At 72.0% G+C, this 112606-nt stretch carries 105 protein-coding genes and 1 pseudogene (2 of these 106 only partly in view); 45 read left to right on the forward strand and 61 right to left on the reverse strand.

Annotated elements, in window-relative coordinates; all coding sequences use genetic code 11:
* Positions 1-441: the 5' portion of a hypothetical protein gene (locus AB0F13_RS14535; RefSeq protein ID WP_362080585.1), read on the reverse strand. It extends 123 nt beyond the left edge of the window; the window shows 441 of its 564 coding nt (coding positions 1-441); it begins with the start codon at positions 439-441; its stop codon lies off the left edge, out of view.
* A 161-nt stretch (positions 442-602) separates the two neighbouring features.
* Here AB0F13_RS14535 and AB0F13_RS14540 point away from each other — a divergent pair, with 161 nt between their 5' ends.
* From AB0F13_RS14540 to AB0F13_RS14555, 4 genes are all read left to right on the forward strand, one after another.
* Positions 603-770 (forward strand): helix-turn-helix domain-containing protein, encoded by a 168-nt coding sequence (locus tag AB0F13_RS14540; protein ID WP_362080588.1) that lies wholly within the window; start codon positions 603-605, stop codon positions 768-770.
* A gap of 87 nt (positions 771-857) precedes the next feature.
* Complete coding sequence (locus AB0F13_RS14545; protein WP_362080591.1) at positions 858-1475, forward strand: hypothetical protein; 618 nt, start codon at positions 858-860, stop codon at positions 1473-1475.
* A gap of 347 nt (positions 1476-1822) precedes the next feature.
* Positions 1823-2173: a hypothetical protein gene (locus AB0F13_RS14550; RefSeq protein WP_362080594.1), complete on the forward strand. Its 351-nt coding sequence runs from the start codon at positions 1823-1825 to the stop codon at positions 2171-2173.
* A gap of 14 nt (positions 2174-2187) precedes the next feature.
* Entirely contained in the window at positions 2188-3108 is a 921-nt protein-coding gene (locus tag AB0F13_RS14555; RefSeq protein ID WP_362080597.1) for a hypothetical protein, read from the forward strand.
* Positions 3109-3167: 59 nt separating this feature from the next.
* On the opposite strand, the gene AB0F13_RS14560 is transcribed toward AB0F13_RS14555, so the two are convergent.
* Positions 3168-3842 carry a hypothetical protein gene (locus AB0F13_RS14560; protein WP_362080600.1) on the reverse strand — a complete coding sequence of 225 codons (675 nt, stop codon included), beginning with the start codon at positions 3840-3842 and terminating at the stop codon, positions 3168-3170.
* A 706-nt stretch (positions 3843-4548) separates the two neighbouring features.
* Here AB0F13_RS14560 and AB0F13_RS14565 point away from each other — a divergent pair.
* Both AB0F13_RS14565 and AB0F13_RS14570 read left to right on the forward strand, forming a co-directional pair.
* On the forward strand, positions 4549-5319 hold the full coding sequence (locus AB0F13_RS14565; RefSeq protein ID WP_362080603.1) for a hypothetical protein: 771 nt from the start codon (positions 4549-4551) through the stop codon (positions 5317-5319).
* A gap of 79 nt (positions 5320-5398) precedes the next feature.
* The gene (locus AB0F13_RS14570) at positions 5399-6802 is read left to right on the forward strand and encodes a DUF3987 domain-containing protein (RefSeq protein WP_362080606.1); all 1404 of its coding nucleotides are present in this window, start codon (positions 5399-5401) and stop codon (positions 6800-6802) included.
* Between the two features lie 60 nt (positions 6803-6862).
* Here the strand turns inward: AB0F13_RS14570 and AB0F13_RS14575 are convergent, their stop codons facing one another.
* The 3 genes from AB0F13_RS14575 to AB0F13_RS14585 all read right to left on the reverse strand — a co-directional run bounded on the left by AB0F13_RS14575 (position 6863) and on the right by AB0F13_RS14585 (position 8992).
* Positions 6863-7678: an STM4013/SEN3800 family hydrolase gene (locus AB0F13_RS14575; RefSeq protein ID WP_362080608.1), complete on the reverse strand. Its 816-nt coding sequence runs from the start codon at positions 7676-7678 to the stop codon at positions 6863-6865.
* 39 nt (positions 7679-7717) lie between these two features.
* Positions 7718-8467, reverse strand: coding sequence for a nucleotidyltransferase family protein (locus AB0F13_RS14580; RefSeq protein WP_362080611.1), 750 nt, complete (start codon positions 8465-8467; stop codon positions 7718-7720).
* 291 nt (positions 8468-8758) lie between these two features.
* Positions 8759-8992 (reverse strand): hypothetical protein, encoded by a 234-nt coding sequence (locus AB0F13_RS14585; RefSeq protein WP_362080614.1) that lies wholly within the window; start codon positions 8990-8992, stop codon positions 8759-8761.
* Positions 8993-9208: 216 nt separating this feature from the next.
* Between AB0F13_RS14585 and AB0F13_RS14590 the strand changes: the two genes are divergently transcribed.
* Together AB0F13_RS14590 and AB0F13_RS14595 are read left to right on the forward strand one after the other, a co-directional pair.
* On the forward strand, positions 9209-9925 hold the full coding sequence (locus AB0F13_RS14590) for an XRE family transcriptional regulator (protein ID WP_362080941.1): 717 nt from the start codon (positions 9209-9211) through the stop codon (positions 9923-9925).
* A gap of 337 nt (positions 9926-10262) precedes the next feature.
* Positions 10263-10667: a (2Fe-2S) ferredoxin domain-containing protein gene (locus AB0F13_RS14595; RefSeq protein WP_362080616.1), complete on the forward strand. Its 405-nt coding sequence runs from the start codon at positions 10263-10265 to the stop codon at positions 10665-10667.
* A 19-nt stretch (positions 10668-10686) separates the two neighbouring features.
* Here AB0F13_RS14595 and AB0F13_RS14600 read toward each other — a convergent pair whose 3' ends face one another.
* From AB0F13_RS14600 to AB0F13_RS14610, 3 genes are all read right to left on the reverse strand, one after another.
* Positions 10687-12624 (reverse strand): primary-amine oxidase, encoded by a 1938-nt coding sequence (locus AB0F13_RS14600; protein WP_362080619.1) that lies wholly within the window; start codon positions 12622-12624, stop codon positions 10687-10689.
* Positions 12621-14204 carry an APC family permease gene (locus AB0F13_RS14605; RefSeq protein WP_362080622.1) on the reverse strand — a complete coding sequence of 528 codons (1584 nt, stop codon included), beginning with the start codon at positions 14202-14204 and terminating at the stop codon, positions 12621-12623. Before AB0F13_RS14605 ends, AB0F13_RS14600 begins: the two co-directional genes overlap by 4 nt.
* Positions 14205-14287: 83 nt before the next feature.
* Positions 14288-15244: a hypothetical protein gene (locus AB0F13_RS14610; RefSeq protein ID WP_362080625.1), complete on the reverse strand. Its 957-nt coding sequence runs from the start codon at positions 15242-15244 to the stop codon at positions 14288-14290.
* A 374-nt stretch (positions 15245-15618) separates the two neighbouring features.
* Here AB0F13_RS14610 and AB0F13_RS14615 point away from each other — a divergent pair, with 374 nt between their 5' ends.
* The gene (locus AB0F13_RS14615) at positions 15619-16503 is read left to right on the forward strand and encodes a DMT family transporter (protein ID WP_362080944.1); all 885 of its coding nucleotides are present in this window, start codon (positions 15619-15621) and stop codon (positions 16501-16503) included.
* Positions 16504-16557: 54 nt separating this feature from the next.
* Positions 16558-17112: an NUDIX domain-containing protein gene (locus AB0F13_RS14620; RefSeq protein ID WP_362080628.1), complete on the forward strand. Its 555-nt coding sequence runs from the start codon at positions 16558-16560 to the stop codon at positions 17110-17112.
* Positions 17113-17130: 18 nt separating this feature from the next.
* Here AB0F13_RS14620 and AB0F13_RS14625 read toward each other — a convergent pair whose 3' ends face one another.
* Together AB0F13_RS14625 and AB0F13_RS14630 are read right to left on the reverse strand one after the other, a co-directional pair.
* Complete coding sequence (locus AB0F13_RS14625; RefSeq protein ID WP_362080631.1) at positions 17131-18054, reverse strand: NADP-dependent oxidoreductase; 924 nt, start codon at positions 18052-18054, stop codon at positions 17131-17133.
* Between the two features lie 32 nt (positions 18055-18086).
* A complete protein-coding gene (locus AB0F13_RS14630; RefSeq protein WP_362080633.1) occupies positions 18087-19583 on the reverse strand; it encodes an MFS transporter in 1497 nt (498 codons plus the stop codon).
* A 148-nt stretch (positions 19584-19731) separates the two neighbouring features.
* On the opposite strand from AB0F13_RS14630, the gene AB0F13_RS14635 reads away from it, so the two are divergent.
* The 4 genes from AB0F13_RS14635 (at position 19732) to AB0F13_RS14650 (ending at position 23590) form a co-directional block, all read left to right on the forward strand.
* Positions 19732-20172 carry a MarR family transcriptional regulator gene (locus AB0F13_RS14635; protein WP_362080636.1) on the forward strand — a complete coding sequence of 147 codons (441 nt, stop codon included), beginning with the start codon at positions 19732-19734 and terminating at the stop codon, positions 20170-20172.
* 89 nt (positions 20173-20261) lie between these two features.
* Positions 20262-21209, forward strand: coding sequence for an MBL fold metallo-hydrolase (locus AB0F13_RS14640; protein WP_362080638.1), 948 nt, complete (start codon positions 20262-20264; stop codon positions 21207-21209).
* Between the two features lie 119 nt (positions 21210-21328).
* Positions 21329-22351 carry a phosphotransferase family protein gene (locus tag AB0F13_RS14645; protein WP_362080641.1) on the forward strand — a complete coding sequence of 341 codons (1023 nt, stop codon included), beginning with the start codon at positions 21329-21331 and terminating at the stop codon, positions 22349-22351.
* Between the two features lie 6 nt (positions 22352-22357).
* A complete protein-coding gene (locus AB0F13_RS14650) occupies positions 22358-23590 on the forward strand; it encodes an acyl-CoA dehydrogenase family protein (protein ID WP_362080644.1) in 1233 nt (410 codons plus the stop codon).
* A 49-nt stretch (positions 23591-23639) separates the two neighbouring features.
* Here the strand turns inward: AB0F13_RS14650 and AB0F13_RS14655 are convergent, their stop codons facing one another.
* Positions 23640-24251, reverse strand: coding sequence for a TetR/AcrR family transcriptional regulator (locus AB0F13_RS14655; RefSeq protein WP_362080647.1), 612 nt, complete (start codon positions 24249-24251; stop codon positions 23640-23642).
* A gap of 238 nt (positions 24252-24489) precedes the next feature.
* Between AB0F13_RS14655 and AB0F13_RS14660 the strand changes: the two genes are divergently transcribed.
* Together AB0F13_RS14660 and AB0F13_RS14665 are read left to right on the forward strand one after the other, a co-directional pair.
* On the forward strand, positions 24490-25797 hold the full coding sequence (locus tag AB0F13_RS14660) for a serine-threonine protein kinase (protein ID WP_362080650.1): 1308 nt from the start codon (positions 24490-24492) through the stop codon (positions 25795-25797).
* A gap of 180 nt (positions 25798-25977) precedes the next feature.
* Positions 25978-26589, forward strand: a complete 612-nt coding sequence (locus tag AB0F13_RS14665; RefSeq protein WP_362080652.1) for a hypothetical protein — start codon at positions 25978-25980, stop codon at positions 26587-26589.
* Positions 26590-26662: 73 nt separating this feature from the next.
* On the opposite strand, the gene soxR is transcribed toward AB0F13_RS14665, so the two are convergent.
* Both soxR and AB0F13_RS14675 read right to left on the reverse strand, forming a co-directional pair.
* Positions 26663-27124 carry a redox-sensitive transcriptional activator SoxR gene (gene soxR / locus AB0F13_RS14670; protein ID WP_362080655.1) on the reverse strand — a complete coding sequence of 154 codons (462 nt, stop codon included), beginning with the start codon at positions 27122-27124 and terminating at the stop codon, positions 26663-26665.
* Positions 27125-27139: 15 nt separating this feature from the next.
* Positions 27140-27772 carry a TetR/AcrR family transcriptional regulator gene (locus AB0F13_RS14675; protein WP_362080658.1) on the reverse strand — a complete coding sequence of 211 codons (633 nt, stop codon included), beginning with the start codon at positions 27770-27772 and terminating at the stop codon, positions 27140-27142.
* Between the two features lie 124 nt (positions 27773-27896).
* On the opposite strand from AB0F13_RS14675, the gene AB0F13_RS14680 reads away from it, so the two are divergent.
* The gene (locus tag AB0F13_RS14680; RefSeq protein WP_362080661.1) at positions 27897-28409 is read left to right on the forward strand and encodes a DUF2165 domain-containing protein; all 513 of its coding nucleotides are present in this window, start codon (positions 27897-27899) and stop codon (positions 28407-28409) included.
* Here AB0F13_RS14680 and AB0F13_RS14685 read toward each other — a convergent pair.
* The gene (locus AB0F13_RS14685; RefSeq protein WP_362080664.1) at positions 28406-29494 is read right to left on the reverse strand and encodes a Zn-dependent alcohol dehydrogenase; all 1089 of its coding nucleotides are present in this window, start codon (positions 29492-29494) and stop codon (positions 28406-28408) included. The two genes, AB0F13_RS14680 and AB0F13_RS14685, sit on opposite strands and share 4 nt — an antisense overlap.
* Positions 29495-29535: 41 nt before the next feature.
* Positions 29536-30954: an aldehyde dehydrogenase family protein gene (locus AB0F13_RS14690; RefSeq protein ID WP_362080667.1), complete on the reverse strand. Its 1419-nt coding sequence runs from the start codon at positions 30952-30954 to the stop codon at positions 29536-29538.
* Between the two features lie 205 nt (positions 30955-31159).
* Between AB0F13_RS14690 and hmgA the strand changes: the two genes are divergently transcribed.
* Positions 31160-32494, forward strand: coding sequence for a homogentisate 1,2-dioxygenase (gene hmgA / locus AB0F13_RS14695; protein ID WP_362080670.1), 1335 nt, complete (start codon positions 31160-31162; stop codon positions 32492-32494).
* 57 nt (positions 32495-32551) lie between these two features.
* Positions 32552-33301, forward strand: coding sequence for a GntR family transcriptional regulator (locus tag AB0F13_RS14700; RefSeq protein WP_362080672.1), 750 nt, complete (start codon positions 32552-32554; stop codon positions 33299-33301).
* A 125-nt stretch (positions 33302-33426) separates the two neighbouring features.
* On the opposite strand, the gene AB0F13_RS14705 is transcribed toward AB0F13_RS14700, so the two are convergent.
* Complete coding sequence (locus AB0F13_RS14705; protein WP_362080675.1) at positions 33427-33714, reverse strand: hypothetical protein; 288 nt, start codon at positions 33712-33714, stop codon at positions 33427-33429.
* 235 nt (positions 33715-33949) lie between these two features.
* Between AB0F13_RS14705 and AB0F13_RS14710 the strand changes: the two genes are divergently transcribed.
* Positions 33950-35662, forward strand: coding sequence for a serine/threonine-protein kinase (locus tag AB0F13_RS14710; protein ID WP_362080678.1), 1713 nt, complete (start codon positions 33950-33952; stop codon positions 35660-35662).
* Here AB0F13_RS14710 and AB0F13_RS14715 read toward each other — a convergent pair.
* Positions 35651-36454: an SGNH/GDSL hydrolase family protein gene (locus AB0F13_RS14715; protein WP_362080681.1), complete on the reverse strand. Its 804-nt coding sequence runs from the start codon at positions 36452-36454 to the stop codon at positions 35651-35653. The genes AB0F13_RS14710 and AB0F13_RS14715 overlap by 12 nt on opposite strands.
* A gap of 295 nt (positions 36455-36749) precedes the next feature.
* Between AB0F13_RS14715 and AB0F13_RS14720 the strand changes: the two genes are divergently transcribed.
* From AB0F13_RS14720 to AB0F13_RS14745, 6 genes are all read left to right on the forward strand, one after another.
* Positions 36750-37220 (forward strand): hypothetical protein, encoded by a 471-nt coding sequence (locus AB0F13_RS14720; RefSeq protein ID WP_362080684.1) that lies wholly within the window; start codon positions 36750-36752, stop codon positions 37218-37220.
* A 1-nt stretch (position 37221) separates the two neighbouring features.
* Complete coding sequence (locus AB0F13_RS14725; protein ID WP_362080686.1) at positions 37222-38316, forward strand: GNAT family N-acetyltransferase; 1095 nt, start codon at positions 37222-37224, stop codon at positions 38314-38316.
* A 403-nt stretch (positions 38317-38719) separates the two neighbouring features.
* Positions 38720-39544, forward strand: a complete 825-nt coding sequence (locus AB0F13_RS14730; protein ID WP_362080689.1) for a glycosyltransferase family 2 protein — start codon at positions 38720-38722, stop codon at positions 39542-39544.
* Entirely contained in the window at positions 39541-40629 is a 1089-nt protein-coding gene (locus tag AB0F13_RS14735) for a glycosyltransferase family 2 protein (protein WP_362080692.1), read from the forward strand. Before AB0F13_RS14730 ends, AB0F13_RS14735 begins: the two co-directional genes overlap by 4 nt.
* Positions 40626-41426 carry a polysaccharide deacetylase family protein gene (locus AB0F13_RS14740; protein ID WP_362080695.1) on the forward strand — a complete coding sequence of 267 codons (801 nt, stop codon included), beginning with the start codon at positions 40626-40628 and terminating at the stop codon, positions 41424-41426. Before AB0F13_RS14735 ends, AB0F13_RS14740 begins: the two co-directional genes overlap by 4 nt.
* A gap of 40 nt (positions 41427-41466) precedes the next feature.
* On the forward strand, positions 41467-45021 hold the full coding sequence (locus AB0F13_RS14745; RefSeq protein ID WP_362080698.1) for a lipopolysaccharide biosynthesis protein: 3555 nt from the start codon (positions 41467-41469) through the stop codon (positions 45019-45021).
* Positions 45022-45028: 7 nt separating this feature from the next.
* Here AB0F13_RS14745 and AB0F13_RS14750 read toward each other — a convergent pair whose 3' ends face one another.
* The 3 genes from AB0F13_RS14750 to AB0F13_RS14760 all read right to left on the reverse strand — a co-directional run bounded on the left by AB0F13_RS14750 (position 45029) and on the right by AB0F13_RS14760 (position 47417).
* The gene (locus AB0F13_RS14750) at positions 45029-45652 is read right to left on the reverse strand and encodes a hypothetical protein (protein ID WP_362080701.1); all 624 of its coding nucleotides are present in this window, start codon (positions 45650-45652) and stop codon (positions 45029-45031) included.
* A gap of 2 nt (positions 45653-45654) precedes the next feature.
* Entirely contained in the window at positions 45655-45909 is a 255-nt protein-coding gene (locus AB0F13_RS14755) for a hypothetical protein (RefSeq protein ID WP_362080704.1), read from the reverse strand.
* 116 nt (positions 45910-46025) lie between these two features.
* Positions 46026-47417, reverse strand: a complete 1392-nt coding sequence (locus tag AB0F13_RS14760) for a xylan 1,4-beta-xylosidase (protein WP_362080706.1) — start codon at positions 47415-47417, stop codon at positions 46026-46028.
* Between the two features lie 113 nt (positions 47418-47530).
* On the opposite strand from AB0F13_RS14760, the gene AB0F13_RS14765 reads away from it, so the two are divergent.
* Positions 47531-48637: a DUF5925 domain-containing protein gene (locus AB0F13_RS14765; RefSeq protein ID WP_362080708.1), complete on the forward strand. Its 1107-nt coding sequence runs from the start codon at positions 47531-47533 to the stop codon at positions 48635-48637.
* A 133-nt stretch (positions 48638-48770) separates the two neighbouring features.
* Here the strand turns inward: AB0F13_RS14765 and AB0F13_RS14770 are convergent, their stop codons facing one another.
* The 16 genes and pseudogenes from AB0F13_RS14770 to AB0F13_RS14845 form a co-directional block, all read right to left on the reverse strand.
* Positions 48771-49145 carry a GntR family transcriptional regulator gene (locus AB0F13_RS14770; protein WP_362080711.1) on the reverse strand — a complete coding sequence of 125 codons (375 nt, stop codon included), beginning with the start codon at positions 49143-49145 and terminating at the stop codon, positions 48771-48773.
* Positions 49146-49275: 130 nt separating this feature from the next.
* Positions 49276-49392 (reverse strand): annotated as a pseudogene (locus AB0F13_RS14775) (asparagine synthase-related protein); the annotation flags it as partial.
* 110 nt (positions 49393-49502) lie between these two features.
* Entirely contained in the window at positions 49503-50687 is a 1185-nt protein-coding gene (locus AB0F13_RS14780) for a type III PLP-dependent enzyme (RefSeq protein ID WP_362080947.1), read from the reverse strand.
* Positions 50687-52465 carry an IucA/IucC family protein gene (locus AB0F13_RS14785; protein WP_362080714.1) on the reverse strand — a complete coding sequence of 593 codons (1779 nt, stop codon included), beginning with the start codon at positions 52463-52465 and terminating at the stop codon, positions 50687-50689. The genes AB0F13_RS14780 and AB0F13_RS14785 overlap by 1 nt, the downstream gene beginning before the upstream one ends.
* Position 52466: 1 nt before the next feature.
* Positions 52467-53666, reverse strand: coding sequence for an MFS transporter (locus tag AB0F13_RS14790; RefSeq protein ID WP_362080717.1), 1200 nt, complete (start codon positions 53664-53666; stop codon positions 52467-52469).
* Entirely contained in the window at positions 53663-55426 is a 1764-nt protein-coding gene (locus AB0F13_RS14795) for an IucA/IucC family protein (protein ID WP_362080720.1), read from the reverse strand. Before AB0F13_RS14795 ends, AB0F13_RS14790 begins: the two co-directional genes overlap by 4 nt.
* Positions 55423-56655, reverse strand: a complete 1233-nt coding sequence (locus tag AB0F13_RS14800) for a siderophore biosynthesis protein (RefSeq protein ID WP_362080723.1) — start codon at positions 56653-56655, stop codon at positions 55423-55425. The genes AB0F13_RS14795 and AB0F13_RS14800 overlap by 4 nt, the downstream gene beginning before the upstream one ends.
* A gap of 305 nt (positions 56656-56960) precedes the next feature.
* A complete protein-coding gene (locus AB0F13_RS14805; protein WP_362080726.1) occupies positions 56961-57929 on the reverse strand; it encodes an iron-siderophore ABC transporter substrate-binding protein in 969 nt (322 codons plus the stop codon).
* A gap of 88 nt (positions 57930-58017) precedes the next feature.
* Entirely contained in the window at positions 58018-58845 is an 828-nt protein-coding gene (locus AB0F13_RS14810) for an ABC transporter ATP-binding protein (RefSeq protein ID WP_362080729.1), read from the reverse strand.
* Positions 58842-59903: an iron ABC transporter permease gene (locus AB0F13_RS14815; RefSeq protein WP_362080732.1), complete on the reverse strand. Its 1062-nt coding sequence runs from the start codon at positions 59901-59903 to the stop codon at positions 58842-58844. The genes AB0F13_RS14810 and AB0F13_RS14815 overlap by 4 nt, the downstream gene beginning before the upstream one ends.
* Entirely contained in the window at positions 59900-60883 is a 984-nt protein-coding gene (locus AB0F13_RS14820) for an iron ABC transporter permease (RefSeq protein ID WP_362080950.1), read from the reverse strand. Before AB0F13_RS14820 ends, AB0F13_RS14815 begins: the two co-directional genes overlap by 4 nt.
* 132 nt (positions 60884-61015) lie before the next feature.
* Positions 61016-62545 (reverse strand): carboxyl transferase domain-containing protein, encoded by a 1530-nt coding sequence (locus AB0F13_RS14825; protein ID WP_362080735.1) that lies wholly within the window; start codon positions 62543-62545, stop codon positions 61016-61018.
* A gap of 12 nt (positions 62546-62557) precedes the next feature.
* Positions 62558-63073, reverse strand: coding sequence for a DUF402 domain-containing protein (locus AB0F13_RS14830; protein ID WP_362080737.1), 516 nt, complete (start codon positions 63071-63073; stop codon positions 62558-62560).
* Positions 63074-63255: 182 nt separating this feature from the next.
* Positions 63256-63714 carry an NUDIX hydrolase gene (locus tag AB0F13_RS14835; protein ID WP_362080739.1) on the reverse strand — a complete coding sequence of 153 codons (459 nt, stop codon included), beginning with the start codon at positions 63712-63714 and terminating at the stop codon, positions 63256-63258.
* Complete coding sequence (locus AB0F13_RS14840; protein ID WP_362080742.1) at positions 63714-64967, reverse strand: aminotransferase class I/II-fold pyridoxal phosphate-dependent enzyme; 1254 nt, start codon at positions 64965-64967, stop codon at positions 63714-63716. The genes AB0F13_RS14835 and AB0F13_RS14840 overlap by 1 nt, the downstream gene beginning before the upstream one ends.
* Positions 64964-65965: a Gfo/Idh/MocA family oxidoreductase gene (locus tag AB0F13_RS14845; RefSeq protein WP_362080745.1), complete on the reverse strand. Its 1002-nt coding sequence runs from the start codon at positions 65963-65965 to the stop codon at positions 64964-64966. The genes AB0F13_RS14840 and AB0F13_RS14845 overlap by 4 nt, the downstream gene beginning before the upstream one ends.
* A gap of 239 nt (positions 65966-66204) precedes the next feature.
* On the opposite strand from AB0F13_RS14845, the gene AB0F13_RS14850 reads away from it, so the two are divergent.
* Positions 66205-67593, forward strand: coding sequence for a helix-turn-helix transcriptional regulator (locus tag AB0F13_RS14850; RefSeq protein WP_362080748.1), 1389 nt, complete (start codon positions 66205-66207; stop codon positions 67591-67593).
* Positions 67594-67668: 75 nt separating this feature from the next.
* Positions 67669-68397 carry a tyrosine-protein phosphatase gene (locus AB0F13_RS14855; RefSeq protein WP_362080751.1) on the forward strand — a complete coding sequence of 243 codons (729 nt, stop codon included), beginning with the start codon at positions 67669-67671 and terminating at the stop codon, positions 68395-68397.
* Between the two features lie 6 nt (positions 68398-68403).
* On the opposite strand, the gene AB0F13_RS14860 is transcribed toward AB0F13_RS14855, so the two are convergent.
* Positions 68404-68604, reverse strand: coding sequence for a DUF397 domain-containing protein (locus AB0F13_RS14860; protein ID WP_362080753.1), 201 nt, complete (start codon positions 68602-68604; stop codon positions 68404-68406).
* The gene (locus AB0F13_RS14865) at positions 68601-69431 is read right to left on the reverse strand and encodes a helix-turn-helix transcriptional regulator (RefSeq protein WP_362080756.1); all 831 of its coding nucleotides are present in this window, start codon (positions 69429-69431) and stop codon (positions 68601-68603) included. Before AB0F13_RS14865 ends, AB0F13_RS14860 begins: the two co-directional genes overlap by 4 nt.
* A gap of 130 nt (positions 69432-69561) precedes the next feature.
* Here AB0F13_RS14865 and AB0F13_RS14870 point away from each other — a divergent pair, with 130 nt between their 5' ends.
* The 7 genes from AB0F13_RS14870 (at position 69562) to AB0F13_RS14900 (ending at position 74765) form a co-directional block, all read left to right on the forward strand.
* Positions 69562-69882, forward strand: a complete 321-nt coding sequence (locus tag AB0F13_RS14870) for a hypothetical protein (protein WP_362080759.1) — start codon at positions 69562-69564, stop codon at positions 69880-69882.
* On the forward strand, positions 69879-70076 hold the full coding sequence (locus AB0F13_RS14875) for a DUF6255 family natural product biosynthesis protein (RefSeq protein ID WP_362080762.1): 198 nt from the start codon (positions 69879-69881) through the stop codon (positions 70074-70076). Before AB0F13_RS14870 ends, AB0F13_RS14875 begins: the two co-directional genes overlap by 4 nt.
* Positions 70077-70237: 161 nt before the next feature.
* Positions 70238-70759 (forward strand): hypothetical protein, encoded by a 522-nt coding sequence (locus AB0F13_RS14880; protein ID WP_362080764.1) that lies wholly within the window; start codon positions 70238-70240, stop codon positions 70757-70759.
* An 82-nt stretch (positions 70760-70841) separates the two neighbouring features.
* On the forward strand, positions 70842-71678 hold the full coding sequence (locus tag AB0F13_RS14885; protein WP_362080767.1) for a DUF4097 family beta strand repeat-containing protein: 837 nt from the start codon (positions 70842-70844) through the stop codon (positions 71676-71678).
* Between the two features lie 48 nt (positions 71679-71726).
* Positions 71727-72704: an ATP-binding cassette domain-containing protein gene (locus tag AB0F13_RS14890; RefSeq protein WP_362080770.1), complete on the forward strand. Its 978-nt coding sequence runs from the start codon at positions 71727-71729 to the stop codon at positions 72702-72704.
* Complete coding sequence (locus AB0F13_RS14895) at positions 72701-73489, forward strand: ABC transporter permease (RefSeq protein WP_362080773.1); 789 nt, start codon at positions 72701-72703, stop codon at positions 73487-73489. The genes AB0F13_RS14890 and AB0F13_RS14895 overlap by 4 nt, the downstream gene beginning before the upstream one ends.
* A 37-nt stretch (positions 73490-73526) precedes the next feature.
* A complete protein-coding gene (locus AB0F13_RS14900; protein ID WP_362080776.1) occupies positions 73527-74765 on the forward strand; it encodes a cytochrome P450 in 1239 nt (412 codons plus the stop codon).
* A 10-nt stretch (positions 74766-74775) separates the two neighbouring features.
* Here AB0F13_RS14900 and AB0F13_RS14905 read toward each other — a convergent pair whose 3' ends face one another.
* The 3 genes from AB0F13_RS14905 to AB0F13_RS14915 form a co-directional block, all read right to left on the reverse strand.
* On the reverse strand, positions 74776-75627 hold the full coding sequence (locus AB0F13_RS14905; RefSeq protein ID WP_362080779.1) for an alpha/beta fold hydrolase: 852 nt from the start codon (positions 75625-75627) through the stop codon (positions 74776-74778).
* 182 nt (positions 75628-75809) lie between these two features.
* Complete coding sequence (locus AB0F13_RS14910; RefSeq protein ID WP_362080782.1) at positions 75810-76859, reverse strand: hypothetical protein; 1050 nt, start codon at positions 76857-76859, stop codon at positions 75810-75812.
* A complete protein-coding gene (locus AB0F13_RS14915) occupies positions 76856-80353 on the reverse strand; it encodes a DNA polymerase III subunit alpha (RefSeq protein WP_362080785.1) in 3498 nt (1165 codons plus the stop codon). Before AB0F13_RS14915 ends, AB0F13_RS14910 begins: the two co-directional genes overlap by 4 nt.
* 156 nt (positions 80354-80509) lie before the next feature.
* Between AB0F13_RS14915 and AB0F13_RS14920 the strand changes: the two genes are divergently transcribed.
* On the forward strand, positions 80510-81574 hold the full coding sequence (locus AB0F13_RS14920) for a DUF3533 domain-containing protein (RefSeq protein ID WP_362080789.1): 1065 nt from the start codon (positions 80510-80512) through the stop codon (positions 81572-81574).
* Positions 81575-82011: 437 nt separating this feature from the next.
* Positions 82012-82461, forward strand: coding sequence for a subtilase-type protease inhibitor (locus AB0F13_RS14925; protein ID WP_362080792.1), 450 nt, complete (start codon positions 82012-82014; stop codon positions 82459-82461).
* Positions 82462-82561: 100 nt separating this feature from the next.
* On the opposite strand, the gene AB0F13_RS14930 is transcribed toward AB0F13_RS14925, so the two are convergent.
* The 4 genes from AB0F13_RS14930 to AB0F13_RS14945 form a co-directional block, all read right to left on the reverse strand.
* Positions 82562-83587 carry a S1 family peptidase gene (locus tag AB0F13_RS14930; RefSeq protein ID WP_362080795.1) on the reverse strand — a complete coding sequence of 342 codons (1026 nt, stop codon included), beginning with the start codon at positions 83585-83587 and terminating at the stop codon, positions 82562-82564.
* A 338-nt stretch (positions 83588-83925) separates the two neighbouring features.
* A complete protein-coding gene (locus AB0F13_RS14935; RefSeq protein ID WP_362080797.1) occupies positions 83926-84783 on the reverse strand; it encodes a slipin family protein in 858 nt (285 codons plus the stop codon).
* A gap of 179 nt (positions 84784-84962) precedes the next feature.
* Entirely contained in the window at positions 84963-85883 is a 921-nt protein-coding gene (locus AB0F13_RS14940) for a S1 family peptidase (RefSeq protein WP_362080800.1), read from the reverse strand.
* A gap of 251 nt (positions 85884-86134) precedes the next feature.
* Positions 86135-87406: a DUF5685 family protein gene (locus AB0F13_RS14945; protein ID WP_362080803.1), complete on the reverse strand. Its 1272-nt coding sequence runs from the start codon at positions 87404-87406 to the stop codon at positions 86135-86137.
* A 274-nt stretch (positions 87407-87680) separates the two neighbouring features.
* Here AB0F13_RS14945 and sepF point away from each other — a divergent pair, with 274 nt between their 5' ends.
* The gene (gene sepF, locus AB0F13_RS14950; protein ID WP_362080806.1) at positions 87681-88130 is read left to right on the forward strand and encodes a cell division protein SepF; all 450 of its coding nucleotides are present in this window, start codon (positions 87681-87683) and stop codon (positions 88128-88130) included.
* A gap of 50 nt (positions 88131-88180) precedes the next feature.
* Here the strand turns inward: sepF and AB0F13_RS14955 are convergent, their stop codons facing one another.
* On the reverse strand, positions 88181-89347 hold the full coding sequence (locus AB0F13_RS14955) for an acyl-CoA dehydrogenase family protein (RefSeq protein ID WP_362080809.1): 1167 nt from the start codon (positions 89345-89347) through the stop codon (positions 88181-88183).
* 223 nt (positions 89348-89570) lie between these two features.
* Positions 89571-91214, reverse strand: a complete 1644-nt coding sequence (locus tag AB0F13_RS14960) for an MFS transporter (RefSeq protein WP_362080812.1) — start codon at positions 91212-91214, stop codon at positions 89571-89573.
* Between the two features lie 182 nt (positions 91215-91396).
* Here AB0F13_RS14960 and AB0F13_RS14965 point away from each other — a divergent pair, with 182 nt between their 5' ends.
* Both AB0F13_RS14965 and AB0F13_RS14970 read left to right on the forward strand, forming a co-directional pair.
* On the forward strand, positions 91397-92566 hold the full coding sequence (locus AB0F13_RS14965) for a hypothetical protein (protein ID WP_362080953.1): 1170 nt from the start codon (positions 91397-91399) through the stop codon (positions 92564-92566).
* Positions 92567-92827: 261 nt separating this feature from the next.
* Positions 92828-93856 carry a phosphatase PAP2 family protein gene (locus tag AB0F13_RS14970; protein WP_362080815.1) on the forward strand — a complete coding sequence of 343 codons (1029 nt, stop codon included), beginning with the start codon at positions 92828-92830 and terminating at the stop codon, positions 93854-93856.
* A gap of 84 nt (positions 93857-93940) precedes the next feature.
* Here AB0F13_RS14970 and AB0F13_RS14975 read toward each other — a convergent pair whose 3' ends face one another.
* Positions 93941-94156, reverse strand: coding sequence for an I78 family peptidase inhibitor (locus AB0F13_RS14975; RefSeq protein WP_362080818.1), 216 nt, complete (start codon positions 94154-94156; stop codon positions 93941-93943).
* Between the two features lie 510 nt (positions 94157-94666).
* Between AB0F13_RS14975 and ctaD the strand changes: the two genes are divergently transcribed.
* Positions 94667-96349 carry a cytochrome c oxidase subunit I gene (gene ctaD / locus AB0F13_RS14980; RefSeq protein ID WP_362080821.1) on the forward strand — a complete coding sequence of 561 codons (1683 nt, stop codon included), beginning with the start codon at positions 94667-94669 and terminating at the stop codon, positions 96347-96349.
* A 10-nt stretch (positions 96350-96359) separates the two neighbouring features.
* Here the strand turns inward: ctaD and AB0F13_RS14985 are convergent, their stop codons facing one another.
* Positions 96360-97346 carry a hypothetical protein gene (locus AB0F13_RS14985; RefSeq protein WP_362080824.1) on the reverse strand — a complete coding sequence of 329 codons (987 nt, stop codon included), beginning with the start codon at positions 97344-97346 and terminating at the stop codon, positions 96360-96362.
* Entirely contained in the window at positions 97343-98593 is a 1251-nt protein-coding gene (locus AB0F13_RS14990) for a glycosyltransferase family 4 protein (RefSeq protein ID WP_362080827.1), read from the reverse strand. The genes AB0F13_RS14985 and AB0F13_RS14990 overlap by 4 nt, the downstream gene beginning before the upstream one ends.
* Positions 98594-98858: 265 nt before the next feature.
* On the opposite strand from AB0F13_RS14990, the gene AB0F13_RS14995 reads away from it, so the two are divergent.
* Positions 98859-99629: a hypothetical protein gene (locus AB0F13_RS14995; RefSeq protein WP_362080830.1), complete on the forward strand. Its 771-nt coding sequence runs from the start codon at positions 98859-98861 to the stop codon at positions 99627-99629.
* Between the two features lie 155 nt (positions 99630-99784).
* Positions 99785-100072, forward strand: a complete 288-nt coding sequence (locus AB0F13_RS15000; protein ID WP_362080833.1) for a hypothetical protein — start codon at positions 99785-99787, stop codon at positions 100070-100072.
* Between the two features lie 112 nt (positions 100073-100184).
* On the opposite strand, the gene der is transcribed toward AB0F13_RS15000, so the two are convergent.
* From der to AB0F13_RS15020, 4 genes are all read right to left on the reverse strand, one after another.
* Positions 100185-101645 (reverse strand): ribosome biogenesis GTPase Der, encoded by a 1461-nt coding sequence (gene der, locus AB0F13_RS15005; protein ID WP_362080836.1) that lies wholly within the window; start codon positions 101643-101645, stop codon positions 100185-100187.
* Positions 101646-101708: 63 nt separating this feature from the next.
* Positions 101709-102311: a lysophospholipid acyltransferase family protein gene (locus tag AB0F13_RS15010; RefSeq protein ID WP_362080956.1), complete on the reverse strand. Its 603-nt coding sequence runs from the start codon at positions 102309-102311 to the stop codon at positions 101709-101711.
* Between the two features lie 101 nt (positions 102312-102412).
* Entirely contained in the window at positions 102413-103183 is a 771-nt protein-coding gene (gene cmk, locus AB0F13_RS15015) for a (d)CMP kinase (RefSeq protein ID WP_362080839.1), read from the reverse strand.
* Positions 103184-103304: 121 nt separating this feature from the next.
* Positions 103305-104390: a prephenate dehydrogenase gene (locus AB0F13_RS15020; protein WP_362080842.1), complete on the reverse strand. Its 1086-nt coding sequence runs from the start codon at positions 104388-104390 to the stop codon at positions 103305-103307.
* A gap of 64 nt (positions 104391-104454) precedes the next feature.
* Between AB0F13_RS15020 and AB0F13_RS15025 the strand changes: the two genes are divergently transcribed.
* Positions 104455-104817, forward strand: coding sequence for a DUF952 domain-containing protein (locus AB0F13_RS15025; protein ID WP_362080845.1), 363 nt, complete (start codon positions 104455-104457; stop codon positions 104815-104817).
* A gap of 90 nt (positions 104818-104907) precedes the next feature.
* On the opposite strand, the gene AB0F13_RS15030 is transcribed toward AB0F13_RS15025, so the two are convergent.
* The 7 genes from AB0F13_RS15030 to AB0F13_RS15060 all read right to left on the reverse strand — a co-directional run.
* Entirely contained in the window at positions 104908-106239 is a 1332-nt protein-coding gene (locus AB0F13_RS15030; protein ID WP_362080847.1) for a pseudouridine synthase, read from the reverse strand.
* A complete protein-coding gene (gene scpB, locus AB0F13_RS15035) occupies positions 106239-106910 on the reverse strand; it encodes an SMC-Scp complex subunit ScpB (protein ID WP_362080850.1) in 672 nt (223 codons plus the stop codon). The genes AB0F13_RS15030 and scpB overlap by 1 nt, the downstream gene beginning before the upstream one ends.
* Complete coding sequence (locus AB0F13_RS15040; protein ID WP_362080853.1) at positions 106907-107860, reverse strand: segregation/condensation protein A; 954 nt, start codon at positions 107858-107860, stop codon at positions 106907-106909. The genes scpB and AB0F13_RS15040 overlap by 4 nt, the downstream gene beginning before the upstream one ends.
* A 165-nt stretch (positions 107861-108025) precedes the next feature.
* On the reverse strand, positions 108026-108556 hold the full coding sequence (locus tag AB0F13_RS15045; protein ID WP_362080856.1) for a hypothetical protein: 531 nt from the start codon (positions 108554-108556) through the stop codon (positions 108026-108028).
* Positions 108553-109680, reverse strand: a complete 1128-nt coding sequence (locus AB0F13_RS15050; protein ID WP_362080859.1) for a ParA family protein — start codon at positions 109678-109680, stop codon at positions 108553-108555. Before AB0F13_RS15050 ends, AB0F13_RS15045 begins: the two co-directional genes overlap by 4 nt.
* A 322-nt stretch (positions 109681-110002) precedes the next feature.
* Positions 110003-111118, reverse strand: coding sequence for an alanine dehydrogenase (ald, locus tag AB0F13_RS15055; RefSeq protein ID WP_362080959.1), 1116 nt, complete (start codon positions 111116-111118; stop codon positions 110003-110005).
* 193 nt (positions 111119-111311) lie between these two features.
* Positions 111312-112606, reverse strand: the 3' portion of a protein-coding gene (locus AB0F13_RS15060) for a tetratricopeptide repeat protein (protein WP_362080961.1). It continues 781 nt past the right edge of the window; 1295 of the gene's 2076 nt are visible here — the last part of the coding sequence; the start codon falls outside the window, past its right edge; the stop codon is at positions 111312-111314.

The raw sequence follows: 112606 nt of genomic DNA on the forward strand, positions 1-112606 counted from the left end.
GCCGATGCCCAGACGGCTGGCCAGCTCACCTTGGGGAGCGGTGGTACCAGTGGCGCGCATCCGGGCCAGTTCGGCGACGAGGAGCGCGTAGTCCTCTTCCGTCCGGCAGCGCGCTGGCACCGGATACGGGTGGTTCATCGCCCGGTCCCCCTGTTTGGCAAGCGCGGCACGGGCCCCGGCTTTGATCTCGGCCATGGGGATCTGGCGTAGCAGGCTGGCGGGGATGCCATCGGTCTCCAGGGCTGCGTTCATGCCTGCGTCGACCTCTTCATCACTGCCCCCCACCGCAAGGCGGATGGACAGCCCGGACGGTCCGGTGAAGGGGGCGTCAACAGGGCAGCGAGCTTCGACGAGCCAAGGTCCGTAGATCTCACGCCAGACGATCTCCGAACCTTCGCGCTGCCACTCCTGGACTGGGTCATGTGGTGTTGGTGTGTTCACGAGATCGACACTAGCAGGGCCCGAACGTGCTGCAACTAGTTCGGAGTAGTGGCGAGCGTCACTCATTCCGAACTTGCTGCCACGTGTTCGGCTGTGCCCAAATGGGAGTCGGGCGGATACCAGCGGAAGTGGCGCCCATCAGCCGACACCAGAGGAGAGCAATGCGACCCAAACTGATGACCGTCGACGAAGTGGCGGATTACCTGGACGTTCCGGAGTCCTGGGTGTACGGGAACTGGAAGACCCGCGAGATCCCCTTCAGGAAGGTGGGCCAGTCCCTCCGGTGCCGCCCGGCGGATCTGGAGAGGTGGCTCGACCGGCAGAACTGAACAGCATCGAAGGCGACGCCCCCGAGGCAACCGGGGGCTTTCTTATTTCATGAGGGGGACGATGTGGGCGCTTCCCGGGGCGACTACGTGAACGAGATCATCCCGCCGTCCGACGAGTGGGAACGGGGCAGGCTGGAGCGGAAGGCGGACGCACTCCTTAAGGCAGCCAGGGCTGAACCATGGGAGAACTGGCCGGGCTTCTGGCCGAATCGAGAGGAATCAGAGTTCGAGCGGATAGCGGCTGCACATACCGGAATGGTTCCTTTGGTAGTCGCTTCGCTCGTGGCGGCACTATCCGACCTTGACCCGGAGTCAGGTTTTCACGCGATGCGCGGTCTGATGCAGGAGCGTCCTGGGATGGAGCCGTCGGACCCACTTTCACAAGTCCTTGACAACACCACGGAGAGTTCCACCTACGGCTCGGGCTTCACGATGGAGCGTCGCAACTCCCCTCCGGATGGATGCCAATGGGAGGGCTGCGCTAAGCCGCTGTACGCCCCTGGAGCCGCCCGTAAGCCTGGCAGGCCCAGTAAGTACTGCGAGCCTCACAAGAGGGCCGCCAAGGCCCATACGCGGCGTCGCAGGTACGCCGGTGTCCGCGTAGGAAGGAATAGGAATCTGGTCTACGCGTTCGACGGCCTGAAGGAGCAGGACTTGACGGGCTACCGACAGATCTGGGCAAGGGTCAACACGGCTCGGGTTTGACCGAAAGGGGTCGCCTTCGGGCGACCTCTTCGCCTGTGTCGCATTAACTCTGAACTAGTGGAGGAGCGATCCTCTGGGGCCATGCACACTCGGCGGTGTGCCTCTGGCACGGCCTACCAGGCCGGGCAGTTCCCAAGTCGTTACGGGGCTCTGCGGACACCTCCCTGTGAGGGGCAACGTAGAGAAAGACTCCTCCCCTTGCCTCCTGCTGTCTCGTTCACAGTGGGGGGTAAGGGGGGCAGTGTTTCTCTTACGTTGTCCTCTTGTGAGGTGATGGGCCGCCTTTAGAGCGGCCCTTACTTCCTCCAATACTTCCTAGCTTGATTAGATCTTTAGGAGGTGTCGCCATGAGCGACCCCCAGACCGACATCCATTCCCCGGACCCAGTGCCGGCTGACCTCTCCGAGGCCATCCGGGCCGAGGCGATGCGGGAGTATGCCGACCAGCTGGCGCAGGCCGAGTTCAGGGCCCAGGCGGCCGAGACCGGAGCCGAGGTGCCCAACGGCTTCGTGGACTACCTGGACACGTCCAAGCTGCTGGGCGAGGACGGCCGCCCTTCCGCCGAGGCCATTGCCAAGGCCCTGGAGCCATTCAAATCCAAGAAGCCGGAATTCCCTCAACTGATGGGAGTGGGCTACTACCGCGGCTCCCCTGCCCCTTCTTCTCCTCGTGTATCCCTCGACGTACGTAAGCGCTAACCAGGAGCATCCATATGGCCTTTGCCTACCAGAACCCCGCCACTCATACCTTCGTCCCCGAGATATGGGATGCAGAACTTCTCACAGCCTTTGATCCACTGCTGGTTTGGGCTTCGCCGATCGTCTCGAACAATAAGTACGAGGGCAACATTCGCCAGCAGGGCGATGTTGTCCACATCAACTCGCTTCTCCGGCCCACAGTGGGGGACTACAAGCTCCCGGACGGTATGACGGCCCAGCGGCCGGAGACGGTTGACCAGAAGCTGCCCATCACCGAGGCGAAGTACCTCCAGGTCCTTGTGGAGGACGCGGAACGGGTCCAGCTCACTGGAGGCCGCCGAGGACTTGATTCTCCGATCAATCAGCAGATGATCCGGTCCTTGGCCCGAGAGGCCGACACCTTCATGGGCAATATCATCGCGAAGAGCGCCACGGCCCTTCCGGGGGTCAAGGCGACCGCGCAGAACGCCCCTCAGGCGCTCTACAGCGCGATCCTCGACATGATGCTGGCCCTGGACGACAACGACATCCCGGCGGGCCGTTACGTGGTCGTATCGCCCCGCGTGAAGCGCTACCTCATTGAGCACCCCGCCGTGGCCAACGCTGCTGCATACGGCGAGGGCGGTGTGACCGCCAACGGCGTTGTGGCCAAGCTGGCTGGCTTTACGATCCTGTCTACCACGGCCATGCCGGCTGGGGTGGACATCGTGGCAGGCCACTCTGAGTTCGCCACGTACGCATCCCAGTTCTCGGGCTTCCGCCAGGGGCAGTCGGAGAAGTACCGGGCTGACTACATCGACACCCTTCACCTGTACGGGGGCAAGATTGTGCGATATCCGGAGTTGGACACCAAGAAGGCAGACAACACTTTTGATGAGTCCAAGCCGTCCAAGGGCATCGTTAAGATCGCCGTGGAGTGGCCCAATGGTGCATGATTGCCGAAGGCTTCCTGACATTACGTTGGGGAGCTTCTCGCGTACACGCCGAATTGGCCCTATGGAGAGGTGTGAACGACGTACCGCTCTATAGAGAGGCGAATCACTCGCTTGTTGTCGACGCAATAGAGAATGTAAGTGCGATCACTGCTGCCAAGATGCATCAAATGCTTGCAACATGGTACGGAGCCGGGAGTTGGGGCCGGGGTAATCATGCGGACATGATGGGAATGGATATCCAGGAAGATAATCCGCAGGCCATGGTTCCCTAGCTTAACCTGAAGAGGCTTGATTGCGTTTCCGTTGATTGTTGCTGCTGCTCGATCGTCAACAGCAGAAGATGAAGCCGATAGGGCAATAAAAAGAGCGAACGCTGCAACAATCGCTGCTACCACTCCAAGATTTCGACGAATCCACTCCATAATTGACTGCGCAAAATGCATGTAAGCGTTAACCCAGCGGGCCGATTTGGATCTATTGCGATAATTGTGCGCTCGCTTTCGTGAGATGGGGAGTCCCATCCCTGATAGGGTGAAAACATAGAGAGCGACAGCTAGCGTAATCAGCAGAATAAATCCCCATGAGCGACTCAGGGTGTCTAGGTATCCGATACCCATATCGGTAGCCGTCAAGCCGAACGCTCCATAAAACTGGTCGTAGAGCGCCGACAATGCGCAATAGGAAACAAGGCCACCAATAAGACCATAAGCGGCGTGACGGTCGAGCAGATTCACCAGCCGGGAGGCTTGCTTCAGTCGCTCCGCCTCGCCGGGCCGCTGAGTCTCAGCCCGTGACGCTGTAGCCCTGATTGACCGTCTTCGCGAATGCTTACGTTGCTTCCTTGGCATACCGATTAGCTACCCCTGCGAGCGAAATCCCAGGCCGGGAATCCCGGCAAGTCACTCGTATAGCGGGGCCTCTGGCTTGAGAGTGTTCGGTACGCAGGACTACCCGAAGGCGCATAGTCGATATTTGCGCGATTTGTAACGGTGGGCCGATGAATCGTTACATTCCCTCGACGTCAAGGGCTTTACTTCGACATAATCGAGGCGGATTGTTGCATTTTTGATAGTTGTGCAGACTCTCCAAGGCCCCTGAGGTACAGGAAGGCGCGATTCTGGAAACCTCCAAACCCGTACAAGGTTCGAGGAAGGCACCCCCGGTGGGTCCTTTTCTTTTCTAATTAGGCATTACCCCCGGGTGCTGCACATGTCCTGACCTGCGGAAACATGGATTTTTGGGGGGACCTTGAGAGAGTGCGGGATGGGCTCCAATTCAAGAATTGTGATGCGGGTCACCTGTAGTCGGAGTTGAATTGATTCGCTCATGGGGCAAGATGTTGACCAGTTCCGCTAATGATGAATGCGGGAGCCGTCAGAGCAACGCTCCGGCTCGCACTGCTGAGACTTCCCCAAGTGTCGAATCAAAGGAATCTGCGCGATGCGTAAGACGATTCTTGTTCCCGTCGAGAAGCTTCTGTGTGACGCTCACATAGCCCGTGACGGGTCAGAGGTGGAGGCAACCAAGACTCTGACTCTCGGGGACTCCGCATGGCACCTCTGCCTTGAGCACAACGTCACGTTCGGCCGCTACCTCGTGGACGCTCTTGGGACACCGGAGGGAGCTTCCGCCGAACCTGCCCCGGTGACTCCTGAGTCTGTGCCGGACGATGACGGGCCGTTGCCCGTGGTGGCCGTGGGCGATGAGCACGACGACCAGGTGCAGGAGGAGCAGCCCGGCGACGGCACTACCGAGGCTGTACCCGTGCCGTCCGTCATGGTGACGGGGACCATCCCTGGCTATGACTGGGACACGGCCCGTGAGGCCGTGCGGAACATGGGGTACGAGGTGGTGGGGCGGGCCGACGACAGCACCGTCCTGCTCATCCTGGGTGAGGGCGGAGACCGGAACGGGACCAAGCTGCGTGACGCTGCGGAACGCGGTCTGCCCGTGATGGATGTACGGGCTCCGGGACGGTTCCGGGACGCGGTCCGGGCCGGTGAACTGATCGGTGGCGACCCTCTCCCGGAGCCTGCCAAGGTCGGCCCCAAGGTCATGTCCGAGCGTGAGCGGAACGCCGAGATCAGGACGTGGGCCCGAAGGAACGGGTGGCCGAATCTCTCTGCTCAGGGGCGAGTGCCGATGCATGTCCGGCACTCCTACGAGCTCGCTCACCAGGACGCCTCCGAGGGGAAAGCGGCAGCGGCCTGAGCGCCGCCCGCTCCATGCTGGGCGCTCAGCGCGCCCGGCCCTTAGCCGCCCAACCCGTTCTGTTCGAGATAGAGGCATCATGAGCACCCCCGTCTTCTACGGCCCGATCGGCCGGGCTGTCCGCAAGATTGCCCCGTTCCTGGAAGCGGACGCCTTGGGGGCGTACGTGGCGGTCCTGTCGATGTGGTCAGCCGCGATCGGCGGCACGGTCCAGGTGTCGTCCCGTGGCCACGCCCGGCCCGTACTCGTGTGGTCGGCGCTGGTGGCCGGTACGGGCAGGGGGAAGGGGAGCGCGCTGCGGGCAGCGCTTCACGTCCTGGACAAGTCCCTGGGCCGCTTCCTGGCGACCCACACCACATCCGGCATCACCTCCGGCGCGAGCCTGGTGCACCACCTGTGGGAGCAGCAGGAGGCCACGGCTGAGACCGAGCACGGCCGGGACGTGCGGGCCCTGGTGGTGGAAGAGGAGTGGACGGAGGTGCTGAAGCGAGTCAAACGTGACCCGTCGTTCACCACCAAACTCCGTACCGCGTGGGACGGGGCAACGCTGCGCAACACCACCAAGGAAGGACCGCAAGAGGTACACGACCCCGCGATGGTGATGCACGCCCACATCACGCCGTCCGACTGGGTCAAGTACGTGGGCGAGTCCGAAGCGGCCGGAGGTTCGTACAACCGCACCCTGCCCTTCCTCCTGGGGTCGGTCCCGATGCTTGACGACGATCGCACCAGCCTGCCGACCGTGGACGGCGCCGAACTGTCCGACGCCTACGCCTGGGCTACCGCCCGCCCCCGTGTGATCTCCCTGTCCGAGGACGCCCGGCCCCTGTGGCGCATCGTCCGCCGGTACGCGCGCATCCTGGGCGAGACGCTGCCCGAGGGGCAGGCGGTGTTCATCGAGCGCACTGCCGAACAAACCCTTCGGGTCGCGGCCTGCCTCGCCGCCTCCGAGTGCTCCGAGACCATCACGGACGACATGCTGTTCGCCGCTTTCACCCTCGTACGCCGCTCCGTCCAGGACGCCGTCCGCATCACCCGGGGCGCCACCACTCCGAAGACGAAGCGGCAACCACTCAGCCTCGCCGACAAGGTCCGGGCCCGGATTGCGATGCACGGCGGCCGGGCCATGTCCTCTCAGGTGCTCCCGTACGTGGGTGCGACCGCAGCGGAGGTCAAGGCACTGCCCGGAATCGTCGTCACCGTGGACCGGTCAGGGAAGACCGGCCGCCCGGCCACCGTTTTCACGCTCTCTGGCGACACTTCCCGTCACCCGGACCAACAGCTGGCGAACGCGGACAGTGACCAGAACCGGGACGCTTTCCATCACGCAGACCCTCAGCCGGCGACTCCGGAACGTCACGTGAAGCGCGCCACGGTCGTCCGGCTCGACGCCTACCGCCCGGCCCCTACTCCGGCCCCTGTGAAGCGGTCGCCCGGTCCTGCTCAGGTTCTGGTCGACAACCCATTCCGAGCGCTGCTCTGAGTGACAGGCGCCAACGAACAAGGCCCCCGCCGATTCTGGCGGGGCCTTCGCGTTCTCGGGTCATTCTTCGCTGACCCGTGCAGGGATGATGCTCTCTGCGTAGGGAACCGTCCACACGGACGGATGCGCGATTCCGTGGCCGGTGTAGCCGTCTTCTCCGAATGCCTCGCCGTGGTCGGCGCAGAACAGACCGAGCCACGGGCCGTGATCAGGCAACACGTTGAAGAGGCGGCCGAGGTGCCTGTCCGCGTAGCTCAGCGCGGCGCACTGGCTCTCCCACGAGTCCTCGTCTTCCCCCTGTAGATAGACGTGAGTCGGGGTGTGTGTGGCGGAGACGTTCAAGAAGAGGAACAGGCGCTGGTCGACCGGGTGCTTCTCCAGCACTTCGAGGGCGATGTTCACTTGGTTCCGGGTCGATTCGGGGTCGTCAGTGCCCGTTTCGGGGCTCCAGTAGCTCTCCTGGAACAAGCTAGGCAGCACACGACCCAGCTTGGTTTGGTTGGAGAAGAACCCCACGCCACCGATGCACACAGTGCGGTATCCGAGCCCGGACAGTCCGGTGACGATGTCCGGGGCGTCGAACACGTACGTGCGCTTGCGGATGGTGGTTCCCCTCAGGGAGTGGCAGGCGAAGAGCCTGCCGGGGCGGCCGGGGCCGGAGGGGACGGGTAGGAAGCCGGAGAAGAACGACATGTGCGCGGGGAGCGTGAAGCTGCCCTGAGTCCGTCGTTCCTCCCACAGCCCGTCAGGTAGTACCCGTTCCAGGTTGGGGCTGCCTCCGCCGTGCAGGACGGCCCGTGCTGCGTCGTAGCGCAGTGAATCGAACGTGACGAGCAGGACATGGTGACCGGGGATCACCTCGTTGCCATTGATCACGTTTCCCCCTTCCGCTTGCGGCCCCGGCGAGCCGGGCGCCTAGGTGTCGATGTCGGTGGTGCGGAACTCGGGTGCGAGAGTGGTTCCGGCGCTACGGACTTCCTTGGACGCCTCCATGACGTCCTTGACGGTGTCGATGCCCCGCCAGTAGCCCGAGTGTCGATAGCCCATCAGCCGACCGTTCTGGGCAAGCTCCGGGAAGGTGCTGTCCTCGTGGTCTCCCTTATCGGGGAGGAGACCGATCACGTCGGGGTTGAAGACGTAGATTCCCGCGTTGATCCAGTACGGAAGCTCAGGGGACTGCACGAAGCCCTTGATGTGGTCCTGGTCGTCCAGGTCGGCCACGCCCCAGTTGGAGCGATACGGCGACAGAGCCACGGTCACGGCGGCGTCGTGCCGCTCGTGGTACTCGGCCAGGTGGGCCAGGGAGAAGGTGCTGATGACGTCGCCGTTCAGGACGAAAAACGGCGCGTCCAGGTCCGGGAGCTGCTGAGCGGCGTACTTGAGGCCGCCGCCTCGGCCGAGGGGTTCGTCTTCGATCGCGTAGATGGCTGCGATGCCGAACCTGGAGCCGTTGCCGACGTAGTCGCTGATCATCTCGGCCTTGTAGCCGCCGGAGATCACGACGGTCTTTACGCCGTGCTCAGCGAGCCACAGCATCTGGTAGCCGATGATCGGCGCGCCAGCGACGGGCACCATGGCTTTGGGGGCGTCGTCGGTGTAGGGCCGCATGCGGGTGGCCTGCCCGCCCGCCAGGATCAGCGCTTGCGTGACGCTGGAGGTGTCCATCTGCGCTCCTTCGATGTTGCGGAACCGCTCTGGTCCGTGGCGGCATCCTGACAGCGCGTGATGCGGTGGCGCGGAACCTTCACCCGGATGGGGGTTGCGGAAGACCCGCCCCCTGCTGGCCCCGCGCAGTTGCGGACTGCGTCGCGGGGAGGCGATGCCAACAGAGAGCGGGGGCTCAGTGGTGGTACGGGTCACTCATGATCGCCAGTGGAACCACGAGCACGACAGCGGCGGTGATCGTCACTGCGTAGATCGGCCCCGCCCATCGGAGGATCGCGCGTCGGATCATGGCTACCTCATCCACGCGCGGAAGCCGCGCTTGACGATCTGCGTGTAGGAGTTGTGCGACGGGTTGGTCTTGACGTGCTCCAAGATCCAGAGTGTCCCGGCCTCCTGGTCGGTGCTCCGGGTGGAGCCCTCGCCGCACAGGTCGCACTCCTGGGCGTAGGTGTGCGGCTTGGCGTCCGGCTCGTCGTCGGGCTGCACGGTCCAGTCCGCCCGTCGGACTACGGCACGTGTGCTCATACAGGCTCATCCCTTCGGCCGCTGCCCTCGTCAGTGCCATAGGTGTACCGACGCACCTCAAGTCCGCGCGGCGACCGTCAAGGCGTCATACCGGCGTCATTCATCGGTCAAAACCAGTGACCAACTGTCGCCCGGCGTCCTACTGTCGAAGGCGTGGCCGAACCCAACACGATTCTTCGCGCCGTCAGAATCAGCCTGCGTCTGTCCCAGGACGAGATGGCCCAGGCCATACGCCAGGCCGGGACGGAAGTCGGCGAACCGAACGAGTGCGCCAAGCGCAATGTGCAGAGGTGGGAGTCTGGGAAGGTCGGCAGGCCCCGAGGTATCTACGTCAGATCCTTAGAACGCGTTACCGGGCTACCGATTGAGGCCCTAGGGTTCGCCCTACCGGTGCCGAACACCCGAGCGAAGGGCCGGGCCGTGACGAACGGTCACGGAACGGTGCAAGGAAAGGTGGTAGAGGTGGGAGCCACAACAGCCCCGGGAGGTGCTATCCCCATGACCAAGCACAACGATCACAGCACCCTGTCGGGCATCTGGCTGTCCCGGTACGAGTACCACTCGTCAGGGCGCGGGTCCGACTTCACTGGCGAACACTTCGTAGTGATCATCCAGCACGGCAACAAACTAACCGCGCGCTCCCTTCCGGACGGGTCGTCCAACCCTGACTCCCCGCTCACCCTCGATCTGACAGTGGAGGGGAACGTCGTCACGGGCACATGGCGGGAGGAAACCGCCGCGAACGGCTACTACGCCGGGGCGGTCTACCACGGAGCAATTCAGCTTCTGGTCGAACCCACCGGGCGGAAGATGAGCGGAAAGTGGGTCGGCTTCGGCAAGGACTTCGACGTGAACACCGGCCCATGGGAACTGACCTTCAAGGACGCCTCCACTTCGAAGACCGCCATGGCCGAGTACAACCGTCGCCCCTGACCTAGTCAAATGCCGGTTGGTCACATGACCAACGCGTGACCAACAGCGCTCAGGAACGCGCCGAAACACCCAGAAAAAGCCAGGTACCATGGGCGGGAAGCTAACCCCAATACTGGTGTTTTCGCAGGTCAGACGTCTGATGTGCTGGTGCCCGAGGTGAGAGTTCAAGTCCCCCCTCGGACACCAGTAGAAAACCCCAGCTGAGCTGGGGTTTTTCTGTTTTCCCGGGCGCTTTCCCTCCGGCCGCGTTCCGGCGGCCTTCCGGTCGTCTCCCGGTCGCCTTCCGGTCGCTTCGGGGCCCTCCCGGCTGCATGCGGTCTTGCGTATGATCATGCGGATGACCTCCAGGAGCCCACGCCGCGCCGCCCCCTCCCCCGCCCCTTGCCGGGTCACCGTGTGCCGGGGCTGTTGCTGCGGTGACCCGGCCAAGGTGCCGGGCGTGGATCACGCCGGGCAGATAGCCCGGCTGCGGGAGGCCGCGGCGGGTGACGTCGTGGTGCGGGCGTCGGAGTGCCTGGATGTGTGCGACCAGGCCAATGTGATGGTGGTGCAGCCGTCGGCGGCGGGCCGGGCGGCCGGGGGCAGGCCCGTGTGGCTGGGACTGGTCAACGACGACGAGGCGCTGGCGGACATCGCCGCGTGGGTGCGGGCCGGCGGACCGGGGCTGGCGGAGCCGCCGGGGGTGCTGGACCTGTACGCGTTCACCGTCTCGCGGCGGGTGGGGAAGGCGCTGGAGGGCTGAGGCGCCTTCCCCATGCGCCTCATACCGCGCAGTGGCCGCCGCCCGTCTCCCTGGGCAGGTCGAGGGCGGGGTTGCGGTCGAAGAACCCGGTGGGCTTGAGGGCGAAGCCGCTGGCGTCGACGGGCATCACCGGCCACTCCTCCAGGCGCGGCAGGTGCGTGGGCCCGAAGGTGTGCCAGAGCGTCAGCTCGGTGTTCTCCAGGGGCTCGCCGCCCGTGGTCCACTGCGGCAGCCCGGCGCCGCCGGGGTGCTGGTTGGGGTAGTCGCCCGCCGGGTACCGGCGGTCGGCGCGGTGGCGGGTGACCCACAGGTGCTTGCTGCCGTAGGCCACGCGGCCGGCCACCGGCGAACCGGGCTGGGCGAGGACGAGCGGGCCGGGCTGCGGGACGAGGGTGTACGCGACGGGCTGGCCCATGCGGTTGCGCGAGCCGGGGTTGGTGATGCGCCAGCGCCGCCCGGCGGCGGTGTCGGCCACCCGTCCGCCGTCCGCGCTGTCGGCGAGGACGGTCGTACGGGTGGTGATGGCGTTGCCGGCCGGGTTGCCGGGGCCGGCCGGGACGGGGACGACGTCGACCTCCTCGACGGTGTTGGCGAGCCCGTCGACGGCCACGTCGAGCCGGACGCAGAACAGGTGCTGGTGGTAGGGGGCGAGCAGGCCCGGGGCGACCTCGGTGCCGTGCGGCGAGCCGGCGCCGGGCTCGACGGCGGAGGTCTGCACCATGCCGGTGGACTTGGCCTCGAAGGCGAGGGTGCCGTCCTGGTGGAAGTACCAGTAGAAGCCGTAGTCGTAGTTGCCGACGGTGGCGATGTAGGAGATGACCAGGCGGCGGGAGCGGCGGCTCTCGGCGGCGTTGCCGTTGAAGATGTCGGTGTGCTTCCACAGGAGGCCGTGGTCCTCCTCGTGGATGCAGATGACGTTGGGCAGCGTCTCGGGGATTCCGTGGTCGTCGGCGACGACGGCGTCCAGGTAGCGGATCTCGCCGAGGCAGTCACAGCCGAGCCGCAGGGCGTTGGCGTTGCGGCCGAGGGAGTACTCCCCCGCGTCGAGGAACGTCACCCAGTTGCGGGACTCGTCCGGTTCGCCGTAGGCGACGGCCATCTCGGCGAGGGAGGCGCGGTGCAGCACCGGCCGCTCACGGTCCCCGTCGCGGTGGGTGATCCGGTGCAGGACGAGGCCCTCGCGGGCGTTGAAGTCGACACGGAAGCTCCAGTTCTGCCAGGTCAGCAGGGGCCCGTCGAGACGGAAGGAGGGGCCCTGGGGCTGGGTGATCTCCAGGGGGCGCAGGTCGGTACGGGCCGGGCCGTTGAACTCGGCCTCGTAGCGCCCGCATTCGGCCGGGACCGGCACCGCTCCGGTGTCGATGATCCGCACGACGCGCCGCTCGGTGACGTCGACGTCGGCCACCAGCCCGCCCACCGGATGGGCCCACGCGTTGTCGGTCGCGTCGCAGCGCAGCCAGGTCAGGCAGCGCAGCAGCCGGCGGCCCGGCCGGTCGATCACCAGGCTGCCGGCGGCGAGCGGTGCGCAGACGGCCAGGTCGGTGTCGTCCACTCCGCGCTCGGCCATGGCCTTGCGCCAGCCGGGGTCGGCCTTCACGATCGCCTCGACGAGGGGGTACTCCTCGAAGAGGACCTGTGGCTGCCCCTCCGTGGCCGGGTCCAGCTCGCGGTAGGAGAGCAGCAGTCCCGCGGTGACGTCGACGACCGCCTCGGCGGCGGTGCCGGTCGGCAGGTCGAGGAGGGTGACCCGCAGCCGCCGTAGGAACGGGTCGCCGGGCCGGTGGGCGGCGGCCGCGTGCCGGTCGGGCTCGTCGAGCAGGACCAGCGGGAAGCGGGTGTCCTCGCCGGCCTTGCCGGCCTCCTCGAGCACGCGCCGGGCGGCCGTGATCTCGTCGGCGCTCAGCGGGTCGAGCGGGTGGGGCTGCGCGGCCGGGGGGCCTGGGTGACAGCACGTCATGAGGAAACCTTTCTGGAGTCCGTGGGGCCGTTGGGGTCCGAGGGGTCGGCGGGCGCGGGGCAGGCCGCCGCCTTCGCGGCCTTCTCCAGCTGGAACGCCTCGTTGCCCAGCCCGATGCGCGCGTGCACCTGCGGCCGTACGGCCTTGAGCACCATCCCGTAGCCGATGCCCAGGACGACGGCCGCGCCGATGATGCCGGGCAGGATCCACCTCAGGGCCGGCCCGGGGTCGGCGCCGAGCAGTACGTCGAAGTCCTTGACCGCGTAGCCGACGATGACGAGCAGGGCCAGCCCGGCCGCACCGGAGGCGGCCAGCGTGGGCGCCTGGGCGCGGGCGGCGCCGCGCCGGACGAAGAAGACGATGACGGCGGCGCTGGCGGCGGCCATGAGGACGATGACGCCGAGCGCGCCGACGTTGCCCATCCAGGTGAACAGCCGCTGTACGGGTGCGGTCGGGTCGCCGTGCGCGCCGTTGTCGGTCACCGCGAACAGCGCGACGGCCAGGAGCGAGACGACGCTCTGCAGCAGCGAGCCGTGGGCGGGCGCGCCGCTGGTTCTGGAGGTGCGGCCGACGGCGGCCGGGAGCAGGCCCTCGCGGCCCATGGCGAAGGCGTAGCGGGCGACGACGTTGTGGAAGCTGAGCATCGCCGCGAACATGCCGGTCACGTAGAACAGGTGCATGGCGTCGGTGAAGGTGGCGCCGAAGCGGTTCTCGGAGAGGGCGAAGAGGAGGTTCGGGCCCTGTTCGCGGGAGAGTCCGATGATCTGCGACGGTCCGGCGGCCACGCTCAGCGCCCAGGAGGCGAACGCGAAGAACAGGGCGACGAAGCCGACGGCGAGGAAGGTCACGCGGGCGACGACGACCTGGGGGCGGCTGGTCTCCTCGGCGTAGACGGCGGCCTGTTCGAAGCCGACGAAGGAGGCGATGGTGAAGCAGAGCGCGGTGCCGAGTCCGGCGCCGGCCAGGGTGTCGGGGTCGAACGCCCGCAGCGAGAGCCCGTCCGGGCCGGGGCTGCCGAGGGCGCCGGCGTCGAAGACGACGACCATGGCGCACTCGATGAGCAGGAGCACGCCGAGGACCTTGGCGTTGAGGTCTATCTTGAGCCAGCCGAGCGCGCCGACGACTGCGACCGCGGCGAGGGCGGGGACCCACCAGGCGACGCTGACGCCGAGGTGCTCGTCGATCAGCCCGGAGAGCTCGAAGCCGAAGATGCCGTAGATCGCGAACTGCATGGCGCTGTAGGCGACCAGGGCGACGACGGAGGCGGCGGCTCCCGCGGTGCCGCCCAGGCCGCGGGCGATGTAGGCGTAGAAGGCGCCGGCGTTGTGGACGTGGCGGCTCATCTCGGCGTAGCCGAAGCTGAACAGGGTCAGGACGACGCCGAGGATGACGAAGAGGAGGGGCTGCCCGACGATGCCCATCGTCCCGTAGGTGGTGGGCATGACGCCCGCCGTGACCATCAGCGGGGCGCTGGCCGCGACGACCGACAGCAGGAGTCCCGCCGCTCCGATGCGGCCGGAGCGCAGGCGTCTTTCCTGGCCCTTGAATGTACTGATCTCGCTCGTGCTGCCCGTCGACATGGCGGGGCCGTCCTTCCCGTGGGGGTGAGCGGAGCCGGTGGCTGGTGCGGGTGGTGCGGGTGGTGCCGGGGCCGTGCGGTGGTTCAGGCGGCGCCGAGTGCGGCGCGGCGGGCGGCCCGGAAGGTCTTCCCGGGGTCCTGGTCCGGATAGGACCAGGGGGCGTGCGTGGCGTGCGGTCCGATGCGGGTGAGGAGGGCGGCGGCCTCGGCGGGCCGGCCCTCGTGCAGCTTGGCGTGGGCCAGGTAGTTGAGGTCGACCTTGCGCCGGGGGTGAGCGGTGCCGTCGTCGACGTCCCATTCGAGCCACCAGTCGAAGGCGGCCTTCATCACCTGGCGGGCCCGGCGGGTGGACCAGTGTCCCGAGCGGGCGGGGTCGGCAGGTTCGAGGCCGGCGCGGGCGAGGACGCGGTAGCGCTCGGCGTGGGCGACGACGGGCAGCACGGCCAGCGGTGAGTCGGCGGGTGCCTGCTCGGCGGCCCAGGAGGCGAAGTCGTAGACCTCGTGCAGCGGGTCGTCGCGGTCGCCCTCCTGGTGTTCTGCCAGGCAGGCGGCCATCAGGTGGTGGGCGTGGTGGTGGTCCCGGTGCCGGGCGCGGACCTGGTCGAAGGCGCGGACGCGCTCGTCGTCGGTGCCGGCGCGGCGGGCGAGGATGAGGATGGCGAGCCAGGGGGTGGGGTCACGGGGGGCCATGCGGGCGGCGGTCAGGCACAGGGCACGGGCCGCCTCGGGGCTGTCCTTGCCGTACAGGGCGCGGGAGACGGTGGCGCAGGCCAGCAGCGCGGCGGCGTCGGGGCTGTCGGGTTCGGCGAGCTGCCACTCGCGGGCCCAGGCGACGCTGGTGGGGCTCTCGGCGAGGACGACGAGGCGGTGGCCGCGGCGGTCCCAGTCGTCGCCCGTGTGGGCGAGGAGTTGCCGGGTGTCGGCCCAGCGGCCCCGGACCAGCGCGTCGCGGACGGTCGCGAGCTCCGAGTCGTCCAGGGCGGGGTCGAAGGTCAGCCCGTCCTTGTTCCGGGGGCGGCCCAAGGGGGGTGGGGGCGTCATCTGCGGGGTTCCTCCACGGCGTACGTCCCCTCCGGGCGCCGGGTCAGGGGCGTCCGTGCACATGCTTGCTCGATCACGCACAGCAAACCGGTAGTCACGGCTCCGCGTCAAGGCCGATCGTGATGCTGACATAACGTCAAGTAACGCACTACCGGATCGAGTTGCCGGGCCCCTCACGGGGCAGCGAGGACGGTGGTACGTATAAGCACAAAAGCACCTCGAACTGGCGTTCGCCATTCTCGCGGGATCGTCACCGGTCCGGCGGGATGAACAGGCTGAAAAGGGGTACTCGACCGCCACGCCGTCCCCTGCGGCGGCTATCGTCCTTGCTGTCAAGTGTCCAACGGCCACTCGGTCTTGAGGTGCCCGACGTGATGGTCTTCGCCTTCGCCATGAGCGCGGCGTGCTGCCTGGGTGTGGGGTTCGTCCTCCAGCAGAACGCCGCGCAGCGGGCCCCCATGAGCGACTTCCTCTCGCTCCGGCTGCTGCTGGACCTCGTTCGCATGCCGCGCTGGCTGGCGGGCATCGCGTTCATGGTCTGCGGCATGGTACTCGGCGCGATCGCGCTCAACTGGGGCGAGGTGTCGCTGGTCGAGCCGCTGCTGGCGACGAACCTGCTGTTCGCGATGGCACTCTCCCGCAGACAGACCGGACAGCCGCTGGGTCCGTCCGGCTGGGGCGGCCTGTGGCTGCTGGCGGGCGGGGTCGCCGCCTTCATCGTCGCGGGCCGGCCGCACGGCGGGCACACCGTCACCGATCCGCTGCGGCACTGGCTGGTCGTCGGCGTGATGGTGGGCGCCGCCCTGCTGCTGACGGCCGTCTCCAAGCGGGTGCGGATGAGCACGGAGGCCGCGCTGCTGGCGGTGGCCGCCGGACTGCTCTACGGCGTACAGGACGCCCTCACCCGGGTCAGCGGGAGCCGGCTCGCCCAGGGTGGCTGGGCCACCCTGGGCACCAGCTGGCAGCCGTACGCCGTGGTGGTGCTCGGCGTGACGGCGCTGGTGCTGGTGCAGAGCGCCTTCGAGACGGCGCCCCTGCGCATGTCGCTGCCCGCGCTGACCGCCGCGCAGCCGCTGGCGGGCATCGCCTGCGGGGTCGGCTTCATGGGCGACCAGTTGCGGACGACGCCGGGGGCGCTGGCCGCGGAGACGGCCGGCGTGCTCGCGATCGTGCTCGGGATCGTGCTGATCGGCCGCCACCCGGCCATGCCCTCGGGAATGGCGGAGTCGGGGCAGGTGCGCGACCTCCAGCCGCACTGACGGGGGGCGGACCGGTCCCGCCCCGGTGCGGGGCCGGGCTGATTGGATGGCCCCATGACCGATCAGCAGCCGCTCGGGGCCGATGAGGTACTGGACATCGTCGACGAGCACGACCGGGTCGTCGGGCAGGCGCCCCGGGGCGAGGTGTACGCCAGGGGACTGCTGCACCGTTGCGTGTTCGTCCAGGCGCGGGACGCGCAGGGGCGGATCTTCGTGCACCGGCGCACCGCCCGCAAGCTCGTCTTCCCCTCGCACTACGACATGTTCGTGGGCGGAGTGCTCGGCACGGGCGAGTCCTACGACGAGGCCGCACTGCGGGAGGCGGAGGAGGAGCTGGGCGTCAGCGGGCTCCCCGCGCCCACGCCGCTGTTCCGGTTCCGCTACGACAGCCCCGAGCACGGTGGCTGGTGGTCGGCGGTCTACGAGGTGCGCTGCGAGCTTGCGGTGCGGCCCCAGGAGGAGGAGGTCGCCTGGTACGGCTTCCTCTCCGCCGAGGAGCTCCGGGCGCGGCTGGACGAGTGGCTGTGGGTGCCGGACGGGCTGGAGGCGTACCGCCGGCTCGACGCGCACCGCCGGGCCCGGGGGTCCTCCCCGGGCCCGGCGGCGTGACGCTGCGGCGGACCGGCCTTATCCGACCGTGACGACGATCTTGCCCCGTGTGTGCCCCTCGGCGCTCAGGCGCTGGGCGTCGGCCGTCTTCTCCAGCGGGAAGACCTCGGCGACCTCGACCGACAGCACGCCCTGCTCCGCCAGGCGGCTCAGCGCGGTGAGGTCGGCCGCGTCGGGGCGCACCCACAGGAGGCGGCCGCCGAGGGCGGCCACGGCCGGGTCGGTGACGGAGACCAGGCGGGCTCCGTCAGCCGTGACCTCGCGCGAGGCCTCGATCGCGCCGCCGCCGACCAGGTCGAGGACGACGTCCACGCCCCGGGGCGCCAGGGCCCGCACCCGGCCGGCGAGGCCTTCCCCGTAGGTGACGGGTTCGGCGCCCAGGGAGCGCAGGTAGTCGTGGTTGCGCTCGCTGGCCGTACCGATGACCCGGGCGCCGAGGTGCCGGGCGAGCTGGACCGCCATGGTGCCGACGCCGCCCGCCGCCGCGTGGACCAGCACCGTGTCGCCCTCGGCCGCCTTGACGGCCTTCAGGGCCTGGTAGGCGGTCAGGCCGGCCAGCGGGATGCCGGCGGCCTCCTCGAAGGTGAGGTTGGCGGGCTTGGGCGCCAGGGTGCGCACCGGGGCGGCCACGTACTCGGCGAAGGTGCCGCGGGAGAGGAAGTCCTCCCGGACGTAGCCGATGACCTCGTCGCCGACCCGGTACTCGGGGGTGTCGGCGCCCAGGGCGACGACCACGCCGGAGACGTCCCAGCCGGGGACGACCGGGAAGACGGGCTCGATCATGGCGTCGAGGTAGCCCGCCTGCGCCTTCCAGTCGACCGGGTTGACGGCCGCCGCCTCGACCTTGATCAGGACGGCGTCCGGGCCCGCCTTGGGCTGGGGGAGGTCGCCGTACTCGAGGACCTCGGGGCCGCCGTAGGTCCGGTAGCTGACAGCCTTCATCGTGCTGGCTCCTTCGTCGTCGTTGCCGGTGTTCAGCGTGTGGCCGGTGCGGTTTCAGCCTGGGACGCGGCGTCCGTGCCCGCCACCGCTGCCGTCCGCGGTCCCCCGGCCTTGCGCAGGCCCAGCCCGGCCACGACGCAGACCAGCAGGAACGCCGTCCCGGCGATGACGAACGTCAGGGTGAACTGGCTCTCGGCGGGCAGCCTGGGCGCGCCCGGCGGCAGGTGTTCGATGCTCTTGGAGGCGAGGACCGTGGTGATCATCGCGCTGCCGATGGCGCTGCCGGTCGAGCGGGAGATGGAGTTGATGCCGTTGGCTATGCCGGTCTGGTGGTGCGGCACGCTGGAGACGATCACGGCGGGCATGGCCGCGTAGCCGAAGCTGATGGCCGCACCGACGAACATGCCGGCGGCGATCACGGAGTAGGCGTGCTCGTGGTCGAGCGCGATCCAGACGAAGCCGGCGGTGCCGATCAGGGAGGCGAGCAGCAGCACCAGGCGGGGGCCGTGGTGGCGGACGAGCTGGCCGCCGACGGGGGCCGCGAGCAGCGAGACGATCGTGCTGGGCAGCAGGTACTCGACGGAGGCGCGCAGGACGCTGGCGTCGAAGCCGTAGCCGGTGATCTTCGACGGCATCTGGACGAGGTAGGAGACGCCGATGAACAGGGCGAAGGAGCCGAAGCCGACGAGCAGGCCGGCGAGGTTGGCGAAGAGCACCGGGCGGTGGACGAACATCTTCATGTCGACCAGCGGCTCGCGCACCTTGCGCTCGACCAGCGTCCACACCACCGCCATCACGACGGCGCCGGCGAAGCAGCCGATCGTACGGCCGGAGGACCAGCCCCACTCGTGGCCCTGGGTGATGGGCAGCAGGAGCAGCACCAGGGTGGCGGCCAGGGACAGCGCGCCGAGGACGTCCGTACGGCCGCCGGTGGTCTCGCGGGTGGCGGGCACGAGGGTGACGACGGCGATCAGGGCGAGCGCGGCGAGGCCGGTGGCCAGCCAGAAGGCGCTGCGGTAGTCGGGGTTGTCACCGGAGGTGAGCAGGCCGGTGGCGACGAGCGCCAGGCCGCTGCCGAAGGCGAGGGTGCCGCTGACCATGGCCATCGCGCCGGGCAGCTTGGCCGGGCGGACCTCCTCGCGCAGCACGGACAGCGCCAGCGGGAAGATCGCGGTGGCGGCGCCCTGCAGGACGCGGCCGACGATCAGCCACAGCAGGGAGTGCGTCACGGCCGCGAGGACGGATCCCGCGACCATCACGATCAGCACGCCGACCAGCGTCTTCTTCTTGCCGTGCTGGTCGCCGAAGCGGCCGAGCAGCGGGGTGAAGACGGCGGCGGAGAGCAGGGTGGCGGTGGTGACCCAGCTGACGTTGGCGGAGGAGGTCTCGAGGTCGTTCTGGATGAGGCCGAGGATCGGCACGACAAGGGTCTGCATCATCGAGACGACCATGGCGGCGAGGCTCAGGGCGAAGACGATGACGGTCTCGTTCCGCGTGCCGGGCGGTGCTGCGGGCGCTTGCGGGGTCATGGGGTGGCGGGATCCTTCTGATTACTTCGCGTTACTTCACGACATGGATGCTTGAGATCGTCAAGCAACTCGCACCACGGTAGGACGCGATACTTCAGGTAGTCAAGTTAATGATTTAAGCCATCAAGCTCTTGAGTACACTTCATCCATGACCGGCACGACCACACAGCCCCCGACCAAGGCCCAGCTCCTCGAGCTGGTGGCGGCGCTCGGCACCGCCCAGTGGCAGGACTTCGCGGCAGCCGCCGCCCGCCACGGCCTCACCTCCGTCCAGGCCAAGCTGCTGGCGCAGCTCAAGGGCCCGGTCCCGATGCGGGGCCTCGCCACGCTGCTGACCTGCGACGCCTCCAATGTCACCGGCATCGTCGACCGGCTGGAGGCGCGCGGCCTGGTCCGCCGCGAGCCCGACCCCGCCGACCGCCGGGTGAAGAACGTGGTCGCCACCGAGGAGGGCCACGAGACCATCCGCCGCGTACGGGCCGAGATGCAGGCCACCCACAGCGCGCTCGACGCCCTGGACGAGGAGGAGCGCACCGCGCTCTTCGGGCTGCTGGAGCGGCTGCGCCCCGGCCTGGAGCACCGCGCCTGACCACCCCGCGCGAGCCCGCGGAGCCGCCCGTATTCTGACGCCCAGTCGGATCCGCCCAGCCGTGCGGCGGACGGCATGGGAGGCCCTCGATGACCACTACACGCAGCAACGTGCCCGCCGACGAGGCAGCGGGCACCGAGCCGTACACCGTCCGCCTCGCACCCGGCGTGAGCGCCTTCGTCCAGCCCGACGGCGGCTGGTGCCTGAACAACGCGGGGTTCGTCAGCGACGGCGACCGCACCCTGCTGATCGACACGGCCGCCACCGAGCGGCGGGCGCGCCTGCTGCGCGACGCCGTGACCGCGAGCGGCGCACCGCTGCCGACGGCCCTGGTCAACACCCACCACCACGGCGACCACACCTACGGCAACTGCGTCTTCACGCCCGGGGCCATGGTCATCGGCCACGCCGAGTGCCGCCGTGAGACCCTCGCCAGCGGACTGCAGCTCCACCAGGCCTGGCCCACGGTCGAATACGGCGACATCGAGATCACCGCCCCTGACCTCACCTACACCGACTCGCTCACCGTCCACATCGGTGACATCGAGGTGCGGCTGATCCACCCCGGCCCCGCCCACACCGTCGGCGACACCATCGCCTGGCTCCCGGAGCAGGGCATCGTCTTCACCGGCGACCTCGTCTTCAACGGCGGCACGCCCTTCGTGATGATGGGCTCGCTCAGCGGCTCGCTGCGCGCCATTGAGACGCTGCGCGGCCTCGGCGCGCAGACCGTGGTGCCCGGCCACGGCCGGGTGAGCGACCCGGGCGTCTACGACACCGTCGAGAACTACCTCCGCTACGTCCAGGACCTGGCCCGCACCGCCCACGCCGCCGGCCGCACCCCCCTGGAGGCCGCCCGCGAGGCCGACCTGGGCGAGTTCGCCGCCCTGCGCGAGAGCGAGCGCCTGGTCGCCAACCTGCACCGCGCCTACGCCGAACTGGACGGCCACCCGGCGGGAACGACCCTGGACCTGCTGCCCGTCCTCGGCGACATGACGCAGATGAACGGCGGCCGGCCGCTGCTCTGCCACGCGTGACCGGGACCCGGTGACCCCTGGACGGCATACCGACTGGTCGGCATGATGAGGCCGGTCACTGTGCTGTGCGTCCCCGTGACGTACGGCCGCATGTTCAACTCCGCGTGGAGGGGCATTCGATGAGCAAGGACGACCTGCCGGGGCTCGATCCGGAGCGGCTGCGCGCTCACCTGGAGCGGGAGCTGCCCGGGCTGGTGCGGGGGCCGCTGACGGCCGGGCTGATCGAAGGGGGGCGGTCCAACCTCACGTACGCCGTCACGGACGGCGTGAGCCGCTGGGTGGTGCGCCGGCCGCCGCTGGGGCATGTGCTCGCCACCGCGCACGACATGCGCCGCGAGCACCGGGTGATCAGCGCGCTGCGCGACACCCCGGTGCCGGTGCCCGGCGTGCTGCTGCTCTGCGAGGACGAGGACGTCATCGGGGCGCCCTTCTACGTCATGGAGTTCGTCGAGGGCACGCCGTACCGCACTGCGGAGCAGCTCACCGCCCTCGGCCCGGCCCGTATCCGCCAGGTCGTCCTCGGCCTCGCCGACACGCTCGTCGCGCTGCACGCCGTCGATCCGGACGCGGCCGGACTGGGGGACTTCGGGCGGCCGGAGGGGTTCCTGGAGCGGCAGTTGCGGCGGTGGGGCAAACAGCTGCAGGCCTCGCGCGAGCGCGAACTGCCCGGCATCGACGAGCTGCACCGCTCGCTCGCCACGGCACTGCCCCACTCCCCCGCGCCCACGGTCGTGCACGGCGACTACCGGCTCGACAACGTCCTGATCGGCGCCGACGACACCGTCGCGGCCGTCCTGGACTGGGAGATGTCCACCCTCGGCGACCCGCTCACCGACCTCGGCCTGCTGGTCATGTACGGCGAGCTGGAGGACGTTCCCGGCTCGCCGCTGACCACCACGCGCGGCGCCCCCGGCCACCCCGCGCCCGCCGAGATCGTCGAGCGCTACGCGGCCCGCTCCGGCCGCGACGTCTCGGCGCTCCCCTGGTACACCGCCTTCGCGTACTTCAAACTCGCGGTGATCCTGGAGGGCATCCACCGCCGCTACACCCTCGGGCAGACCGTCGGCGCCGGCTTCGACCGCATCGGCCCGCTCGTGCCGCTGTTCATCGGCAACGGACTCACCACCCTGCAGGAGGCTTGAGCACACATGGACTTCGCATTCGACGCCCGCACCGAGGAACTGCGCGGCCGGCTGCTGGCCTTCATGGACGAGCACGTGTATCCGGCGGAGGCCGTGGCCGAGCAGCAGCGGGCCGAGGCGCCGTCCCCCTGGCACGTGCCGCCGGTGGTGGAGGAGCTCAAGGCCGAGGCGCGCCGGCGCGGGTTGTGGAACCTCTTCTTCACCAACCAGCACGGGCTGCCCGACGAGAAGTACGGCGCCGGGCTCACCAACGTCCAGTACGCCCCCCTCGCCGAGATCACCGGCCGTAGCCCGCAGCTGGCCCCCACCGCCCTGAACTGCGCCGCCCCCGACACCGGGAACATGGAGCTGCTCGCCCAGTTCGGCACGGAGGAGCAGCGCGAGCAGTGGCTGGAGCCGCTGCTCGCCGGCGAGATCCGGTCGGCCTTCGCGATGACCGAGCCGGAGGTGGCCTCCTCCGACGCCACGAACATCACCACGCGCATCGAGCGCGACGGCGACGACTACGTCATCACGGGCCGCAAGTGGTACATCTCCGGTGCCCTGCACCCGGACTGCCGGATCCTCATCGTCATGGGCAAGACCGACCCGGACGGCCCCGACCCGCGCCGCCAGCAGTCGATGGTGCTGGTCCCGCGCGAGACCCCCGGCGTGGAGGTGCGGCGCGCCATGCGCGTCTACGGTTACGAGGACCATTACCACGGCGGCCACGCCGAGGTGGTCCTCGACGGCGTCCGCGTCCCGGCCACGCACCTCATCGGCGAGGAGGGCGGCGGCTTCGCCATCGCCCAGGCCCGGCTCGGCCCCGGCCGCATCCACCACTGCATGCGCCTGATCGGCATGGCCGAGCGTGCCATCGAGCTGATGTGCCGGCGCGCGGCGGCCCGTACGGCCTTCGGCAAGCCGCTCGCCCAGCAGGGCGTGGTGCAGGAGTGGATCGCCGATTCACGGGTGGCGGTCGAGCAGCTGCGGCTGCTGGTGCTCAAGACGGCCTGGCTGATGGACACGGTCGGCAACCGGGGCGCGCACACGGAGATCCAGGCCATCAAGATCGCCACTCCCCGGACGGTCGCCGGCATCATCGACCGGGCGGTGCAGCTGCACGGGGCGGGCGGGGTGAGCCAGGACTTTCCGCTGGCGGAGCTGTGGGCGGCGGCGCGGACGCTGCGGCTGGCCGACGGTCCGGACGAGGTGCATCAGCGGTCGCTGGCGCGGCGGGAGCTGAAGCGGTACCTGTGAACCGGGGCTCCGCCGCGAACCCCGGTCCTCCCCCGCCGGACGGGCCCGGTCAGGGCCGCAGCGCCCTCATCAGCAGGTCCGCCAGGTGGTCGGCGACCTGCCGGGGGCTCAGCGGGCCGTCGGGGCGGTACCAGCCGGCCAGGTGGTGGACGGAGCCGAAGTGGTAGTCCACCACCAGGTCGGCGGGGGTCGCCGAGCCGAAGACGCCCGAGCGCCGGCCCTCCTCCACCAGCGCGCGGAACCGTTCGTGGTAGCGGCGCCGTTCGGCCCGTACCTGCCTGAGCTTCTCCGGGCCCAGGTGGTGCATCGACCGGAAGAAGATCTTCGTGTCGTCGAGGTTCTCGATGGTCGTCACCACGACGTCGGCCGCCGCGTCGCGCAGCCGCCGCTCGACGGGCGCGTCCGCGTCCGCGAAGGCGTCGAGCCGCTCCTGCTGCAGGCGCAGGACCCGCCCGTACACCTCGTGCAACAGGTCGTCCTTCGAGCCGAAGTAGTGGTACAGCGCACCCTTGGTGACCCCGGCCGCCCGCACGATCTCCTGTACGGAGGTGCGGTCGTAGCCCTGCTCGGCGAAGAGCCGGGTGGCGGCCGCCAGCAGTCGCTGCGGTACGGGCCTGCCGTCGTTCTCCGTCGTTCCGGCCGTCGCCGTCGTGGTAGTCATCGTCGCCACCCGCCTTTCGTGCCCGGCACACTAACCAGTCGGTATGCCGTGGCGGAAGGGCACCTCGCCGGGCACCGGCCGGCGCCGGTTCTCGTTCTTCCGCACGTAGCACAGGAGGCCGGAATGCCGCGCACGAATGAATGAACCAGCTGCAGGAAGGCTGGACATGCCCCCTTGACGGCAGGACGATGCGCGCACATTCGGACCGGCGCAGGGGGACACGGTGGCGGGCATAGGTGTGGAACCGTACTGGGAGCTGACGTTCGACGCCGAGGGGGACATGGACCCGGCCGGGCGCGAGGCCCTGATACGGGGTGTGGTGGAGGCCGGCCTCACCGATCTGGTGATCTTTGCGCACGGCTGGAACAACAGCCGCTCGCTCGCCACCGGCCTCTACCGCACCTTCTTCGCGCCCTTCCCCGCCGTGCTCGCGGGCTCCGGGGCCACCGCGTGCCTCGGGTACGGCGGCGTGATCTGGCCGTCCATGCGTTTCACCGACGAGCCCATCCCCGACTTCCCGCAGTACCGCCCCGCGCTGACGGGGCCCGGACCGGTGCTGGAGCCCGGCACCCTGGAAGCGCTGGCGGCGGTGTTCCCCGGCAGTGAGTCGCTGCTGGACCGGCTGGCCGAACTGATCGAGCGACAGCCGCAGGACCCCGCGCGCCTGGAGGAGTTCGCCGGCCTCGTCCGCGGGCTCGTCTCCCGCTCGCACCGGGGCGCGGCGGACGGCGCCACGGACCCCTTCCTCCACGACACGGACCCGGAACCGGGCCGGCCCGGTGAGCCGGCCATGTTCAGCGATGACGCGGCAACGGTGTGCGGGTGCTTCGCCGACACCCTCGCGTCCACGGGCATGGCGCCGGCCGGCCTGTTCGGGGGGCTCGGCCGGCTGTGGAGCGGCGCCCTCGAACTGCTGCGGCAGGGCTCGTACTGGGAGATGAAGCGACGCGCGGGAACGGTGGGGCAGTCGGGGCTCGGCCCGGCCCTCGGGGCGCTGGCCGAGGCCTCCCCGGATCTGCGCGTGCACCTGATCGGGCACAGCTTCGGGGGGCGGCTCGTCGCCTTCGCGCTGCGCGGGCTGCCGGAGCCCGCACAGTGCGTGCACTCCCTCACCTTGCTCCAAGGCGCCTTCTCGCACTACGCGTTCGCGCCCCGCCTGCCGTTCGCCCGGGAGCGTTCGGGGGTGCTGCACGGCGCGCACCGCCGGGTCAGGGGGCCGGTGCTGTGCTGCCATTCGCGCCACGACCTGGCGCTGAGCATGCTCTACCCGCTCGCTTCCCGGCTGTCCGGGGACGCGGAGTCCGCGCTGGGGCTGGACAACCCCCGCTGGGGCGCGATGGGCCACGACGGCGTCCAGGCCGTGGACGGCACAGGAAAGCTCACGCTGGAACAGGCGCTGGCAGGACCGCTGCCGGACTCGGGTTGCGTCAACGTCGACGTCGGGGCGGTCGTGCGGCGCGGGGGCCCGCCGTCCGGCGCGCACAGCGACATCTGCCACGGGGAACTGGCCCGTCTCATCCTGCTGGCAGGGCGGCTCGTACGCTGATCGGTGGGTGAGGATCCGCCACCTTCGCGGATGCTCACATCTGCGCGCCCGATGGGGGTAGCAGAGCGGAGTCGGCCGCGTATCGCGTCCGCAGGATCCGAATATCCGATGGATCCGATTCGCGACGGGATACGTCCCTTCCATGTCGATCCGAGTCCGCTCCGCCGGAGGTGGGATGCAGTGGCAGGTTTCAGAGCACTAGCCCGGGAAGTCCGCAATCCACGGAACACCATCGCACTGCGACGGACCTCTTTGCGCAAATGCCTCGAACGCTTCGCCCCCTACGGGCACCGGGCGACATGGCGCCACCTGTGCGCCCGCGCCGGCCTCGCCCCTGACGACCGCGCCCCCGACCCCGCCCTGCTGATCGCCGCACTGGCCGAGCTGGAGGAGGCCCGCGAGGTCTGGCTGGCGTACGAGGCCGGGTTCGCCGGCCGGCGCCGGCGCGAGAAGCACGACGGCATCCGCCAGCCCAGCGCGGTCGACGACTGGCACCGCAACACCTGGGGCGGCTGCGACATCGTGCCGTGCGCGTCGCCCGGGCTCACGCCGGACGCCCGGCTCGCGGACGTCCTGCACCGGGTGATCAAGGCCATGGAGTCCGTGCCCGGGGACGCCTGCCCGGTGTGCGCGCAGGAGCGCATCGAGTGGCGCACGGACCTGGAGCGCTACCCGCTGGAGGGACCCGTCTGCACGGACTGCGGCATCGTGGTCCCGGTGCCCGTGCTCACCCCCGCCGCGCTGTCCGCGGCACGGCGGTACACCTTCGCCGAGCGCTACGCGGCGGTGTGAGGGCGCTCCCCGGGGCGCCCCGGGGAGCGCCGGCCGGGAGCGCCGGCCGCGGAGGGCGGGCGGCGCGCGGGCGTCAGCCGGTGCGCTGGCCGTAGAGCACCGAGCCGGTGCCCAGGCCGCCGAAGCGGTCGTCCGGGTTGGACAGCGCGCACTTGTCGAGCGAGAGACAGCCGCAGCCGATGCAGTCGTCGAGGCGGTCGCGCAACGCGGCCAGCTGCTGTATCCGCTGGTCCAGCTCCACCCGCCAGACCTCGGAGAGCCGGGCCCAGTCGGCGCGGTTGGGGGTGCGCTCATCGGGCAGTTCGGCGAGCGCGTCACGGATCGTGGCGAGCGGGATGCCCACGCGCTGTGCGGCACGGATGAAGGCGACCCGGCGCAGCGCGTCCCGGTCGTAGCGGCGCTGGTTGCCCGTCGTGCGACGGCTGCCGATCAGGCCCTTCGTCTCGTAGAAGTGCAGTGCGGAGACGGCTGCGCCGCTACGCGCGGAGAGTTGCCCGACGGTGAGCTCGTGAACCTTCTTCGAAATCTGCGGCACGGCTCAGACTGTACGTCAGCTCCCGCCGGGGACGGCTCCGCCGTATCCGACCATGCGCAGTACCAGCCCCGCGTGCAGCTCGCCGACCTCGTCGGGGGTGCGCTTGCCCTCGGCGTTGAACCAGCGGGCGACGTCGATGCACAGGGAGAGCACGGCGAGGGTGGTGCCGCGCACGTCGGGGACGTCGAAGTCGCCCGTGGCGACGCCGTCCTCGATGATGGCGCGGACCGCGGCGTCGGTCTCCCGGCGCATGGCGACGATCTCCGCGTAGTGCTCCTCGCCGAGCGCGGTGAGCTCGTACTGCACGACGCGTGCGGTGGTGTGGTGCTCGGCGTGCCAGCGGACGAAGCGGCGCACGGCGGCGGCGAGCCGCTCGGCCGGGGTGCCGGCGCCGTCGCGGGCCCGGCGCAGGATGTCGAGGGCGAGCCGGTGGCCGACGCCGCTGATGCGGAACAGCACCTCTTCCTTGGTGCGGTAGTGGATGTAGAGCGCGGCGGGGCTCATGCCGGCGCGGCCGGCGATGTCACGGGTGGTGGTGGCGTGGTAGCCGCGCTCGGCGAAGGCCTGGACGGCGGCGGTCAGCAGCCGCCTCGCGGCGTCGGGCGTGACGTCGGCCCACTCGTCGGTCCGCTGCGCCTGCGAGCCCATCGCGTGCCCCGCTCTCCGGGCCCGCTCCGGGCCCCTCGCCGACAGAAAGAACGAACACCATACCCTGGGCTGAGCAAGCGCTTAGAGCGCGTACGGGTCCGGTGAGGGGGGAAGGAATGGCCTCATGACCGCTGAGCGCACCCTGCCGGTGGCGGCCACGGCACTGACCGCCACGGTGGCGGTCTGCATCACGTTCGTCGCCTTCGGCAACATCACCGACTTCGGCACCAACCAGGAATTCGTCCGGCACGTCCTGGCCATGGACACCACCTTCCAGGACGACGATCTGATGTGGCGGGCCGTCACGGACCGGACGGTCCAGGACGCCGCCTATGTGCTCATCATCGTCTGGGAGACCCTGGCCGCTCTCGTACTCCTGGCGGCCACGGCGCTGTGGGTCCGCGGCATGGGCCGGACCGGCCCCGGCTACGGCCCGGCCCGGCGGGCCACCACGTGGGGGCTGCTGATGCTCATGCTGCTCTTCGGCCTGGGCTTCATGGCCATAGGCGGCGAGTGGTTCGCGATGTGGCAGTCGGCCAAGTGGAACGGGCTGCAGGCCGCCGTCCGCAACTTCACGTTCGCCGGATTCGTGCTCGTACTGATCCATCTGCCGTCCCCGCAATGGAGCCGGGACTAGCCCGGGAAGACCACCAGTGCCCGGCCGCCGCGCCCCGCCAGCATCGCCTCGAAGGCCTGGGCTATGCCGTCGAGCCCGGTGCGGGCCGTCACCATGCCCGACAGGTCGAACCGCCCGGCGCGCACATGGGCGGCGATGACGGGGAGGTCCCGGGCCGGGTCGCTGTTGCCGTAGACGCAGCCGGAGAGCGTACGGCCGAAGTGGAAGAGCTCCAGCGCCGAGAAGGCCACCTGCTGGTCCCTGCCGCCGATGCCGACGACGGTCGTGCGGCCGCCGCGGCGCGTGGACGACCAGGCGGTGCGGATCGTATCGGCGCGGCCGACGCACTCGATGGCCACGTCCGCGCCGTGGCCGCCGGTGAGCTCACGCATGGTACGGGCGGTGTCCCCGGACGCGATGAGGAACTCGGTGGCCCCGGCGGCCCGCGCCAGCTCCTCCTTCTCCGGTGAGACGTCCACCGCCACGATCGTTTGCGCGCCCGCGATCCGCGCGGCCTGCAGCGTCGCCAGCCCCACCCCGCCGACGCCGTACACGGCCACCGACTCGCCGGCCCGCACGCGGGCGCTGTGGTGCACCGCGCCGTAGCCGGTGAGCACCGCACACCCCAGCAGGGCGGCCTCCTCCAGCGGGATGCCGTCCGGCAGCGGCAGTACGGCGCTCGCCCGCACCACGGTCTCCTCGGCGAAGACGGCGGTGCCCAGGGCGGGGTAGAGCGGTGAGCCGTCGCGGCACAGCGTGGCGTACGGGGTGGTGGCGCCGGCGGCGGCGTCCGCGCACAGCCAGGGCTCGTCCAGGCCGCAGAAGTGGCAGGCGGCGCAGGAGGGGGCCCAGTTGAGGACCACCCGGTCGCCGGGCCCCACCTGGTGCACACCCTCGCCGACGGCCGTGACGGTGCCCGCGCCCTCGTGGCCGAGCACGGCCGGCACGGGCTGCCGCAGGGTGCCGTCGGAGAGGGAGAGGTCGGAGTGGCAGACCCCGGCGGCGGCGAGCTTGATCCTCACCTGCCCGGGGCCGGGCGCGGGCAGGTCGATCCCGGTGATCTCGAGCGGTGCGCCCACAGCGGGCAGGACGGCGGCGCGGACCATGGCGAACCCTTTTCTCTGCGAGAGCGGTGTGAACAGGCGGGTCAGAACTGGAGCGACTTGGTCTGCAGGTACTCCCTCAGGCCGTGGACGCCCAGCTCCCGGCCGGTCCCCGACTGCTTGCGGCCGCCGAAGGGCGCCAGCGGGTTGAAGCGGCCGCCGTTGATGTCGACCTGCCCGGTGTCCATGCGGCGGGCGAAGGCGGCGGCACGGCCGTCGTCCCCGGCCCACACCGCGCCCGCGAGGCCGTAGGCGGTGCCGTTGACGATGCGCAGGGCCTCCTCCTCGTCCTCGTACCTCATGACCGACAGGACGGGCCCGAAGATCTCCTCCTGGGCGATGGTCATCGCGGGTGTGACGCCGGCGAAGACGGTCGGCCGGACGTAGTAGCCCTTCTCGCGGCCCTCGGGCGCCTGCGGACCGCCCTCGACGAGGCGCGCGCCCTCCTCGATGCCCTTGACGACATAGCCCCGGACCCTCTCGCGCTGTGCGGCGCTGACGACGGGCCCCAGCCGGGTGGCGGGGTCGGCGGGGTCTGCGGGTACGTACGTGCGCACCGCCTCGGCGGCGAGGCGGACGGCTTCCTCGTAGCGGTCGGCGTGGACCAGCAGCCGGGTCAGGGCGTTGCAGGACTGGCCGGCGTTGCGCAGGACGTCGGCGACGGTGACGCCGACCGCCTTGGTGAGGTCCGCTCCGGGCAGGACGACGCTCGCGGACTTGCCGCCGAGTTCGAGGGTGACGCGCTTGACGGCCGCGGCCGCGCTCGCGGCGACCTCCCTGCCGACCGCCGTCGAGCCGGTGAAGGAGACCAGATCGACGCCCGCGTGCCCGGCCAGCGCCCGGCCGGCGACCGGGCCGGCGCCGGTGACCAGGTTGAACACCCCGGCCGGCAGGCCGGCGGCCGCCACGCACTCGGCGAAGAGCTGCGCGGTCAGCGGGGTCTCCTCGGCCGGCTTGAGGACGACCGTGCAGCCCGCGGCGAGTGCGGGGGCGACCTTGGCGACGATCTGGTGCAGCGGATAGTTCCAGGGCGTGATCGCGCCGACGACGCCGACCGGTTCGTGCAGGACGGTGGAGTTGGCGATGCGCTCCTCGAACTCGAAGCCGGCGGCCAGCTCGGCGTAGGAACCGGCCACGGTGACCGGCAGGCCGGCGTGGACGGCGTACGCGAAGCCGGCGGGCGCGCCGAGCTCGGCGGTGACGGTGGCGGCGATCTCCTCGCGGCGGCCGGCGAGCGCGTCGCGCAGGGCCGCGAGGTACTCGGCGCGCAGGGCGGGCGCGGTGGCGGCCCAGCCGGGCAGCGCCGCGCGGGCGGCCCGTACGGCGGCGTCGACGTCCTCGGCGGTACCGGCGGCAACGGCTCCGATGACCTGTTCGTCGGCCGGGTTGAGGACCTCGATCGTGTCGCGGCCGGCGGCGGGCCGCCAGCTGCCGTCGATGTACATCCCGTCGTGCGCGATCACGGGCGTTCTCCTCGCGGTGCGGTTCGCTCGGTCGCCCTCGACCCTACCCACCGGTAGCAGCAACTGACAGTGCCTCCGACGTATTTGGCCGTCATGGGGCGATTTCCGAGGCGGTCTCCGCGCGTCGGGGTGGCTGATCCATTGACGCGCCCCGCCGGTATTCCTATGGTCTCCCATAGGAATCCACCGGCAGTGGGAGCACGCGATGAGCGGTAGCGGCAACGAGCAGGCGCGCAGGACGGCCGAGGGGCTGACGTACCTGTCCGGCTTCGGCAACGAGCACAGCAGCGAGGCCCTGCCCGGCGCGCTGCCGCACGGGCGCAATTCCCCGCAGCGGGCGCCGCTCGGGCTGTACGCCGAGCAGCTGAGCGGATCCGCCTTCACCGAGCCCCGGCAGCACAACCTCAGGTCGTGGCTGTACCGCATCCGCCCCTCGGCCGCGCACCCGCCGTTCACCCCGGCCGGCAACGGCGCCCTGCGGGGGGCGCCCTTCACCGAGACCGTCCCCGACCCCAACCGGCTGCGCTGGGACCCGCTGCCGGAGCCGGACGCGGGCACGGACTTCCTCGCCGGCCTGTGGACCCTGGGCGGCAACGGCGACGCCACGCAGCGCACGGGCATGGCCGTCCACCTCTACTGCGCCAACGCCTCGATGACCGACCGGGTCTTCAGCGACTCCGACGGCGAACTGCTGATCGTGCCCGAGCGCGGCGGGCTGCTGCTGCGCACCGAGTTCGGGCTGCTGCGGGCCGAGCCGGGACACGTGGCGCTGATCCCGCGCGGGGTGCGCTTCCGGGTCGAGCTGCTGGAGGGGAGCGCGCGCGGATACGTCTGCGAGAACTACGGCCGGCCCTTCGTCCTCCCCGACCTCGGCCCGATCGGCGCCAACGGCCTGGCCGCTCCCCGCGACTTCCTGGCGCCGGTGGCCGCCTACGAGGACGTCCAGGGCCCGGTCGAGGTGATCAACAAGTTCTGCGGCAACCTCTGGACGGCGACGTACGACCACTCGCCGCTGGACGTCGTCGCCTGGCACGGCAATTACCTGCCCTACGTCTACGACCTGCGCCGCTTCAACGTCATCGGCTCGATCAGCTACGACCACCCCGACCCGTCGATCTTCACGGTGCTCACCTCGCCGTCCGACACCCCTGGGCTGGCCGGCGTCGACTTCGTGGTCTTCGCTCCCCGCTGGCTGGTCGGCGAAAACACCTTCCGGCCGCCCTACTTCCACCGGAACGTGATGAGCGAGTACATGGGCCTGATCGAGGGCGCCTACGACGCGAAGACCGCCGGCAAGGGGGGCTTCGTCCCCGGCGGCGGTTCGCTGCACAACATGATGTCGGCGCACGGCCCGGACCGGGAGACCTTCGAGCGGGCGAGCGCGGCGGAGCTCAAGCCGCACAAGGTGGACGACGGGCTGGCCTTCATGTTCGAGACCCGCTGGCCGGTGACGCTGACCGGCCAGGCGGCCGGCGCCGACCACCTGCAGACGGGCTACGACGGCGTGTGGCAGGGTCTGCAGCGCCACTTCGACCGCTGACGCCGCCTTCCCCCATAGCCTCGACGGCATGGGTGGTACCCCCATCCCGGAGCCCCCGTGACCACCTTCGCCCCCGACTCCCTCGCGCTCAACCGCAAGCTGCCGCTGTGGTACCAGGTCTCGCAGTCGCTGCGCGCCTCGATACTCGGGCGGCGCCCGGACGATCCGCTGCGCCTGCCCACCGAGGACGCGCTGGCCGAGCACTACGGCGTGAGCGTGCTGACCATGCGGCAGGCGCTGAAGGAGCTGGAGGCGGAGGGGATGATCAGCCGGCACCGCCGGCGGGGCACCTTCATCGAGCCGAGCGCCCGGCGGGGCTCACCGGTGCGGCTGCTCGGTTCGGTGGACGCGATCGTCGCCCAGCAGTCCGGCGAGCGCACCTCGGTGCTCGGTCACGGCCCGGAGCCGGTCCCTGCCGAGCTGGCCGAGTACTTCCCCGGCCTGGACGAGGCGGTGGCCTACCGCCGGCTGCGCTGCGACGAGGAGTCGGGCGAGCCGACGAACTGGGCGGAGAACCTGGTCCGCCCCGAGCTGGCCGGGCGCATCGACCTCGCGGACCTCGTCCGCTGGCCGATGACGAAGGTGCTGCGGGACGCCGTGGGCGTGACGATCAGCCGGATCACGGACACGGTTGAGGCGCGGCTGGCGGACCCGGAGACGGCCCGGCTGCTCCAGGTGCCGCTGCTCAGCCCGATCCTGCACTACACGGGGGTGACCTACGACGACTCGGGCCGGGCCGTGGACGTGGCCCGCATCCGCTACCGGGGTGACCGCTTCTCCTTCACGGTCACGCTGGACGCGCATTGAGGAGACCGGGGGCGGTCACCGGCCGGGGCTCCCGCCCGGCGAAGGGGCGGGGGCAGGGGGTATGGCGGGGGTGCCGGAGGACCGGCCGGCCGCCCCCGGGGGAAGGGCGGGCCGTACGGGCCGGGTCAGGCGTGGTGGTTGCTGTGGCTGCCGAAGAGCGAGCGGCGCAACCGCCGCAACGGGGCGAAGAGGGAGACCCGTGCCGTCCGGCTCTGGCTCCCGCCCTGGACGGTGCGGGTGTGATCGCGCGAGGTGAGCTCGCGCATCAGTACGGTCGCGCCCTCGACCTCGCGCTGCGGCAGGGCGGGCCCGCCGAGCACCGCGAGGTGACGGTCGAGGCGCGCACTCGACGCACCGCTTCCGTAGTTGATGGCAGGCACACGTGCCCTGCTGCGCATTGCTATCTGATCCATGAGACTCCCCACCCGTACGAGGCACCCGGCCCAGGCAGGGTAACCCTATCGCCCATCGCGTCACCCGCGCATCGGCGGGTCCGATTCACCGTCCCGTCAAGGGGGTTGACGAGCCTGGCGTGAACCTGACGTCACTGTGCGCGAGTTGGCCAGGACAATACGGCACGAGGGAGGGGGCAATCACGCTCCGTTGCGGTACATTCACCCCGAATTGCTCTCGGGGGAGGGACGCGGCATGGACGCGAGTTCCGGTGCCGGGCGAGTGCTGGCGGGCCGTTACCGGCTGCTGGACGAGCTGGGGCGCGGCGGCATGGGCGTGGTATGGCGGGCGCGGGACGAGGTGCTGGGCCGGGAAGTGGCGGTCAAGGAGGTGCGGGCGCCCGCCGGGCTGCCCGGCCACGACGTGCACCGCCTCTACGCGCGCCTGGAGCGCGAGGGGCGCGCGGCGGCCCGCGTCTCGCACCGCAATGTCGTCACCGTTCACGACGTGACCGGTGACGAGGGCCGCCCCTGGATCGTCATGGAGCTGGTGCGCGGCATGTCGCTGGCGGACCTCCTTCAGGCGGAGGGGCCACTGGACCCGGCTCGCGCCGCGCACATCGGCGCGGAGGTGCTGGCCGCGCTCCGGGGGGCGCACGCCGTGGGCGTACTGCACCGCGACGTGAAACCAGGGAATGTACTGATAGGCAACGACGGGCGTGTCGTCCTCTCCGACTTCGGCATCGCGATGATCGAGGGCAGCTCGGCGCTGACGGCCACCGGGCAGCTGGTGGGCTCGCCCGAGTACCTGGCGCCGGAGCGGGCGCTGGGGCACCCGCCCGGGCCGGAGTCGGACCTGTGGTCGCTGGGGGTGACCCTGTACGCGGCCGTGGAGGGCATGTCGCCGTTCCGTCAGGACACCCCGCTGAGCACGCTGCGCGCCGTGGTGGATGCGGAGCTGCCGCCGGCGACCCGGGCGGGCGCGCTCTCCCCCGTACTGGAGGGGCTGCTCCGCAAGGATCCCGCCCGGCGGCTCGGCGCGGCGGAGGCCGAGCGGATGCTGCGGACGGCGGCTGCCGGCGGCGCGCCGCGCGCGACGCCGGGCGGCTATGTCCCGACAGTCGCCGCGCCGCAGGGCGCGGCCCACCGGGACGAGGGGCCGGCGCCGTTCACACCGCCGCGGGGGAACGCCGCCGCGGCGCCCGGTCCCGGAACGCCCGGGCCGGGCACACCGGCAGCGGGCACCCCCGCGCCGGACCGGCGGCGCAAGCGGGCCGCGATCGCCGTCGGCGCGCTGGTCGCGGCGCTCGCGGTGGGCGCCGCGGTCTGGGCGCTGACCGGGGGCGGCGGGACGGATGGCGGAGACTCTGCGGCGGCGGGCGGCTCGGCCGGCAGCGGCGGCAAGGACGCGGGAGCGGCCTCGAAGGAGGGCAGCGGGACTGCGGGTGCCTCGTCGTCGGGCTCCGCCGCGGCCGGGGTGAGCGTGACGATCTCCGCGCTGCGCGAGCGCTATTCCGGTCCCTGTCCGCCGCCGGAGCGCTCGGCGCCCGCGTTCAAGGCGACCGTGACCGTGGACCGGGTCCCGGCGGACGTCGTCTACCGCTGGGTGACGGGCAGTGGAGGCGTCACGGGCGGCGGGTGGAAGTCCTTCCGGCTCGGCGAGGGCACGCGCAGCCGGGTGCTCAATCACACGGAGGCCGGTCACCGGGCCTCGGACCCCGACCAGGACTGGGTCGCGCTGGAGGTCAAGAGCCCCCGGCAGCTGACGTCCCGTCGTATCGCCTTCACGGTGTCGTGCACCGGGTCCGGGACGAACGGGGGGTCGGCCCCGGGGTCCTCGGCTCCTTCGGGGTCCTCGGCGTCCTCCGGGCCGCCCGCCTCCTCCGGATACCCGGCACCGGGCCCGTCGGCCGGGTCGCCGACGGGCCCGGGCGCCTACGGCGGCGGCACGTACGGCTCAGGCCGCTGAGGCGAAGACCGGCAGGTAGCCGCCCGACTGCCCGGCGGCGGTGGGGTGGTAGGACTCGTCGACAGGGAGCGCGACGCTCTTCAGCCAGGCGCTGCCGGAGCAGAGCTCGTGACCGGCGAAGGCGGTGGTGACGTCACCGAAGTCGAAGCCGTGGTCGGCGGCGCGCTTGGCGATGACGGAGTTGATGTGGTCGGAGGCGGCGTTGATGGCCTTTCTCTTGGTGTCGCTGAGGCCGGCGCAGATGCCACCGGTTCTGTAGAAGCGCGGGTACCCCAGGACGACGACCTGTGCCCGGGGAGCTCTGGAGCTGATGGCCGAGTAGACGCCGTCGAGCTTGGCGGGCAGCTCGTTCTGGATGTACGTGCGCGCCTGGGCGATGCGGTCCAGGCAGGCGCTGTCCGTGCCGAGTACACAGGTCGACATGGTGTCGGCGAAGCCCGCGTCGTTGCCGCCGACGCTGATGCTGACGAGTCCGGTGGAGGTGTTCAGCGGGCCGAGCTGACCGCTGAGAACATCACCCGTTCGGGCTCCCGAACAGGCAGTGAAAGAGAAGCTCGTGGGGGCGTGCGCGGCTGCCCAGAGCGCTGGGTAGGCCTTGCTGCTGCGTTTACAGTCGCCGCTGGCGGAGTCGTAGCTTCCGGCGCCGACGCCGGACGAGTAGGAGTCACCGAGTGCCACATAGCCGGGAGTTGAGGACCGTTCGGCGGAGTGGGCGGTACCGGATCCGCCGAGGGCGAGGGCCGCAGTGAGGGCCAGCGCGGAGAGTGCACCCGCGCAACGGGACAGTTTCATGGGACCTCCTATAGCAGGGATTTCAACTACCTCTGTGGTAGCAGCGCCCCGGCCCTGCTGGAAGTGTCCATGCCAAAAGTGACAACAAGCTGCAGGAACAGTTGAGTTGACGGTCCGCTGACCATACGTCCGACAGTCGGACGGCATCGCCGGCTGTTCACCCGACGGACAGCCTCCGGTTGTGGCGGTGAGGCCGCCCGGTGGCTGTTTGCACGGCCTTCGCACCTTGACGGGCCTTCGCCGACTGCGCGACATTGAAGCCCGGCATCCGGCGCTTCGGGGGGCAAAGTCGCCAATGCAGAGCTTCACTGATCTCACCGGACTCGACGACGCGAAGGAACCGGGCGACGGGAGCGAGAGGGATACCGGCCGCGCCCGGCGCGGGGCGGCCGCAGGGGGCTCGCTCCCGGTGGTGGCGGGCGCCGCGGTGGCCATCGCGGGGGTGGGCGGCGCGCTGGCTCTCGCCGACATCTCCTCACCGCTGCGGGCGCCGTTCACGCTGTTCTTCCTGATCGTGGCGCCCGCGTGCGCCGTGGCCGCCGGCCTGCGCGGCCTCGACCCGCTCAGCCGGGCGGTGGTGGCCACCGGTGGGGCCGTCGCGGTGGACCTGCTCGTCGCGCAGGTCCTGCTCGCGCTGCACTCCTGGACGGTGCGGGGCGGCGTCGCCGCCGTCGCGGCCGTCAGCGCCTTCCTGCTGCTTCTTTCGTTCCTGATGGCACACGCGCGGCGCCACCGGGGCCGCGCCGCGAGAAGTCGGGCTTCCTGAGGTGGACATCAGCGTGTACCGGCCCGGCGAGCTCACCTCGGCCGACCGGGCGGCGTGGTCGGCCATGCAGGCCAGGGCGGTGGAGGACGGCTCGCCGCAGCTCGCGAATCCTTTCCTCGCGCCGGAGTTCGCACTCGCCGTCGGCCGCTGCCGGCGCGGGGCGCGGATCGCGGTCATCCAGGAGGACGGCGAGCCGGTGGCCTTCTTCCCCTTCCAGCGCTCCCCCCTGGGGGTGGGGCGCGCGATCGGGCTGGGCGTCTCGGACGCCCAGGGCCTTGTGCACCGCCCCGGATTCCAGTGGGACACGCGCGAGCTGCTGCACGCCTGCGGGCTGTCCCTGTGGGAGTTCGACCACCTGGTGGAGGGGCAGAAGCCGTTCGAGGTGGCGGCCTGCGGGTCGTACGCCTCGCCCGTCATCGACGTCGACCAGGGATACGACCGCTATCTGGCGGCGCTGCGCAAGCAGTCGCCCAAGTTCACCCGCACCACCCTCGCCAAGGCGCGCAAACTCGCCCGGGACCTCGGCGAGGTGCGCTACGTCCACGACGAGCGCGACCCGGCGGCGCTGCGCGTCCTGACGGGCTGGAAATCGGCGCAGTACCGAAGAACAGGGCGCGCGGACCGATTCGCACGCCCCTGGATCGCCCAACTCGTCGAGCAGCTGTTCCATACGCGTACCGAGTCCTTCAGCGGGCTCCTGTCGGTGCTCTACGCGTCGGGCCGGCCGGTCGCGGCACACTTCGGGCTGCGCTCGCGGACGGTGCTGGCCTGCTGGTTCCCCGCCTACGACCCGGAGTTCGCGAAGTACTCCCCCGGCCTGGTGCTGCACATGCGGATGGCCGAGGGTGCGGCGGCCGAAGGGGTGGCCTACCTGGACCTCGGGCGGGGCGGGAAGGCGTACAAGGACTCGCTGAAGACCCGTGAGCTCAGCGTCTCCGAGGGCTGGGTGACCCGGCGTCACCCGGTGGCACTCGGGTACCGGGCCCGGCGTGCGCCGGTGCGGGCACTGCGCAACACGGTGCTGGCGCGGCCGGAGCTGTTCGAGCCGGCCGACCGGCTGCTGAAGCGGATGGGGCGGCTGCGCGAGGGCGGTTGACTGACCGCCCACGACGAGGCCTGCGTCAAGAGTTGAGCCTGTGCGGATGGTTGCATAGGCGCAAAAAACACCAAAGGAGGAGTCTCCGCCCCACCTCTTGCCATACGGTCTCAAGCTTCAATACCGTCGTACATCTACCCGCATCGGCCCATCATGTCTGAGCGGCTCGGGGAGGGCTTCGCAAGCGTCGCGATGGTGTCCGGCGCGGGGCGCGGCAGGGGGTGCCGCGCTCGGCCAGTCAGCAGCGCCGAGTCGCGTGCCGCGCGACCGGCGTACTTGCCAACTCGCCCTGTCCGTACGGCGTTCCGCGCCGCCGGGTGGGGCGAGTACCCCCTTTTCGAACCGGATACACGATTGGACCGCTGGGGCAGGCGGTCCACCGGACGAGAGGGAACGAAGACCCATGAGTGCCTTCCTTCGGCCGGCGGCCAGCGAAGAGGATCCCGAGTCACCCGGCCGTTACCGGCCGGTGAGCTCGCACTTCGCGATAGCGCCACCGGTGAGCGTCGTCATTCCCGCCATGAACGAGGCGGAGAACCTTCCGTACGTCTTCAAGACCCTGCCCGACTGGATCCACGAAGTGGTTCTCGTCGACGGCAACTCCACCGACGGCACCGTCCGGGTCGCCCGTGACCTGCGCCCGGACGTCAAGGTCGTCGAACAGCTCGGCAAGGGCAAGGGCGATGCGCTGATCACCGGCTTCGCCGCCTGCACGGGCGAGATCATCGTGATGGTGGACGCGGACGGCTCCGCGGACGGCGGTGAGATCGTCAGCTATGTCTCCGCGCTGGTCGGCGGGGCGGACTTCGCCAAGGGCTCCCGCTTCGCCAACGGCGGTGGCACCGACGACATGACGCTGATCCGCAGGCTCGGCAACCGCGTCCTGACCTCCATGGTCAACCAAAAGTTCGGTGCCCGCTACACCGACCTGTGCTACGGCTACAACGCGTTCTGGAAGCACTGCCTGGACGAGATCGCCCTGGACTGCGCCGGCTTCGAGGTCGAGACCCTGATGAACATCAGAGTGGTGAAGGCCGGGCTGCGGGTCCAGGAGATTCCCAGCCATGAGTTCGTGCGCATCCACGGCACGAGCAATCTGCGGGCCGTGCGCGACGGGCTGCGCGTGCTGAAGGTGATCCTCCATGAGCGCGGCACCCGCCGTCGCCTGCGCCACCGGCGGCATCCCCTGACCATCGCGCCCACGGCGAGCCGCGGGGACGTCTCTTGAGCACTGCACCGACCGGACGGACCGGTGCGCCGAGCGTCTCGGTGGTCATCTGCGTCTACACCGAGGACCGCTGGGGCGACATCCTCGCCGCGGTGGCCTCGGTGCGCGACCAGTCCTACCCCGCCCTGGAGACGCTGCTCGTGGTCGACCACAACCCCGCGCTGCTGCGCCGGCTCGCCAAGGCCTACGGCGACGACGCGTGGGACACCTCCCAGGTCCCCGAGGCCATGGAGGAGGGCGCGGAGCCGCACCGGATCCGGGTACTGGCCAACGCCGGCCGACGGGGGCTGTCGGCGGGCCGCAACACCGGCATCGCCGCCTCCAGCGGCGAGGTCGTCGCCTTCCTCGACGACGACGCGGTGGCCGAGCGGGACTGGCTGCTGCACTTCGCCGAGGGCTACGCCGACCCCCGGGTGATGGCCGTGGGCGGCCGCACCCAGCCCGTCTGGGCCTCCCGGCGCAGGCCGGCGTGGTTCCCGGAGGAGTTCGACTGGATCGTGGGCTGTACGTACCGGGGGCTGCCGCCGGGGAAGGTGGCGGTGCGCAACGTCCTCGGCGGCAACGCCTCGTTCCGCAGGTCGGCCCTGGAGGCCGTCGGGGGCTTCGCGAGCGGCATCGGGCGCGACGGCCACCGGCTGCCGCTGGGCGGCGAGGAGACGGAGCTGTGCATCCGGCTGACGCGGGCGCTGCCGGACGCCGTGCTGCTGATCGACGACCGGTCGGTGATCCATCACCGGGTGCCGGAGGTCCGCGAGCGGTTCCGCTACTTCGGCACCCGGGCGTACGCCGAGGGCCTGTCGAAGGCGCTGGTGGCGAGCAGCGTCGGCGCCCGGGCGGGGCTGGAGAGCGAGCGCCGGTACACCACCCGCGTGCTGCCGGCCGGTGTCGCGCGCGGGGTGCGCGACGCGCTGCTGGGCCGGCCCGGCGGCGCGGGGCGGGCCGGGGCCATCGTGGCCGGGGTGTTCGCGGCCGCCGGGGGCTACGCCCTGGGCAGCCTGCGGGCGCGGCGCGGCGGGGGCCGGTTCGCGGTGGCGGCCCTCGGGCCGGCCACCGAGCTGCCCGCGTGCGAAGGGGCGGAGGTATGAGCGCGGGCCCGGTGCCGATCCTGATGTATCACGCGGTGGCGCATTCGCCCGCCCGCGCGGCGTACGCGCTGTCGGTCTCCCCGGACGCGTTCGCCGAGCAGATGGGGCTGCTGGCCGGCTTCGGCTTCACGCCGGTGACGACGGGGCAACTGGCCGCCGCCTGGCGCAGGGGCGGGCGGCTGCCCCCCAAGCCGGTGCTGATCACCTTCGACGACGGCTACGAGGGCGTGCACCGCTACGCCCTCCCCGCCCTGGCCGGACACGGCTTCGCGGCGACGCTGTTCGCCTCGACGGGCTGGCTGCGCGGCCCGCACGAGGCGGGGGGCGCGCTCGACCTCATGCTGAGCTGGAACCAGGTCCGGGAGCTCGCCGCGGCGGGATGGGAGGTCGGCGGGCACAGCCATACGCACCCGCAGCTCGATCAGCTGACCGAGGAGCGGCTGTCGTTCGAGGTGCGGCACTGCCGTGACCTGCTGGCGGCCGAACTGGGTCACCCACCCGTGTCGTTCGCCTACCCCTACGGCTACTCCAGCCGCAGGGTGCGCGGTACGGTGCGCGCGGCCGGGTTCGGGGTCTCGCTCGCCGTGGGCAACGCACTGGCCGCGCGCCGCCAGGGGCCCTACGCCCTGGAGCGGGTGACCGTGCGCCGGACCACGGGGATCGCCGAGTTCGAACGGCTTGTCGAGGGCCGGGGGCTCGGCCGGTTGTTCGCCGGGGACCGGGCCCTGACCAAGGGGTACGCCGTCGTCCGCAGAAGCCGCAGCGCCATCAGGAAAGCGACCGAGACCTGTGCCTGACACCACCGCCCGGACCGAGGAACGAACCGGGGAGAGAGCCGTGGAGCCGGCCGCCCGGCGGTTGCGGCTGCCCGGGCGGGGCACCGGCAGCCCGCTGTTCCGCAACGCCTTCGCGCTGATGCTCAACACGGGCATCAGCGCCGTCCTCGGGGTGGGGTTCTGGCTGGTCGCCGCCCGCTACTACAGCGAGGAGGCGGTCGGCCAGGGCTCGGCGGCGATCGCCGCGATGAAGCTCCTGGCGGGGCTCACGGCGGTGACCCTGACCGGGGCGCTGGCCCGCTTCATCCCCGTCGCGGGGCGCACGACGAGCCGGCTGGTCCTGCGTACGTACGCGCTCAGCTCGGTGCTCGTGGCGGTCGCGGCGGGCGTCTTCCTGGGCCTGCTCGACCTGTGGGGGCCCTCCTACCGGTTCCTGCACGGCCTGCTGCCCGGGCTCGTGTTCGTCGCGGCCGTCGTCGCCTGGTCCGTCCTCACCCTGCAGGACGGGGTGCTGACCGGGCTGCGCAGCGCGCTGTGGGTGCCGGTGGGCAACACGGTCTTCTCGGCGGTGAAGCTGGTGCTGCTGGTGGTGCTGGCGGTGGCGCTGCCCGTGTCCGGGGTGTTCGTCTCCTGGGTGGTCTCGATCGCGGTGTCGGTGGTACCGCTGGGCTGGCTGGTGTTCCGGCGGCTGGTGCCGGCGCACGTCCGGGCGACCGGGGACAGCGCACGCGTGGCGTCCTGGCGGGAGATGGGCCGCTTCCTCGCCGGTGACTACACCGGTTCGCTGTTCTCGCTGGCCGTGGTCTATCTGGTGCCGGTGATCGTCGCCGCGCAGGTCGGCTCCGCCGACAACGCCTACTTCTACATCACGTCCACCATCGCCGGCACGGTCAATCTGCTCGCCATCAACATGGGCGCCTCCCTGACCGTCGAGGGCTCGCACGACCCGGCGCGGCTGGCGGAGAACTGCCGCGCCGCACTGCGCCGGATGGCCAAGATCATGGTGCCGGTCTGTGTGCTGCTGTTCCTCCTCGCGCCGTACATACTGGGCGTCTTCGGGCGGGGCTACGCCGACGCGGCGACGCCGTTGCTGCGGTGGTTCGCGGTCGGGGCGGCGCTGCGCGTGGTGATGGAGGTCTATTTCGCGGTGCTGCGGGCGCAGAGCCGTACGGCCGGGCTGGCCTATCTGCAGGGGCTGTTGTGCGCGCTGGTCCTGGGGCTGACGTTGGTGCTGCTCCCCCGGATGGGGCTCATGGGTGCGGGTGTCGCGGAGATCTGCAGCCTGACGGTGATCTCCGCCATTGCGGCGGTGAAGCTGCGGGGCGTGCTCAAGGCGGCCCGGCCGGCGGTGCCCGGTGACGCACAGACACCGCCCGACGGGGACCTCGCCGACCTGGCCGTCCACGGGGACCGGCGGGACGACGGCGTCAAGGAGCGCGAGCCCCGCTCGCTGGGCAAGCGCTGGGCGCTGCGGCCGGCCCTCGACGCGGACACCATCCCGCTGGGGGTGCGGCTGGACATCGACCACCTGGAGCGCCGCCCCGATGTGCGGCCCGCTCCCGCCGCGGCGCAGCCGCCCCCGGCGCCGCCGGTGCCCGCCGCGCCCGGCACCCTCCGCCGGTGGTCTACGCCGCAGGCCGCGGTCTGGCTGCTGCTGACCGGGGCGCTGGCGCTGTACTGGGTGCCGCTGAAGGCCGTGGGCGAGGTGGACCTGGACGGCATGGGCGGGTTCGGGCTGGTGTCCGTCCTGCCGGTGGCGACGCTGCTGGGGGCCGGGCTGCTGGTGGCGTCGTTCGCGGCCGCGCTGTGGCTGGACCGGCCGCGCCGGTGGCTGCTGGCCGCGGTGCTGCTGGCGACCGTGGTGTCGCTGCACGCCGTGCCCGCGCTGCTGGAGGACCGGCCGCGCTTCGCCACGGCCTGGCAGCACCTGGGGTTCCTGGACTACCTCGACCGCACCGGCTCGGCCGCGCCCGACCTCGACGCGCGCTGGAGCTGGCCGGGTTTCTTCGCCCTCGCCGCGTTCGCGGCGCGCGCCTGTGGCGTGGCGGACCTCACCGAGGTGCTGCGCTGGTGGCCGCTGACCGTCCAGCTGCTGTGCCTGGCACCCCTGTTGCTGCTGATGCGGGCGGTACGGGCGAGCTGGCGGGCGAAGTGGACGGCGCTATGGCTGTTCGCACTGTGCGGCTGGGTCGGGCAGGACTACTTCTCCCCCCAGTCGCTCAACTACCTCTTCTACCTCCTGTTCGTGGCCGTCCTGCTGGTGTGGTTCCGCTGGCCCGGGCAGTTGCGCGGCAGGCTGCTGCCCGGCGAACAGGAGGTCGCGCCCGCCGGCCGCGGCACGCGGGCGGTCCTGCTGGCGCTGGTGATCATCCTGTTCGCGGCTTCGGTCGCCAGCCACCAGCTGACCCCGTTCGTCATGCTCGGCATCGTCACCGCCCTGGTCCTGGTGCGGCGGCTGACGCCGACCGGGCTGCCCCTGCTGTGCGCGGTGCTGCTGGCGGTGTGGGTGGGGTTCCTGGCCGAGCCGTACTGGTCGGGGCACTTCGACGAACTCTTCGGCGGGCTGGGCTCGCTGGGCGGCAACGTCTCCTCGTCCGTGTCGGGCCGCATCGAGGGCGGCAGCAGCACGCACAAGACGGTGCTCTACGTCCGGGTCGCGCTCGCGGGCGGCGTGCTGGCCTGCGCCGCCGTGGGCTGGTGGCGGCGGCGCAGGGCCGGGCTCGGCGACGTCGCGCTGCCGGTCCTGGCCTGTGTGCCGTTCCTCGCCTTCGGGATGCAGTCCTACGGCGGCGAGGTGGCCCTGCGCGTCTTCCTCTTCGCCCTGCCGGGCGCCTGCACCCTCGGCGCGCTCGCGCTCTTCCCCCGCCCGCACGCCGGGCGGGCCCGCGCGTACAAGGGGCCGCTGGCGGCGCTGCTGGCCGGACTGGTCCTGGTGCTGGGCTTCCTGGTGGCCCGCTGGGGCAACGAACCCTTCGAGCGCGTCCGCTCCGGCGAGGTCGCGGCCATGGACTACGTCTACCGGCACGACCGGCCGACGGTACGGCTGCTGTGGCTGAGCAGCGACACCGCGAGCGACATCACGCCCGCCATACCGTGGGGCGCCCGCGACATGGAGCGCGTGCTGTACCAGCCCGCGCTCGCCCCGCGCGATCCGGGCGAGGTGCCCGCCCTGGTGGCGGCCCTGCGCGAGGCCGGGCCCAACGCCTATCTGATGGTCAACCGCGGGCAGTCCGTCTATCTGGAGCTGAGCGCGGGCTACGCCCCCGACTGGGGTCAGCGGCTGCGGCACTCACTGGACCGGCGGCCCGAGCTGCGCCGGGCGCTGACCAATGACGACGCGGTGCTGTACGAGCTGACGGACCGGCCGGCCGGCAGCGCGCCGGAGCCCCGGCCGGGCCCGGCCGGGCCGCGGGTGACGTGGACGCCGGTGTCGGTGGCCGGCGCCCTCGCGGCAGCGGTACTGCTGGTGCTGCTGGCGGCGCGGGAGCTGGTGCGGGTGGGGGTACGGCCGGGGGTGCGGCAGCTGAGGTGGCTGCAGAGCTCCTTCTGGTTCTCGTTGCCGTTGCTGGCCGTGGTGCTGGGGTCGTTGGTGTGGCGGCTGGCGACGATGTCGTAGGGGCGGTTCAGAACAGGGACCGGTAGCACAGTGCCGCGACCGCGTGCAGGCCGGGCGCCGGGCGCCGGGGCCGGTGATGCGGCAGGACATGGCCGTTCAGAGCGGTGACGCCCGTCCTCGGATAGGTGACGCGGGTGCCGCCGCAGCGGTCCCAGCCGGGATCGCTCTCCAGCTCGCCGAGCCGCTCCATGGTGCTGCCGATCAGCCGGGGGTGGACATGGAGCGGACCCACGTCGCCGAACACGGTGGTGAGCAGGGTCAGATCGCACTGTTCGGTGTCGATGTGGAGGAAGACCTCGTCGTCGTCCTGGTAGTAGCCGTAGGCGGCGAAGGTCGGCACCACCAGGCGTCCGGTGAGCGCCCGGGCCGTGCCGGTCAGCGACAGATGGACCCGGGCCAGCAGCGGGCCGCTCGCGGCGGGGGTACCGCGCCGGGGCAGGCGCCGGGCCGTGACGGGGGTGCGCGGCCCGCGCCGCGGGATCTCGGCCACCGCGCGCCGCTCTCGGCCCTCCGCCGCGATGCGCTCGGCCAGCGCACGCTCCCACAGTCCGGGGAGGCGGACGTGGCCGTGGGCGGCGAAGGAGCGCTGTTCGGCCCGGGTCACGGCGCTCCGGAGCAGGAGGGGCGCCATGATCAGGACGTGGTCGCGACCGGCCAGGAGGCCTCGGTGGTGTAGTGGGCCAGCTCGTCCCCGGCCGGCAGGTCCAGCATGCCGGCGAAGCAGTAGCCGTCGGCCAGCGGTACCTTGATCTGCTCTCTCAGGTGTGCCTCGATGGCAGCCTTGGCACCGGGCGCGGCCTTCGCCGTCTCGACGGCTTCCCGGGGCAGGACGTAGTAGTTCTCTTCCGCGTCGACGATGACCAAGGCCTGACTCGCGTTCTCGGGCACAGCGGTCTTCCTTTCACTTTCGGGTGACGCCGCTGGAAGTCTTGCGGCGACCGGGGTGGAATGACAACCGCCGTGACAAGCCCCGGACGGATGATTCCCCGGTCACCTGTGCGCCGTCAGAGCCAGCGGATCCCGTACGCCCCGAGCTCGACCGTACGGCCGTCGACCCGCACGGTGATCGGCTTGTCCTGGGTGTTGACGACCAGGACCGACGTGCCGGACGCGAGCACCCGGATCCGCGAACGGTCCTCCTCGCCCACGTCGGCCTCGCGGAAGGCCGTGCCCGGCGGGAAGGCGCCGGCGAACCGCGTCAGCAGGTCCAGCATGGGCAACCGCCCTCCGCCGTCGGCGAGTTCGGTACTGCGCCACAGACAGCCGGGGCAGTCGCTGCCCTTTTCCTCGGGGTTCCAGTAGAACGCACCCGCCGCACCCGACTCGGCCAGGTGCATCATGGCACTGGCCTGGACGGCGACGCGGTGGGGTTCGGTCCACGTCCTGCGGCTGTCGGCCCCGTCGGCGGGCTCGACGTACCACTCGGCCCACCACACCGGCAGGTCCGTGGCCTTCCTCAGCCAGGTGGTGACGTCGGCGAACTTGCGGGTGGCCGCGAACTCGTCAGGGACGGGCCGGCTGCCCGTGCGGGTGTAGCTGGCGCCGTCGACGACGACGAAGTCCGCCCCTTCCTTGTGCTGGTCCCAGTACTCCACGGCGTCGACGGCACGCTGATCCACCGCTCCCCAGGGGCCGCTCACCCGGGAGGCGTTGGTGTCGGTCCCGGGGGCCTCGCTGTCCATGACGACGTACGGCCCGCCGACCAGGGCGTGCTTGTTCCGCTTCTTCAGCTCCTTGTAGACGAGGTTGTACAGCTCGGTGTACCCCTCGTAGTCCCAGCGGTTCCTGGATTCGTCGTAGAAGCCCTTGAACTCGTTCCAGACGATGAAGTGGCGTATGTCCGGATAGCGCTTGGCGATGACCCCGGCGAGCCTGGCGAAGTCCTTGTAGTGCGCCCGGTCGGGGGCGGTCTCCAGGGACTTCTGCGACCAGTCCGTCCGCTCGTCCCCGCCCTTCATCCAGTCGGGGGCGCAGCACAGGGTCAGGACGGGCGTGGTGCCGGTGCTGCGCATCAGCGCGACGCGCCGGTCGAGGTCGGTGAAGTTGTACGCGCCCGGCCGGGGCTCGGGGTTGTCGGCGCCCCAGCCCATGATGTGCTGGTTCTGCGGCAGCCGAACGCCGGAGAGGGTCTTCGCGGCGTTCCTGCGGGACGCGTCCTGGCCGAGGTCGGCGCTGTACTGGGTGTGGGTGAAGCCCCAGCCTATGGCGGCCGCGGCCGCGGCGGCGCCGGGCCGGCCGGCGTCGTCCCGCGAACGCCAGGCCTCGACGGAGACGGTGACCAGCGCCGCGAGGGTGAGGACCGCGGCCGTGATCAGCAGGATCAGGCGCCGTCGTGACGGCCGCGAGGGCCACCACGTGACCCGCGGCAGCGTCCGGCCTCGCCCATGACGTCGCATCACGGCAAGGGTAACCGGGGTGGAAAGGGCGTGCGGCGGCTTCTGGGCCAACGGGGTCGGAAACGGGGAAAACCCGGGTGCGCCGGGGCGATCCGTGCCGGATCATGGGCGGCATGTGTGCCGACACGAGTGCCGACCGCCCACCGTCCCCGCTCGTCCGGCTCAACGTGGACAGCGACGCTCCGGCCGACGTCATCGACGCCCTCTTCCTCGGCCCCTTCACGCGTGGCGACCAGCCTTACGCCCGGGGCCACTCCGTGGAGCGCGTGCGCTCCGGCGCCTCGCTGCTGCCGCCCGAGGCACGGGTGGTGCGCTCGGCGCGCGACGACGACCGCCGGGTGCTCCTCGCCGAGGGCGAGGGCTGGTCACTGCTGGCGGCGCGCTGGAACCGCAGCGCGGACGTGACGGTGACGGCCGTCAGCGACGAGCTGGCAAGGACGGTGCTGGAGCAGGCGGTGGAGGGCGCGGAGGACGACCCCGAACCGCAGCCCGAGCACGTCACCATGGGCTTCTGGTACCTCTCCCCCCGGCGCGGCCCGCACCGCACCACCCGGCAGATCTCCGCCGGCACCTGGGACGAGGTCCGGGCCAACTACACGGCTCCGGTGGCCGATGCGATGGGCCGGCTGATGAAGGTCACCCCCGACGACATCGCGGGCCGGCTGCTGCTCCTGCACGGCCCGCCGGGCACGGGCAAGACCTCCGCGCTGCGGACGCTGGCCCGCTCGTGGCGCGACTGGTGCCAGGTGGACTGCGTGCTGGACCCCGAGCGGCTGCTGAACGACGTGGGCTATCTGATGGACATCGCGATCGGCGAGGACGACGGGTCGGCGAAGGGCCGCTGGCGGCTGCTGCTCCTGGAGGACTGCGACGAACTGATCCGCGGCGAGGCGCGGCACGCGGCCGGCCAGGCGCTGTCGCGCCTGCTGAACCTGACGGACGGGCTGCTGGGGCAGGGCCGCAACGTCCTGGTGGGCGTCACCACCAACGAGGACCTGGAGCGGCTGCATCCCGCGGTGGTGCGTCCGGGGCGGTGCCTGGCCCGGATCGAGGTGGGGCCGCTGACCCGGACGGAGGCGGTGGGGTGGCTGGGCCGCGAGGAGGGCGTGGGGCGCTCGGGGGCGACGTTGGCGGAACTCTTCGCGTTGCGGCGGGGCGTGGGACCGGCGTCGGTGCCGGCGCAGCCGCATGAGGGAGCGGATGCGGGGTTGTACCTGTAGCCGGGGCTCCGCCCCGGACCCCGGTCCTCAATCTCCCCCAGCTACCGCTGGGAGGTACCCCCGGACGGGCTGAAATTCAGCCCGTCCGGCGATTGAGGACAAGAGACGGTGAGAGGGCGGGCCAGGGGCAAGTTCAGTCCCCGTACGCCACCCGCAAGGCGTCCTGCACCGCGGCCAGCGCCGCACCGGCGTCCAGGCCCAGACGGTGCGCACGCTGCGCATAGGCGGCCGCCGCCGCGGCCGCCTCGCGGTCGGCCGTGTCGCCCGGAGCCGCGATGAACGTGCCGTTGCGGCCGCGCGTCTCGATGACGCCGTCCGCTTCCAGCGCCCGGTAGGCCTTGGCCACGGTGTTGGCGGCGAGGCCCAGTTCCTCGGCGAAGCCGCGTACGGTCGGCAGCTTGTAGCCCACCGGGAGCGCACCCGAGCGTGCGCGCTCGGCGATGCGGGCGCGGATCTGCTCGTAGGGGGGTTCGGCGGCGCCCGGGTCGACGGTCATCTGCAAAGCCATACCGCCATTGTGCGCCAGAGCTCCGGCCCCGCGCCGTACCCCGCAGCCGGATGTCGAGACCCAGGACCACTTCCGTGGCGGCACGGAAGGAGTCGCCCGCGTCCTCCGCGAGCGCCTGCGCGACGGTGGCGCAGAAGGGCACGCGGGCCTCCAGGCCGACGGCCATGCCGGCCCGGTCCGTGCGGTCGAGGAGCATCCGCACGAAGCGGGTCAGGTGGAGGTGGCCGGTCTCGCGCATGCGCCGCTGCGCCGCGGTCCGGCCGGCCGTCTCCGGCGGACCGCGGCTGCGACGTCACACCCGCATAGATGCATCCAACATCTACTTTCGCCAGGGCCGCCGTGAGGATCCGGCCGTCCTCAGCCCAGGAAGTGGAAGGTCGGCGCCGGGTGCATCAGGAACTCGTGATGCGAGATGTTCCACGCGTAGGCGCCGGCCATGGTGAACGCGATGCGGTCCCCCACCCGCAGCTCCGCCACCGGGACCCGGCTCGCGAGCATGTCCTTCGGCGTGCACAGCTGCCCGCTGAGGGTCACCGGCTCGTCCAGGGCGGCCGGGCGCGGCCAAGGCCGCTCCCACTCCTCGACGGGCAGCACTGTGAAGGGGTGGTCGTGGCCCTTGGCTGCGGGGGTGCGCATGTGGTGGGTGCCGCCGCGCAGGACCGCGAAGGCCTGGCCGTGACTGTGCTTGAGGTCCAGGACCTCGGTGACGTACCAGCCCGCGTGGACGGTGAGCGCCCTGCCCGGTTCGATGCGCAGGGTGAAGCCGGGGTGGCGCTCGGCGAGTTCGCCGAGGCCCTTGCCGTACGCGGCCCAGTCGAAGCGGGTGTGCGGCCGGCCGTAGTCGACGGCCATGCCGCCGCCCACGTTGACCTCGCTCAGGCCGAGACCGTGCCGCTCGTCCAGATCCCGGGCCCACTCGGTGACGCGGGTGGCGACGGCCAGCTGGGCGGCCGCGTCCAGGCCACTGGCCAGGTGGGCGTGGATGCCGCGCAGCCGCAGCCGGCGCCCCCGCAGCAGCGGCAGGCAGGCCTCGGCGCGGCGCGGGTCGAGCCCGAACGGGCTGGGGCGGCCGCCCATGGCCAGCGCCGCGCCGCCCAGGTCACCGTCCCCGACGGGGAGGTTGACGCGCAGCAGCAGGTCCACGGGGGAGTCGCCGGGCCGTTCGTCGGCGAGGCCGGCCAGGATCCGCAGCTCCTGCTCGCTCTCCACGTGAAAGCGCTCGACGCCCAGTTCGAGGGCCAGCCGCAGCTCGGCCTCGGTCTTGCCGGGCCCGCCGAAGGCGAGCGGGAGGCCGGGCACGGCCTTGCGGACGTGGGCCAGCTCGCCGCCGGAGGAGACCTCGTAACCGCTGATGTGCGGGGCGAGTGCCCTGAGGAGCTCGGGGGCGGGGTTGGCCTTGGCGGCGTAGTACAGCTCGACGCTCTCCGGCAGGGCGGCCCGTATGCCGCGGGCGTGCTCGTCCAGGGCGGTGAGGTCGTGGACGTAGGCGGGGAGTTCGCCGGCCGGCAGCCGGGCGGCGTGGGCGGCGACACGGGGGGTGATCACAGCGTGGTGCTCCAGGGTTCGGCCGGGGACTCCGCAGGGTCGTCCGCCAGCACGGTGAGCAGGTCCGACACCAGCGGCGAGCCGATGCGGGCGTATCCGGCGTGCCGGTCGGCCTTGCGCTCCCAGCGGGTCAGCAGATTGGCCTTGGCGGGCAGGGGCACCCCGGCGACCAGGGCGCGCAGCAGCGGCGGGTTGCCGTGGGCGGCGGCCCGTGCGGCCAGCACCCGGCGGACGGCCGACCACAGTTCGGGCTCGAGGTGGGGGTGGCGGTCGGCGAGCGCGGCGAGCACCTCGGCGAGGTGGTTGACGAGCAGGCAGTACACGACGCGGTCCCAGCCGCGCTCGCGGTCGTACGTCATGGGGCGGGCCACGTCGCCGGGGAGCGCGGCGAGGGCGGCCGCGTGGTGCCCGGGGAGCAGCTTGGTGCCCTCCAGGTCGCGCAGGAGGACCTGCCGGGGCATGCCCTCCGCGTCGACGCCGACGACGACGTTCTGCAGGTGGGGTTCGAGGACGACGCCGTGGTCGAAGTAGGCGGCCAGCACCGGGGGGACGAGCAGGTTCAGGTAGGCGTCCCACCAGGTGAGGGCCGCCTGGGGGCCGGTGCCCGCCAGGAGCCGGGAGACCTGGGCCGGGCCGGTGGGGTACTCGTCGGCGACGGCCGCGGCCAGCAGGGCCGTCAGGCCGGGCGCGAGCCGGGCGCCCAGGCCCTCGCGGAAGATGACGCCGAAGCCCTCGGCCAGTTCGCGGCTGCCCAGGTCCAGGGTGCGGTAGGCGGGCTCGCGCAGCAGCTCGGTGCCGGGGAAGCGGGCGGCCAGGTCGGCGGCGACCGGTTCCAGGAGCCGGGTCAGGGCGACGGCGCCCGTCAGCTCGTACTCGGCGTTCTTGCGCAGGCAGTTGGTGATCCGCACGTTCAGGCTGAACTTCAGGAAGTCCCGGCCGTCGTAGAGGGTGCGCACGGAGGCGGTCGGGCCGAACTCGGCGCCGCGCGGCCCGAGGTCGAGGACGTCGCCCCGCCCGAGGGCCGACCGCAGGACGGGGTGGTCGCGGAGCATGCCGTACTGCCAGGGGTGCGCGGGCAGCAGCACATAGCCCTCGGGGACGCCGCCCTGCCGGTCGAAGGCGGCCGTGGCGGCCGCGGTGGCGGACTCCTCCCGCACGTACTCACGGCGGACGGCCAGGTGGCGCAGGGCGAAGCGGGCGCGGGCCTCGGGGGCGTAGCGGTTCCAGTCCTCGGGGGCGCCGGTGCGGGCCTTGGGGGTGGGGTGGAAGCGGTGGCCGAAGAGCAGGGACTGCTCGGAGTCCATGTAACGGTCGGCGGGCGCGGCCGGTTCGTCCTGCCCCTCCGGCTGCCGGGCGGCCAGGGCGGCGCCGACGCCGGCGTGGCTGGAGGCGACCTGGCCGAGGAACTCGTCGTTGCGGACGCCGGTGCGCAGTTCGAGCTCGCGGTGGATGTACTCGGCGAGGCCCTGCCAGGACAGCTCGGACCAGGCGCCGTCGCGCTGTTCGGTGACGGGACCGGTGAAGCGGTGGGCGCCGATCAGGGAGGCGCGGCGCAGCCGGACGCGGAGCAGGGTGCCGCTGCGGGGCAGGCGCAGCAGCAGGTGCCCGTCGGTGACGGCGGTCTGGTGCTCGGGCCCGGAGACCTCGCGGAGCAGGCAGTTCAGCAGGGTGTGGGCGACCACGTGGTCGGCGGTGACGGTGCCGGCGACGGCGGAGGGCAGTACGGCCGTGGAAGGGGCGGCGGGGGCTGAGGAGGCAGCGGGGGCTGAGGACATTTCAGCGACTCCAGCGGAGGAGGGTAGACGTGCTGACGAGCGCCGTCAGGGCTGCGACGGCGGATCCTGCGACGATGGGGGCGGCCGGGCCCCAGACGTCGTTGGAGGCGGCGGCGACCGCTCCGGCGACGACGGCCCCGGCCTTGGATATGAGCTCCAGGGACCCGAACAGCCGGCCGGGTCTGCGGCCCCGGCAGGCGTCGGCGGCGAGCGCGGACAGGCTCACCAGCCCCAGCGTCATGCCCGCGCCGAGGAGCAGCCGCAGCACGACGAAGGAGGCCAGGGAGGTGGCGCCCCAGTGCCCGGCGAGGGCCACGGCCACCAGGGCGAAGCCGGTCACGGCCGCCAGGCGCGGGCGGGGCGCTGCGAAGGTGTGCACGGGCTTGGCCAGCAGCGGGTAGCACACGTGCGGGAGGGCGAACAGCAGCCCGCTGACGGCGGAGCCGAGCCCGGGCAGCCGCCCTTCGACCAGGGTGATCAGGTACGGGTAGGAGATGACGGTGGCGAGGACGAAGGTGAACTCCAGGACGTAGAGGGTGCGCAGTGAGCCGCCACCCTCCCCCCGCGGCTCCTCGCCGCTCCCGTCGTCCGGCACGGGCTCCTCGGCGCGCGGCGGCTCGGGAAGCGCGGCCAGCATCACGGCGGCGGCCAGCGGCAGCACGGCGAGCAGCGCGTACTGGCGGTGCGGGGAGACCCACGGCGAGAGCGAGCCCACCACGACCGGCGCGGCGACGAGGGCGAGCCGGGCGGCGCCCTGCATCAGGGTCAGCGCCCAGGACAGGCGCTGCCCGTCGAGGGCGGCGGCGAGGTAGCCGTTGGAGGCGGCGAAGGTGCCGCCGAGGATTCCCTGCAGGACGAGGGCGGCGGCAAAGGCGGGCAGGCTGTCCGCCCAGCCGGCGAGCAGGAAGGAGACAGCGAGGCCGAGCTGGGCCCGCAGCAGCAGGCGCTTGCGGCCGTACCGGTCGGCGAGCCGCCCCCACAGGGGTGCGCCGGCGGCGCCGAACACGGTCGGCACGATGTACAGCAGCCCGGCCCACCTGCCCTCGCGGTCGCCCAGCGAGGGCAGGATGGCGGTGAGGTAGGGGGGCAGGCCCAGGGCGGCGAACGAGGCGACGAAGTAGCAGGCGGCCACCGCGTGGATCTGCCGGGTGTGCAGGGTGGCGGGCGCTCGCTGCCGGGCACGGTCCAGCACGGCGGTCACCGGACGCCCTCCCGGAGGTAGTTGGGCCCGGTGACGTAGTGCTTGTTGATGTCGGCGGCGCCGGAGCGCTCCTTGGTGAGCAGGGTGCCCGCGGTGATCATGGCCTTGACTGGTAGCCGGCCGGCGTCGAGGACACGGGCCCGCAGCACGGCGGCCGGGCCCGGGGTGAGGCGGGCCGTGGCCTCGGCGAGCCGGTCGCGCAGCTGCCGCAGCCACCCGTCGAGCGGCCCCCGGCCCAGGCGGGCCAGCTCGAAGGCGAGGGCGCCCGCGCACAGGTGGACGGTGATGGTCGCGAAGACGTCGGCGACGGGGCCGTCGCCCGCCACGAGGATGCGCCGGTCGTCGAAGCCCAGCAGGTCCGCGGCCTCGCCGCCGATGCGGGCCGCCAGGCGCACGGCGTGCACGCGCGGCCCGTCGTTGTCCTTCAGCAGCAGCCGCAGCCGGGGCCGGCCGTCGAGCTCGTCGAGGACGACCGAGGTGTTCTGCTGGTGGGACTCCAGGGCCGTGCCGTAGGAGAAGAGGGTGGTGTGCCAGTCCAGCAGCAGCGTCAGGTAGGCGTCGACGAAGGCGACGAGCGAGCCGCCGTAGTAGCGCTCGGCGAGCGCGTCGGCGACGAGACGGCCGTCGGGGGTGCGGGCCAGCAGCCCGGCGACGGTCACGACGTGCGCGTCCTGCAGTCCGGCCGGGTAGCGGCGCACGAGGGCCGCGAGGAGTTCGTGGCCGGCCCCGAGGTGGGTGCGTTCGTCGGCCAGGAGCACGGTGCCGGCGAAGCGCGGCTCGCGGACGATGATCTCTTCGAGCAGCCGCTGGCCGACCTCCCCGTCCAGCAGGGTGCCGGGCTTGATGGTCCGCCGGTTGCGCGCGCCCAGGGTGGCGGTGGCGAGCGGGAGCTTGAGGTGGACCGCCGGGTCGTCGGCGACCGCGACGGTACGGGTCGACAGGGTCGGGGTCACCTCCAGCCAGGGCTTCTCGGCCAGGTGCGCGGAGCCGGTCAGACCGGTGGCGCGCAGGGCCTCGGTGAGCGGGGCGCCCGCGGTCAGGGGGTGGACGGGCAGCGCCAGGTGGGTGGCGTCCAGGCGGGGCAGGCCCAGGGCTGCGGGGGTGGGCCACCAGTGCGGCAGCTCGGCGCGTTCACCGGTGACGGCGTCGTGCGGGAGGGCGAGCCAGCGCAGCGGGAAGGAGGGGTGGAACTCGGGGGCATACGCGCGCAGTTCGTCCTCGCTCAGGCCGGCGCGGGCGCGGCCGGTGGGGTAGACGGGGTGGTCGCGGAAGGCGGCGAGGGTGTCGTAGGCCAGCGAGCCGCGCAACCCGGTCCACCCGGCCGTGGAGCGTCCGTACGTCGCGGCCAGGTGCCCGACGACGTCCTCGCGCACCCGGCCGTGCAGCCGCATGGCGGCGAGTGCCTCGTCGCACTCGGCGAGGAAGGCGTCGAACCCGGCCCGGTCCTCGGGGGCCGCGGCACCGCGCAGCCGGGCGAGCACCGGCCGCAGACCCCGCACCGGCCCGGCAGCCGTCTCCAGGACGGGCTCGCGGGCCTGGACCTCGCACTGGAAGCCCTCGGGGCCGACCGGCAGCAACAACGTTTCCTCGGTGACGGGGAGCCGGAGCCAGTCGCCGTCGGGGCGCCGCTCGGCGATCGCCTTGCTGCGCAGCTGATAAGCGTCCTCGCGCAGCAGGGTGCTGAGCACCCTGCCGAGGAGCTCGTCCTCCACCACGTCGTGCTCCGTCGCCTCCGTCACCGCCGTCGCAGCCGCGCTCATGAGACGATCTCCCATCGCTGGGCAGCCAGGAATTCCGCGACGGCACGGTCGATCCGGTCCTGGTCGGTACCGGTCGCCCGCAACACCCCCAGGTAGTCGCGGTTCGTGCGGTGGAGCGGGTGTTCCTCGCCGGGCTCGCGCATCGGCCGGTAGACCAGCCGGACGCCGTCGCGCTCGGTGTCGCTCGCCCCGGGCGCGGCCTTGAGGGTGCCGCCGCGCTCGGCGCACACGTACTCCATACGTACCCGGCCGTCCGTGCGCCCACCGAGATCGGCCGGAAGCGGCTCGCCGAGATGGGTGCGCAGGGTGTGTTCGAAGAGCGGGATGTCCAGCAGCTGCGCCAGGACGAGGTCGCACTGGTCGCCGATGGCCCGGTAGTTGACCTCGATGATGCGGGCGCGGTCGCCCTGGGCCACGTACTCGGTGTGGCAGATGCCGAAGCCGATGCCGAGCGCCTCCAGCTGGGCGATGACCTGCTCGCTGTGGGGCTGCGGCAGGGCGGGCAGGAGGTCGAGGCGCTCCTCGATGAAGTACGGCAGCGGGGAGAGCTCGGTGCGGAAGGCGGCGAAGGCGTGCAGGGTGGTGCCGTCGCCGAGGGTCTCCAGGGTGTGGAGCTCCCCCTCCAGGTACTCCTCGACGACCAGGGCGGCATCGGGCCGCCGTGACCTGATCTCGCGGCAGCGGTCGGCCAGTTCGCCCGCGCTGCCGGCCAGGACGACGTCCTCGCTGGCCACGCCCTCGCGGGGCTTGACCACGCAGGGGAAGGGCATGCCGTCGAGGCGGCCGTCGGTGAGCGCGGCCGGTTCCTCGCCGGAGGCGAGCTCGGCGGACCGGACGGTGTCCAGCCCGGCCTCGGCGAGGCTGCGGCGCAGCTGGGCCTTGTTCTTGGCGCGCAGGGCGGCGCGCCAGTCCTTGCCGGGCAGGCCGAAGTAGTCGGCGGCCAGGGCTGCCTGGGTCTGCAGGTGGTCGCTGTTGGTGAACACCGCGTCCGGCGCGCCGAGGGCGGCGATCCGCGCTATGACCTCGCGGAAGTCACGTACGTCGCAGGGGGTGACGGCCAGTTCGGGCAGGGGGTCGCCGCCCTCGGCGACATGGCGTTCGTAGGCGCGCCGGTGCGCTTCGGGCTGGTCGGTGAGGAGGGTGACGGCCAGGCCGAGCCGGGCGGCGGCGGGCAGGAAGCCCTCGGTGACGGAGTCGGTCGGATTGAGCGCGAGAAGATGCAGCCGCACGGGGGCACCTTTCGGTAGGGCAGGGGTGTGGGTGGGGGTGTTCCGCCGGGCCGCGCCGCACACGCGGCCCGGCGGAACGGTGGGGAGGAGGGTCTGGCGGGGTGTGGTGCGGGGGCGCCCGGGAGCCGGGCTGCGTGGGGGCGGTTACCCGGGCCTCGTTGCTGGGGGGGCGGTTACCCGGGTTCCGTTGCTTGCGGGGGGGGTACTTGGGGCGGTTAGGCGGTTACTTGGGGGCGGTCACTGGGGGGTGGTTACTTGCGGGCGGTCACCTGGGGCGGTCACTCGCGGGCGGTCACCTGAGGCGGTTACTTGGGGGTGGGGACGCCGGCGGCCTTGGCGATGTCGTCGACGACGCGGTTGGCGGCCTGGATGCCGATGCCGGACATCCACGTCTCGTCGGGCACCTGGAAGACCTTGTCGTTCTTGACGGCGCCCAGGCCCTTCCACAGCGGGTTGTCCTGGACGGCGCCCTGCTGGGTCTTCTTCGGGTCGTCGGCGACGGTCACGAAGACCAGGTCGGCGTCGGCCTTGTCGATCTGCTCCGGGGAGACCTCGAGCATGGGCTTGTCGACGTCCTGGGACGCGGGGCGGCGCAGGCCGATGTCGCTCAGGACGATGCCGCTGAAGGACTGCTTCTGGTAGAGGCGGGTGGGGCCGGCGACGAAGCGGACGACGGACGCGGTCGGCGCCTTGCCGTCGTTCTTCTTCTTGATCTCCTCGCCCAGCGCCACGGCGCGCTTCTCGTACGCGTCCATGGCCGCCTGCGCCTCCTTCTCCAGGCCCAGCGCCTGGGCGTGGACCTTCAGGTTCTCCTTCCAGGGGGCACCGGTGGTCTCGGTGAAGACGGTGGGGGCGATGCCCTTGAGCTTGTCGTAGACCTTGGCGTGGCGGACCTTGGAGGACAGGATCAGGTCGGGCTTGAGCGCCATGATGCGCTCGATGTTGGGCTCCGCCATGGGGCCCACGTCCTTGGTGTTCTTCACCTTGGCCGAGAGGTAGGCGGGGAAGCCGCCCTCGGTCTTCATGTGGGGGGAGACCGCGCCGACCGGCTCGATGCCCAGCATGGTCACGTCGTCCAGTTCACCGGTGTCCAGGACGACGACACGCTGCGGCTTCCTGGTGATCTCCGTCGTGCCCATGGCGTGCTTGACCGAGCGCGGGAAACCGGCGCCGGCGGCGGGCGCGGCGTCGTCCGTCTTCTTGTCGTCGCCGCACGCGGTGAGCGCGGCCGCACCGATGATCACGGTGAGGAGCGCGGCGGACACTCTGCGCATGCGGTGTACGGCTGGCCGGAGCATGGTCATGGTGGGGTTCCCTCTCGAGCGGTTGCGGATGTGGGGGGTGTCAGGAGGCTGCGGGCAGTCAGGAGGCTGCGGGCGCCACACGTCTGCGGCAGCGGGCGCGGGGCACGACCAGCGGGGTGCCGGTCTCGGGGTCGGGGACGACCCGGCACTCCACCCCGAAGACCTTCTCGACGAGTTCGGCGGTGAGGACCTCCGCCGGCGGGCCGGCCGCGGCCGGGCGGCCGTCGCACATGACGACCAGGTGGTCGGCGTAGCGGGCGGCCTGGCCGAGGTCGTGCAGGACCATCACGACGGTCCGTCCGGCCTCGGCGTTCAACTCCTCGACCAGGTCGAGCACATCGAGCTGGTGGCGCAGGTCGAGGAAGGTGGTGGGCTCGTCCAGGAGCAGCAGCGGCGTGTCCTGGGCGAGGGCGAGGGCGATCCAGGCACGCTGGCGCTGGCCGCCGGAGAGCTCGTCGACGGCCCGGTCGCGCAGCGCGTCGGTGCCGGTGCGCGCGAGGGCCTCCTCCACGGCGGCCCGGTCGGCCTTCGACCAGGGCGAGAGCATCCGCTGGTGGGGGTAGCGGCCCAGGCGTACGAGCGCTTCGACGGTGATGCCGTCGGGGGCGACGGCCTGCTGCGGGAGCAGGCCCATGCGGCGGGCCAGTGCGCGGGCGGACATCCGGTGGATGTCGCTGCCGTCGAGGGTGACGGTGCCCGCGGTGGGGGCCAGCAGCCGGGCCATGCCGCGCAGCAGGGTGGACTTGCCGCAGGCGTTGGGGCCGACGACGGCGGTGACGGCGCCGCCGGGGAGCGTCAGGTCGACGCCGTCGACGACGACGGTGCCGCCGTAGCCGAGCCTCAGGCCGTGGGTCGCCAACTGGCCGGCGTTCGTCGTCGCGCTCATCGGGTGGCACTCCCAGCGTTGGGCTTCATATGACGCAGCATCAGTACGAGCAGCCAGGGCGCCCCGAGCGTGGCGGTGACGACGCCGACGGGCAGCCCGTGCACGGGCAGGACGTGCAGGACGACGAGGTCGGCGCCGAGCAGCAGGACGGCTCCGGCCAGCGCGGTCAGGGCGAGCGTGCCGGCGGTGGGCGGCCCGGCGAGGAACCGCACGATGTGCGGTACGGCCAGGGCCACGAAGCCGACGGGCCCGCTGAGGGCGGCGGCGACCGAGGCCAGCACGACGGCCAGGAGCAGCAGGTGCAGCCGGGCGGCCCTGGGCGGCAGGCCGAGGGAGCCGGCGGTGTCGTCGCCGAGGTCGAGGACCGCCAGCCGCCGGTGGCCGCCCAGGGCGAGGGCGAGCCCGGCGAGGATCGCTCCTCCCCCGGCGCCGGCCTCGGTCCAGTTCCGTCCGTACACCGAGCCGGTGGTCCACTGCAGGGCGGAGGAGGCGAGTTCGGCGGGGAACCGGACGATGAGGAGGTTCACGGCGGCGGCGAGGCCGGACTGCACGGCGAGGCCGACGAGAACGAGCCGGGAGACGGTGAACCCGCCCTTCCAGGCGAGCAGTCCGAGGAGTACGGCCGCGAGCAGTCCGCCGGCGAGCGCGGCGAGCGGGGTCAGCGCGGCCGACGCGCCCGAGGCGATGACGGCCACCGCGCCCAGGGACGCGCCGCCGGTCACCCCGACCACGTCCGGGGAGGCGAGCGGGTTGCGCGCGACGCGCTGCAGCATCGCTCCGGCGACGGCCAGCCCGGCTCCCGCCGCGACGGCGGCGAGCACCCGGGGCGCACGCAGTTCCTGAATGAGCATCACCTGGCCGCTGTCACCGAGGCCCACCAGCGCCCGCAGGGCGTCCACCGGCGGGATATGGACCTCACCGGTGCCGAGCCCGACGGCCGTCAGTGCGATGAGCAGGAGCACGGCGGCCGCGCTCAGCAGGGCGGTCCGCCGGCGCTGCCGGCCGAGCGCGCTCCCGGCTGCCGGGCGGGCGGCCGGCACGGTGGTGACGGGGGTCATCGCGCCACCTTCCGGGCGAGGAAGGCCAGCAGGGGCGCGCCGAGCAGCGCGGTCACGATGCCGACCTCGAGTTCGACGGGTCGCAGCACGAGCCGGCCGGCGATGTCGGCGGCGAGCAGCAGCAGCGGGCCCGCGATCAGGCAGCCGGGGATCAGCCGGCGGTGATCGGCTCCGACGACCTTGCGTACGAGGTGGGGGGCGGCGAGGCCCACGAAGGAGAGCGGGCCCGCGACCGCGACCGAGGAGGCGGCGAGCAGGATGACGGCGATGCCCCCGGCGGCCCGGATCCTGGCGACCGGGACGCCGAGCGCCTGCGCGGTGTCGTCGCCGAGCGCGAGGGCGTTGAGGGCGGGGGAGACGGCCAGGGCCAGGACGAGGCCGGCGACCAGCGGCACGGCGACGGGCAGCAGGATGTCGGCCTGCCGCCCGGCGAGCGAGCCCGCCAGCCAGAAGCGGGCCTCGTCCAGGGTGCGGTGGCTGGTGAGCATCACCGCGGAGGTCCAGGAGATGAGCACGGCGTCGAGCACGGTGCCGCCGAGTGCGAGCCGTACGGGGTCCAGGTCGCCCGCGCGGCGGGCGAGGGCGAGCACCGCGAGGGTGGCGAGCGCGGCACCGCCGAAGGCGAAGGGCAGGTACTGGGCGGGGTGCGAGAGGTGCAGCGCGTAACTCGCGACGACCACGGCGAAACCGGCCCCATGGTTGATGCCCAGCGTGGCGGGCGAGGCCAGGGGGTTGCGGGTGATGCCCTGGGCGACGGCGCCGGAGACGCCGAGGGCGGCGCCTACCACCAGGCCGATCACGGTGCGCGGGACGCGCAGGCCGGTGACGACCAGGCCGTCACTGCTGCGGTCCCCGTCGGCCAGGGCGTGCCACACCGTGTCCAGGGGCACGGCACGGGAGCCCGCGGCGAGGCTGAGCGCCGCGCAGAGGACGAGCAGGGCGAGCCCGCCGGCGAGCAGCAGGACCCCGCGGCCCGCCACCGGCCGCGGGGCGGCGGGCCGGGGCGGCCGGACAGGCCGGGCATCGGTCACGTTCACGGAGACGACCTTAGGTTAGGCAAACCTAAGTCTGTCAATTCCCCCTGGGCGTATGCCCGCAATGACCGTATTTCTTTATGAAGAGATGTCACCCGCGCCACCGAGGCGCCGGTAGCGCGCACGGCGTCCCGCGCGCCGTTCATGCTGGTCACGCGCCCTGAGAGCAGCCATTTCCGCTCCGATCACACGACCGATACTCGAAAGGAAGTCGCCTTCCTCTTCTACGATGCGGTCCACGATCCCGTTCGCCAAGAGGTCGGCGGAGCGTACTCCCTGACGCCCGGCGATCTCATAGGCGCGGTCCGTCGTGCGATAGAGAATCGCCGACGCGCCCTCCGGCGGCAGCGGCGAGAGCCAGGCGTGCCGCGCCGCCACCACCCGGTCCGCCGGAAGCAGCGCGAGGGCCGCCCCGCCGGCCCCCTGGCCCAGCAGCAGACACAGGGTCGGCGCGGGCAGAGTCACCAGGTCGGCGAGGCAGCGGGCGATCTCCCCGGCGAGCCCGCCCTCCTCGGCCTCGCGCGAGAGCGCGGCCCCGGCCGTGTCCACGACGGTGAGCAGTGGAAGGTCGAGTTCCGCCGCGATCCGCATCCCCCGCCGGGCCGCCCGCAACCCCGCAGGGCCCAGCGCCTGACCGTGGGCGGGCACGCCCGTCGCGGCCGTCTCCACGCGGCTGCCGCGATCGTGGCCGAGTACGACGCACGGAGTGCCGTCGAGGCGCGCAAGCGCGAGCAGAAGCCCCGGATCGCGCTCCCCCGCGCCCGTTCCACTGAGGAGGGTGACCTCGGTGGCAGCGGCGCGCAGGAGTTCACGCACGCCGGGCCGGTCGGGCCGGCGCGAGCGGCGAATCGATTCCTCGGCCGGGGGTGCATCGGAGCGTTCGCCAGGCGCGGATTCCGGCACGGGCGCGGGGACCGGGGCGTCGTCCGCGCACAGCACGGACAGCGCCCGCGCCGCCACCTCCGACAGCCTCCCGGCCGGCAGCACCGCGTCCACCAGGCCGTTCGCCAGCAGGTTCTCCGCGACCTGAACGCCCGCCGGGAACTGCTCGCCGTACAGCGCCTCGTGCACCCGCGGCCCCAGGAAACCGATGAGGGCACCGGGCTCGGCGGCGGTGAGATGACCGAGCGATCCCCACGAGGCGAGCACACCGCCGGTGGTGGGGTGCCGCAGATGGACGAGATAGGGCAGCCCGGCCGCCTTGTGGTCGGCGATCGCGGCGGTGACCTTCACCATCTGCAGGAAGGCGATGGTGCCCTCCTGCATCCGCGTACCGCCCGAGGCCGGCGCCGCCAGCAGCGGCAGCCGCTCGGCCGTCGCCCGCTCCACGGCCCGCACCAGCCGCTCCCCCGCCGCGACCCCGATCGACCCGCCCAGAAAGCGGAACTCGCAGGCCACCACGGCCACCCGGCGCCCGTCCACCCGCCCCTCGCCGGTGACGACGGACTCGTCGAGCCCCGTCCGCTCCCGCGCGGCGAGCAGGTCGGCCCGGTAGCCCGCGTCGTCCGTGGTCACCGCGACGGGCGCGTCCCAGCAGCGCCAGCTGCCGGGATCCACGGCGGCCAGGATCAGGTCGAGTGCGGACGTGCGATTACTGAAGTCGGCCATGGTGACAGCCTGTCACGCCCCGGCGAGAAGGCCACCGAAGCCGCCGCCCGTGCGGGCCAGCACCTCGAGGTCGTCCAGTGCCCGGCGGGCCGCCCCGGCGGCGAGGGGATCGCGCTCGGCCAGGCCGCTGTCGGCGAACTCGTCCTCGTCCAGGCGCAGTACGGTGGCGCCGTCCGCCGAGACCCACAGGTCCAGGTCGAGGTCCTCGACGACGAGCGTGCCATGCCCGACGCGTGCCGGGCGGGTGACGTCGCAGTACCAGCCCTTCAGCGCCCCGCCGGCGCTCCGCACCTCCTTGACGGCGTACCAGCGGTCGCGCCAGTAGTGCTCGGTGAACACATCGCCGTCCTCGAAGCGCACGAAGCCGAAGTCCCGCGCCGCCGCCCCCGCCCACGGCGCCCGTACGACGACGTGCGTGCCGTCGTCGTACGCGACGACAGCGGGATACCGCACCTTGGTCCGGCCCGCCTTCCGCAGGACGACCGTCACGGTGCTGCCCACCGCCGGCCTCGTGGGTACCTCACTCATGACTGAACCTCGCTCCGTGCCTCGCCGCTGCCGAACAGCTGCAGCATTTCCGACGACGGAGCGCGGGGCCAGCGATTAATCCGTACGACCGCATTCTTGCCGGTCTTGATGACCAGCACGGCGGGCCCCGGCCGTCCTCCGTGGAGACGGCGGCCGGGGCCCCCTTCGGGCTCGGGAGCCGGTCAGGCCGCCTGGCTGCGCCAGGTGCCGAGGACTGCCTGGACGGCGGCGGAGACCCGGTTCTGCTGGGTGCGGTCGGCCCACAGGTGTGCGTCGTGCTCGGTGAGCTTGACCGTGTCACCGGTGGTGGTGACGGTTGCGGTGAAGTTGAACTGGCGGGTGGCGCGTCCGCTGCCCGAGCGGTAGTCGAAGTGGCCGAGGTAGTCGCCGACGGCGGTGACCGTCAGGCCGGTCTCCTCGGCGACTTCCCGCCGCAGGGCCTCGATCAGGTTCTCGCCGTCGTCGACGCCGCCGGAGGGCAGCTCCCACAGCCCGCCGAGGTAGTCGTCGGCCGTACGGTGCAGCAGGAGGACCTTGCCGTCGCTGTCAGTGATGACGGCGCCGACGACGGTCTTGGTGATGCCGTCCCGTTGGGCGGCTCGGGCGAGGTCTTCGAGGAGGGCAGTGTCGACGGTTGGCATCACAGGAGGTCCTTGTGGTGGGCGGCGACTTTGGCGATGGCCTGGGTGTAGGCGCCGACGAGGGGGATGTCCTCATCGCGGTGCCAGACGGGGAGCTTGAGGGTCGTTGCGTGCACGTGCTCGGCGGCGGGGAAGTCCCCGGGGACGGGGCCCCGGCGGTCAGCGTAGCCGGGCAGCAGGGCCCCGGGGTCCTGGAGCAACGGATGGGTGGCGAGCGGGCAGGTGGAGCCGGGCTGGTCCGCCTCGGTGGCGCATTCGGCGTGGACGGCGTCGAGGAACCGCTGGAGCGGGAGTCCGCCGAGCTCGGCCGGCTCGTACCGCAAGGGCAGGGCGTACCAGGACGGTCGCGCGGAGACCGGCACGTGCGGCACACGGATGCCGGGCACGTCGTCCAGGGCGGCGCACATGCGGGCCGCGATGGCCTGGCGCCCGGCGAGGTAGCCGTCCAGGCGGGGCAGCTGGGCGTGGGCGAGGGCTGCGGCGAGCGGGTGGATGCGCAGTTTCAGGCCCATGCCGGTGACGGCGAAGCGTGCGAGCGGGTGGTTGGCCGGGATCTCGCGGTGGCACCGCTTGTTGTACTGGCCGTGCAGCAGGACGCGGTAGTACAGCTCGCTGTCGTCGGTGGCCACGAACCCGCCTTCGCCGGCAGACAGCGGCTTCGGCCCGTTGAGGCTGAATGCCGCAGCGGCGCCGAAGGTACCGGTGCGCTGGCCGTTCCAGGTGGCGCCGTGGGCGTGGGAGCCGTCCTCCAGCAGCATCAGGTGGTGCTCGTCGGCGAAGGAGACGAGGGCGTCCCTGTCCTCGGGCAGGCCCCACAGGTGCACGGCGACCGCGGCCTTCGTGCGGGCGGTGATGCGGCGGGCGGCGTCGTCGAGGTCGAGCTGTCCCGCCTCGTCGACGTCGGCAAGTACGGGGTGGGCGCCGAGGTGGAAGAGCGGGGTGGCGGTGGCGTGGAACGTGAGCGCCGGGACGAGCACCTCGTCCCCCGCGGAGATCCCGGCCGCGGCGTACATCGAGTGCAGCGCGGCAGTGCCCGTGCAGGTGGTCACGACGTGCCGGACACCGAGGTACGAGGCGAGCGCGTCCTCCAGCTCGGCCACGACGCCGGAGCGGTCCGGGATCGAGACAGCCGCCTCCAGCTGGCCGGCCACCGCCTCGCGGTCGGGCTCGGCGATGGGCGGCCATGCGAAATGCGGACCCGGGGTGGTGATGACGGGTTCGCCGCCGAGCAGGGCGAGCGGGGAGTCGTTCATGCCAGGAACTCCTTCGGGTCGGCCGAGCGGGCGGTGGCCTTGGAGGCATAGGCGGCGGCCAGGAACGCGGCGTGCGGCAGGTGCACGGCCGGCCCGGACGGGTTGGGGCTGCTGCCGTCCAGGACGCGGCAGAAGCGGTCGATCTGCGCGCCGGGCGCGCATGGCCAGGCCGGTTCCCGCAGCAGCGCCTCGACCACTTGCCCGGCCGGGTCGAGGCGGCGCACGGCGCCGCGCTCGATGACCACGGTGCCGTGCGGACCGGTGACGGCCAGGCGCTCCGTCTTGGGACCTGCCGAGCGGGAGACCAGCAGCGAGCCGTACAGGCCGGAGTCGTAGGCGAGGTGGACCAAGGCGGTGTCCTCGGCGTCGTAGTCGGCACCCGGTGCGGCGGCGGCCGAGATGTCGGCCAGTACGCGGTCGGGCAGGCCCAGGTACCAGATCAGCAGGTCGATGAGGTGGTAGCCCATGTCCGCCAGGCACCCACCGCCCGCGAGTTTCGCTTTGCCGCGCCAGCCTGCGGCCGGGTCGGGGCAGTGGAGGGTGTATCGGCCCTCGACCAGGTACGGGGAGCCGATCTGCTCCAGCAGCCCGGCGGCGGCCGCATAGAGGGGGTGGAGGCGGCGCTGAACAGTGACCATCAGCTCGATGCCGGTCTTCTCGCACAGCGCGGCCAATTCGGCGGCGTCGCGCGGGTCGGTGGCAAACGGCTTCTCCTTCATCACATGCACCCCCGCCCCGGCGCACGCCTCGACGACGTTCCGGCCGACGTGATGCGGCACCGCAGCGACGACGAAGTCCGGCTTCACCTCGTCCAGGAGGCGCGCGAGGTCGGTGAAGCCGGGGACCTGCCACTGGCCGGACTGCGCGGCCACGCGCTGCGGGTCCACGTCGCACACGGCGGCGAGCTCGGCAAGCCGGCAGCCGGCCAGGGCGGGAAGGTGGTCCTTCTGGGACTGGCCGCCGAGCCCTACAACGGCGGCCCTCTTGATCGTGCTCATCGCTCACACCTCTTCGAAGGCGAGGCGGTGGCCCGCCGTCTGCGTGCCACCTGCCCTTCGAGGACACCGCGGCCGCCGCGCGCGCGGCAGGGCAGCTGCCGGGGCCCGCAAAGCCGCTTGCATCCGGTGCAAAGCCCCTGTCCTGGCCCGGCAGGCACCGCTACGGTGAGGGGCGGCGCGCCTCTCGTCTACGAGCGGGGACGGTATGGATGCGGTCAGAAGCACGGCCAGCGCCAGCGGTGAACGTGAATCCCGGTGAACTGGTCCGCCGCACGCGCAAGGAACAGCGGCTGACCCTGGCCCAGCTCGGGGTGCTGACCGGCTACTCCGCCGCCCAGGTCTCCCGGTACGAGCGCGGCGTGTCGCCGCTGACGGACGTGGTCGTGCTGCGGCGGTTCGCCGACGCGCTCCGCATCGCGCCCCAGGCGCTCGGCTTGACTCGCCAGCCAGACGTCCGACATGGGCGCGCGATCGGGCCAACCACCGCCTACCCCCGCCTTCCCAGCCCTAGGGTGGCGGATACGACTCGGGAGGACGGTGAGGGTCCGGTGCGGCGCAGGCAGTTGCTGGCGAACCTCGCGGTCACCGCCGTCGCAGCCGCTGGCGCCCCCGTCCTGCCGAGCAGCGGGACGCCGGTGAGCGAAGCCGCGCTCGGCGAGGTGCTCGTCGGCCGCGTCCGCGACGCGATGCTCGGCCTTCACGCCGGCATCGCCATCCCGCCCGCGGCCGCTGTGCACACCGACCTCGCGCGCGCCCTGGCCGACTTCCACACCTGCCGCTACGGCAGCCTCGCCGTCCGCCTGCCCCGGCTCATCCACGCCGGCCACGCAAGCGGCGACGAGGGCTCGCTGCTGGCTCAGAGCTATCTGCTGGCCACCCGCATGCTGATCAAGCTCGACGAGCAGCAGCTCGGCTGGATGGCCGCCGACCGTGCACGCCAGAGCGCCGAAGCGAGCGGCGACGCTCTGCTGGTCGCCGAAACCGCCCGCCAGCTCGCCGTCCTGGCGCGCAAGGCGGACTGGCATGAGCAGGCGATGTCCATCGCCCTGACGGCCGCCGACCACCCCGGCCTGCGTGGGGGCGGGCCGGACCATGCCGCCGAGCGCGGCCTGCTGATCCAATCCGCCGCCTACACCGCCGCTCGCGCCGGTGACACGGCCGGGATGCGGGAACTGACCGGCGAAGCCGCCGCCATCGCCAAGGAGCTCGGCGGCACCACCCTGCTGCGGGACCACGGCGGCGGATTCAGCCCCACCACCGTCCAGCTCCACCGCATCTCCGCCGAGAACTCCGCCGGCGACCCCTCCACGGCACTCGCCGCCGCCCGGGCCATCGCCCCGCAGAGCCTGCCCAGCACCGAGCGCCGGGCCCGCTACTACACCGATATCGCCGCCGCGTACGGACGATGGGGCCGCCGCGACGACTGCATCCGCGCACTGCTGGCCGCCGAGCACCACGCCCCCGAAGAGACTCACGCCCGCCCCGCGGTCAAATCCCTCGTCTCGGGCCTGATGGTCTCCGGACGCACCACCACCGAACTCCGCGGGCTCGCCGCCCGCGTCGGCGTCCTCATCTGGCATCCGGTACGTACGACGGACACCGTCGTTGAACCAGGACGTGGCGGATAAGCCGAGCACGACGGCATAGCACGCCTGGGCGCGGAGTCACCGAGTCACCGAACCGGCCCTCGTAGGGTGACGGGCATGAAAAGACATGTCGCGTTCGAGCGCCTGCACAACTTCCGTGACCTGGGCGGTTACTCCACCGGTGACGGACGTACAGTGCGCTGGGGCCGGTTGTACCGGTCCGACTCGTTGGCCAAACTCCAGGGTGAGGACTGGGATCGTTTCCTCGCCCTCGGGGTGCGCACCGTGATCGACCTGCGCTATCCGTGGGAGATAGCGGCGAAGGGCCGGGTGCCGGACGAGGACGGTCTGACGTACTTCAACTTCAGCGTCGAGCACCGGCCGTACGACCAGGCCGAGATCGACCCGGATGCCGACCCGTGGCGTTTCCTCGCCGACCGGTACGCCGAAGTCGCCCTCGACGGCGTCAAGGAGCTGAGCCAGGCACTGGAGGTCATCGCCTCGGACAGCGGCCCGCTGGTGTTCCACTGCGCCTCGGGCAAGGACCGCACCGGGATGGTGGCCGCCCTCGTCCTGTCCCTGCTGGGGGTGCCCGAGGACGAGATCGCCGACGACTTCGCCCTGACCGAACTGGCCACGGACCGGCTGATCGCCGACTGGCGTGCCGCCAACCCGGGCCGGGCCCTGAGGTGGCCCGGCTACGGGCGGGCACCGGCGGAGGTCATGCGCCTGTTCCTGTCCGACCTGGCCGCCCGCCACGGGTCCGTGCGTGATTACGCAGCCGATCAGCTCGGCGCCGACGACGAGCTGATCGCGGAGCTGCGCGGACGGCTCCTTGAGCCGTGACGGCTCCTAGGCGCGCAGGGCGGAGGTGAACGAGGACCAGGCGGCGGGGGTAAAGATGAGCACCGGGCGGTCGGGAGCCTTGCTGTCCCGGACGGGGACGATGCCGCTGACCGCTAGGTTGCGGGCGAACTCGACGCAGTTACCTTCATTGCCGCCGCTGTAGCTGGACTTCGTCCACGCTGCATTGACTATGTGGGGTGTGTTCATGAGTTCCATTCCTTCACGGCCTTACGAATGAAGGCCAGCGATTCCTCTGGGGACAGAGCGTCAGCGCGCAGCCGATCGTAGGTCACGTTTGCGTTCGCCACCGTGTCTGGCGAATCGATCACGTGACCATCGACTGGGTTCTCCACATAGAGCACATCTGGTTCGTCGTCGGCGAACTTCAGGACGATGAAAGCCATGTGAGACGCCGGCGCCCCGGAGCGGAAGGGGAGCACCTGGAGAACGACATGCGGGGACTCCCCCTGCTCGATCAGGTGCGCCATCTGCTCACGCATGACCTCGGGGCTCCCGACCATGCGCCATAGGCATGACTCGTCCAGGATGACCCACAGCAGCGGTGGGTTCTCGCCTTGCATGACTTCACGACGCTTGAGCCGCCGCGCGACCTTCTCGGCTGTCAGGTCGAGGTCGTCACGAGGATGGGCCTTCCGAAAGACGGCATTCGCGTATGCCTCCGTTTGCAGGATGCCGATGATGAAGTTCGTGCTGTAGTCCTGGATTACGGCGGCTCGCCTTTCGAGCCGTACGTACGACTCGAACCATGCCGGATACCCCCGCCGCGCGGCCCGCTTCCGCAGCCGCGCAAACGTACCCGGCGTGCCGAACACCTCGTCGCACGCCTTCGCGAACTCCGAGCTCCCCAGCCGCTCCCCCGCCTCCACCTTCGCGACGTACTGCTGCCCGTACTGTGCAGCCTCCCCCAGCTCCCGCTGGCTGAGCCCTCTGTCCGTGCGCCAAGCCCGCACCTCGCCGCCGAAGTAGGCGGCCCCGCTCTCAGGCTCGGTGTCGTTCCGCAGGTCATTGGCCATAACTCGCGTTCACCCCAGATGCGTTGGCGTGGCTCCAGACCTGTTGAGCGTAGGAGCGGAGCGCGACGCTGGAGGCGCAAGCAGTGAACGTCGCCCGCATGAGTGAGCGACCGTCCGACAGAGGTTCCGCATGCCCCATACCCCCGAACAAGCCAGCGAAGCGTCGCACGCCCCCGCCCGGGGCGAACTCGTCTGGGACACCACCACCAACCGCGTGGGCGAGGTCATGGACAACCGCTGGTCCCGCTGTCAGCTCCGGCCGCCCGCAGGCGGAACGGAATGGCACGCCGCACCGGAGAACCTCGTATCGGTCACCGTGCGCAGACCACGGTGCGAGGAGTGCGGGCGCATCAAGGACGCGTACTACACCGCGTCACGGGAGGGCGACGGCGCGGCGGCCGCCCACTGGGCGACGGCGATGGGGCTTCACCAAAGGGCGGCCCACGCATGAGGCGGCCCGGATGTGCGCACCCCGAGGCAGGGTGGACCGCCAGCCGCGGCATCGCGACGTGCGGGTCCTGCGGCGTGCGGCGCTTCCGTGAGTACGCGGCACTGTGGTGGCCCGGCAGGGGCGGCGACATGGGTGGCGCACCCCGCAGCAAGCCCACCGTCAGGACGACAGGGGTGCTGCTCCTGCGCGCCTGAGCCCCGCCGTGGGCCACTCCACCGCGCCGAGCGGGAGAAGCGCTTCTACTGCCGCCGCGCAGCCGGATGAGCAGGCCCTGGCGGGGATGGCACCACCTCATGGCACCACGATTGCGCCACCACATCTTGCGGTGGCGCCATCGTGGTGCCATGATGGCGTCATGGACCTTACGCCGTATGTCGACAACCTCCGGCACGAGCTCGCGGTCGCCGCCGATGCCGGCGGGGACGAGGCCCGCGCCCTGGCCGAGCGGCTCACCGCGCCCCTGGAGTCGGCCACCCGGCTGACCCTGCTGAACGCGCTGTCCGCCGCCATGGACGAGGTCACCCGCGACCTCGCGCCGGGCTCAGTCGACGTACGGCTGCGCGGGACCGACCCCGAGTTCGTGGTGACGCCGCCGCCCCAGGAGGCGTACGGGCGGGGCGAGGAGCCGGAGAGCATGCCGGCGCCCGCGCCCCCCGTCGCCGCGGACGGCGACGAGGGCAGCACGGCGCGCATCAACTTCCGCCTCCCCGCGCACCTCAAGGCCCGGGTCGAGGACACCGCCGGGCAGGAGGGTCTGTCGGTCAACGCCTGGCTGGTACGGGCCGTCGCCACCGCCCTGGAGCCCGGCAAGCCCGCCCGCTCCGCCGGCCGCAGCCGCCACCGGGGCCCGCAGAGCTACACGGGCTGGGTCCGCTAGCCGGACCGGCCCTCCGCACCACTTCTTCCTCACCCGCCTCACCAGCGGGAACACACTCCACAGCCACGAGGACGGAACAGCCATGCCTACTTTCGACACTCCCGGACCGATCTCCGTCGTCCTCGAATTCGACATCGGGACCGCCCGGATCACCGCCGGAAAGCGCATCGACACGGTCGTCGAGGTGCTGCCGGGCAACGCCGCCGCCGACATCGACGTACGGGCCGCGGAGCAGACCAAGGTCGTCTTCTCGGGCGGCACGCTCTCGGTCAAGGGACCCAAGAAGCGCTCCCTGTTCGGCAAGTGCGGCGCGCTCCGCGTGAGCATCGAGCTGCCGGCCGGTTCGAACCTGCGGGGCATCACGCCCATGGCGGACTTCATCTGCGAAGGCCGCTTCGGGGAGTGCCTGATCAAGACGTCCATGGGCGACATCCAGATCGACGAGGCGACGGCCGTGAACCTCAGGACCAGCCACGGTGACATCCGGCTGGACCGCGTGACGGGCGACGCCGAGGTCTACGGAGCGGGCCGGATCGAGGTCGGCGAGATCGCGGGCGCGGCGGTCGTCAAGAACGGCAACGGCGAGACCTCGATCGGCTCGGTCACCGGCGACCTGAGGGCGAATTCCTCCAACGGCCGCATCTGCGTCGACGTCGCCCACGCCTCGGTCAACGCCAAGTCCGCCAACGGCTCCATCCGGCTCGGCGAAGTGACGCGCGGCCAGGTCACGCTCCATACCGCCGCGGGCGACGTCGAGGTCGGCATCAACGAGTCCACCGCCGCCTGGCTCGACGTGCACACCGGCGTCGGCGGCGTGCACAACACTCTCGGCTCCTGCGACGGCCCCGGCTCCGCCGAGGAGACCGTCGAGGTGCGCGCCCGCACCGGCGTCGGCGACATCGTGATCCGCCGCCCCTGACCGGGTGACCGACCGCTCCCGGCGACACCCCACACAGACAGGACTGTCATGACCATGACCAATGCTGGGATCTCCGCGTCACCCGTCACACCGGCCATCACCGCCACAGGACTGTCCAAGTCCTACGGCGGGAAGACGGTGCTCGACGGCATCGACCTGACCATCCCCCCGGGCACGGTCTTCGCCCTGCTCGGCCCCAACGGCGCGGGCAAGACCACCACCGTGCAGATCCTCTCCACCCTCATCCCCGCCGACGCCGGCCAGGCGCGGCTCGCCGGCCACGACCTGGCCCGCGAGGCCGACGCGGTCCGTGCCGCGATCGGTGTCACCGGCCAGTTCGCGGCGGTGGACAACCTGCTCACCGCCCACGAGAACCTGATGCTCATGGCGGACCTGCACCATCTGCCCCGCCGCGAGGGCCGCCGACGGGCCGACGAACTACTGCGCCGCTTCGACCTCACCGAGGCCGCCAAGAAGCCGGTCACCACCTACTCCGGCGGTATGCGCCGCAAGCTCGACCTCGCGATGACCCTGGTCGGCGACCCGCGCATCATCTTCCTCGACGAGCCCACCACCGGCCTGGACCCGCGCTCCCGCCGCACCATGTGGGAGATCATCCGCTCCCTGGTCGCCGACGACGGCGTGACGATCCTCCTCACCACCCAGTACCTGGAGGAGGCCGACCAACTCGCCGACCGCATCGCCGTACTGGACGGCGGAAAGCTGATCGCCGAAGGCACCGCGGAAGAGCTCAAGCGCATCGTCCCCGGCGGCCACATCTCCCTGAAGTTCGCCGACCCGGCCGCCCTGGACCTGGCCGCGTCCCACTTCCCCGCCACCAGCCGTAACGACGAGGAACTCACCCTCCAGATCCCCTCCGACGGCTCCGTCCCCACCCTCCGCGCCGTCCTGGACGTCCTCGACAACGCCGGCATCACCCCCGAGACCCTCTCCCAGCACACCCCGGACCTCGACGACGTCTTCCTCACCCTGACCGGCTCCGACAAGCAGGAGATCTCCCGATGAGCGCCCTCTCCTACGCCGCCCGCGATTCCGTCACCATGTTCCGCCGGAACATGAAGCGCGCCGTGCGCTACCCGTCCGTGGTCGTGACCATCATCCTGATGCCGGTCCTCTTCCTCCTCCTCTTCAACTACGCCTTCGGCGGCGCGCTCGGCGCAGGAATCCAGGGCCCCCAGCTGAAGGGCGACTACATCGACTACATCGCCCCGGGGATCATCCTGATGACCGTCGCCACCGGCTCCATCGGTGCCGCGCTCGGCGTCTGCATGGACAAGACGGAAGGCATCGTCAACCGCTTCCGCACCATGCCCATGTCCCACGCCTCCTTCCTCACCGGCCATGTCCTCGGCAACCTCGTCCAGACCGCCCTCGGCACGGCCGTGGTCACCGCCGTCGCGCTCGCCATCGGATTCCGTCCCGACGCCACCGCCCTGGAGTGGCTGGCCGCCACCGGCCTCCTTGCCTTCCTGGCCTTCGCGCTGACCTGGATCTCGGCCGCCATGGGCCTGGTCGCCAAGACCGTCGAGTCCGCCTCCAACCTGCCCATGCCGATCACCCTCCTGCCCTTTCTGGGAAGCGCCGTCGTCCCCACCGACACCATGCCGTCCTGGATGCGCTGGTTCGCCGACCACCAGCCCTTCACCCCGATCAATGAGACCCTCCGCGGCCTGCTGATGGGCAGCGAGATCGGCGACAGCGGCGTCGTCGCCCTCGCCTGGTGCACCGGCCTGAGCCTCGTCGGCTACCTGTGGGCCCGCTCCGCCTTCCACCGCGGCGCCCGCCGCTGAACCGCCCGTCGTCCCACCACCCTCACCGGAGGACACCATGCGACAGGAAACCCCGGCACACTCCGCCGAGCAGACGGCCCAGGTGGTCCAGGAACTGCCGACGGCCCGCCCCGCGGGCTGCCCCTTCGACCCGCCCGCCGCGCTGGCGGAGCTGCGCGAACAGCAGCCGCTCGTCCGGATGCGCTACCCCGACGGCCACTTAGGGTGGCTGGCCACCGGTCACTCCACGGTCCGCGCGATTGCCGCCGACCCCCGTTTCAGCTCGCGGTACGAGCTCATGCACTCTCCCTTCGCGGGCGCGGAGTTCACCGAGCTCCCCCCGGCGCCGGTCGGCGACCTCACCGGGATCGACCCGCCCGGGCACACCCGCTACCGGCGGCTGCTGGCCGGTAAGTTCACCGTCCGCCGGATGCGCGAACTGACCGCACGCGTCGAGCAGATCGCCGCCGAGCACCTCGACGCCATGGAGCGGCACGGTCCGGTGGTGGACCTGGTGGAGGCGTACGCGCACCCCGTCCCGGCGCTGATGATCTGCGAACTCCTCGGCGTGCCCGAGGCCGACCGCGAGGTCTTCGCCTGGCGTGCCGCGGCGATCAGCGACCCGGACTCGACCCTGGAGCAGCGGATCGCCGCGCTGACCGGGCTCGGGGAATTCGTCCACGAGCTGGCGCTCGCCAAACGGGCCGCCCCCACCGAGGACATCCTCAGCGACCTGACGACCACCGATCTGACCGACGCCGAGCTCGCCGGCCTCGGCGGCTTCCTGCTCGCCGCCGGCCTCGACACCACCGCCAACATGATCGGCCTGGGGACCTTCGCCCTCCTCAGCCACCCCGGGCAGGCCGCCGCCCTGCGCGCCGGCCCCGCCCTCGCCGACTCGGCGGTGGAGGAGCTCCTGCGCTACCTGAGCATCGCCCACACGGGGGTCCGGGCAGCCCTGGAGGACGTCGAACTCGACGGGCGCCTCATCAAGGCCGGTGAATCGGTCACCGTCTCGATCCAGGCCGCCAACCGGGACCCGGCACGCTTCACCGACCCCGGCACCCTCGACCTGCACCGCAGGGCCACCGGCCATCTGGCCTTCGGCCACGGCATCCACCAGTGCCTGGGCCAGCAGCTGGCCCGCGTCGAGATGCGGGTCGCCCTGCAGGCCCTCTTCACCCGCTTCCCGGACCTGCGCCTGGCCGTCCCGCCCGGGGAGGTGCCCCTGCGCACCGAGGCGAACATCTACGGAGTGCACCGGCTCCCCGTCACCTGGGGCGAGGAGCCGGTCTGAACGCGTCCGCTCAGCTCACCATCGACGCGCAGTTCGCCGGGGTGGCGTGGTCGGGGTCGAGGGCGTTGGCGGCCTCGTGGAAGGCCACGCGGTCGATCGTGCCGAGGGTGAGGTGCAGGGAGATGTCGATGGGGCAGAGGTCCTGGACCAGGACGTTGCGGACGTCGGGCCCGGAGAGGAACCCCGTCGCGTAGGGCGTGACGACCTCGTCGTACCTGGTCGCGATCACGGTGTAGCGGACCCCGGGTACGGTGTCGCCGCCCTCGTTGAGACGCTTCATGAAGTCCGAGCCGACGACCTGGTCGCTCAGGCCGGGGGCGGTGCCGTGGAGCACGTCCCGCGCGCCGGGGACGAGGTCCAAGAGCCTGGTCAGCCCGGACAGGGTGGTGCCGTGGTTGCTGGGCGCGATGGCGACCAAGGCGCCCACCTTCTTCGCGCCGCCGTTGAACTTCATGTACTGACGGGGCATCATCCCGCCCTGCGAGTGGCCGACGATGTCGACCTTCTCGGCGCCGGTGGCGGCCAGCACCGTGTCGACGTCCACGGCGAGCTTCTCCGCCGACTTCGCGATGGGCCCCAGGCCGTGGAAGCCGGGGAGGCCGGGCAGCTTGCCGTAGTCGGACGAGTAGACGCAGTAGCCCCGGTTCACCAAGTAGGGCGCGAAGGCCCACCAGTTGGTCGTGGCGTTCTCGAGCGTCCCGTGCACGAGGACGACGGGCCGGGGGTGGGCGGCGGAGGGTTTGCAGGAATAGTCGTTCCAGCCACGGCTGACGGTTCCGGCGACGCCCGGGGCTGCGGTCGCGGTCCCCGGAACCGCGACGACCGCCACGGCCAGGGCCACCACGGGGAGCAATGAGCGCAACGGTCTACGGGGCCTACGGCGCAGCGTCACATGAACTCCTCGCAGGTGGGGGCCGGGTACGCCGAACAGCGCCGGCAACAGCTGTTACGGGCGCGTTAAAAGTGGGTTAACTTACTTCTGAGTAGCCTGCAGGCATTCATTTGCTTCGTCAAGCAAGTCGAAAGAGATTCCCAAGCGAGAATTCAGGCCACGTGCAGGGTCCCGGCGGGCCCCACCGCCGCCACGCCGAAGCGCGCCCGCGCCCGGTCGACGGCGGCCTCCACGCGCCGCGCCTTCTCGTCGGCCGGGTCGAACGTGAGCTGGTGCGCGGCGAGCCGGGCGTCGCAGAGCCCCTCGGCGCGCAGCGCCACGGCGCGCACCCTGGCCCGCTGCAGGGCGAGGGCGGCGTGCAGCGCGTAGGCCGCGGCGGTCAGTTCGGGGGTGTGCGCGGTCGGCTCGGCGAAGGTCCTTGAGCGGGTGGTCGAGGAGCCGTCGGCGTAGCGGACGGTGAGCTTCAGGCCGCGTGCGGCCTGCCCGCCGCTCCGCAGCCGGGCGCCCAGCCCGTCGGCGAGCGCGAGCAGCGCGCGGCACCGCTGTTCCGGGTCCAGCTCGTCGTTGCCGAAGCGGTGTTCCGCCCCCATGGAGCGGGCCCGCGCGTCCGGGGTGACGGGCGTCGGGTCGATGCCGCACGCCCGCTCGTGGATCCGCCGCCCGGCGGCCGCGCCGAGGATGCGCTGCAGCGCGCCGAGCGGCGCGTCGGCGATCCGGCCGATGCTGTCGAGCCCGTACGAGCACAGGGTGCGGGCGGTGGCGGGCCCCACCCCGTACAGCGCGGCGGCCGGCTTGCGGGCCAGGAACGCGGCCACGGCGTCCGGTTCCCCGGCGAGCGTACGGACCGCTCCGGGCGCCCCGTCCTGCGCGGCCATCCGCGCGAGCATCGGGTTGCCCGCGATCCCGACGGTGCAGTCCACGCCGTACCGGGCGAGCGTGCGGACGCGCAGCAACCCGGCGAGTTCGGCGGGGTCGTGCCCGAAGTAGCGTACGGCGCCGCGGACATCCATGAGCGCGGCGTCGGGGGGCAGCGCCTCCACCACCGGGCTCACTGCGGCGAGCAGCGCGAGCAGCCCGTCGTAGACATCCTCGTCGAGGGCCGTGCCGCCGGCGGCATGGAAGTGCACGTACAGGACGGTCGACTCAGCCCGTCCGGCGTTTGAGGACAGGGACGGGACCGGGGAAAGCCTTCGTGTGTTCATCCCGCACTCCCCTGGCTCGCGTGCCACAACTTGCGGCCGGTGGCAGCGCCTTCGCCCGCGGGCTGGAGGTCCGCCCACGGATGCATGGCGTAGCCGGTGGGCATCTCGATGCGGCGCCCCGGGCCCGCAGGTGCCGGTTCGGCCGCGGACCCCGCCAGGACCTCCGCCACCGCCTCCAGCCCGCCCTCCGCGCGGAGCGTCGCGAGCCGTGCGAGGTCCCACGCCGCCGCGCCCACCACGCTCAAGCTGCGCGGGCCGCGGCGCTGGACCACGCCGCGCACGAGCAGCAGCCAGGAGTGGAAGACCGTGTGCGCGCACGCCTCGTGGCTGTCGTCGAAGAAGGCGCAGTCGACCAGGCCCGTGCCGTCGTCGAGGGTGGTGAAGATGACCCGGCGCCCGGAGCGGACCGGTGGGGTCTGGGTGGCGGCCTTGGCGCCCGCGACCAGGACGGTCTCGCCGTGTCGCGCGTCGCGCAGCCGCTTCGCCGGGATCGCGCCCAGCTCCGCCAGGAACGCCCGGTGGTCGGACATCAGGTGGCGCGAGACATCCATGCCGAGCACGCTGAGCTCCGCGCCGAGCCGCTCCCGCGCGTCCAGGTCGGGCAGGCCGACCGGCTCGGCCCGGGCACTGTCGATCAGTGTCGGCTGGGCCGCGGAGCCGGTGCGGTGCCGGCCGTGCAGCTCGGCGATGTGCAGCAGCAGGTCGCGGCGGTTGGTGCCGAAGGCGTCCAGCGCCCCGACCCGCGCCAGCCGTTCGGCGACGGGCCGCCCGGGCCGGGCGCGCTGCCACAGGTCCTGGAGCGAGGTGTACGGGCGCCCGGCGACGATCCGCCCGGTCTCCGCCCCGCTGATGCCCTGTACCTCGGAAAGGGCGAGCCGGATACCGAAGAGCCCCCGCTCACCGGACACCAGTTCGATCCCATAGGCGGCCCCCGAACGGTTCACGTCCAGCGGCAGTATCGGCACCCCGCGCCGCCGCGCGTCCGCGAGCAGCAGCCGCTTGGGGTACATCCCCGGGTCGTGCGTGAGCAGCCCGGCGTAGAAGGCCGCCGGGTGGTGGGCCTTGAGCCAGGCCGACTGATAGGTCGGCACGGCGAAGGCCACGGCGTGCGCCTTGCAGAAGCCGTACGAACCGAACGCCTCGACGATCTCCCAGGTGCGGCGGGCGACGTCGGAGGAGTAACCGCGTTCCTGCGCCTTCGCCGCGAACCAGGCGCGGACCCGGCCCAGCAGCGCCGGATCGGACAGCGCGCGCCGGGTCTCGTCGGCGAAGCCCCGGTCGCAGCCGGTCATGATCCGCAGGATCTCGATGATCTGCTCGTGGAAGACGACCACGCCGTAGGTCTCGCTCAGGGCCTCCGCCAGGTCCGGGTGCGGGTAGCGGACGGGGGCGCGCCCGTGCCGGGCCTCGATGAAGGGCCGGACCATGTCGGCCGCGACCGGGCCCGGCCGGAACAAGGAGATGTCGACGACGAGGTCGTGGAAGGCCGAGGGCTGCAGCCGTCCGATCAGGTCCCGCTGCCCCGGCGACTCGATCTGGAAGCAGCCGAGCGTCTCGGCGGAGCGGATCAGCTCGTACGTGCGCCGGTCGCCCGGCGGCACCTGCGCGGGGTCGTCCAGGTCGATCCGGCGCCCGGTGGCCCGCTGGATCTCCCCCACCGCGTGCGCCATGGCGGACTGCATCCGCACGCCCAGCACATCGAGCTTGAGCAGCCCGAGCTCCTCCACGTCGTCCTTGTCGAACTGCGACATCGCGAACCCCTCGCCGCTGGTCGGCACGACGGGGGTACGGGCGCGCAGGGACGCGTCGGAGAGCAGCACCCCGCACGGGTGCATGGCGATGCCGCGCGGCAGCGCGTCCAGCGCCTCGACCAGGTCCCACAGCCGTGCGTTCCCGCTCCCGTACGGCCCGGCGGCGACGCCGCGCAGCTCGGGCAGTTCGGCGAGGGCCGCGCGGGCGTCCCGGGCCCGGATGTGCGGGAAGGCCTTGGCGAGCCGGTCCACCTCGGCCGGCTCCATGCCGAGGGCCGCGCCCACGTCCCGTACGGCGTGCCGGATGCGGTAGGTCTCGGGCATGGAGACGGTCGCGACGCGTTCGGCGCCGAAGCGGTCGAAGATCGCGCGGTAGACGTCCAGGCGGCGGGCGGACTCGACGTCGATGTCGATGTCGGGCAGCGCGGCGCGCTGCGTGGACAGGAAGCGCTCCATCAGCAGGCCGTGGGCGACGGGGTCGGCGTGGGCGATGCCGAGCAGGTGGTTGACCAGCGAGCCCGCGCCGGAGCCCCGGGCGGTGACGCGGATGCCGAGGGCGCGGGTGTCGTCGACGACCTGGGCGACGGTGAGGAAGTACGAGGGGAAGCCGCGTGCTTCGATGGTGCGCAGCTCGTCCTCCAGCCGGTCCCAGTAGCGGCGGTCGCGGTCGTATCCGCGCAGCACCATGGCCCCGGCGCAGCGGGAGCGCAGGACGCGGGCGGCGGTGCGGCGAGCGGCTCCGACCAGGTGGGGCTCGGGGAAGTGGACGGAGCCCAGACCCAGGTGGTCCTCGGGGTCGACGAGGCACTCGGCGGCGGTCTCCTGGGTCGTGGCGAGCAGCCGGTGCGCGGCCTCGCGGCGGAATCCGGCGGCCTCCACGACCCGTTCGGCGATCGCGGCCATGGCGGCGGGGTCCTTGAGCCAGCGCTCACCGCCGTCGAGGGCCTCGGGCCTGCGGGGGTCGATGGGCACCAGCCGCCGGGCCGCGTCGAGGACGTCGGCGACGGGCCCCAGGCCGGGGTCGGCGTAGCGGACGGCGTTGGTCAGGACGGCCCGTACGCCCTGTTCGGCGGCGAAGCCGGCGGTACGGGCGGCGAGCCGCAGGGAGCCGGGACCGGTGCCCGTGCGGCCGTGCCAGACGGCCTCCAGCCGCAGGGAGTCGCCGAACATTTCACGCCAGGGCAGCAGCAGCCGCGCGGCCCGGTCGGGGCGGCCCGCGGCCAGCGTGCGGCCGACCTCGGAGTCCGGTCCGAGCAGGACGGTCAGCGGGGCGGTCAGTGCCGTCCCGAGCCCGGTGGCGGCGCCCGCGAGGTCCTCCCAGGCCAGTTCGGGGCGGTGGTCCCGGCCGGTCCCGCCCGCGTGGGCGGCGGAGACCAGCCCGCACAGCGCGGCCCAGCCGGCCGCGCCGTCCCGGGCGAGGAAGACCACGCGGGGCGCGGACTCGTCGACGAAGGCGCCGCCGCGCACCGGGCCCCGCCTGCGGACCTCCTGGCCGGGCGGGCCCGGCTCCGGGAGCCGTTCCCGTACGGCCAGGTCCACGCCGAACAGCGGCCGCACCCCGGCCCGGGCGCCCGCCCTGGCGAAGCGGACTGCGCCGGCGAGGCTGTCGCGGTCGGTGAGGGCGATCGCGTCCATGCCCCGCTCGGCGGCCCGCTCGGCCATGCGTTCGGGGTGCGTGGCGCCGTACCGCATCGAGAACCCCGACGCGGTGTGCAGGTGCGTGAACGCCGGACGTCCGGTCATCGCACCTCCTGCCGCTCGTCACCCCCTGACCGAAAACCGCCCCTCTCTCTCCACCATAAACCACTTCTCGAACGTCCGTACGAATAGACGCGGGCGCGCTCGCCCGAACGGACCGCACGGCCTGCGCCGCCCCACCGGATCTCGCAGGCTCGAGGCATGGTCCACACCCCCAGCGGCGGCACCCGCTTCCTCCAAGAGGCGCGGGAGGCGGTGACAGGCCGCGCCGCGCTCCTGGTGATTGGCGTGCTGGTGCTCCAGCTCGCGTTCATCGCCTCCTATGTCGGCGCCTTCCACAGCCCGAAGCCGAAGGACATCCCCATCGGCGTGGTCGCCCCCCGGCAGATCGGCGATCAGCTGGCGGGAAAGCTGGCCGCACTGCCCGGCGGCCCCCTGGACCCGCGCACGGTCCGCGACGAGGCTGCGGCCGTCCGGCAGATCCGCGAGCGCGACCTCGACGCGGCGCTGATCGTCGACCCGCGCCGCAGCACCGACACCCTGCTCGTCGCCGGCGGCTCGGGCGCCTCGCTGGCCCAGGCCACCACGGCGGTGATCACGCGCGCCGAACAGGCCGAGCAGCGCACCGTGAAGGTCACCGACGTGGCCCCCGCGGCCTCCGGCGACTCGCGTGGGCTGACCTCGTTCTATCTGGTCGTGGGCTGGTGCGTGGGCGGTTACCTGTGTGCCGCGATCCTCGCCATCAGCGCGGGCGCCCGCCCCGCCAACCCGCACCGGGCCATCATCCGGCTGGCGGCGATCGCCCTGTACGCCATCGGCTCGGGTCTGCTCGGCGCGCTCATCGCGGGTCCGGTCCTGGGGGCGCTGCCCGGCAGCATCGTGGGGCTGTGGGGCGTGGGCGCGCTGGTGGTCTTCGCCGTCGGCGCCCTGACCCTGGCCCTCCAGGGGCTCGCGGGCGTCGTCGGCATCGGGCTCGCCATCGCGATCGTCGTGGTGCTGGGCAACCCCAGCGCGGGCGGCGCGTACCCCTATCCCCTGCTGCCGCCCTTCTGGCGCGCCATCGGCCCGGCCCTTCCCCCGGGCGCGGGCACCTGGTCCGCCCGCTCCATCGCCTACTTCCGGGGCAGCGCACTGACCTGCCCGCTGCTGGTGCTGTCCGCCTGGGCGGCGGCCGGCGTCGCGACCACCCTGGGGAGCGCGGCATTCCGGGCCCGCAAGGAGGGGCGCGAAGAGCGGTTCGAGGCACGGACCGAACGGTCGGTCTGAGTGCTCTTCGGCCATTGCTGCGGCGCTCCACGATCACCGGAAACACCGGACGGGCGCGCGGCGGGCAACTTTTCGGCCGGGTGACCACGGCTCACCCAAGTCCCCCGTGACCCATGAGATTCAATGGTCACCCGGTGACCGAACCGCACTTTCCGAACCACACTTGATGTTCCATCAAGGATTGCAAGGCATCTCCGCTGGTCAACACTCCTGAAACATTAATTCGCCTCCTTCCCGCCCAAGTCGGGCATCAAAGCACGCCCTATGTTTCCCCGAAGTCGCTCGCGCGACCTCGCCCCCACTGAATCCGGCCAGAACCAAGCGCTACTGAGGGTTTTCATGTGACGACTGAAAGTGTTCGATCGGGGTGCGTTCATGCCCGAGTTGGGCAAGACTGCCGTCCGTTATCTGCACCGACGAACAAGGGAGTGTTCGGAATGCGGTACATCACTGGGGGGATCGCGCTGGGAGCCGCGCTGGCACTGGGCGGCCTGGTGGGAGCCGGAACGTCGGCCAACGCCGAACCCGCGCCCGCACCCGCGGCACAGACGCAGAGTCTGTACGCGCCCTCCGCAATGGTGCTGACCATCGGTCAGGGCGACTCGGCGGCAACCGCGGGCATACAGCGCGCGGTGACGCTCTCCTGTATGCCGAAGGCCGACGGCACCCACCCGAACACGCGTGGGGCCTGTTCTCAACTGCGCCTGGCCGACGGTGACTTCACCAAGCTCACCAAGATCAAGGAAGGCACGATCTGCACCCGGGAGTGGAACCCCGTCGTGGTCACCGCCAACGGTGTCTGGGACGGCCGCCGGGTCAACTTCGAGCACACCTTCGCCAACCCGTGCGAAATGAAGGCGGGCAAGGGCACGGTCTTCGAGTTCTGACCCCACCAGGTCGGCACCGACAACGTGCAGCGACCCCCGGACACCGTGGAGGTGTGTCCGGGGGCCGCGGTCCGTGGGGCCCCGCCGCGCGGGGCCGCGGTCAGCCGATGCGCGCACCGTACGCGTCGAGGGCGGTCCGCACCGGCTGGTAGTAGGTCTCGCCGCCCAGCAGGCAGTTGCCGCTGCCGCCCGAGGTGAGGCCGAGCGCGTCGGCGCCGCTGAAGAGCGGGCCGCCGCTGTCCCCGGGCTCGGCGCAGACATCCGTCTTGATCAGCCCGGTGACCTGGCCCTCCTGGTAATTGACGGTGGCGTTGAGACCGGTGACGTGGCCGCTGTGCAGCCCACTCGTGGAACCGCTGCGCCACACCGCCTCACCGGGCCTGGCCTGCCGGGCCCCGGTGACGGCCCGGGCGCCGCCGTTGTGGAGGTTCACTTCGCCCGGGCCGGCGGCGTCGGCGGCCGTGTACTTCACGAGGGCGTAGTCACGGCCGGGGAACACCGCGTTCTCGGTGACCGCGACCTGCGGGCCGCCATGGGTGGCGGCCCAACCCTGCACGGCCTTGCCGCAGTGCCCGGCGGTCAGGAAGTACGGCCGGCCATCCTTGACGACGTTGAATCCGAGCGAACAGCGGGCGGAACTGCCCCAGATGGCGTCGCCACCCGCGACCATCCGGGTCAGCTTCGTGGCGACTCTGCGCACCACCACCGCCTCACCGAGGCGGGAGGTGACCTCGTTGAGCCTCGCCAGCCTCGCGCCCGTGACCGTGCGGTCGGCGGTCACCACGATCCGGTTGACTCTGGGATCCTCCACCCAGGCGGTGCCGGGAATGGCGGCGCGCTCGCCCAGCACCCGCCGGGCCGAGTCGAGCCGGACCTGCGAGTACCGCACGCGCTCGGGCTGCACACCCGCCGCACGTACGACGCCCTCGGCACCCCGGCCGAGGACGTCGCCCACGAACCTGCCCGTCCCCTCGTCGTCATACGAACCCGCCGAGAACCCGGACGGGGCGGCGGAGGCCGGGCCGGGCGCTGCCTGCGCCTGTTGCGGAACGAGAGTCACGGCGGTGAGCGCGGCGAGCGCGGCGCCGGCCGGGACGGCCCGCACGGGCATCCGACGGATCTTCAACTCGGCACCTCCAGTGGGGGGTTGAGCCCGGCACGACCGCCTCGGGCCCGGAGGACGAACGACACAGCCGCACCCCCGATAGGAGGTCGCGTCCATGCCAAGTTGGTCCGTAGAGTGTCCCGACCGGGCAAGGGAGTACACAAGGGCGACTTCCAGTCGCGCGCATGCCCATGCGCACGCCCCCACCGTGCGCGGGGGCGCCCGATGCGGTCCGCACAGCACAGCAGCCCGTCGGGCGTTTGAGGACCGGGGTCCGGGGCGGAGCCCCGGTTACGGGAAGGGGCGGGTAGGTGAAAGAACCCGCCCTACCCAGCCGACACCTGTCCGATACTGACCGTTCACCGTTTGGATTCCGGCGATTCCTCGATCGGCACCGGCTCGGAAGCCGGCTCCGCAGCCGGTGCCGACACCGACTCCGCCGCCGCCCCCGGCTCATGGGCCCCCGCCCTCTCCAGGAACCGCAGCAGCTCCACCGGGAACGGCAACACCAGCGTCGAGTTCTTCTCCGCCGCGACCGCCACAATCGTCTGCAACAGCCTCAACTGCAACGCGGACGGCTGCGCCGACATCGTCTGCGCCGCCTCCGCCAGCTTCTTGGAGGCCAACAGCTCCGCATCGGCGTTGATCACGCGGGCCCGCCGCTCCCGCTCCGCCTCGGCCTGCCGCGACATCGACCGCTTCATCGTCTCCGGCAGCGAGACGTCCTTGATCTCCACCCGGTCGATGTGCACGCCCCACCCCACGGCGGGGCTGTCGAGCATCAGCTCCAGACCCTGGTTGAGCTTCTCCCGGTTGGACAGCAGATCGTCCAGGTCGCTCTTGCCGATGATCGAGCGCAGCGAGGTCTGGGCCATCTGGGAGACCGCGAAGCGGTAGTCCTCGACCTGGATGACGGCCTCGGCCGGGTCGACCACCTTGAAATAGACGACCGCGTCCACCCGCACGGTCACGTTGTCCCGGGTGATGCCCTCCTGGGCGGGCACGGGCATGGTGACGATCTGCATGTTCACCTTCCGCAGCCGGTCCAGCCCCGGAAGGATCAGGGTGAACCCCGGCTGGCGGATCTGGGACCGCAGCCGGCCCAGCCGCAGCACCACTCCGCGCTCGTACTGCTTGACCACCCGGGCCGCCGCCGCCAGGTACACCGCACCCGTCGATGCGACGGCCACTCCTGCCACCACGAGGTCTTCGACCATCACGGCCCCCTGCCGTACATGCCGTACACGTCAGGCGATACGTCCACGGTATGCCCGTGCCGGACCGGGGTCGAGCCCCCGGCCCCGTGCGGGGCCGGGGGCTCTGTGCTGCTGGCCGCAGGCGTGGGGAAGGGCGGAGCGCGCTCGCGGTCAGACGCCGGGGGCGGTCACGCACGGGGTCAGAAGATGCTCACTCCGTAAGCACTGAGCGCCGCGGTGACCGGTTGGAAGAAGGTCGTACCGCCGGAGCGGCAGTTCCCGCTGCCGCCGGAGGTCAGGCCGAGGGCGGCGGAACCGGCGAAGAGCGCGCCCCCGCTGTCACCGGGCTCGGCGCACACATTGGTCTTGATCAGGCCCCGCACGACCTGGCCGTTGCCGTAGTTGACGGTGGCGTTCAGGCCGGTGACCTTGCCGCCGTGCACCTTGGTCGTGGAGCCGCTGCGCTGGACGCTCTGTCCCACGGTCGCGTTGGCCGCGGTGGTGATGCGCTGCGAGCTGCCGTTGTAGAGGTTGACCTGGCTGGGGTGGGCGATCGAGCCGTTGGTGTACTGCACGATCCCGTAGTCGTTGCCCGGGAAGCTGGTCCCGGTGGTGGGTCCGATGCTCGTGGTGTGCGAGGAGTTGGTGTAGTACGCCGGCTTGCCCTCGGTGCAGTGCCCGGCGGTCAGGAAGTAGTAGGTGGTGCCCTTGCGCACGTTGAACCCCAGCGAGCAGCGCCAGCTCGGGGCGTAGACGGCGTCGCCGCCGGCGAGGAGCTTGCGGAGAGTGCCGGGGGTGCGCTCGACGCGTATCGCCTCCGCGTCGGGCCCGGCCTGGCGTCTGATCTTCGCTATGGCGGCGTCGGAGACGGTCGAGTCGGCGGTCACCACGAGCGTGCCGGTGTCCTTGTCGACCGCCCAGGCCGTGCCGGCGACGTCCGCCGACTCCACGGCCGTGCTCACGGCGGCCAGCCGCGCTGCCGAGGGCGCGGCGGCCGAGGAGTCCCCGGCGTGGGCGTTGGTGGCGGCGAGGGCGGAGACGGCGACGAGACCGGAGGCCACGGCGGCGACTTTGACTCGTCCTGCGATACCGGTGCGGGGGGTGGTGTGCTTGATCCTCACGTTGTTCCTCCCGAGTGGGGTCGGGGGCCCGCCGGGTGCACGGACCCGTGAGGCGCAGCCAAAGGGACACAACGCTTCCGTTTTCGCCGTGCCCCTGACAATCGCTGTTCGGGAGTATTCGGGCCCGCACCGCCCGGCGCAAGAGCATCTTTCGGACGCGCCTGCGGCGCACGACGAAATGCCCCGACGGCTCTCCGGCCGCCGGGGCGGCGGCAGGTGGGGGACGGCGCCCCGCTCGCCGCTCCGACGCATCAGCGTGCGATGAGGTTCCGCTCCGTCACCCGGGCCGTCGGTGAGCGCCGTGCTCGGCAGTCACAGCAACCGCAGCATTCGCAGCCTTCACCGCAGTTGCCGCAGCAGTCACAGCAGTCGCCACATCCATCGCAGTTGTCACAGCACTTGGCGCACCAGCCCTCGCGGGGCCGCCCGTCCCACGGGTCCTCGTACGGGTCCTTGCAGCACACCTGGCCCGTGCAGAAGAGCCCGGTCCACACGGCACAGCCAGCCACCAGCCCGCGTCGCCGCCTCGGCGGCTCCGGCGGTGCGGGCGGCGGCATGAAAGGCGGTGCGCCGTATGCGTTGTGGTGCTCGTGCTGTTCGTGCTGCCCCTGGTGCTGGTGCTGTTCGCGTGGCGAGCAACCACCGGAGGTGAACGCCCGCTCCACGGACCGCTCCAGCTCGTGCGCCAGCAGGATGTGCGCGAGCCTGCCCTGCGCCTTGCTCGCGAACTCGACCTCACGCAGGGCCAGCCGTACCCCGTGCACCGCGTCGTCGCACAGCCGCCGCACCTCGGTAAGGCCGGTGCCCGTCGCGGTCACCGGGTTCCAGGACCCGGTACGGGCGTCCTCGGCCAGATCCTCGACGGCGTCCAGCAGATGCGCGAGCCGCCCGAAGAGCCGGCCCGCCTCCTCCAGCGGCGCCCGGTTGCCGGGCCTTCCGGCCAGAACGGCCGTGTAACCGAAGGCGGCCGCGGTGGCCGTCTCGGTGGGCTCGGTCACCTCCAGCAGCGGCGTACCGATCCCGGCCAGCGCCTCGATGCCGGCCTGCCGTTCGACGGCGTCGACCAGAACTGCCGTATCGAAACCGAGTTCAGAGCCCGTACGGGCGCCCGCGCGGTCCCAGGTGGCGGCGACGCGGCGGGCGACGGCCGCGACCGGTCGCCGCGCCAACATCCCGTCACCGTCGGCGACATGGTCGCGCATCTTCGCGGACGCCAGTACGAGCGATACCGAAGCGGCCAACCGAGCGCCCTCGCCCTGCGCCACCGGCGCGGAGCGCATCCCGCGCAACGGGCAGGGCCCCGCCGTGCGCCGCCAGGCGCTCGTGGCCCCGGCGTCCGAGGAAGCGGGGAACTGGGCCTCGACCAGCACCGATATGACCAGTCCGTCATAGTTGGTCGCTATTCGAGCAAACTGCCCGTGATCGCCCTTCAGTGCCAGGCAGAGACCGCAGAGATGGGCCATCCACTCGGTTCGCATGCCTTCGGACAGCCGATGACGGCATGGCCTGATGATCCCGAACAAAACGTGCCCCCGTGTGTGGTGTCGATGTGCCCGGGCATCCTATTCACCGGGGACAATCGAGCTGGGCCGGAGCCCGCTCTCTTGAACCATGCCGCATATGCCCAGGTCCAGCGCCTGCGGCCAACCAACAGGGGTTTCTGACGCACCGCCACCCGCTTTGCACCAGATGCGTCACGAAATCCCCGCATGGCCGCCATCCACTTGGCACATCATCCGCATCATGGACGACCATAGAGGAGCGGGCGGAACACACCGCGTGTGAGAGGAGGCGTCCATGGGATCGGTGCGCAAGGCGAGTGCCTGGCTTGGCCTCGTCGACGACAGCGATGACGAGCGCTACTACGGCGGCTACGAAGAGGACTCGGACGAAGGGCCCGAGCCCGGCGACTCATGGGTGACCAACCCGAAGGTGCGCGTGGCCGACGAGGTCGCACAGGAGCAGGGCACCCGCATCGCCACGGTCACCCCGGACGGTTTCCGGGACGCCCGTGGCATCGGCGAGCTGTTCCGGGCAGGAGTCCCGGTGATCGTCAACCTCACCGGCATGGAGCCGAACGACGCCAAGCGCGTCGTGGACTTCGCGGCCGGCCTGACCTTCGGGCTGCGCGGCTCGATCGAGCGGGTCGCCAACCGCGTCTTCCTGCTGACCCCCGCCGACTACAAGGTGGTCAGCGGCGAACAACACCCCGGCCGCACGAACGGCGGCTTCTTCAATCAGAGCTGACGAACCGAGCCGGCCGTCACGTCCGGCAGATCCGACGGCTGGGTGGGGGCTTACCGGAACGCGTCGAGACCGGTGAGCGCCTTGCCCAGCACCAGCTGGTGCATCTCCACGGTGCCCTCATAGGTCAGCACCGACTCCAGGTTCGTCGCATGCCGCATGACGGGGTACTCCAGCGAGATCCCGTTGGCCCCGAGGATCGTGCGGGCCGTACGGCAGATCTCGATCGCCTCCCGCACGTTGTTCAGCTTCCCGAAGCTCACCTGCTCCGGCCGCAGCCGCCCCGCGTCCATCCGCCGCCCCAGATGGTGGGCGAGCAGGATCCCCTTGTGCAGCTCCACCGCCATGTCGGACAGCTTGGCCTGCGTCAGCTGGAAGCCCCCGATGGGCCTGCCGAACTGCTCCCGCGTCCGCGCGTAGTCGAGCGCCGCCTCGAAGCAGGTGCGGGCCGCCCCCATGGCGCCCCAGACGATGCCGTAGCGGGCGTGGTTCAGACAGGCCAGCGGCCCGCGCAGCCCGGTGGCCTCCGGCAGTACGGCGTCGGCGGGCAGCCGCACCTCCTCCAGCACCAGCTCGCTGGTGACCGAGGCGCGCAGCGACCACTTGTGCTTGATCTCCGGTGCGGAGAAGCCGGGGCTGTCGGTGGGGACGACGAATCCCCTGATCCCGCCGTCCGTCTGCGCCCAGACGACGGCGACCCCGGCCACCGAGCCGTTGGTGATCCACATCTTGCGCCCCGTCAGCACCCAGTCGCCACCGGCGTCGCGCTTGGCGTAGGTGCGCATGCCGGCGGGGTCCGAGCCGTGGTCGGGTTCGGTCAGCGCGAAGCAGCCGATGATCTCGCCGGCCGCCATGCCCGGCAGCCAGCGCTGCTTGTGTTCCTCGGAGCCGAAGCGGTGGATGGCGTACATCGCGAGGGAGCCCTGCACGGAGACCAGGGAGCGGATGCCGGAGTCGGCCGCCTCCACCTCCAGGCACGTCAGCCCGTACTGAACGGCGCCGGCCCCGGCGCAGCCGTAGCCGGTGAGCTGCATGCCGAGGGCGCCCAGGGCGCCCAGCTCACGGGCCAGTTCGCGGGCCGGGACCTCGCCGCGCTCGTACCACTCGGCGATGTGCGGCAGCACGCGGTCCGCAGCCCATTGCCGGACGGCGTCGCGGATGGCGCGGTCCTCGTCGGTGAGGAGATCGTCGATGCCGAGCGGATCATGCGGGTCGAACACGGCGGCCTCCGGCGCGGTACGGAACGGGGGTGATCTTGGGTCGCTCCTGACGCTACGGCCGGGTAACCGCGTCCGTCCAGAGCCGGCCGATGACGGTTCGGCACCGCCCGGGCTCCCGGAGTCCGGGGCGTAGCCCCGGGAAACGGCGAAAGGGCGGGGCCGCTCTCCCCGCCGCGACGGCGCTCAGCCACCGCCAATGCACACGGCGGCGCCGGAGCGCCCCTCAGCGCGTGGGCACCCCGCCGACCGGAACGCCGCCCGCCGAGGGCCCCGGCACCGGGGCCGTGTCCGCGTCGGCCGCGACGCGCGGCAGGCGCAGTGCCGCGAGGGCACCCAGCAACAGCAGTCCCGCGCTCACCGTCAAGGTGACGTGCAGTCCGTGGACGAAGGAGTCCCGTGCCGCGGCCCGAAGGGCCGTACCCGCGGGGCCGCCGAGCCGGTCGGCGACGTGGTACGCCTCGCCCAGCGAGTGCCCGGCCGCGGTCCCCGCGGCACTCGGCACCCCCGGTACCGCTTCCACGCCGGGCGCGTACGCGGCGTTCATGACGCTGCCGAGCAGGGCGATGCCGATGCCCGCGCCGAGCTGGTAGGAGGTCTCGCCGATCGCGGCCGCGCCGCCCGCCGACTCCGCGGAGGCCTCGCTCAGCATGGACTCGTACGCCCCGAAGAGCGTGGTCTCCAGGCCGAAGCCGAGCAGGACGAAGCCCGCGACCAGGGCGGCCGGCCGGTCCTCCCGGCCCATCACGGTCAGCGAGAGCACCGCCATCGCCGTCAGCACGAACCCGGCCGCGACCATGGCGCGCGGCCCCAGGCGGTTCAGCATCCGCGAGCCCGTCAGCCCCGCCACCATGGCGGCGAGCGTGAGCGGCAGCAGCCGCAGGCCCGTCTCCAACGGGGTGAGGCCGAGCACGAGCTGCAGGTACTGCGCGGCCACCAGCTCCAGCCCGACCAGCGCCAGCATGGCCAGCACGATGCAGCCGACGGACGTCCCGAAGGCCGGCCGCATGAACATCGCCAGGTCGACCAGCGGATGGGTGCGCCGGCGCTGCCTGCGTACGAAGAGGACGAGCAGGGCGGCGCCCAGTGCCGCCGGGACGACCGTATGAAGGGAGAGCGCGTCGGCTCCGCCGACCCGCTTGACCCCGTAGACGACGCCGAACAGCCCGAACGCCGCCATCAGCGCGCCCAGCACGTCCCACGGGCCGTTGCGGTCACCGGTCGACTCGGGCAGCAGCCACCGTCCGACGGGGAGGCTGACCGCCATCAGCGGAATGTTGATGAGGAAGACCGAGCCCCACCAGAAGTGCTCCAGCAGGAAGCCGCCGAGCAGCGGACCCACCGCCGCACCCACCGCGGCCACCGCGCTCCAGACGCCGATGGCCAGGGCGCGCTCGCGCCGGTCGGGGAAGATCTGCCGGAGTATGGACAGCGTCGCCGGCATGATCATCGCACCGCCGGCGCCGAGCAGGGCGCGGGCGGCGATCAGGACCTCGGGAGCCGTCGCGCACGAGGCGAGGGCGGAGGCCACGCCGAACAGCCCGTAGCCGAGCAGCAGCACGCGGCGGCGGCCGACGCGGTCGCCGAGGGTGCCGAAGAGGATGAGCAGCGAGGCGCAGACGAGCGGGTAGACGTCGACGATCCACAGCAGCTGTATCGCGCCCGGCCGCAGGTCCTCGGTGACCGCCGGCACGGCGACGTGCAGCACGGTGGCGTCGACGGCGACGAGGAGCAGGCTGGTGCAGAGGACGACGAGCACGGTCCACCGGTTCGCGCCGGCGGGGCCGCATCCGTCCGCGCGGCGCGGCCGTGGCCGCTGCCGGGGAACGCCGACCGGCCGTCGGGGGCCGGCGGTGGTCGTCCCGGACATCCACACACCTCCGTGTCATGCGCTCGCGGCCGCCGCGGGCCTGGGGACTGTGGGGGCCCCGGCGGAGTCGAGGGGCGAGTGAGTCGACAGAGTACGCGAGTCCCGCCGGGAGCCACGTGGCCCGGCTCACCTCGCGGGGCTGGGACAATCGACCGGTGACCGATCTCCTCCCCTCCTCCGGCATGGTCCGCGGCGCGGCCGCCGCGCCCCGTGGCCGCGCCGTGCCCGGCGCCGCGCTGCGCCACGCGGCCCCCGCCCTGCTGCTGTACGCGGCGGTGCGGGCGCTGGGCGTCGTGGCGCTGGCCCTGTGGGGGCTGGCGGACGGCAAGGGTGCGCGCCATCTGCTCTCGGCGCGCTGGGACTCCATCTGGTACGCCCGTATCGCCGAGCACGGCTACGGCTACACGCTCCATCTCCCCGGTGGCAAGGTCCACTCCGACATGGCGTTCTTCCCGCTGCTGCCGTGGCTGGAGCGGCTGCTGTCGGCCGTCCTCCCGCTCTCCGCGGGCGACGCGGGACTGGTGGTCACCGCGGTCGCCTCGCTGTGCGCGGCCTGGGGGATCTTCGCGGTGGGCGACCACCTGTACGGGCGGCGGGCGGGCGTGGCGCTCGTGGTGCTGTGGGCGGCGCTGCCGGTCGGCGTGGTGCAGTCGATGGCGTACTCCGAGTCCCTCTTCACGGCGCTGGCGGCGTGGAGCCTGTACTGCGTGCTCACCGGCCGCTGGGTGTGGGCCGGGGCGTTCGCGTCGCTGGCCGGGCTGACCCGGCCGGTGGGGGCGGCGGTGGTCGCGGCCGTGGGGATCACCGCGGCGGTCGCGCTGCTGCGTGACCGCCGCCGGCCGGAGGGCGCGCGGCAGCCTCTCCCCCGCGTGCTGCTCGGCGTGCTGCTCGCGCCGCTGGGGTGGCTGGCGTACTTCGCGTGGGTCGGCGTGCGTGAGGCAAGCGTCACCGGCTATCTGGATGTACAGGGCGGCTGGGGCAACGGCTTCGACGGCGGGCTGGCCTTCGGCTCCTTCATCCGGGAGCGGCTGGCGGGGCCGGCGTTCTGGGCGGGTCTGGGCCTGCTGGCAGGCGTCGCTCTGGTGCTCGTGCTCTACCGGGCCGGGGTACGCCAGGGGCAGCCGCTGCCGCTGCTGGTGTTCACGGGCACGGTGGTGCTGCTGGCGCTCACCGCCAAGGGCTACTTCGGCTCCAAGCCGCGGCTGATGATGCCGGCGTTCCCGCTGCTGCTGCCCCTGGCGGTGGCGCTGGCCCGGCTACGGACGGTGCGCGCGGTGCCGGTGGCCGCCGCCGTCGCGCTCGTGTCGGCGGTCTACGGCGCGTTCTGGCTGCACGGATCCGGCCCGCCATGATCATATTTCCGGGTTCCCGGTGGGCCCGCGGAGAACACCGCGAAACCCCTCGGCCAATCACCGATAAACACCGTCGCGCGAAAAGGAATTAAAGCGTCCGGGACCATTGTCCGGAAGTGCTGACGATTCCTTAGGTGTTTCTTATTCCGCCGTTTCGAACCCGGGCCCGCGCCACGATTGAGACGCATTCCACATCACATCGTCATCACAAAGCGCCTCGATCGGCCGAAGCTTCCCGTCACGCAATGTAACGTCCATTGAGTGCGTACCGATGACGAGCTCGTCCGCGTGGAGGAGCACCCGACCAAGCCCGTGCGGCCGCGGATGACCCGTACCCGCCTGGGGATCTTTGCCGCGACCTCCGTGGTCTATGCGGCGATCGTGGTCGGCGTGGTCACCACGTCCTGGCCGGTGCGGTTCGACTGGCAGGTCATGCTCTTCCGGCCGTACAAGCAGTGGCCGGAGATCCACACCTTCCTCGACTACTTCGTGGTCCTGGGCCAGCGCGGCCCGACCGCCGTGGCCGTGGCCGCATGGCTGGGCTGGTGCACGTACAGGCACAGGACCCTGCGCCCGCTGCTGGTGCTGGGCACGTCGTTGCTGCTGCTGAACGCGACCGTGGGCGCCGCCAAGCTCGGCATGGGCCGGCTCGGGCCGCACTACGCGACCACCGTCGGCTCGAACGAGATGTTCGCGGGCGGTGACATATTCCCCTCCGGCCACACCGCGAACGCGGTGGTGACCTGGGGCGTCCTCGCCTACCTGGCCACCACGCCGCGCGCCCGCCGGATCGCCTCGGTGGCCGCCGCCCTGCTGGCGCTCGGCGTCGGGATGACGACCGTCTACCTGGGCACGCACTGGATGAGCGATGTGACCCTGGGCTGGACCGCCGGCCTGCTGGTGCTGCTCGTCCTCCCTTGGTTCGAGCCGCTCATGGCCCGCACCGACACCTGGCTGCTGGGCCTGTGGCAGCGACTGCGCGGGCGCCGCGCGCCCGCCCCGGTCGCCGTTGCGATGCCGGCGCCCGTCGCGCTGGGCGGCCCCCGCGGCCCGGTCGACGACGAACTGCCCGTGCGCGAACCGGTGGGAGCGGGCAGCCGCCCGGGCGGCGCGGCCTCGGTCCGCGTCCCCGACGGCAGACCGCACCTGCCGCCCCGGCCGCACACCGCCCGCTCCGAGCGGACGCCGGTCACCCCCACCGGCAGCCGCCGGCCCCCGCACGCCGACCGCGTGCCGCGCACCTCGCCGCTGGCCCCGGGTACGGGCCGCGGCCGCGCCGCCGGGAACTGACGGACCCGCACCGGCCGACACGGAGGCGGCCCCGGACGACCGGGGCCGCCTCCGCGCGTTCACGGCCGTCTGCCGCCTGCCGGTTCAGCCCTTCCAGCAGCGCTCCACGATGCCGTCGCGGACCTCGAAGTTCAGCCGGCCGGCCCGGTACTCCATGGTGATGACCGCGCCGGGCGGCAACGCCCGTACGTCCGTCCAGCCGTGGCCGCGCGCCCGGTCGGCGGCGGCTTCGGCGGGGAGGCCCGCGTAGGCCTCCGGGTCGTCGTCGGGGTCGGACGGGAGGTTGGGGAGAGGTGCCATGACAGCCACCGTAGGCGGCTCGGCACAGCGGTGGAAGCCGGGCCGGGCATGGACCGGTCCCCGCCCGGTCCGCCACTGGTCACACTTCTGTCACAGAAGACCCGCCGGGGTTTGGCCCGGAGGATCTCGCCCGTACGGGCATTCCGCTTTCTCTCCGGCGCTTCCGCAATACCTGCGCAGCGAATTCGCTATTCCCTTCCGGAACGGCCGGGACAACTTCGCCGGGCACGCCACTGATTACCGGTTCGGACTTCGCTCCGATATCGCTCCACTATTGGCCGGAGATTAATTCCCCGGCGCCCGGGGCCGACGGCACCGACCACCCGGAATATAAAGTTCCGGCACCACACGCCCCCTCCACGGCCACCCCTTTGACGGGGCGTCGGCGAGGCACCCTCGCGCGGTGACGTTCCGGCGGAGCATCATGGCGGGTGCCCGAGAGAAGCCCGTGCGCACCAGGAGCCCGTGGTGCACGAGCAGTCCGCGTGAGCCGACAGCGAGGGGACACGGATGGGGACCGAGACCGCGGAGGCCACCGCAGCGGGTCCGGCCGGAGCCCGGCGACCCGGCCGGATCATCGTGGACTGGCTGACGACCACCGACCACAAGAAGATCGGCCACCTCTACCTGATCACGTCGTTCGGCTTCTTCCTCGCCGCCGGCCTGCTCGCCATGCTGATGCGCGCCGAGCTGGCCCGCCCCGGCCTCCAGCTGATGAGCAACGAACAGTTCAACCAGGCCTTCACCGCACACGGCACGATCATGCTGCTGCTCTTCGCCACCCCGGCCTTCGCGGGCTTCGCCAACGCGATCATGCCGCTGCAGATCGGCTCGCCGGACGTGGCGTTCCCCCGGCTGAACATGTTCTCGTACTGGCTCTACCTCTTCGGCGGCCTGATCGTGGTGGCCGGCCTGCTGATGCCCGAGGGCGGCGCACCGTTCGGCTGGACCGGCTACGCGCCGCTGAGCAGCCTGGCCCGCTCACCGGGGCTGGGCGCCGACATGTGGATCATGGGCCTGGCGCTGTCCGGCTTCGGCACGATCCTCGGCGCGGTCAACTTCCTGACCACCATCATCGGCATGCGCGCGCCCGGGATGACGATGTTCCGGATGCCGGTCTTCACCTGGAACGTGCTCTTCACCTCGATCCTGATCCTGCTGGCCTTCCCCGTGCTGGCCGCGGCGCTGCTCTGCCTGGAGGCGGACCGGCGGTTCGGGGCGGTGGTCTTCGAGGCCCAGTGGGGCGGGGCGCTGCTGTGGCAGCACCTCTTCTGGTTCTTCGGCCACCCCGAGGTCTACATCATCGCCCTGCCGTTCTTCGGCATCATCACGGAGATCCTGCCGGTCTTCTCCCGCAAGCCGATCTTCGGCTACCTCACGCTGGTCGGGGCCACCATGTCCATCACCGCCCTGTCGGTGGTGGTCTGGGCGCACCACATGTTCGCGACGGGCGCGGTGCTGCTGCCGTTCTTCTCCTTCATGTCGTTCCTGATCGCCGTGCCGACCGGAGTGAAGTTCTTCAACTGGATCGGCACGATGTGGAAGGGCTCGCTGTCGTTCGAGACACCGATGCTGTGGGCGGTGGGCTTCCTGGTCAGCTTCCTCTTCGGCGGGCTGACCGGCGTGATCCTGGCGTCGCCGCCGCTGGACTTCCACGTCACCGACACCTACTTCGTCGTCGCGCATTTCCACTACGTGGTGTTCGGGACGGTGGTGTTCGCGATGTTCGCGGGCTTCTACTTCTGGTGGCCGAAGTTCACCGGGAAGATGCTGGACGAGCGACTGGGCAAGGTGCACTTCTGGACGCTGTTCACGGGCTTCCACATGACGTTCCTGGTCCAGCACTGGCTGGGCGCCGAGGGCATGCCGCGCCGCTACGCCGACTACCTGGCGGCCGACGGCTTCACCGCCCTCAACACCGTCTCGAGCATCGGCGCGTTCCTGCTGGGCCTGTCGAACCTCCCGTTCTTCCACAACATCTGGAAGACCGCGAAGTACGGCAGGAAGGTCGGGGTGGAGGACCCGTGGGGGTACGGCCGCTCCCTGGAGTGGGCGACCAGCTGCCCGCCGCCGCGCCACAACTTCACCACGCTCCCCCGCATCCGCTCCGAGTCGCCGGCCTTCGACCTGCACCACCCGGAGGTGGAGGCGGGGGAACGGCCGCCGGTCGCGGCCGGCCCCGCCTCGAAGTGACCGCTGTGCCTCAGCCGGCGGCCACCGGCGGCCGTTCCTCGATCCGGATCGAGAGGTCGTTGTCGACGGTGTAGTACGGGCTCACCCGGGCAGGGGCGTAGGAGGCCGCCACGGGCTTCGCCGGGTAGGTGAAGACCTGCTTCTTGTCGGCGACGTCGTCCAGGATCCGGGCGATTCGGACGGGGGACGAGCCCTGCGGGCCGCGCAGCCACAGGTCCCACACGTCCAGGCCGCCCCGCCACTCCTCGCACAGGACGGCGTAGGGCAGCGCGAACGTGAAGTCCTGGCCCTCGGCGGTGACCGCCGCGGTGCGCACCAGGTCGGGGGCGCGGCGGCAGCGGGCCTCGACGACGGCCCCGGCGAGCCATGCCTGGGGGTTCTCGACGCGGTAGAGGCTGCCGTGGCCTGTTATGCCGCTGTCCTCGACGAGGAGGTCCCCCGCCTCGGCGTGCGGGGCGCGCAGCCAGCTGCGCAGCGAGAGGTTGCCGTGCTTGGTCGCGTACGGGATGCGGACCGCCAGCGGCGAGGTGCTCGGGCCCGGTCTGCGGTCGACCAGGGAGCGCAGGTCGGCGAGGCCGGGCAGCAGGCGCTGCCAGGTGGCCTCGCCACAGGCCACGTGGACGTCCCAGCGGCCCTCGGGCAGGGCGACGGTGCTGGGCAGGACGGCACGTACCCGGCCGGCGCCGCTGGGCGCGAGCGGCAGCCGGACCTCGTCCGCCGCGTCCCCGGCGCCGGCGCCGCCCCGGCGGCACAGCACGAGCGCCGCGGACCACTGGGCGGCGTCGGTGGCGCTGCCGGGCGCGTCGAGGTCGAAGGTGAGTCCGCCCGCGGAGTCCGCGATGCAGTCGGCGACGGGATTTCCCGCGCCGAAGGCCAGGGGAGGGGCAGACACGTCGGTGCACTCCTCGGAGTCGGTGGTCTGGGGAAACGCCGGCGAGCCCTGCGGCGCCACGGGAAGGCGGTCGCCGGGACTGCCGGACGCGGTGGGCGGCGTCATGCGGCACGCACCCTTCGCAGGGCGGCGCGGGAGAGGTCCTTGGCCTGGAAGGCGCCGCTGAGCAGGGCACCGCGGGTGCGGTGCAGCGAGCCGTGCAGGCTGCCGCGGGCGAGCAGGTCGCCGAAGAGGTCCTCGTAGCGGCCGGCGACCCGGCCGGGGTCGAAGCGCGCCGAGCTCTCCAGGGCCGCCCGGCCCATGCGGGCGCGCAGCTCGTCGTCGTTGATGAGCCTGAGCAGGCCGGCGGCGACGGCGTCGGGCTTGCCGACGGGCACGAGCAGCCCGTCGACGCCGTCGTCGATGATCTCGCCGGGGCCGTGCGGGCAGTCGGTGGAGACCACCGGCACGCCGCAGCGCATCGCCTCGACGATGGTCATGCCGAAGGACTCCAGGCTGGAGGTGACCGCGCCGATGGAGCCCTTGACCCACTCCGGCTCCAGCGGAGTGGCGGGGCCCATGAGGAGGACGTGGTTGTACAGGCCCTGCTTGTCGATGAGGGCGCGCAGCTTGGCGCGCTCGGCACCGGCGCCGTAGATCCGCAGCCGCCAGTCGGGGCGCTCGGCGACGACCTTGCCGAAGGCGCGGATCAGGACGTCGTAGCGCTTGGCGGGCGCGAGCCGGCCGGCGGCGATCACCCATTTGCCGCTGCCGTCGGCCGGTTCGACGGCCGGGGCGGGGACGCCGTTGGGCACGGCCTCGACGCGCACGCCGGGCAGCCGCATCAGCGAGCGGTAGGTCCGGGCGTCGGCCTCGGTCACGGTGGTGACCGCGTCCAAGCGCGGGTAGTGGGTCCGCAGCGCCAGCTTCAGGCGCGGGGAGTGGGTGCTCAGCGTCAGGTGCTCCTGGCCGACGCGGACCGGGCCGCGGCGGGCCTGCCGGGCGATGTGCACGTTGAGGCCGGGGCGGGTGCCGACGACCACGTCGCAGTCCAGGCCCCGCAGGTGCTCGGCGATCCGCCGGTCGGTCAGGGCGCTGTACTGCTTGTAGCGGCCCTCGGCGGCGGGGAAGACGGACGCCGGGCGCTCGTACTCGGGGTCGTCGCCCTCGTAGCCGGGGCCGCCCTTGCGCAGATCCACCAGATGGCGCAGCCGCACCTTGGGGCTGGGGGTGAAGACCGGCTCCTGGCGGTGACGGAAGACGGAGACGACCTCCACGTCGTGGTGCTCGGCGAGGGTGCTCGCGAGGTTGTACGTGGTGCGGATCGTCCCGCCGATCCCGTACGCGTTGTGAATCAGGAATGAGATGTGCATTCGTCCCCATGCAGCCGGTATGCCGCGGACAGTCCTGGTAGCCCGCCTCCACTGAGAGGTTAGACCGTGGGGCGGACCACGGGGTTGGCCTTGATCACCAACTCGTTCTCCAACAGATGGCGAATCGGTAGCGGATCCGGGAACTTTTCCCGGGCGTGACCCGGGCCATGGATCATCCGTTGTCTTCTTACGAGCCGGGAACCGCCCGGCCGGCACACCACGCCCTGCGTTCTGTACCGAGCCATACAAGTTTCGAGGAGACCCCGTGCCGCGCATGCTCGATGTCAGCGACGAGGTACGCGCCGAGATCGGCGCCGAGGAAGCGGAGCGACTGCTGGGCGGCGACAACGCCCCGGGGCTCTACGACTGCACCTCCTGCCGCACCCCGGGCCACACCGAGAAGGAGCGCACCAGCACGGTGCTGTTCGTCGGTGACGAGACGGCGGTGCTGGCCTTCGCGCACGCCGCCTGCATCCCCTCCCAGGTGGTCCCCGTCTCCGAGGAGCAGCTGCAGGGTGCCGTGCGCTCCATCACCGGCGGCGGCGAGCCCGTCGACGTACCGCTGCAGGCCGAGCTCGGGGTGACGAGCGGGCTGGTGCTGGTCGGCGGCGAGGTGCACCCGGCGCTGGTCGTCGAGCCGCTGGGGCCGATCGCCCGGCCGGGCACCAGCGGGCCCGTCGATGTGTTCCTGGACCTGCTCACCGAGCAGGGCTTCGCGCCCGTCGCCGACGTGGCCCAGCCGCCGCCGGCGCTCCCGGGCTGGTCGGTACTGGTGGCCATGGGCAAGCTGCACGCCGTCCTCCAGCCGCCTGTGGGCGCGGCCGCTCCGCAGGCCTGGTGGCAGGCGCACCAGGCGATGCAGGTCGCCGACGAGTGGCGGGCCGCCGTCAACAAGACGCGGCAGGTGCTGGTCTTCGCCGCCCCGGTCGGGACGATCGGCGCGCAGCCGCGCGAGGACATGCTGCGCGAGGCGCTTGACCGGGCGGCGGCGGCCGGCCGGCTGGTGGGGGCGGCCATGCCGCTCGCGGGCACATGAGCGGCGACCTGCGCCCCGTCGCGCACCCCGGGAGCATGGTCCCGGCAAGCCATTCGCACCCGGGCCCGCATCCGACGGGCCGCGAGGTCGTTGGCAGGGATGTGTACTCATACGAACCCGCCGCCCGGACCTCGTACCCGAACCACATCCCCGGCATGCGGCCATCCCGCGATGCCTCCGCGGAGAGCCACCCCGCCTCGGTGACCCCGATCTACGACGCTCTCTGCTCCGAGTACCGCCGGTCCTTCCGGGCACTGCCCGGGGACCGCTCGGGCGAGGAGGAGCTGCGGTTCAAGACCTTCGGCCCCCAGCAGGGCGGGTACAGCTACGTCGGGCAGCTCCCGGCGTACAACGCGGTCTGGGAGTCGTACCACGGGCGGCAGCGCGGCAGTCTGCCCGCACTGCCGCCCGCACCCCGCGACGGCCGCACGCGCGGCTTCTAGCCGCCCGCGCGCTCCCGCGCTCCCTGCCCCGTCTGTGACGGAGCCCCGGACCCCCGAGGGATCCGGGGCCGCCCGGGGGTGACCCCGGGCCCCGGCCGGGCCCGTGCCCGCCCTACTTCTTGCGGCCGCGCTTCTCGCGCACCCGCACCGAGATGTGGATCGGCGTGCCTTCGAAGCCGAACTCCTCGCGCAGCCGGCGCTCGACGAAGCGGCGGTAGCCGGCCTCGATGAAGCCGGAGGCGAAGAGCACGAAGCGCGGCGGCTTGACGCCGGCCTGCGTGCCGAAGAGGATGCGCGGCTGCTTACCGCCCCGGATCGGGTGCGGGTGGGCCGCGACGAGCTCGCCGAGGAAGGCGTTCAGGCGCCCGGTCGGCACGCGCGTCTCCCAGCCCGCCAGCGCCGCCTCGATCGCCGGGACGAGCTTCTCCATGTGCCGGCCCGTACGCGCCGAGACGTTGACCCGCGGCGCCCACGCGATCTGCTGGAGCTCGGTCTCGATCTCGCGCTCGAGGTAGTAGCGGCGCTCCTCGTCGAGGGTGTCCCACTTGTTGAACGCGATGACGATGGCGCGCCCGGCGTCGACGGCCATGGTGATGATGCGCTGGTCCTGGACGCTGATGTTCTCGCTGGAGTCGACGAGGATGACCGCGACCTCGGCCTTCTCGACCGCCGCGGCGGTGCGCAGGGAGGCGTAGTAGTCCGCGCCCTCCTGCAAGTGCACGCGCTTGCGGATGCCGGCGGTGTCGACGAACTTCCACGTCGTGCCGCCCAGCTCGATCAGCTCGTCGACCGGGTCGCGGGTGGTGCCGGCCATCTCGTTGACGACGACCCGCTCCTCGCCCGCGACCTTGTTCAGCAGGGAGGACTTGCCGACGTTCGGGCGGCCGATCAGCGCGATGCGGCGCGGTCCGCCGACACCGGCACCGAAGGTCTGGGCCGGGGCGTCGGGCAGCGCGTTGAGGACCTCGTCGAGCATGTCGCCCGTGCCGCGGCCGTGCAGCGCGGAGACCGGCATCGGCTCGCCGAGACCCAGCGACCACAGGGCGGTGGCGTCGGCCTCGCCGGACATGCCGTCGACCTTGTTGGCGCACAGCACGACGGGCTTGCCGGCCCGGCGCAGCAGCTTGACGACGGCCTCGTCGGTGTCGGTGGCACCGACGGTGGCGTCCACGACGAAGACCACCGCGTCGGCGGCCTCGATCGCGTACTCGGCCTGCGCGGCGACGGAGGCGTCGAGGCCCAGCACGTCCTGCTCCCAGCCGCCGGTGTCGACGACCTTGAAGCGGCGGCCGGCCCATTCGGCCTCGTAGGTGACGCGGTCGCGGGTGACGCCGGGCTTGTCCTGCACGACGGCCTCGCGGCGGCCGATGATGCGGTTCACCAGCGTCGACTTGCCGACGTTGGGACGGCCGACGACGGCGAGCACCGGCAGCGGGCCGTGCCCGGCCTCGCCGAGGGCGCCCTCGACCTCGTCGGCGTCGAAGCCCTCCTGCGCCGCGAGCTCCATGAACTCCGCGTACTCGGCGTCGCCAAGCTCACCGTGCTCGTCGCCGGAGTGGATCTGGTCGTTCATGAAGTCAATTCCCTGCTTTTGAAGTGCTTCGTCGTCCAGCGGACCGCCTGTGCGGGCCGCTGCTCAAGTCTCGTCGGTCGTGCGGCCGGTCAGCCGCCTGGCTTCGGCCAGGTGTGCGGCCAGTCGCTGCTGGACCCGTCCCGCCGCCGCGTCCAGCGCCGTCCGGGTCCGCTTCCCGCTGCCGTCACCCGCCTCGAACGGGTCACCGAAGACCACGTCGATGCGGCTGCGCAGCGGGGGCAGCGCGCCTGTGACGCGGCTCGTGCTCTCGGCGCTGCCCAGCACCGCCACCGGCACGATCGGCGCCCCCGACCGTACGGCGAAGTAGGCCAGGCCGGCGCGCAGCGACGCGAAGTCGCCCTCGCCCCGGGTGCCCTCGGGGAAGATCCCCAGGACGTGGCCGCGCTCCAGCACGGCCAGCGCGTCGGAGATGGCGGCCCGGTCGGCGCTCTCGCGGTCCACCTTGAGCTGGCCGATCCCGCGCAGGAACGGGTCCAGCGGGCCGGTGAACGCCTCCCGCTTGATCAGGAAGTGCACCGGGCGGGGCGCGGTGCCCATCACCATCGGGCCGTCGATGTTGTGCGAGTGGTTGACGGCCAGGATGACCGGCCCCGCGGTGGGCACCCGCCAGGCGCCCAGCACGCGGGGCTTCCACAGCCCGTACATCAGTCCGATGCCGATCCGCCGGCCGACGGCGGCACCCGGCTCGGAGCCGGTGACCGGTCCGCTCACGCTGCCGCCCGCTTCTGCCTGCCTTCGGTCGCGCTTCACCGCGGCCCCGCTCCGGCCGAGGGCTCCTCCCTCGTTCCTCGGTCGGAACCCTCGGTCTGCGCCGCATCCCGGTTACGCCGCTCCTCGACGAGGGTGACGACGCACTCGATGACCTGTTCAAGGGTCAGCTCGGTGGTGTCCACCTCGACCGCGTCCGCGGCCTTGGCGAGCGGGGAGGTCTTGCGGCCGGAGTCGGCGGCGTCCCGCTTGATCAGGGCGGCTCGGGTGGCGAGGAGGTCACTGGCCTCCTTGGCCCCCAGCTCACCGCTGCGGCGGGCGGCGCGCGCCTCGGGCGAGGCGGTGAGGAAGATCTTGAGGTCGGCGTCCGGGAGGACGGTGGTGCCGATGTCCCGGCCTTCGACGACGATGCCGTCCGGCGCCTCCGCGGCGATGGCCCGCTGCAGCTCGGTCAGGCGCGTGCGCACCTCCGGCACCGCGCTGACGGCGCTGACCGCGGCGGTGACCTGGGAGGTGCGGATGGGCAGGGCGGCGTCCGCACCGTCGACCGTGATCGAGGGCGCGGCCGGGTCCGTGCCGGAGACGATCTCCGGCTTGGCCGCCGCGTCGGCCACGGCGGCGGCGTCGTTCACGTCGATGCCGTTGCTCAGCATCCACCAGGTGATCGCCCGGTACTGGGCACCGGTGTCCAGGTAGCGCAGTCCGAGCTTGGCTGCCACGGCCTTGGAGGTGCTGGACTTGCCCGTGCCGGAAGGGCCGTCGATGCCGACGATGACAGCTGCCGGAGCGGTCCGGGCGGCGGTTTCCACGGTGTCAGACACCTTCCTTGTGCACAGGGCGGGAGCGTACGAGCCGTATACAGGCTCACCCAAGGTTACTGGCTCCGCGGACCGCCCTGCGCGGGCGGCCGTGCGGCCGGGCCCGCGGGGCCTACTGCCGCACCGACCAGCCGCGCTCGCGGAGCGTCGCGATCAGCCCGGCCACGGCCCCGGGCTCGACCATCAGCTGGATCAGACCGGCCTGCTGGCCGGTGGCGTGCTCGATGCGCACGTCCTCGATATTGACGCCCGCCCGGCCGGCGTCGGCGAAGATCCGGGCCAGCTCGCCCGGCTGGTCGCCGATCAGGACGGTCACGCTCTCGTACGCCGCCGGAGCCGCGCCGTGCTTGCCCGGCACCCGGTCGCGGCCCGCGTTGCCGCGCCGCAGGACGGCCTCGATGCCGGCCGCGCCGCCCAGGCGCTTGTCCTCGTCGGCGGACTCCAGGGCACGCAGGGCCCGCACGGTCTCGTCGAGGTCGGCGGCGACGGAGGCGAGGACGTCGGCGACGGGCCCGGGGTTGGCGGAGAGGATGTCGATCCACATCCGCGGGTCGGAGGCCGCGATGCGGGTCACGTCGCGGATGCCCTGGCCGCACAGGCGCACGGCCGTCTCGTCGGCCTCCTTCAGGCGGGCGGCGACCATGCTGGAGATCAGCTGCGGGGTGTGCGAGACGAGCGCCACGGCCCGGTCGTGGGCGTCGGCGTCCATGACGACGGGTACCGCGCGGCACAGGGCGACGAGCTCCAGGGCCAGGTTGAGGACCTCGGTGTCGGTCGCGGGGGTCGGGGTCAGCACCCAGGGCCGGCCCTCGAAGAGGTCAGCGGTGGCCGCCATCGGCCCGGAGCGCTCCCGCCCGGCCATCGGGTGGGTGCCCAGGTAGCCGCTGACGTCGCAGCCGAGCTCCTCCAGCTCGCGCCGCGGGCCCCCCTTGACGCTGGCGACGTCGAGGTAGGCACGCGCCAGGCCGCCCCGGATCGCCTCGGCGAGGGTGGCGGCGACGTGCGCGGGCGGCACCGCGACGACGGCGAGGTCCACGGGCCCGTCGGGCGCCCGGTCCGTGCCGGCGCCGCGCGCGGCGGCCGTACGGGCCTGGGCGGGGTCGTGGTCCATGAGGTACACCTGGACGCCGCGTCCGGCCAGTGCGAGGGCGGCGGAGGTGCCGATCAGTCCGGTTCCGATGACAAGGGCGGTTCTCACGGCCCCAGCCTAGTCAGCCCGCCGCCCGGGACGGGCGGGGCCCTCGTCGGGTAGAACCATGTTCATGATCTATCACGTGGTGCGCCTGGACGACTGGCTGACCGTGCCCGACCGCCCCTACTCCCCCGCGTCGCTCGCCGACGAGGGTTTCGTCCACTGCTCCCCCGACGAAGCGACCATCCTCGCCGTGGCCACCGCCTACTACCGCGAGGTGCCCGGCCCGCTGATGGCCCTGCTGATCGACGAGCACAAGCTGGACGTCATGGTCCGCTGGGAGGCCGCCGTGCCGGCACCGCCTCCGGGGGTCGCGCCGGGAACCTTGTTCCCGCACGTCTTCGGCCGGATCACCCGCGACGCGGTGGAGGGAATGATGGAGATCCAGCGCGACGAGGAGGGCCGGGCGACCGGCCTGGCGGTGTGGTCGTAGGGAACCCCGGCCCCGTCCCGCCCTGCACCGTCCTCCAGCCCTCAGCGCCGGACGGGCCGCGATGGCAGCCCGTCCGGACGGAGTGCCGGCTTAGAGATCGACCTCGCGCATCAGCATGCCGACCTCGGTGTTCGTCAGGCGGCGCAGCCAGCCGGACTTCTGGTCGCCCAGGGGGATCGGGCCGAAGCTGGTGCGGACCAGCTTCTCGACCGGGAAGCCGGCCTCGGCGAGCATGCGGCGCACGATGTGCTTGCGCCCCTCGTGGAGGGTCACCTCGACGAGGTAGTTCTTGCCGGTCTGCTGGATCACCCGGAAGTTGTCGGCGCGGGCGTAGCCGTCCTCCAGCTGGATGCCGCTCTTGAGCTGCTTGCCGATGTCGCGCGGCAGCGGGCCCGTGATGGCGGCCAGGTACGTCTTCTGAACGCCGTACTTGGGGTGGGTGAGGCGGTGGGCCAGCTCACCGTGGTTGGTGAGCAGGATGATGCCCTCGGTCTCCGTGTCGAGACGGCCGACGTGGAAGAGCCGGGTGTCGCGGTTGGTGACGTAGTCGCCGAGGCACTGGCGGCCGTCGGGGTCCTCCATCGTGGAGACGACACCGGCCGGCTTGTTGAGCGCGAAGAAGAGGTACGACTGGGTGGCGACCGTCAGGCCGTCGACCTTGATCTCGTCCTTCTCCGGGTCCACGCGCAGGCCCTGCTCGGTGACGATCTCGCCGTTGACCTCGACGCGCGCCCTCTCGATCAGCTCTTCGCAGGCGCGCCGCGAGCCCATGCCGGCCCGGGCCAGCACCTTCTGCAGGCGCTCGCCCTCCTGCTCGGCGCCGGGGAAGGTCTTGGGGGTCTTCACCTGCGGCTTGTTGTGCCGCTCGCGGTTGCGCTCCTCGATCTTGGCGTCGAGCTCGCGCGGGCGGGCCGGGACGGACCCGTGGCCGCGGGCGGGTCCGCTGCTCCGGCCGCCGGAACCGGCCGTGGAGCTCTTGCGGGGGCCGCCCTTGGCACCGCCGCGGGCCGCCGCGCCCCGGCCGCTGGTGGGGCCGGTGGTGCGGCCGCTGGTGGCGCCGCCGCGGGTGCGCTCGGCGTCGGGGCCGACGTCGTAGCGGCGCTCCTCGGGGCGCGGACGGCGCGGACGCTCCTGCTGTCCGTCGTCGCGCCGGTCCCCGGAGCGGCCGCCGTCGAAGCGCCCGCCCTCGGAGCGGCCACCGCCGGAACGCCCGCCCTCGGAGCGGCCACCGCCGTAGCCGCCGCCACTGGGGCGACCGCCGCCGTAGCTGCCGCCGCCGGAGCGGCCGCCGCCCTCGGGGCGCCCGCCGCCCGAACGCCCGCCACCGGCACGCCCGCCCCCGGACGCCGGCCGGGGGGACCCTCCTCGGGCACCCCGGTCGTCCCGGTTGCCGCTTCCGCTGTTCCTGCCGCTGCTTCGCATCAAAGTTCCGTCTTGTCGTCTGCGTCGGTGTCCGGTGCGTCCGGATCGAACGACGGCACACCTTCTTGAGTGTCGCCCTCGATCGCTTCCGCCTCGGGGAGGAAGGGGGCGAGCTCCGGGAGCTCGTCCAGGCCGCGCAGGCCCATGCGCTCCAGAAAGTAATTCGTCGTCCTGTACAGGATCGCACCTGTTTCGGGTTCCGTCCCCGCCTCCTCCACCAGAGCGCGCTGGAGGAGGGTGCGCATGACGCCGTCGCAGTTCACCCCGCGTACGGCCGAGACCCTGGAACGGCTGACCGGCTGACGGTACGCGACCACGGCGAGGGTCTCCAGCGCGGCCTGGGTCAGGCGGGCCTGCTGCCCGTCGAGCACGAAGGCCTCGACGGCGTCGGCGTACTCGGCACGGGTGAAGAACCGCCAGCCGCCGGCCACCTGCCGCAGCTCGAAGCCGCGCTCCTGGGCCGCGTACTCGCCGGACAGCTCGCGCAGGGCCCCCTCGATGTCGCGGCGCGGCCGGCCGAGGACCTTGGCGAGGTGCTCCTCGGTGGCGGGCTCGTCGACGACCATGAGGACGGCCTCCAGCGCGGGCTTGAGGGCCAGTGCCGCCACCCGCCGCGCCCCGGCGGGGGTCTCCTCGGACGCGTACGCCGCGTCGCTGACGGTGTCGCTCATGCTGTGCTCTCCTCCGGTACCGGCTCCGGCTCGGTCTCCGGCTCGCGGTCGAACTCGTCCGTCACCACCGGGCGGGCGTCCTGCGCGCCCGTCCAGCGGACCGTCAGGGCCCCCAGGGCCTCGTCCTGGTCCAGAACGACCACCCGCTCGCGGTAGAGCTCCAGAAGGGCCAGGAAGCGGGCCACGACGGTCAGGGTGTCCGGGGCGTCCTCGGTGAGCTGCCCGAAGCTGGCCTCGCCCGCCTCCCGCAGCCGGGCCACCACGACGTCGGCCTGCTCGCGGACGCTGACCAGCGGCGCGTGGATGTGGTCGACGTACACCTGCGGGGCGGGTCTGGGGCGCATGGCCTTGACGGCCAGCTCGGCGAGCCGCTGCGCGCCGATGCCGAGGACGACCTCGGGCAGCAGCTCGGCGTGGTGGGGCTCCAGGCCGACGGTACGGGGGTGGCGGCGGCCTTCCGTCGCCAGCCGCCCGCTGAAGATCTCCGCGATCCGCTTGTACGCCCGGTACTGCAGCAGCCGCGCGAAGAGCAGGTCGCGGGCCTCCAGCAGGGCCAGGTCCGCCTCGTCCTCCACCTCGGCGGCGGGCAGCAGCCGGGCCGCCTTGAGGTCGAGGAGCGTCGCCGCGACCACGAGGAACTCGGTGGTCTGGTCCAGGTCGAAGTCCGGGCCCATGGCCCGGAGGTGGGCCATGAATTCATCGGTCACCTTGGACAGGGCGACCTCGGTGACGTCCAGCTTGTGCTTGGCGATCAGCTGCAGAAGCAGGTCGAAGGGGCCCTCGAAGTTGTCCAGCCGTACGGTGAACCGCCCGTCCCCGTCCGCGGCCGGCTCCGGCGTCCCCTCGGAGGCCTGCCCGGGTGCCGGCTCGTCCGGCGTGGGCGGAGAGCGCCGCTCGCCCGGGCCGAGGCCCAGACGCCGGCGGGCCGATGCGGTGGCGGCTGCGGGCATGGCTGGATCCAGTGCGGTGAGGGGATCGGTCCGTACGAACGGGACCCGGCTGTGAACGGCAGGTTACTGACTTTTGCCGCGCGATGCCGGTCCGCGGGAACGCGTTGGCCCACGGTTCCGGCCGGTGGCCCGGGGGACCGCCCCCGAAAAGCGCGGCGCAGGCGCTCAGCGGCCGCGCAGGCGCCGCACGAGGATGCTCGCGTCGCCGCGCTGCTCCAGGTCGGCCAGGACGACGGCGACGGCCTCACGGACGATCCGGCCGCGGTCGACCGCGAGCCCGTGTTCGCCGCGCAGCACCAGCCGGGCGTGCTCGAGGTCCATGAGCTCCTCGGCGGAGACATAGACCGTGATCTTCTCGTCGTGGCGCTCACGCCCGCTGGGCCGGCGGTTGGCGGCACGCCCGCGCCGCTTGCCCTGGGCGGCGGGCTCGGCCGCCGCACGGGCGGCGGCAGCGCGTTCGCGGCCTTCCGCGGCGCGGCGCTCGGCGTCCTGCTCCTGGCCCGCGGTGGCCGGGGCGGCCGGGCCGCGGCCGTCCCGCTCCGCTCCCTTGCCCGGGCGCTCGCCGTCGGGCGCGTCACCCGGCCCCGGCACCCTCGGCTGCGCCTCGCCGTTCGCCTTGCGGCGCGGGGAGGAGGACTGCAGCCCCATCCCGCCGCCGGTGGTGCGGAACAGCTCGTCGGCACCGGGCAGACTCACTCGGCGTGACACCGGGCGAGCACCTCCCTGGCCAGCTGACGGTAGGCGGCGGCGCCGACGGAGTTGGACGCGTACGTGGTGATCGGCTCGCCCGCGACCGTGGTCTCGGGGAAGCGGACCGTACGGCCGATGACGGTGTGGTAGACGTGATCGTCGAACGCCTCGACCACGCGCGCGAGGACCTCGCGGCTGTGCACGGTGCGCGAGTCGTACATCGTGGCGAGGATGCCGTCCAGCTCCAGCTCCGGGTTGAGCCGCTCCTGGACCTTCTCGATCGTCTCGGTGAGCAACGCCACGCCGCGCAGCGCGAAGAACTCGCACTCCAGGGGCACGATCACCTTGTGAGCCGCCGTCAGCGCGTTGACGGTGAGCAGGCCGAGCGAGGGCTGACAGTCGATCACGATGTAGTCGTAGTCCGACATCAGCGGCTTGAGCGCGCGCTGGAGCGTGGACTCGCGGGCGACTTCACTGACCAGCTGGACCTCGGCCGCCGACAAGTCGATATTGCTCGGCAGCAGGTCCATGTTGGGGACGGCCGTCTTCAGCAGCACCTCGTCGGCCTGCATGCCCCGCTCCATGAGCAGGTTGTAGACCGTCAGGTCGAGCTCCATCGGGTTGACCCCGAGGCCGACCGAGAGCGCGCCCTGGGGGTCGAAGTCGACGAGCAGGACCCGGCGTCCGTACTCCGCGAGCGCGGCACCCAGGTTGATGGTCGAGGTGGTCTTGCCGACCCCGCCCTTCTGGTTGCACATCGCGATGATCTTGGCCGGGCCGTGGTCGGCCAGCGGTCCGGGGATCGGGAAGTAAGGCAGGGGGCGCCCGGTGGGGCCGATGCGCTCGCGGCGCTGGCGGGCGGCGTCGGGTGCGAGCGTCGCCGCGTACTCGGGGTCGGGCTCGTACTCCGCGTCGGGGTCGTAGAAGTGCCCTTCGGGCACTTTCTCGAAGTCGGCGAGACGGGTGGATTCCGCCCCGCCCCGGTCGCCGGCCATGGCGTTCACGTGTTGACCGTCCATGCTCTGGTGGGCTGTCGTCATGCTCTGGATGTTCCGGTGGGCTGCGAAGGTGTGGACAGCGACGGAGCCGACAGCTTGGAGTCCCACGGGACTCTGGCCCAGCGCAGGCATTCCTGGGTGACCACCCCCGGGAGCAAATGTCGACTCATTCACAAGTCGTCCTACCTCCTTGGTGACCAGGAAACATCTCAATACGTCAGCGTGGCACCATGCCGACGGTTGGCGACTCTATGGCGTGTCGGCGGTCCGCAGCAACACAATCCGCCGGAGACGGCACGATGTGTCGGCAATCGAACACCCTTCTGTCAAGGGCGTGCGGCGGATAACCCGGAAGAATCACGGGCGGGTCAAAGCACAGCAAAACAGCCCGGCCGGACCTTGCTCGGCAAGGCCCGGCCGGGTGCGTGCTCTTATGGGTGACGCCGTCGGCGGCTCAGCCGAGCAGGGTGCTCAGTTCGACCTGCGGCAGGCCGTGCGCCTCGGCGACCGGGCCGTAAACGACATGACCCTCATGCGTGTTGAGACCCTTGGCCAGCGCGGCGTCGCGGCTCAGCGCCTCCTGCCAGCCACGGTTGGCCAGCTCCACGATGTAGGGCAGCGTGGCGTTGGTCAGCGCGTAGGTGGAGGTGTTCGGCACCGCGCCCGGCATGTTGGCGACGCAGTAGAAGACGGAGTCGTGGACCTGGAAGGTCGGCTCCGCGTGGGTGGTCGGCCTGGAGTCCTCGAAGCAGCCGCCCTGGTCGATCGCAATGTCGACAAGTACACTTCCGGGCTTCATCTTGGCGACGAGCTCGTTGGTGACCAGCTTGGGGGCCTTGGCGCCCGGGATGAGGACGGCACCGATGACCAGGTCGGCCTCGACGACGGCCTTCTCCAGCTCGTAGGCGTTGGAGACGATCGTCTGCACCTTGGTGCCGAAGACCTTGTCGGCCTCGCGGAGCTTGTTGATGTCACGGTCGAGCAGGGTGACGTGGAAGCCCATGCCGACGGCGATCTGCGCGGCGTTCCAGCCGGAGACGCCGCCGCCGATGACGACGGCCTTGCCGGCGTGGGTGCCCGGGACGCCGCCCGGCAGGACGCCGCGGCCGCCGACCGAGCGCATCAGGTGGTAGGCGCCGACCTGCGGGGCCAGCCGGCCCGCGACCTCGGACATCGGAGCGAGCAGCGGCAGCGCACGGTTGGCGAGCTCGACCGTCTCGTACGCGATGGCGGTGGTGCCGGACTCCAGCAGCGCGTCCGTGCACTCGCGGGAGGCCGCGAGGTGCAGGTAGGTGAAGAGGGTCTGGCCCTTGCGGAGGCGGTGGTACTCCTCCGCGATCGGCTCCTTGACCTTCAGCAGCAGGTCGGCGGTGGCCCAGACGTCGTCAGCGGTGTCCAGGATGCCGGCACCGGCGGCCACGTACTCGGCGTCGGTGATGGAGGAGCCGAGACCGGCGCCCTTCTCGATGAAGACCTGGTGCCCGTTGCGCACCAGCTCATGCACGCCGGCGGGCGTGATGGCCACGCGGAATTCGTTGTTCTTGACCTCGCGGGGGATGCCGACCTTCACGTCGATCACGGTCCTTGTATCAGAGAATGACAGGCTAATCCTGATATGCCGGGCACACCAGAGCAGACCGCGTCGATCGCGGCCTTGCCAGTCTAATGAAGGATTGCGCGCTGTCTAGCCTTGCAATGCAGCAATCTTTGCGCCAACCGCCACTGATTTCTTAGGTCAAAGATCCGGTACCCTGCGTAACCCCCTACCGCACCTCCGCGGGCGCCCCCTCTCCGGGCGGCTCGCCCGGCAGCAGCCCCGCCGGCCGCTCCCCGTCCTTTGCCAGCAGCCGCTCGGCGCACTGCCGGTGCTCCTGCGCCGACGCCGGGTCGCCCAGCCGCTCCAGGGTGTCCGCCAGCCGCAGCCGCACCGCCGCCTCCAGCCGCGCGTCACCGGCGGCCCCGGCGCTCTCCACCGCCTCCAGGCACGCACGCAGCGCCTCGCGCGGGCGGCCCGCGTGCTCCAGCACCCTGGCGGCCTCGCTCAGCGCCCGCGCGTGCCCCGGCTGGTCCCGCAGCCTGCGGCAGGCGGCGGCCGCGGCCCGCCAGTCGCGCAGCGCCTCCGCCCACTGGCCGGCATAGCTGTGCACCGCGCCCAGCCGCCCGTACAACCGCGCCTGGTCGGCGAGTTCACCCCGCGTCAGCCGCAGCTCCAGCCCCCGCCGGTACCAGTCGGCCGCCCGCTGCCAGTCGCCCAGCTGCTGGTGGGCGGCGGCGATGGACTCCAGCGCCCGGCTGGTCGCGTACGGGTCGCCCGCCTCGCGCGCCGCCTGCAGGGCCTGGCGGTAGCGCTCGAGCGCCTCCGCCGTCCGCCCGGCCCGGGCGTCGAGGTCGCCGAGGTTCAGCAGCGCCGCGGCCTTCTCCAGCGGCATCTCGCAGCGCCGCGCCACATCCAGTACGAGCTGGTGCAGGCCGTACAGCTCCGGTGCCGCCGCCTCCGGTCCCAGATGGGCGGTCAGCGCCCGCGTCAGCGCGGAGACCAGCCGCCGCGCGAGGGTGTCGAGCCGGCCGTCCTCCACGGCCAGCCGCGCGGCGGCCAGCAACGCCGGCAGCCGCGCCAGCAGCCACTCCGCGGCCGCGCGCCCGGAGGGGAACCGCAGCGGGCGGGGCAGCTGCTCGATGCGTCTGCGCACCGCCGGATCGTCGCGCTCGGTGGCGGCCCGGCAGGAGTGCAGCTGGCGCACGGTGCGCTCCAGCATCCGGGCGCGCGCCAGCTCGATCTCGGCGGGCCGCTCCTGCGCCTGCAGCAGCGCCCCGAGCAGCGGCGCCAGGCAGCCCGGCACCCGGTACTGCGGCGGCAGCGCGCCCGACGCGCTCTCGGGGGCCTCCAGGCGCAGCAGGCCCCGGGTCGTGAGGTCCTCCAGGGCGGACTGGGCCGTGGCGAGCGAGGAGCCGGCCAGCGCGGAAGCGGTGTGGGCGTCGAGCAGCCCGGCCGGGGCCAGCGCGAGGAGATGCAGGGTGCGGGCGGCGGCCGGGGGCAGTGCCTCGTAGGCGAGCCAGA

The sequence above is a fragment of the Streptomyces sp. NPDC026206 genome (assembly GCF_040638465.1).
Lineage (GTDB): Bacteria > Actinomycetota > Actinomycetes > Streptomycetales > Streptomycetaceae > Streptomyces.

Excerpts from the sequence above, each read along its gene's own strand:
- AB0F13_RS14540 (WP_362080588.1), top strand. The coding sequence starts at position 603 with ATGCGACCCAAACTGATGACCGTCGACGAAGTGGCGGATTACCTGGAC.
- AB0F13_RS14550 (WP_362080594.1), top strand. The coding sequence starts at position 1,823 with ATGAGCGACCCCCAGACCGACATCCATTCCCCGGACCCAGTGCCGGCT.
- AB0F13_RS14555 (WP_362080597.1), top strand. The coding sequence starts at position 2,188 with ATGGCCTTTGCCTACCAGAACCCCGCCACTCATACCTTCGTCCCCGAG.
- AB0F13_RS14565 (WP_362080603.1), top strand. The coding sequence starts at position 4,549 with ATGCGTAAGACGATTCTTGTTCCCGTCGAGAAGCTTCTGTGTGACGCT.
- AB0F13_RS14570 (WP_362080606.1), top strand. The coding sequence starts at position 5,399 with ATGAGCACCCCCGTCTTCTACGGCCCGATCGGCCGGGCTGTCCGCAAG.
- AB0F13_RS14580 (WP_362080611.1), bottom strand. The coding sequence starts at position 8,467 with ATGGACACCTCCAGCGTCACGCAAGCGCTGATCCTGGCGGGCGGGCAG.
- AB0F13_RS14585 (WP_362080614.1), bottom strand. The coding sequence starts at position 8,992 with ATGAGCACACGTGCCGTAGTCCGACGGGCGGACTGGACCGTGCAGCCC.
- AB0F13_RS14590 (WP_362080941.1), top strand. The coding sequence starts at position 9,209 with ATGGCCCAGGCCATACGCCAGGCCGGGACGGAAGTCGGCGAACCGAAC.
- AB0F13_RS14595 (WP_362080616.1), top strand. The coding sequence starts at position 10,263 with ATGACCTCCAGGAGCCCACGCCGCGCCGCCCCCTCCCCCGCCCCTTGC.
- AB0F13_RS14600 (WP_362080619.1), bottom strand. The coding sequence starts at position 12,624 with ATGACGTGCTGTCACCCAGGCCCCCCGGCCGCGCAGCCCCACCCGCTC.
- AB0F13_RS14605 (WP_362080622.1), bottom strand. The coding sequence starts at position 14,204 with ATGTCGACGGGCAGCACGAGCGAGATCAGTACATTCAAGGGCCAGGAA.
- AB0F13_RS14610 (WP_362080625.1), bottom strand. The coding sequence starts at position 15,244 with ATGACGCCCCCACCCCCCTTGGGCCGCCCCCGGAACAAGGACGGGCTG.
- AB0F13_RS14615 (WP_362080944.1), top strand. The coding sequence starts at position 15,619 with ATGGTCTTCGCCTTCGCCATGAGCGCGGCGTGCTGCCTGGGTGTGGGG.
- AB0F13_RS14620 (WP_362080628.1), top strand. The coding sequence starts at position 16,558 with ATGACCGATCAGCAGCCGCTCGGGGCCGATGAGGTACTGGACATCGTC.
- AB0F13_RS14625 (WP_362080631.1), bottom strand. The coding sequence starts at position 18,054 with ATGAAGGCTGTCAGCTACCGGACCTACGGCGGCCCCGAGGTCCTCGAG.
- AB0F13_RS14630 (WP_362080633.1), bottom strand. The coding sequence starts at position 19,583 with ATGACCCCGCAAGCGCCCGCAGCACCGCCCGGCACGCGGAACGAGACC.
- AB0F13_RS14635 (WP_362080636.1), top strand. The coding sequence starts at position 19,732 with ATGACCGGCACGACCACACAGCCCCCGACCAAGGCCCAGCTCCTCGAG.
- AB0F13_RS14640 (WP_362080638.1), top strand. The coding sequence starts at position 20,262 with ATGACCACTACACGCAGCAACGTGCCCGCCGACGAGGCAGCGGGCACC.
- AB0F13_RS14645 (WP_362080641.1), top strand. The coding sequence starts at position 21,329 with ATGAGCAAGGACGACCTGCCGGGGCTCGATCCGGAGCGGCTGCGCGCT.
- AB0F13_RS14650 (WP_362080644.1), top strand. The coding sequence starts at position 22,358 with ATGGACTTCGCATTCGACGCCCGCACCGAGGAACTGCGCGGCCGGCTG.
- AB0F13_RS14655 (WP_362080647.1), bottom strand. The coding sequence starts at position 24,251 with ATGACTACCACGACGGCGACGGCCGGAACGACGGAGAACGACGGCAGG.
- AB0F13_RS14675 (WP_362080658.1), bottom strand. The coding sequence starts at position 27,772 with ATGGGCTCGCAGGCGCAGCGGACCGACGAGTGGGCCGACGTCACGCCC.
- AB0F13_RS14680 (WP_362080661.1), top strand. The coding sequence starts at position 27,897 with ATGACCGCTGAGCGCACCCTGCCGGTGGCGGCCACGGCACTGACCGCC.
- AB0F13_RS14685 (WP_362080664.1), bottom strand. The coding sequence starts at position 29,494 with ATGGTCCGCGCCGCCGTCCTGCCCGCTGTGGGCGCACCGCTCGAGATC.
- hmgA (WP_362080670.1), top strand. The coding sequence starts at position 31,160 with ATGAGCGGTAGCGGCAACGAGCAGGCGCGCAGGACGGCCGAGGGGCTG.
- AB0F13_RS14705 (WP_362080675.1), bottom strand. The coding sequence starts at position 33,714 with ATGGATCAGATAGCAATGCGCAGCAGGGCACGTGTGCCTGCCATCAAC.
- AB0F13_RS14710 (WP_362080678.1), top strand. The coding sequence starts at position 33,950 with ATGGACGCGAGTTCCGGTGCCGGGCGAGTGCTGGCGGGCCGTTACCGG.
- AB0F13_RS14715 (WP_362080681.1), bottom strand. The coding sequence starts at position 36,454 with ATGAAACTGTCCCGTTGCGCGGGTGCACTCTCCGCGCTGGCCCTCACT.
- AB0F13_RS14720 (WP_362080684.1), top strand. The coding sequence starts at position 36,750 with ATGCAGAGCTTCACTGATCTCACCGGACTCGACGACGCGAAGGAACCG.
- AB0F13_RS14730 (WP_362080689.1), top strand. The coding sequence starts at position 38,720 with ATGAGTGCCTTCCTTCGGCCGGCGGCCAGCGAAGAGGATCCCGAGTCA.
- AB0F13_RS14740 (WP_362080695.1), top strand. The coding sequence starts at position 40,626 with ATGAGCGCGGGCCCGGTGCCGATCCTGATGTATCACGCGGTGGCGCAT.
- AB0F13_RS14750 (WP_362080701.1), bottom strand. The coding sequence starts at position 45,652 with ATGGCGCCCCTCCTGCTCCGGAGCGCCGTGACCCGGGCCGAACAGCGC.
- AB0F13_RS14760 (WP_362080706.1), bottom strand. The coding sequence starts at position 47,417 with ATGCGACGTCATGGGCGAGGCCGGACGCTGCCGCGGGTCACGTGGTGG.
- AB0F13_RS14765 (WP_362080708.1), top strand. The coding sequence starts at position 47,531 with ATGTGTGCCGACACGAGTGCCGACCGCCCACCGTCCCCGCTCGTCCGG.
- AB0F13_RS14770 (WP_362080711.1), bottom strand. The coding sequence starts at position 49,145 with ATGGCTTTGCAGATGACCGTCGACCCGGGCGCCGCCGAACCCCCCTAC.
- AB0F13_RS14785 (WP_362080714.1), bottom strand. The coding sequence starts at position 52,465 with ATGTCCTCAGCCCCCGCTGCCTCCTCAGCCCCCGCCGCCCCTTCCACG.
- AB0F13_RS14795 (WP_362080720.1), bottom strand. The coding sequence starts at position 55,426 with ATGAGCGCGGCTGCGACGGCGGTGACGGAGGCGACGGAGCACGACGTG.
- AB0F13_RS14805 (WP_362080726.1), bottom strand. The coding sequence starts at position 57,929 with ATGCGCAGAGTGTCCGCCGCGCTCCTCACCGTGATCATCGGTGCGGCC.
- AB0F13_RS14810 (WP_362080729.1), bottom strand. The coding sequence starts at position 58,845 with ATGAGCGCGACGACGAACGCCGGCCAGTTGGCGACCCACGGCCTGAGG.
- AB0F13_RS14815 (WP_362080732.1), bottom strand. The coding sequence starts at position 59,903 with ATGACCCCCGTCACCACCGTGCCGGCCGCCCGCCCGGCAGCCGGGAGC.
- AB0F13_RS14825 (WP_362080735.1), bottom strand. The coding sequence starts at position 62,545 with ATGGCCGACTTCAGTAATCGCACGTCCGCACTCGACCTGATCCTGGCC.
- AB0F13_RS14830 (WP_362080737.1), bottom strand. The coding sequence starts at position 63,073 with ATGAGTGAGGTACCCACGAGGCCGGCGGTGGGCAGCACCGTGACGGTC.
- AB0F13_RS14835 (WP_362080739.1), bottom strand. The coding sequence starts at position 63,714 with ATGCCAACCGTCGACACTGCCCTCCTCGAAGACCTCGCCCGAGCCGCC.
- AB0F13_RS14840 (WP_362080742.1), bottom strand. The coding sequence starts at position 64,967 with ATGAACGACTCCCCGCTCGCCCTGCTCGGCGGCGAACCCGTCATCACC.
- AB0F13_RS14845 (WP_362080745.1), bottom strand. The coding sequence starts at position 65,965 with ATGAGCACGATCAAGAGGGCCGCCGTTGTAGGGCTCGGCGGCCAGTCC.
- AB0F13_RS14855 (WP_362080751.1), top strand. The coding sequence starts at position 67,669 with ATGAAAAGACATGTCGCGTTCGAGCGCCTGCACAACTTCCGTGACCTG.
- AB0F13_RS14860 (WP_362080753.1), bottom strand. The coding sequence starts at position 68,604 with ATGAACACACCCCACATAGTCAATGCAGCGTGGACGAAGTCCAGCTAC.
- AB0F13_RS14865 (WP_362080756.1), bottom strand. The coding sequence starts at position 69,431 with ATGGCCAATGACCTGCGGAACGACACCGAGCCTGAGAGCGGGGCCGCC.
- AB0F13_RS14870 (WP_362080759.1), top strand. The coding sequence starts at position 69,562 with ATGCCCCATACCCCCGAACAAGCCAGCGAAGCGTCGCACGCCCCCGCC.
- AB0F13_RS14875 (WP_362080762.1), top strand. The coding sequence starts at position 69,879 with ATGAGGCGGCCCGGATGTGCGCACCCCGAGGCAGGGTGGACCGCCAGC.
- AB0F13_RS14880 (WP_362080764.1), top strand. The coding sequence starts at position 70,238 with ATGGACCTTACGCCGTATGTCGACAACCTCCGGCACGAGCTCGCGGTC.
- AB0F13_RS14885 (WP_362080767.1), top strand. The coding sequence starts at position 70,842 with ATGCCTACTTTCGACACTCCCGGACCGATCTCCGTCGTCCTCGAATTC.
- AB0F13_RS14890 (WP_362080770.1), top strand. The coding sequence starts at position 71,727 with ATGACCATGACCAATGCTGGGATCTCCGCGTCACCCGTCACACCGGCC.
- AB0F13_RS14895 (WP_362080773.1), top strand. The coding sequence starts at position 72,701 with ATGAGCGCCCTCTCCTACGCCGCCCGCGATTCCGTCACCATGTTCCGC.
- AB0F13_RS14900 (WP_362080776.1), top strand. The coding sequence starts at position 73,527 with ATGCGACAGGAAACCCCGGCACACTCCGCCGAGCAGACGGCCCAGGTG.
- AB0F13_RS14910 (WP_362080782.1), bottom strand. The coding sequence starts at position 76,859 with ATGAACACACGAAGGCTTTCCCCGGTCCCGTCCCTGTCCTCAAACGCC.
- AB0F13_RS14915 (WP_362080785.1), bottom strand. The coding sequence starts at position 80,353 with ATGACCGGACGTCCGGCGTTCACGCACCTGCACACCGCGTCGGGGTTC.
- AB0F13_RS14920 (WP_362080789.1), top strand. The coding sequence starts at position 80,510 with ATGGTCCACACCCCCAGCGGCGGCACCCGCTTCCTCCAAGAGGCGCGG.
- AB0F13_RS14925 (WP_362080792.1), top strand. The coding sequence starts at position 82,012 with ATGCGGTACATCACTGGGGGGATCGCGCTGGGAGCCGCGCTGGCACTG.
- AB0F13_RS14935 (WP_362080797.1), bottom strand. The coding sequence starts at position 84,783 with ATGGTCGAAGACCTCGTGGTGGCAGGAGTGGCCGTCGCATCGACGGGT.
- sepF (WP_362080806.1), top strand. The coding sequence starts at position 87,681 with ATGGGATCGGTGCGCAAGGCGAGTGCCTGGCTTGGCCTCGTCGACGAC.
- AB0F13_RS14960 (WP_362080812.1), bottom strand. The coding sequence starts at position 91,214 with ATGTCCGGGACGACCACCGCCGGCCCCCGACGGCCGGTCGGCGTTCCC.
- AB0F13_RS14965 (WP_362080953.1), top strand. The coding sequence starts at position 91,397 with ATGGTCCGCGGCGCGGCCGCCGCGCCCCGTGGCCGCGCCGTGCCCGGC.
- AB0F13_RS14975 (WP_362080818.1), bottom strand. The coding sequence starts at position 94,156 with ATGGCACCTCTCCCCAACCTCCCGTCCGACCCCGACGACGACCCGGAG.
- ctaD (WP_362080821.1), top strand. The coding sequence starts at position 94,667 with ATGGGGACCGAGACCGCGGAGGCCACCGCAGCGGGTCCGGCCGGAGCC.
- AB0F13_RS14985 (WP_362080824.1), bottom strand. The coding sequence starts at position 97,346 with ATGACGCCGCCCACCGCGTCCGGCAGTCCCGGCGACCGCCTTCCCGTG.
- AB0F13_RS14990 (WP_362080827.1), bottom strand. The coding sequence starts at position 98,593 with ATGCACATCTCATTCCTGATTCACAACGCGTACGGGATCGGCGGGACG.
- AB0F13_RS15000 (WP_362080833.1), top strand. The coding sequence starts at position 99,785 with ATGCGGCCATCCCGCGATGCCTCCGCGGAGAGCCACCCCGCCTCGGTG.
- der (WP_362080836.1), bottom strand. The coding sequence starts at position 101,645 with ATGAACGACCAGATCCACTCCGGCGACGAGCACGGTGAGCTTGGCGAC.
- AB0F13_RS15010 (WP_362080956.1), bottom strand. The coding sequence starts at position 102,311 with ATGTACGGGCTGTGGAAGCCCCGCGTGCTGGGCGCCTGGCGGGTGCCC.
- AB0F13_RS15025 (WP_362080845.1), top strand. The coding sequence starts at position 104,455 with ATGATCTATCACGTGGTGCGCCTGGACGACTGGCTGACCGTGCCCGAC.
- AB0F13_RS15030 (WP_362080847.1), bottom strand. The coding sequence starts at position 106,239 with ATGCGAAGCAGCGGCAGGAACAGCGGAAGCGGCAACCGGGACGACCGG.
- scpB (WP_362080850.1), bottom strand. The coding sequence starts at position 106,910 with ATGAGCGACACCGTCAGCGACGCGGCGTACGCGTCCGAGGAGACCCCC.
- AB0F13_RS15040 (WP_362080853.1), bottom strand. The coding sequence starts at position 107,860 with ATGCCCGCAGCCGCCACCGCATCGGCCCGCCGGCGTCTGGGCCTCGGC.
- AB0F13_RS15050 (WP_362080859.1), bottom strand. The coding sequence starts at position 109,680 with ATGCCTGCGCTGGGCCAGAGTCCCGTGGGACTCCAAGCTGTCGGCTCC.